The 112972-nt window shown below is 70.4% G+C and carries 104 protein-coding genes (2 of these 104 only partly in view); 49 read left to right on the top strand and 55 right to left on the bottom strand.

Annotated features, from left to right (window positions below):
* Window positions 1-46, bottom strand: partial view of an RluA family pseudouridine synthase gene (locus tag K8625_RS01910; protein WP_074950880.1) — the 5' portion only. 911 nt of this gene lie to the left of the window's left edge; 46 of the gene's 957 nt are visible here — the first part of the coding sequence; the start codon lies at window positions 44-46; its stop codon lies beyond the left edge, outside the window.
* A gap of 44 nt (window positions 47-90) precedes the next feature.
* Between K8625_RS01910 and K8625_RS01905 the strand changes: the two genes are divergently transcribed.
* A complete protein-coding gene (locus K8625_RS01905) occupies window positions 91-1557 on the top strand; it encodes a pentapeptide repeat-containing protein (RefSeq protein ID WP_223781674.1) in 1467 nt (488 codons plus the stop codon).
* Between the two features lie 85 nt (window positions 1558-1642).
* Here K8625_RS01905 and K8625_RS01900 read toward each other — a convergent pair whose 3' ends face one another.
* Both K8625_RS01900 and K8625_RS01895 read right to left on the bottom strand, forming a co-directional pair.
* Window positions 1643-2218, bottom strand: a complete 576-nt coding sequence (locus K8625_RS01900) for an imm11 family protein (protein WP_223781673.1) — start codon at window positions 2216-2218, stop codon at window positions 1643-1645.
* Window positions 2219-2237: 19 nt separating this feature from the next.
* Window positions 2238-3584 carry an AHH domain-containing protein gene (locus tag K8625_RS01895; protein ID WP_223781672.1) on the bottom strand — a complete coding sequence of 449 codons (1347 nt, stop codon included), beginning with the start codon at window positions 3582-3584 and terminating at the stop codon, window positions 2238-2240.
* Between the two features lie 131 nt (window positions 3585-3715).
* On the opposite strand from K8625_RS01895, the gene K8625_RS01890 reads away from it, so the two are divergent.
* The 3 genes from K8625_RS01890 to K8625_RS01880 all read left to right on the top strand — a co-directional run bounded on the left by K8625_RS01890 (window position 3716) and on the right by K8625_RS01880 (window position 6144).
* Entirely contained in the window at window positions 3716-4351 is a 636-nt protein-coding gene (locus K8625_RS01890) for a hypothetical protein (protein ID WP_223748499.1), read from the top strand.
* Between the two features lie 119 nt (window positions 4352-4470).
* The gene (locus K8625_RS01885) at window positions 4471-5370 is read left to right on the top strand and encodes an alpha/beta fold hydrolase (protein ID WP_223781671.1); all 900 of its coding nucleotides are present in this window, start codon (window positions 4471-4473) and stop codon (window positions 5368-5370) included.
* Between the two features lie 165 nt (window positions 5371-5535).
* On the top strand, window positions 5536-6144 hold the full coding sequence (locus tag K8625_RS01880) for a hypothetical protein (RefSeq protein WP_223781670.1): 609 nt from the start codon (window positions 5536-5538) through the stop codon (window positions 6142-6144).
* Window positions 6145-6147: 3 nt separating this feature from the next.
* Here K8625_RS01880 and K8625_RS01875 read toward each other — a convergent pair whose 3' ends face one another.
* The 4 genes from K8625_RS01875 to K8625_RS01860 form a co-directional block, all read right to left on the bottom strand.
* Entirely contained in the window at window positions 6148-6726 is a 579-nt protein-coding gene (locus tag K8625_RS01875; protein ID WP_046715801.1) for an MOSC domain-containing protein, read from the bottom strand.
* Window positions 6727-6756: 30 nt separating this feature from the next.
* Window positions 6757-7734: an MBL fold metallo-hydrolase gene (locus K8625_RS01870; RefSeq protein WP_141327351.1), complete on the bottom strand. Its 978-nt coding sequence runs from the start codon at window positions 7732-7734 to the stop codon at window positions 6757-6759.
* Between the two features lie 80 nt (window positions 7735-7814).
* Window positions 7815-8762 carry a DMT family transporter gene (locus K8625_RS01865; RefSeq protein ID WP_223781669.1) on the bottom strand — a complete coding sequence of 316 codons (948 nt, stop codon included), beginning with the start codon at window positions 8760-8762 and terminating at the stop codon, window positions 7815-7817.
* 51 nt (window positions 8763-8813) lie between these two features.
* The gene (locus K8625_RS01860; RefSeq protein WP_223748495.1) at window positions 8814-9797 is read right to left on the bottom strand and encodes a GNAT family N-acetyltransferase; all 984 of its coding nucleotides are present in this window, start codon (window positions 9795-9797) and stop codon (window positions 8814-8816) included.
* Window positions 9798-9974: 177 nt separating this feature from the next.
* Here K8625_RS01860 and K8625_RS01855 point away from each other — a divergent pair, with 177 nt between their 5' ends.
* Entirely contained in the window at window positions 9975-10541 is a 567-nt protein-coding gene (locus K8625_RS01855; RefSeq protein ID WP_223748494.1) for a cytochrome c oxidase assembly factor Coa1 family protein, read from the top strand.
* A 242-nt stretch (window positions 10542-10783) separates the two neighbouring features.
* Here K8625_RS01855 and K8625_RS01850 read toward each other — a convergent pair whose 3' ends face one another.
* The 4 genes from K8625_RS01850 to fsa form a co-directional block, all read right to left on the bottom strand.
* Window positions 10784-11749 (bottom strand): electron transfer flavoprotein subunit alpha/FixB family protein, encoded by a 966-nt coding sequence (locus K8625_RS01850; protein WP_223781668.1) that lies wholly within the window; start codon window positions 11747-11749, stop codon window positions 10784-10786.
* Window positions 11750-11777: 28 nt separating this feature from the next.
* Window positions 11778-12575: an electron transfer flavoprotein subunit beta/FixA family protein gene (locus tag K8625_RS01845; protein WP_046715805.1), complete on the bottom strand. Its 798-nt coding sequence runs from the start codon at window positions 12573-12575 to the stop codon at window positions 11778-11780.
* A gap of 149 nt (window positions 12576-12724) precedes the next feature.
* On the bottom strand, window positions 12725-13861 hold the full coding sequence (locus K8625_RS01840; protein ID WP_223781667.1) for an acyl-CoA dehydrogenase family protein: 1137 nt from the start codon (window positions 13859-13861) through the stop codon (window positions 12725-12727).
* A 162-nt stretch (window positions 13862-14023) separates the two neighbouring features.
* A complete protein-coding gene (gene fsa, locus K8625_RS01835) occupies window positions 14024-14677 on the bottom strand; it encodes a fructose-6-phosphate aldolase (protein WP_141327363.1) in 654 nt (217 codons plus the stop codon).
* A gap of 150 nt (window positions 14678-14827) precedes the next feature.
* On the opposite strand from fsa, the gene K8625_RS01830 reads away from it, so the two are divergent.
* Entirely contained in the window at window positions 14828-15886 is a 1059-nt protein-coding gene (locus K8625_RS01830) for an SIS domain-containing protein (RefSeq protein ID WP_223748491.1), read from the top strand.
* Window positions 15887-16280: 394 nt separating this feature from the next.
* Here K8625_RS01830 and K8625_RS01825 read toward each other — a convergent pair whose 3' ends face one another.
* The 10 genes from K8625_RS01825 to K8625_RS01775 form a co-directional block, all read right to left on the bottom strand.
* Window positions 16281-17636, bottom strand: coding sequence for a hypothetical protein (locus K8625_RS01825; protein WP_223781666.1), 1356 nt, complete (start codon window positions 17634-17636; stop codon window positions 16281-16283).
* On the bottom strand, window positions 17633-18157 hold the full coding sequence (gene folK, locus K8625_RS01820) for a 2-amino-4-hydroxy-6-hydroxymethyldihydropteridine diphosphokinase (RefSeq protein WP_046715810.1): 525 nt from the start codon (window positions 18155-18157) through the stop codon (window positions 17633-17635). Before folK ends, K8625_RS01825 begins: the two co-directional genes overlap by 4 nt.
* Window positions 18154-18927 (bottom strand): fumarylacetoacetate hydrolase family protein, encoded by a 774-nt coding sequence (locus tag K8625_RS01815; RefSeq protein WP_223748489.1) that lies wholly within the window; start codon window positions 18925-18927, stop codon window positions 18154-18156. The genes folK and K8625_RS01815 overlap by 4 nt, the downstream gene beginning before the upstream one ends.
* A complete protein-coding gene (dapB, locus tag K8625_RS01810; RefSeq protein ID WP_223748488.1) occupies window positions 18924-19739 on the bottom strand; it encodes a 4-hydroxy-tetrahydrodipicolinate reductase in 816 nt (271 codons plus the stop codon). Before dapB ends, K8625_RS01815 begins: the two co-directional genes overlap by 4 nt.
* A 52-nt stretch (window positions 19740-19791) precedes the next feature.
* On the bottom strand, window positions 19792-20679 hold the full coding sequence (dapA, locus tag K8625_RS01805) for a 4-hydroxy-tetrahydrodipicolinate synthase (protein WP_223781665.1): 888 nt from the start codon (window positions 20677-20679) through the stop codon (window positions 19792-19794).
* A gap of 16 nt (window positions 20680-20695) precedes the next feature.
* Window positions 20696-21937: a diaminopimelate decarboxylase gene (lysA, locus tag K8625_RS01800; protein ID WP_223781664.1), complete on the bottom strand. Its 1242-nt coding sequence runs from the start codon at window positions 21935-21937 to the stop codon at window positions 20696-20698.
* Complete coding sequence (locus tag K8625_RS01795; RefSeq protein WP_223748485.1) at window positions 21934-22179, bottom strand: hypothetical protein; 246 nt, start codon at window positions 22177-22179, stop codon at window positions 21934-21936. Before K8625_RS01795 ends, lysA begins: the two co-directional genes overlap by 4 nt.
* A 2-nt stretch (window positions 22180-22181) precedes the next feature.
* Entirely contained in the window at window positions 22182-24017 is a 1836-nt protein-coding gene (locus K8625_RS01790; protein WP_223781663.1) for a TIGR04551 family protein, read from the bottom strand.
* A 128-nt stretch (window positions 24018-24145) separates the two neighbouring features.
* Window positions 24146-24967 carry a bifunctional DNA-formamidopyrimidine glycosylase/DNA-(apurinic or apyrimidinic site) lyase gene (gene mutM / locus K8625_RS01785; protein ID WP_223781662.1) on the bottom strand — a complete coding sequence of 274 codons (822 nt, stop codon included), beginning with the start codon at window positions 24965-24967 and terminating at the stop codon, window positions 24146-24148.
* 68 nt (window positions 24968-25035) lie between these two features.
* The gene (locus tag K8625_RS01775) at window positions 25036-26013 is read right to left on the bottom strand and encodes a Ku protein (RefSeq protein ID WP_267699713.1); all 978 of its coding nucleotides are present in this window, start codon (window positions 26011-26013) and stop codon (window positions 25036-25038) included.
* 249 nt (window positions 26014-26262) lie between these two features.
* Between K8625_RS01775 and K8625_RS01770 the strand changes: the two genes are divergently transcribed.
* Window positions 26263-27087 carry a M48 family metallopeptidase gene (locus K8625_RS01770; protein WP_223748481.1) on the top strand — a complete coding sequence of 275 codons (825 nt, stop codon included), beginning with the start codon at window positions 26263-26265 and terminating at the stop codon, window positions 27085-27087.
* Window positions 27088-27099: 12 nt separating this feature from the next.
* Here the strand turns inward: K8625_RS01770 and K8625_RS01765 are convergent, their stop codons facing one another.
* Both K8625_RS01765 and K8625_RS01760 read right to left on the bottom strand, forming a co-directional pair.
* Window positions 27100-28146, bottom strand: a complete 1047-nt coding sequence (locus tag K8625_RS01765; RefSeq protein WP_223781661.1) for a YihY/virulence factor BrkB family protein — start codon at window positions 28144-28146, stop codon at window positions 27100-27102.
* A gap of 90 nt (window positions 28147-28236) precedes the next feature.
* Window positions 28237-29124 carry an MTAP family purine nucleoside phosphorylase gene (locus K8625_RS01760; RefSeq protein ID WP_223781660.1) on the bottom strand — a complete coding sequence of 296 codons (888 nt, stop codon included), beginning with the start codon at window positions 29122-29124 and terminating at the stop codon, window positions 28237-28239.
* Between the two features lie 93 nt (window positions 29125-29217).
* Between K8625_RS01760 and K8625_RS01755 the strand changes: the two genes are divergently transcribed.
* On the top strand, window positions 29218-30066 hold the full coding sequence (locus K8625_RS01755) for a hypothetical protein (RefSeq protein WP_223781659.1): 849 nt from the start codon (window positions 29218-29220) through the stop codon (window positions 30064-30066).
* 164 nt (window positions 30067-30230) lie between these two features.
* Window positions 30231-31715, top strand: coding sequence for an endo alpha-1,4 polygalactosaminidase (locus K8625_RS01750; RefSeq protein ID WP_223781658.1), 1485 nt, complete (start codon window positions 30231-30233; stop codon window positions 31713-31715).
* Window positions 31716-31773: 58 nt separating this feature from the next.
* On the opposite strand, the gene K8625_RS01745 is transcribed toward K8625_RS01750, so the two are convergent.
* The 5 genes from K8625_RS01745 to K8625_RS01725 all read right to left on the bottom strand — a co-directional run bounded on the left by K8625_RS01745 (window position 31774) and on the right by K8625_RS01725 (window position 35065).
* The gene (locus K8625_RS01745) at window positions 31774-31986 is read right to left on the bottom strand and encodes a helix-turn-helix transcriptional regulator (RefSeq protein WP_046715820.1); all 213 of its coding nucleotides are present in this window, start codon (window positions 31984-31986) and stop codon (window positions 31774-31776) included.
* On the bottom strand, window positions 31979-32419 hold the full coding sequence (locus tag K8625_RS01740; RefSeq protein ID WP_223748476.1) for a hypothetical protein: 441 nt from the start codon (window positions 32417-32419) through the stop codon (window positions 31979-31981). The genes K8625_RS01745 and K8625_RS01740 overlap by 8 nt, the downstream gene beginning before the upstream one ends.
* Window positions 32420-32540: 121 nt before the next feature.
* Entirely contained in the window at window positions 32541-33497 is a 957-nt protein-coding gene (locus tag K8625_RS01735) for a DMT family transporter (protein ID WP_223748475.1), read from the bottom strand.
* Window positions 33470-34483: a tRNA epoxyqueuosine(34) reductase QueG gene (queG, locus tag K8625_RS01730; RefSeq protein WP_223748474.1), complete on the bottom strand. Its 1014-nt coding sequence runs from the start codon at window positions 34481-34483 to the stop codon at window positions 33470-33472. Before queG ends, K8625_RS01735 begins: the two co-directional genes overlap by 28 nt.
* 18 nt (window positions 34484-34501) lie before the next feature.
* Window positions 34502-35065 (bottom strand): cob(I)yrinic acid a,c-diamide adenosyltransferase, encoded by a 564-nt coding sequence (locus tag K8625_RS01725; RefSeq protein WP_223748473.1) that lies wholly within the window; start codon window positions 35063-35065, stop codon window positions 34502-34504.
* A 140-nt stretch (window positions 35066-35205) separates the two neighbouring features.
* On the opposite strand from K8625_RS01725, the gene K8625_RS01720 reads away from it, so the two are divergent.
* From K8625_RS01720 to K8625_RS01700, 5 genes are all read left to right on the top strand, one after another.
* Window positions 35206-36000: a thymidylate synthase gene (locus K8625_RS01720; protein ID WP_223748472.1), complete on the top strand. Its 795-nt coding sequence runs from the start codon at window positions 35206-35208 to the stop codon at window positions 35998-36000.
* Window positions 35997-36476, top strand: a complete 480-nt coding sequence (locus K8625_RS01715) for a dihydrofolate reductase (protein WP_223781657.1) — start codon at window positions 35997-35999, stop codon at window positions 36474-36476. The genes K8625_RS01720 and K8625_RS01715 overlap by 4 nt, the downstream gene beginning before the upstream one ends.
* An 80-nt stretch (window positions 36477-36556) precedes the next feature.
* Complete coding sequence (locus K8625_RS01710) at window positions 36557-36964, top strand: hypothetical protein (RefSeq protein ID WP_223748470.1); 408 nt, start codon at window positions 36557-36559, stop codon at window positions 36962-36964.
* A 64-nt stretch (window positions 36965-37028) separates the two neighbouring features.
* The gene (locus K8625_RS01705) at window positions 37029-38882 is read left to right on the top strand and encodes an FTR1 family protein (protein WP_223748469.1); all 1854 of its coding nucleotides are present in this window, start codon (window positions 37029-37031) and stop codon (window positions 38880-38882) included.
* A 37-nt stretch (window positions 38883-38919) separates the two neighbouring features.
* Window positions 38920-39687 carry a GlsB/YeaQ/YmgE family stress response membrane protein gene (locus K8625_RS01700; RefSeq protein WP_223781656.1) on the top strand — a complete coding sequence of 256 codons (768 nt, stop codon included), beginning with the start codon at window positions 38920-38922 and terminating at the stop codon, window positions 39685-39687.
* Window positions 39688-40014: 327 nt separating this feature from the next.
* On the opposite strand, the gene K8625_RS01695 is transcribed toward K8625_RS01700, so the two are convergent.
* On the bottom strand, window positions 40015-41547 hold the full coding sequence (locus tag K8625_RS01695) for an MBL fold metallo-hydrolase (protein WP_223781655.1): 1533 nt from the start codon (window positions 41545-41547) through the stop codon (window positions 40015-40017).
* Window positions 41544-42839, bottom strand: coding sequence for an HD domain-containing protein (locus tag K8625_RS01690; protein ID WP_223748466.1), 1296 nt, complete (start codon window positions 42837-42839; stop codon window positions 41544-41546). The genes K8625_RS01695 and K8625_RS01690 overlap by 4 nt, the downstream gene beginning before the upstream one ends.
* Before the next feature lie 147 nt (window positions 42840-42986).
* Between K8625_RS01690 and K8625_RS01685 the strand changes: the two genes are divergently transcribed.
* The 3 genes from K8625_RS01685 to K8625_RS01675 all read left to right on the top strand — a co-directional run bounded on the left by K8625_RS01685 (window position 42987) and on the right by K8625_RS01675 (window position 46026).
* Complete coding sequence (locus K8625_RS01685; RefSeq protein WP_223748465.1) at window positions 42987-44066, top strand: D-alanine--D-alanine ligase; 1080 nt, start codon at window positions 42987-42989, stop codon at window positions 44064-44066.
* On the top strand, window positions 43978-44445 hold the full coding sequence (locus K8625_RS01680) for a GNAT family N-acetyltransferase (RefSeq protein WP_046718419.1): 468 nt from the start codon (window positions 43978-43980) through the stop codon (window positions 44443-44445). The genes K8625_RS01685 and K8625_RS01680 overlap by 89 nt, the downstream gene beginning before the upstream one ends.
* A 63-nt stretch (window positions 44446-44508) precedes the next feature.
* Window positions 44509-46026, top strand: coding sequence for a transglutaminase family protein (locus K8625_RS01675; RefSeq protein WP_223781654.1), 1518 nt, complete (start codon window positions 44509-44511; stop codon window positions 46024-46026).
* A gap of 25 nt (window positions 46027-46051) precedes the next feature.
* On the opposite strand, the gene K8625_RS01670 is transcribed toward K8625_RS01675, so the two are convergent.
* Entirely contained in the window at window positions 46052-48145 is a 2094-nt protein-coding gene (locus K8625_RS01670) for a thioredoxin domain-containing protein (protein WP_223781653.1), read from the bottom strand.
* A 124-nt stretch (window positions 48146-48269) separates the two neighbouring features.
* Here K8625_RS01670 and K8625_RS01665 point away from each other — a divergent pair, with 124 nt between their 5' ends.
* From K8625_RS01665 to K8625_RS01650, 4 genes are all read left to right on the top strand, one after another.
* Window positions 48270-49640, top strand: coding sequence for a glycosyltransferase family 39 protein (locus K8625_RS01665; protein WP_223781652.1), 1371 nt, complete (start codon window positions 48270-48272; stop codon window positions 49638-49640).
* Between the two features lie 84 nt (window positions 49641-49724).
* A complete protein-coding gene (locus K8625_RS01660) occupies window positions 49725-50423 on the top strand; it encodes a peptidoglycan-binding protein (protein WP_223781651.1) in 699 nt (232 codons plus the stop codon).
* A gap of 69 nt (window positions 50424-50492) precedes the next feature.
* Window positions 50493-51035, top strand: a complete 543-nt coding sequence (locus K8625_RS01655) for a DUF350 domain-containing protein (RefSeq protein WP_223748460.1) — start codon at window positions 50493-50495, stop codon at window positions 51033-51035.
* 23 nt (window positions 51036-51058) lie between these two features.
* A complete protein-coding gene (locus K8625_RS01650) occupies window positions 51059-51931 on the top strand; it encodes a transglutaminase-like domain-containing protein (protein ID WP_223781650.1) in 873 nt (290 codons plus the stop codon).
* Here K8625_RS01650 and K8625_RS01645 read toward each other — a convergent pair.
* Together K8625_RS01645 and K8625_RS01640 are read right to left on the bottom strand one after the other, a co-directional pair.
* The gene (locus K8625_RS01645) at window positions 51928-52698 is read right to left on the bottom strand and encodes a tRNA(His) guanylyltransferase Thg1 family protein (RefSeq protein WP_305070668.1); all 771 of its coding nucleotides are present in this window, start codon (window positions 52696-52698) and stop codon (window positions 51928-51930) included. The two genes, K8625_RS01650 and K8625_RS01645, sit on opposite strands and share 4 nt — an antisense overlap.
* Entirely contained in the window at window positions 52685-53158 is a 474-nt protein-coding gene (locus tag K8625_RS01640) for an ATP-binding protein (protein ID WP_223781649.1), read from the bottom strand. Before K8625_RS01640 ends, K8625_RS01645 begins: the two co-directional genes overlap by 14 nt.
* Before the next feature lie 325 nt (window positions 53159-53483).
* On the opposite strand from K8625_RS01640, the gene K8625_RS01635 reads away from it, so the two are divergent.
* The 6 genes from K8625_RS01635 to K8625_RS01610 all read left to right on the top strand — a co-directional run bounded on the left by K8625_RS01635 (window position 53484) and on the right by K8625_RS01610 (window position 64172).
* On the top strand, window positions 53484-55799 hold the full coding sequence (locus tag K8625_RS01635) for a S8 family serine peptidase (protein WP_223781648.1): 2316 nt from the start codon (window positions 53484-53486) through the stop codon (window positions 55797-55799).
* A 412-nt stretch (window positions 55800-56211) separates the two neighbouring features.
* Entirely contained in the window at window positions 56212-58125 is a 1914-nt protein-coding gene (locus K8625_RS01630; protein ID WP_223781647.1) for an AAA domain-containing protein, read from the top strand.
* Between the two features lie 218 nt (window positions 58126-58343).
* Window positions 58344-58523 carry a hypothetical protein gene (locus K8625_RS01625; RefSeq protein WP_223748455.1) on the top strand — a complete coding sequence of 60 codons (180 nt, stop codon included), beginning with the start codon at window positions 58344-58346 and terminating at the stop codon, window positions 58521-58523.
* Between the two features lie 37 nt (window positions 58524-58560).
* On the top strand, window positions 58561-59421 hold the full coding sequence (locus K8625_RS01620) for an alpha/beta hydrolase (RefSeq protein ID WP_223781646.1): 861 nt from the start codon (window positions 58561-58563) through the stop codon (window positions 59419-59421).
* 221 nt (window positions 59422-59642) lie between these two features.
* Window positions 59643-62651: a choice-of-anchor D domain-containing protein gene (locus K8625_RS01615; protein WP_223782048.1), complete on the top strand. Its 3009-nt coding sequence runs from the start codon at window positions 59643-59645 to the stop codon at window positions 62649-62651.
* A gap of 108 nt (window positions 62652-62759) precedes the next feature.
* A complete protein-coding gene (locus tag K8625_RS01610; RefSeq protein ID WP_223748453.1) occupies window positions 62760-64172 on the top strand; it encodes a serine/threonine-protein kinase in 1413 nt (470 codons plus the stop codon).
* 28 nt (window positions 64173-64200) lie between these two features.
* Here K8625_RS01610 and K8625_RS01605 read toward each other — a convergent pair whose 3' ends face one another.
* The 5 genes from K8625_RS01605 to ttcA all read right to left on the bottom strand — a co-directional run bounded on the left by K8625_RS01605 (window position 64201) and on the right by ttcA (window position 67619).
* Window positions 64201-64530, bottom strand: a complete 330-nt coding sequence (locus tag K8625_RS01605) for a hypothetical protein (protein ID WP_223748452.1) — start codon at window positions 64528-64530, stop codon at window positions 64201-64203.
* Between the two features lie 139 nt (window positions 64531-64669).
* Window positions 64670-65032: a GFA family protein gene (locus K8625_RS01600; protein WP_223748451.1), complete on the bottom strand. Its 363-nt coding sequence runs from the start codon at window positions 65030-65032 to the stop codon at window positions 64670-64672.
* A gap of 85 nt (window positions 65033-65117) precedes the next feature.
* Window positions 65118-65942, bottom strand: coding sequence for a phosphate/phosphite/phosphonate ABC transporter substrate-binding protein (locus K8625_RS01595; protein WP_223748450.1), 825 nt, complete (start codon window positions 65940-65942; stop codon window positions 65118-65120).
* Window positions 65943-65955: 13 nt separating this feature from the next.
* Window positions 65956-66780 carry a TerB family tellurite resistance protein gene (locus K8625_RS01590; RefSeq protein WP_223748449.1) on the bottom strand — a complete coding sequence of 275 codons (825 nt, stop codon included), beginning with the start codon at window positions 66778-66780 and terminating at the stop codon, window positions 65956-65958.
* On the bottom strand, window positions 66759-67619 hold the full coding sequence (gene ttcA, locus K8625_RS01585) for a tRNA 2-thiocytidine(32) synthetase TtcA (protein WP_223781645.1): 861 nt from the start codon (window positions 67617-67619) through the stop codon (window positions 66759-66761). The genes K8625_RS01590 and ttcA overlap by 22 nt, the downstream gene beginning before the upstream one ends.
* 65 nt (window positions 67620-67684) lie before the next feature.
* Here ttcA and K8625_RS01580 point away from each other — a divergent pair, with 65 nt between their 5' ends.
* Together K8625_RS01580 and K8625_RS01575 are read left to right on the top strand one after the other, a co-directional pair.
* A complete protein-coding gene (locus K8625_RS01580) occupies window positions 67685-68854 on the top strand; it encodes a ribonuclease D (RefSeq protein ID WP_223781644.1) in 1170 nt (389 codons plus the stop codon).
* Window positions 68855-68983: 129 nt separating this feature from the next.
* Window positions 68984-71701 carry a M1 family metallopeptidase gene (locus tag K8625_RS01575; RefSeq protein ID WP_223781643.1) on the top strand — a complete coding sequence of 906 codons (2718 nt, stop codon included), beginning with the start codon at window positions 68984-68986 and terminating at the stop codon, window positions 71699-71701.
* 2 nt (window positions 71702-71703) lie between these two features.
* On the opposite strand, the gene K8625_RS01570 is transcribed toward K8625_RS01575, so the two are convergent.
* A complete protein-coding gene (locus K8625_RS01570; protein ID WP_223781642.1) occupies window positions 71704-72345 on the bottom strand; it encodes an O-methyltransferase in 642 nt (213 codons plus the stop codon).
* A gap of 94 nt (window positions 72346-72439) precedes the next feature.
* Here K8625_RS01570 and K8625_RS01565 point away from each other — a divergent pair, with 94 nt between their 5' ends.
* Window positions 72440-72796 carry a hypothetical protein gene (locus K8625_RS01565; RefSeq protein ID WP_046715845.1) on the top strand — a complete coding sequence of 119 codons (357 nt, stop codon included), beginning with the start codon at window positions 72440-72442 and terminating at the stop codon, window positions 72794-72796.
* Window positions 72797-72839: 43 nt separating this feature from the next.
* The gene (locus K8625_RS01560) at window positions 72840-74621 is read left to right on the top strand and encodes a serine hydrolase (RefSeq protein WP_223781641.1); all 1782 of its coding nucleotides are present in this window, start codon (window positions 72840-72842) and stop codon (window positions 74619-74621) included.
* A 12-nt stretch (window positions 74622-74633) separates the two neighbouring features.
* Here K8625_RS01560 and K8625_RS01555 read toward each other — a convergent pair whose 3' ends face one another.
* Window positions 74634-76127 carry a carboxypeptidase M32 gene (locus K8625_RS01555; RefSeq protein ID WP_223781640.1) on the bottom strand — a complete coding sequence of 498 codons (1494 nt, stop codon included), beginning with the start codon at window positions 76125-76127 and terminating at the stop codon, window positions 74634-74636.
* A 68-nt stretch (window positions 76128-76195) separates the two neighbouring features.
* On the opposite strand from K8625_RS01555, the gene K8625_RS01550 reads away from it, so the two are divergent.
* Window positions 76196-76738 carry a hypothetical protein gene (locus tag K8625_RS01550; RefSeq protein ID WP_223748442.1) on the top strand — a complete coding sequence of 181 codons (543 nt, stop codon included), beginning with the start codon at window positions 76196-76198 and terminating at the stop codon, window positions 76736-76738.
* A 21-nt stretch (window positions 76739-76759) separates the two neighbouring features.
* Here the strand turns inward: K8625_RS01550 and K8625_RS01545 are convergent, their stop codons facing one another.
* Window positions 76760-78385, bottom strand: coding sequence for a peptide chain release factor 3 (locus K8625_RS01545; RefSeq protein ID WP_223781639.1), 1626 nt, complete (start codon window positions 78383-78385; stop codon window positions 76760-76762).
* A gap of 116 nt (window positions 78386-78501) precedes the next feature.
* On the opposite strand from K8625_RS01545, the gene K8625_RS01540 reads away from it, so the two are divergent.
* Both K8625_RS01540 and K8625_RS01535 read left to right on the top strand, forming a co-directional pair.
* Window positions 78502-78909: a RidA family protein gene (locus K8625_RS01540; protein WP_223781638.1), complete on the top strand. Its 408-nt coding sequence runs from the start codon at window positions 78502-78504 to the stop codon at window positions 78907-78909.
* Window positions 78910-78990: 81 nt separating this feature from the next.
* A complete protein-coding gene (locus K8625_RS01535) occupies window positions 78991-79896 on the top strand; it encodes a helix-hairpin-helix domain-containing protein (RefSeq protein ID WP_223781637.1) in 906 nt (301 codons plus the stop codon).
* A gap of 64 nt (window positions 79897-79960) precedes the next feature.
* Here K8625_RS01535 and K8625_RS01530 read toward each other — a convergent pair whose 3' ends face one another.
* The 4 genes from K8625_RS01530 to K8625_RS01515 form a co-directional block, all read right to left on the bottom strand.
* Complete coding sequence (locus tag K8625_RS01530; RefSeq protein ID WP_223781636.1) at window positions 79961-82150, bottom strand: kelch repeat-containing protein; 2190 nt, start codon at window positions 82148-82150, stop codon at window positions 79961-79963.
* Between the two features lie 197 nt (window positions 82151-82347).
* On the bottom strand, window positions 82348-83151 hold the full coding sequence (locus K8625_RS01525) for an ABC transporter permease (RefSeq protein WP_223748438.1): 804 nt from the start codon (window positions 83149-83151) through the stop codon (window positions 82348-82350).
* Between the two features lie 4 nt (window positions 83152-83155).
* The gene (locus K8625_RS01520) at window positions 83156-83962 is read right to left on the bottom strand and encodes an ABC-2 family transporter protein (RefSeq protein WP_223748437.1); all 807 of its coding nucleotides are present in this window, start codon (window positions 83960-83962) and stop codon (window positions 83156-83158) included.
* On the bottom strand, window positions 83959-84966 hold the full coding sequence (locus tag K8625_RS01515) for an ATP-binding cassette domain-containing protein (protein ID WP_223781635.1): 1008 nt from the start codon (window positions 84964-84966) through the stop codon (window positions 83959-83961). Before K8625_RS01515 ends, K8625_RS01520 begins: the two co-directional genes overlap by 4 nt.
* Before the next feature lie 124 nt (window positions 84967-85090).
* Here K8625_RS01515 and K8625_RS01510 point away from each other — a divergent pair, with 124 nt between their 5' ends.
* Window positions 85091-86305 carry a small ribosomal subunit Rsm22 family protein gene (locus tag K8625_RS01510; protein WP_223781634.1) on the top strand — a complete coding sequence of 405 codons (1215 nt, stop codon included), beginning with the start codon at window positions 85091-85093 and terminating at the stop codon, window positions 86303-86305.
* Between the two features lie 202 nt (window positions 86306-86507).
* On the opposite strand, the gene K8625_RS01505 is transcribed toward K8625_RS01510, so the two are convergent.
* Window positions 86508-86699: a hypothetical protein gene (locus K8625_RS01505; RefSeq protein WP_046715856.1), complete on the bottom strand. Its 192-nt coding sequence runs from the start codon at window positions 86697-86699 to the stop codon at window positions 86508-86510.
* Between the two features lie 249 nt (window positions 86700-86948).
* On the opposite strand from K8625_RS01505, the gene pip reads away from it, so the two are divergent.
* Both pip and K8625_RS01495 read left to right on the top strand, forming a co-directional pair.
* Window positions 86949-87917: a prolyl aminopeptidase gene (pip, locus tag K8625_RS01500; RefSeq protein WP_223748434.1), complete on the top strand. Its 969-nt coding sequence runs from the start codon at window positions 86949-86951 to the stop codon at window positions 87915-87917.
* A gap of 75 nt (window positions 87918-87992) precedes the next feature.
* Complete coding sequence (locus K8625_RS01495; protein WP_223748433.1) at window positions 87993-88436, top strand: DUF697 domain-containing protein; 444 nt, start codon at window positions 87993-87995, stop codon at window positions 88434-88436.
* Here K8625_RS01495 and K8625_RS01490 read toward each other — a convergent pair whose 3' ends face one another.
* Window positions 88437-89828: a M20/M25/M40 family metallo-hydrolase gene (locus K8625_RS01490; protein ID WP_223781633.1), complete on the bottom strand. Its 1392-nt coding sequence runs from the start codon at window positions 89826-89828 to the stop codon at window positions 88437-88439.
* An 82-nt stretch (window positions 89829-89910) separates the two neighbouring features.
* On the opposite strand from K8625_RS01490, the gene K8625_RS01485 reads away from it, so the two are divergent.
* The 3 genes from K8625_RS01485 to K8625_RS01475 all read left to right on the top strand — a co-directional run bounded on the left by K8625_RS01485 (window position 89911) and on the right by K8625_RS01475 (window position 93360).
* Window positions 89911-90285, top strand: coding sequence for a response regulator (locus tag K8625_RS01485; protein WP_046715860.1), 375 nt, complete (start codon window positions 89911-89913; stop codon window positions 90283-90285).
* Between the two features lie 16 nt (window positions 90286-90301).
* Entirely contained in the window at window positions 90302-91483 is a 1182-nt protein-coding gene (locus K8625_RS01480; protein ID WP_223781632.1) for a TIGR02266 family protein, read from the top strand.
* 236 nt (window positions 91484-91719) lie between these two features.
* A complete protein-coding gene (locus tag K8625_RS01475) occupies window positions 91720-93360 on the top strand; it encodes an ATP-binding protein (RefSeq protein WP_370641867.1) in 1641 nt (546 codons plus the stop codon).
* Here the strand turns inward: K8625_RS01475 and K8625_RS01470 are convergent.
* Window positions 93338-94228 carry an oxidoreductase gene (locus tag K8625_RS01470; RefSeq protein ID WP_223748429.1) on the bottom strand — a complete coding sequence of 297 codons (891 nt, stop codon included), beginning with the start codon at window positions 94226-94228 and terminating at the stop codon, window positions 93338-93340. The two genes, K8625_RS01475 and K8625_RS01470, sit on opposite strands and share 23 nt — an antisense overlap.
* A gap of 303 nt (window positions 94229-94531) precedes the next feature.
* Between K8625_RS01470 and K8625_RS01465 the strand changes: the two genes are divergently transcribed.
* Window positions 94532-95284 (top strand): 1-acyl-sn-glycerol-3-phosphate acyltransferase, encoded by a 753-nt coding sequence (locus K8625_RS01465; RefSeq protein ID WP_141331553.1) that lies wholly within the window; start codon window positions 94532-94534, stop codon window positions 95282-95284.
* A 195-nt stretch (window positions 95285-95479) separates the two neighbouring features.
* Entirely contained in the window at window positions 95480-96667 is a 1188-nt protein-coding gene (locus tag K8625_RS01460; protein WP_223781630.1) for a class I SAM-dependent RNA methyltransferase, read from the top strand.
* A gap of 156 nt (window positions 96668-96823) precedes the next feature.
* On the opposite strand, the gene K8625_RS01455 is transcribed toward K8625_RS01460, so the two are convergent.
* Window positions 96824-97732: a hypothetical protein gene (locus K8625_RS01455; protein ID WP_223781629.1), complete on the bottom strand. Its 909-nt coding sequence runs from the start codon at window positions 97730-97732 to the stop codon at window positions 96824-96826.
* A gap of 86 nt (window positions 97733-97818) precedes the next feature.
* Window positions 97819-99351 (bottom strand): matrixin family metalloprotease, encoded by a 1533-nt coding sequence (locus K8625_RS01450; protein ID WP_223781628.1) that lies wholly within the window; start codon window positions 99349-99351, stop codon window positions 97819-97821.
* 184 nt (window positions 99352-99535) lie between these two features.
* Between K8625_RS01450 and K8625_RS01445 the strand changes: the two genes are divergently transcribed.
* Window positions 99536-100816, top strand: coding sequence for an APC family permease (locus K8625_RS01445; RefSeq protein ID WP_223748425.1), 1281 nt, complete (start codon window positions 99536-99538; stop codon window positions 100814-100816).
* A gap of 63 nt (window positions 100817-100879) precedes the next feature.
* Window positions 100880-102706 carry an RluA family pseudouridine synthase gene (locus tag K8625_RS01440; RefSeq protein WP_223781627.1) on the top strand — a complete coding sequence of 609 codons (1827 nt, stop codon included), beginning with the start codon at window positions 100880-100882 and terminating at the stop codon, window positions 102704-102706.
* 321 nt (window positions 102707-103027) lie between these two features.
* Here the strand turns inward: K8625_RS01440 and K8625_RS01435 are convergent, their stop codons facing one another.
* On the bottom strand, window positions 103028-103828 hold the full coding sequence (locus tag K8625_RS01435; RefSeq protein ID WP_255665452.1) for an SAM-dependent methyltransferase: 801 nt from the start codon (window positions 103826-103828) through the stop codon (window positions 103028-103030).
* Window positions 103829-103941: 113 nt separating this feature from the next.
* Window positions 103942-104505: a NifU family protein gene (locus K8625_RS01430; protein WP_141331543.1), complete on the bottom strand. Its 564-nt coding sequence runs from the start codon at window positions 104503-104505 to the stop codon at window positions 103942-103944.
* Window positions 104506-104701: 196 nt separating this feature from the next.
* Here K8625_RS01430 and K8625_RS01425 point away from each other — a divergent pair, with 196 nt between their 5' ends.
* The 5 genes from K8625_RS01425 (at window position 104702) to clpA (ending at window position 109660) form a co-directional block, all read left to right on the top strand.
* The gene (locus K8625_RS01425) at window positions 104702-105274 is read left to right on the top strand and encodes a DUF2378 family protein (protein WP_223781626.1); all 573 of its coding nucleotides are present in this window, start codon (window positions 104702-104704) and stop codon (window positions 105272-105274) included.
* A gap of 29 nt (window positions 105275-105303) precedes the next feature.
* Window positions 105304-105744, top strand: a complete 441-nt coding sequence (locus tag K8625_RS01420; protein ID WP_223748422.1) for a hypothetical protein — start codon at window positions 105304-105306, stop codon at window positions 105742-105744.
* 72 nt (window positions 105745-105816) lie between these two features.
* A complete protein-coding gene (locus K8625_RS01415; protein WP_223748421.1) occupies window positions 105817-106977 on the top strand; it encodes a GNAT family N-acetyltransferase in 1161 nt (386 codons plus the stop codon).
* A gap of 43 nt (window positions 106978-107020) precedes the next feature.
* Complete coding sequence (locus K8625_RS01410) at window positions 107021-107344, top strand: ATP-dependent Clp protease adaptor ClpS (RefSeq protein WP_046715870.1); 324 nt, start codon at window positions 107021-107023, stop codon at window positions 107342-107344.
* A gap of 3 nt (window positions 107345-107347) precedes the next feature.
* Window positions 107348-109660 carry an ATP-dependent Clp protease ATP-binding subunit ClpA gene (gene clpA, locus K8625_RS01405; protein ID WP_223781625.1) on the top strand — a complete coding sequence of 771 codons (2313 nt, stop codon included), beginning with the start codon at window positions 107348-107350 and terminating at the stop codon, window positions 109658-109660.
* Between the two features lie 85 nt (window positions 109661-109745).
* On the opposite strand, the gene K8625_RS01400 is transcribed toward clpA, so the two are convergent.
* The 3 genes from K8625_RS01400 to K8625_RS01390 form a co-directional block, all read right to left on the bottom strand.
* A complete protein-coding gene (locus K8625_RS01400; protein WP_223748419.1) occupies window positions 109746-111362 on the bottom strand; it encodes a methyl-accepting chemotaxis protein in 1617 nt (538 codons plus the stop codon).
* 112 nt (window positions 111363-111474) lie between these two features.
* Window positions 111475-112545, bottom strand: coding sequence for a chemotaxis protein CheB (locus K8625_RS01395; protein ID WP_141330168.1), 1071 nt, complete (start codon window positions 112543-112545; stop codon window positions 111475-111477).
* Window positions 112542-112972 carry the 3' end of a response regulator gene (locus K8625_RS01390; protein ID WP_223781624.1) on the bottom strand. Its footprint extends 1732 nt past the window's final position, so only the last 431 of its 2163 coding nucleotides appear in the window; its start codon lies beyond the right edge, outside the window; its stop codon occupies window positions 112542-112544. Before K8625_RS01390 ends, K8625_RS01395 begins: the two co-directional genes overlap by 4 nt.

The following is a 112972-nucleotide window of genomic DNA, read 5'->3' as shown; positions in this document are numbered from 1 at the left end:
CCAGGCGCATCCCGGCGGTGTCGGTCTCGATTCGGTACTCGATCATTTGTGCTGGCGCGCGGACCAGACCATACGAATAATCCCCGGTCCATGCCGAAAGCCCCCAGTATCGAGAAGCTCCTCCAGAACGGGTCGGCCGAGTGGAACCGACTGCGCAAGGGCGGTCAGGTCCCGACCGAGCACACTGGCGCCACCTTCACGCAACTTTTCTCCGCGAACGCGGACCTGTCGGGCCTCGGGCTCGTGGGCTCCGAGTGGGAGCGGTGCGATCTGTCCAAAATCAACTTCCGGGACTCGGACCTGTCGAACGCCTATTTCCACGGCGGACGGCTGCAGGACTGTGACTTCCGGGGTGCGAACCTCGAGGGCGCGACCTTCGAGAAGCTGAAGCTCTTGCGCTGTGACTTCACGGGCGCCAAGGGTCTGGATGACCTGGAGATGGACGACGTGGACATGGACCGCGTCGTCGGTCTGGACGGTGAGGAGGCCCCGCCTCCGCCGCCTCCGCCGGCCCAGGGAATCACGGCGTTCACCCGCGAACAGCGGGAGAAGGCGCTCGGGGTGCAGGCCTCGGCGCTGCTCCAGGGTGAGCCCGCGCAGGAGGAGCTGCCGCCGTTCAAGCCGCAGGACCCGCCCGGCTCGTTGTTCTTCCGGGGCCTGAAGCGCCTGGCGATGCCGCCGTTGTGGGTGTTGGACGTGCCGGGGCTGAGGCCGCTGGTGCCGCAGCGGATGCCGCCGGGCAGCTCGCTGGAGACGCTCTACCGCGAGGCGGTGAAGACGCGGCTGGAGAACAAGAAGCCGCTGGCGGACAGCTCGGTGGTGGAGAAGGCGCAGAAGGCGCTGCACCTGGGCGCGAAGGACGCGGCGGTGGGCGCCATGTACCTGCGCGAGGTGGGCGTGGTGCCGCTGTTCCGCTTCTCCGCGGCGCAGGTGTTGAAGAAGGCGCTGCGCGAGGAGGTGGAGGTGGATGACCTGACGGGCTCCATCGACCCGCGGACGACAGGCGCGCTCCTGGAGCTGCGGCTGACGCACGAGGTGGTGGAGCACCTGCCGGTGGCGCGGCAGCGGCTGGCGGCGACGCAGCTGTACACGGCGCTCCTGGAGGCGGGCTTCAACCCGGAGAACAACTGGGACGAGGCGCTGGAGTCGAGCGAGTTCTCGATGCAGCTGGCGCGTGAGGCGACGGGCGAGGACCGTGACGCGCTGTTCGAGGGCTTCCAGGTCTTCTCGGCGCTGCCCGAGGAGGCGCGGCTGCGCCGGCTGGCGTACCTGGCCGAGTCGGTGACCAACCTGGAGCTGGTGAGCCGGCTGCCGGAGGGGATGGAGCCGTCGTGGCTGAACGGCCCGGAGACGCGCGAGTGCGACAACCGGGAGATGACGTACGTGCAGTCGCTGAAGGCGGAGGACATCCCGACCAAGGTGGCGGCGCTGGCGAAGGCGGAGCTCGGCGTGCCCGAGGGCGAGGTGCCCGAGGAGAGCGACGGGGACCTGTTCATCCACCTGCGCTGTGACGTGTGTGGCAAGGAGAAGCTCATCGTCCAATCGCCGGAGGAGTGACGGCGCGTTGCACGGTGTGAGCCCTCGGGGCCGCTGGGGTTCCCTTTTCGGGACCTGGCGGCCCCGTGGTGTTTGGGGGCTGAGCCTAGACCTCCTCGAACTGCGCGCCCGTGGCGTTCGCGCGCTCGACGGCGGTCTTGATGTCCTCCGAGACGATGAGGGCACCTTTCCATCCCCAGGTGCGGAACACCTTGGCATCGCCCACCTTCGCGGGGTCGATTCGCAGCCCCGCCACGCTCCGGTATTGACCGACCCGCTCCGGTCGCCCGTCCTCTGGCTTCCAGCGCAGTATCTCCTCCGAGGCTTCGTCATCGATGCAGCGGATGAGCTTCGTGGCCACGAGCACGACATACTGCTCCGGGCAGTCCGTGATGTCAGCGGGGAGGAGCTGCACGTCATCGGGGGCCAACTCCGCGAACAGGGTGGCCACCCTGATGTGGAGGACAGGCGTCATGGCGACGCCCGCGGCGCTGTAGTCCAACCGTCGTCCCGGCTCTCGGATGGGAAACTTCAGGTGGCCTGTGCTGCGGACAGGCCGTCCCTCAGTGAACTCCCAGATGTCCTCGAGCTCGTGGCCCGCGTCATCCAACGGGTCTCCGAGGTACCAACTCCCTCCCTTCACGTCCTCGTTGAGGCTGAAGTATCGAACCCGGTTCGCCATGGTGGAGGTCCTAGCCACGTCACCGTCGCTCAGTCAAAAGCCTGTGGACCTTCGTGCCCCGCGTCTGCGCTTCATTGGCGAGCGCGCGAAGCTCCAGCGTGAGGGCCCCCTGACAATCGACCACCTTCCGGCAGCCTCTCAATGCATCCGACAGGCGCTTGAAGACGAACGAGTGGTACGCCTCGGGATGGGGGCCCTTGTGGCCCACGACTTCGACGATGTTGTCCGGGTCTTTGAGTGTCATCCCAGCCTTCGTGAAGAGTTCCTGGAAGCGTGGCGTCCAGGGACCACCTCTCGCGAAGGATTTCTCATTCTTGTTCGTCGCGAGGTGATGACGGTGTCCCCGACTGCCAGAGCCCATCTCCTGGCTGGCCATGGCGAGGGCGTTGGGCGCGAGCGCGATGGTGAAGCCCTCGGCCGTCAAGGCGACGGACCGGACGCCACCCACTGCGGCGTACTGGAAGCCGGCTTGGGATTCCACGGCCAGCGCCGCCTGAGCCGAGCCAGGGAGTCCTCCTGACTTGGCGACGAGCCCTGCCGTGTTTCCAATGGCCGCCGTGGCCAGCATCACGAAGACGCGGGCCGCGTTCTCCCCGAGGACTTCGCCGTACAACTCCCCCGCCGCACGGAGTTGCGCGAAGGTGGTCGCTTCGTTCGCGTCTCGCACCAGGGTCAACCATCCATCCAGGAGGCGCCACACCGTGTCCACTCCCAGGTAGGCAATGGCGAGAGCTGTCAGCGTCGCGGCGGCTCCTTTCGAGAAGGGCTCGGGTAACGCCCAGAGCAGAAGGTACATCGTCGCCGCGGAGGTGACGCTGGCCATGACCGCACCGGGGTCCGTCATGTCCACCAGCGCTTCGGCGGTCTCGTCCCACACGGAGTCCATCGCGATGGCCAGAGCCAACGTGTACTTGCCATCGCTGGCCAACAGGGGACCCTCGTCCAGCAAGCGCAGGCAATCCCCAGGCTGGTCCTTCCGCTCGCACCACTGGCCATAGGCGCGCGTCAGTTCCTCGTCTGCGTAGGACGCCAGAAGGAAAGAGCCATCCCCGTCCGACTGCTGCTGGGGGATGAGCCGCGATGGACGCTGCTCGAAGCGGTACACCCCGGCGCGGGAGGGAACGCCAAAGAGGGCTCGCGCTTCCTTCATGGGGTTGTGGACGGGACGTACGTCCTGGGCGAGTTCCACCATGGCCTGCTCGAACTCGTCCTCATCGAGCTCGGCCTCCGCCGTTTCAGCACCCGGCGCCTCACGAGGCGTGACGACGGCGGAATCCTGACCGGTGTCCAGGCGCACCACTCGAGTCTTCGAGCAACCCGAGACAGCCACCAACAGCAGCAACAGCATTGCCCCGCGAAGCTTCATGGCCTGTCCTCGGAGAAGTGACCGCCCCATGGCAGTCGTGGGAACGCCGGACCACCGCTTCCGTGAAGAGTACCTGAGGGACTGAGCCGTATGGATTGACTGTGCGCGCGGTGCTCGCGCACGCTCGGGGGATGGTCGACGACGCTCGGGTGGCGGCGGTGCCCCTGGATGGTTGGTCCAGGTGGGGGCTGATGGCGCAGTTGCTGCTCGCCGTCGTCCTGTTCGCGGCGGTTCCGTATGCGATGTCGATGGTGCCCTTCGAGCGCATCTACGTCGACGGCCCCTACAACGCTCCGCACAGGGAGGACCCGATGTTCCCCGTGCGGTGGCGGCTCATCGCGCTCGGGGCCTGGGTTCCCCTCTTCTCGATGCCCTTCGCGCTCCTCGCCTGGAAGAGGAGACACATGCACCTCGGGCTCGCGTTGTTTCAAGTGAGCCTGCTGCTGTGCATCTGCGTCATCGGGTTGAGGAACTTCCCGTATTACGCGCTGGGCATCTATCGCGCCTACATGGGTGAGGCGCGCACCTGGGACTTCGACCCCGCCGGGCTGATGCATCCGTACGGCTCGGTCGGGTATGTCCCCGGCTGCGAAGCGCTGATGCTCTATCCCATCGCGCTGGTCGCGGTGCCTCGCATCGGCTATCGCCTCTTCCAGGAGCGACATCGAATCTCTCGCGCGCTCATCCTGGGCACGGCGCTGTGCCTCGCCACGACGGTGTTCGCGTTCTTCAGCACACCGCGATTCATCGACTGGTTCTTGGACTGAGCAGCCTCCCACGCCAGTCCCCAGGGGCCCCAGGCGACCAGGCGGGTGCTCTTCGCACGGTGCTCACACGAGGGCGGAGTGATGCTCAGCTTGTCCGCGACATCCGGGGAGGAGCCAGCATGCCGGCGGTCCAGCACAAGACGGTGGACGTGGATGGCCTCGAGATTTTCTACCGTGAGGCGGGCCCCGAGGACGCGCCCCTGGTGCTGCTGCCCCATGGCTATCCGTGCTCGTCCTTCCAGTTCCGCAACCTGCTGCCCGCTCTCTCGGACTCGTGGCGGCTGATTGCGCCGGACGCTCCGGGCTTCGGCTACAGCGCGACACCGTCACCCCGCAGGTTCAGCTACACGTTCGATGGATACGCGCGCTTCCTCGAGCGCTTCGTGGAGACACTGGGACTCACGCGCTACGCGCTGTACCTGCATGACTACGGCTCACAGTTCGGCTTCCGCCTCGCGCTGCGTGCACCGGAGCGCGTGGCCGCGCTCATCATCCAGAACGGCGACATCTACGAGGACCAGTTCGGCCCCAAGTACCGGATGCTGAAGGAGCAGTGGGCGAACCCCACACCGGAGGGCCGCAGGAAGCTGGTGGCCGCGGTGAGCGAGGAGGGATTCAAGGACGAGTTCATCGGCGAGATTCCCGAGCACCTCGTCGACCGCATCAGCCCGGACCTGTGGACGCTCCACTGGGCGCTGGTGCAGCGCTTCGACCGGCGCATGAACCTGGTCCACCTGCTGGAGGACCAACTTACGACGCTCGCGTGGATGCCGCGCTATCAGGCGTATCTGCGTGAGCACCGTCCACCCACGCTGATTCTATGGGGGCCCCACGACGGCTACATGCCCGAGGGCGCTGGGCGCGCGTACCTGCGCGACGTGCCGGACGCGGAGCTGCACATGCTCGACGCGGGACACTGGGCGCTGGAGACGCACCTGAACGACATCGCCTTCCACCTGCGACGCTTCCTCCAGCGCGTGCATCTGTCCCACGCGGCGAGCACGACCTGGGTCACCTGAATCGCGACCCGAGCGACCTCACGTGGGCGCCACGAGTACGAGCGTTCGTTGCTCGCACGCTCCCGTGCCGCGCGACTCCACTGACAAAGGCGTGCGCAATCTCGAGGCCGCAAGGTTCTCTCCACACGCAGCACGGCGATGAACCAGCCTCGAGAGGAAACAACCATGCGTGGAGCAGGATGGATTGTGGGCGCGATGTTGCTCGGTGCCTGCGGAGCGGAGGACGTCACCGCGAGCCCCGAGACCCCTCGGCCCGATGGGCAGCTCAGCCAGCAGACCCAGTCCCTGGACCTCCGGGACGCGGTGACCGGCAGCTTCGACACCACCGGCACGATGTACTTCACCGAGGATGGCGTGACGGAGGCGGTGGAGACCTTCGACGTCGTCAACGTCACCCCTCGCGGCGCGGCCCCTGGACTGGGGGTCTCCATCCTCTCGTTCGAGGGTTGCGAGATGCCCTCCCTCCAGACGAGCCCACGCTCCTTCCTCGTCTTCCCGAAGACGTGCACGGCCAGTCCCGCGCCGGGCTGCACCATCGTCATGGCCTTCCATGGAGGCTGGGGCTACATCAACCGCGAGGGCGACCTGGACATCTCGCTCCGCTCACTGCTCACGGGAGAATGTGGCGAGGGGCCGGTGGAGATCGACGTCGTCACGCGGCTGTCGGGCCCTCGCCTCCCTGCCTCCGCGCTCCTGGGCGCACCCGCACAGCCGCGCACGCGTGAGACCGGCATGAACGCCCTGCTCCGACACCTGTCGCGCGAGGCGCGCTGAGCCTCACGGCAACACGTACGTCACCGGCTTCGGCAGCATCACGCGGACTTCATCCCCCGCGCGGATGACGCCGGGCCGGTCCACCCAGGCCACGAGCCCCCGCTTCTCCCACGCGGCCTTCACGAAGCGGCTCGCGAGCTTCTCCTTGTCTGGATGGTGCTCGCCAATCACCTTGCCCGGCCCGATGCAGGGCTCGTTCTCCCCCTCCACCGCCAGCACCGCGTCCTCCGGGAAGAAGATGCGCGAGCCCGGTGGCAGGAACGTCAGCCGGGGGATGCCCACCAGCTCCAGGTTGGCTCCCAGCCAGGACGCCAGGACCTTCGGGATGCCGAGCGTCTGGGCCACCACCGCCAGCTCCTCCGTCGACACCAGCGACAGCTGCCGCGTGTTCCGGATGGGCGTCCCCTTCGGGTACCACGGCGTACGCACGTCCGCCGGCCGCGTGTGTCCCGCGTGCCTGTCCCCGTCGATGCCCTCGAACGTCACGCGCACTTCCGCCAGCTCGCGCGTGACGAAGGTCTTCTTCTCGGTGCACACCAGGACTCGGACCGCGCGGCCGAAGAGCTGCGGAGACGGAGGCATGCCCCTCTTCTACTCCGCTCCCCTACCGCTTCACAGCAACGCGAGCTGCTGCGGCTTGCCCCCGAGTGGCCGGGCATCCACCCCGTCGTCCCGCAGCGCCTGCGCCAGTTCCTCCGCGAAGCCGAAGCACGTAATCACCTCGCTCGCCCCCGTCGCCTTCACGTACGCCTTCAACGACGGGAAGTCCGCGTGGTCCGACACCGGGAACGCCACGTCCGCGCCGTAGCGCCGCGCCGCCCCCGGGTCCATCGCCCACCCCGTCAACACCGCCGTCCCCCGAGGCCACAGGTGCGCCAGCGCCCCACCTCGCGCCTGATGCGGCGGGAAGAACAGCACCTCGCCCGGCTCCACCGTCCCCGTGTAGCAGCGCAGGTTTTCAATCGGCACCCCCAGCTCCCCGTAGAGCCGGGCCACCTCGTAGATGGACGGGTGCGCCACCAGCGAGAACCCGCGGCCCGCGAGGAACTTCATCGACTCCTGGCTCTTGCCCAGCGGATACCCGAGCACCACCGGCACCGCGCCCCGCTCGAGCTGCCGACGCACCCACGCCTCCACCTGCCCCATCACCTCGTCACGCGGCGGGAAGCGATAGCGCGGATGCCCGAAGGTCGACTCGATGACCAGCGTGTCGCACTCGGCCACCTCCGTCGCCTCGGCCGTCAACGACGGCACCACGTTCAAGTCCCCCGTGTAGACCACGCGCCGACCATCCGAGCGGATGACGCGCAGTTGCGCGCTGCCCAGGATGTGCCCCGCTGGCAGCAGCTCCAACACCAACGGCCCCAGCTCGAACGGCCGACGGTACGGCGCGGCCAGGGGCGCGCTCACCGGCCCCAGCCGATGCTCCATGAAGCGCAGCGTCGCCGCCGTGGCGATGGTGCGCTCATGCCGGGCGATGTGGTCCGAATGCCCATGGCTCACGAAGCACAACGGCGACTTGCGCTTCGCGTCCAGGGACAGGAGGGTGCCCGTCAGGTGCATCCCGTTTCGACGCAGCTCCACGCTCATGGGAAGGCTCGCGGATATAGCGCGTCACGGGCCCGGCGCGCCGCTTCTCTTCGGCCCGCCGCATGCCCGCTCGGGGGGCGTCAGCCCGGCCCTTGGACTCCGCGTGATTTCCACCACGCCCAGGCCGGTGAGCCCAGCTCCGCCACCAGCACACCCAGGAGGATGAGCCCGCCGCCCATCGCCTCCGGCGCGCCCAGCCGCTCGTAGCCCAGCACCACCGAGTAGATGGACGCGAACACCGGCTCCAGCGCGTAGATGACCGCCGCGCGCACCGCGGACGTGCGCGCCTGCGCCCACGTCTGCACGCTGATGGCGAACGCGCTGGGCAACAGGCCACACACCAGCACCGCCATCACCAGCGAGGGCTGCCACTCCACCCTGCGCGTGACGAAGGGCAGGCACGCCGCGGACATCAGCGCCACGCCCCACAGCTGCACCGCCACCATCCCCAGCACGCCCTCCTTCGACGCGTACCGCTCCGTGAAGGTGATGTGCGCCGCGTACGCCACCGCGCAGCCGAGCGACAGCAGCTCCCCCAGGTTCAACCACCCGCCGCCCTCCCCCGGCGCGGGCCTGGTGAGCAGGTAGAGCCCCGCCGCCGACAGCGCCACGCCCACCAGCGCCGCGGGCTTCGGCGCCCGCCGGAACACCAGCAGCGTCAGCAGCGGCACGAACAGCACGCACATCCCGGTGATGAACGCCGAGCGCGACGGCGTGGTGAACGTCAGCCCCCACGTCTGGAGCGCGAAGCCCAGGAACAGGAACGTCGCCAGCAGCGCGCCGTGGCGCAGGTTCCTCGGGTTCAACACCTGCCGGCCCGCGAGCGCGCTCAGCGCCACCGCGCCCACCCCGAAGCGCAGCGACAGGAAGGTGAACGGGTCCGCGTAGCTCAGCGCGTCCTTCACCACCACGAAGGTGACACCCCAGATGAGGGTGATGAAGACGAGCGCGCCGTCCGCCTGGAGACCCCGGAGTCTCGCCAGGAAGGATGGCTCACGGCCCAGGCTGTCGGGAGTCGAGGCGCTCACGGAGGGCACGACGTTTCGCCTACCCCGGCGTGCCGCGCAACCCCCGTCGCGTCAGGGCGCGGAGGCCCGCTCCAGGACGACCAGGCGCTTGGAGCGACCCGCCGCGTCCCACGCCTCGTTCGTGCGCCGGGTCAGCGCCTCCGTGGCGAGGCGGAAGCCCAGGCCCTCGAAGGTCTTCAGCGACGCGGCGTTGTCCTCGTCCACGTCCGCCTGCACGCTCGGCTCGCCCTGTCGGTGGGACTCCTCCAGCAGGCACTCCAGCAGCTGCGTCGCCACACCCATCCGCCGGGCCTGCGGCGCCACCACCAGCGAGCGCACCCAGACGCCGTCCAGGGGCAACCCCTCCTGGCGATACGAGTCCACCCACGCGAAGCCGTGCAGCCGCCCCTTCGAGTCCAGCGCGCCCGCCGCCGCGCCCCGCCGCTGGGTCGGCTCCAGGCCCCAGCGCTCTTGGAGCTGCCGGCGCAGGAAGCTGGCGGAGACGACCAAGCGCTCGCTCGCGAAGGTGACGAGCGCGTCCAAATCCTCGGCCCGCAGCAGGCGTATCTCCAGCGGCCCCACCAGGTGGCGCCGCAGGGGCCTGGACCAGTTGGAGAAGAAGAAGTCCCGCACGCCCCGATAGACTAGCCGGGTCCGGGGCTGTGCCCACGCGGTCGCCAGCGTCCACTGCGTCACCCACAGCGCCGGACCCAAGGGCCGGGGCAGCGGGAGCAGCCACCTTCCACGCCGCAGCGCGACGGCGCGCCCCAGCAGCTCCCCGTCCGACCGCTCCTCGGCGCCCAGCAGCGGCGCCGTGCTCCACGGCTGGGTGGCCACCACCACCTGGGCCGTCAGCATCCGCCCCTGGCGCACCAGCACCACGTCACCACGCGCCGTCTCGTCCGGCCCGCAGCGCAGCACCCGCACCGAGTCACCGGCGCGTAGCAGCGGGAACAGGCCCCCGCCCACACCGCGCACCCAGAGCTTCTGCCCGGGTGGCAGCGCCCTCAGCACGTCCAGCAGCACCTCGGTGGAAGGCGTCTTCCGCGGCGGCACACGCCACCTCCGGGGAAGTCCGGCCCTGCTCGTGCCTTCCCCTCGTCCGCCGGAATGTAGCCCCTTCGCTCTCCCACACCAACCGACCCGGACCCGGCCCTATCAACCGCCCCTGGGTCCCGCTAAGAGGAGGACGCCACCCACCGGCCGGAGGGCGGCGCAAGGAGGAGTGAGGTCATGGACGCGACGCCCGAGGGCTCGCTGGTGCCGCAGCGGGGTTGGTGGAGTCGGAACTGGAAGTGGGTGGTGCCCGTGGGCTGCCTGGGCCTGCTGGCCTCGTGCGGCTGCCTGGGCTTCGCGATGGTGGGGCTCGGCATGAAGTCGCTGAGCAACATGGGCGCGTACACGGACGCGGTGGCCATCGCCCAGTCCGACGCGCAGGTGCGACGCGCGCTCGGCACTCCCATCCAGACGGGCCTGCCGAAGCAGTCGGCGGTCCAGTCCATCAACGGCCAGACACACGCGAAGTTCACCATCCCCCTGGATGGCCCGCAGGCCGACGGCACGCTCTTCATCGACGCGACGAAGCAGGGCGAGGACGAGTGGCGCTACGACACGCTCGCCGTGGAGCTGGAGGACGGCAGCCGCATCGACCTGCGTGACGACGCGCCCGATGCCCCCGACGCGTTCCCCAGCGAGGAGACGCCCGAGGACGACGAGCCGCTGCCGCCTCCCCCGGAGCCCCCCGGCGCCGACGAGAACGTCCCGGCCCGCGGTGGCCGCGACAGCGACATCGAGCTGTAGCGACACGACAAGGCGCGCGGGCGCTGCGCGGCCATGCGCCCCGCCCGCGCCCCCCCTGGAAGCCCACGGGGCGTGGGGCGAGTGCCTCGCGACCATGGGCCTCGCCCGCCCTGCGCCCCTGCAAGCCCACGGGGGCGTGCTCGCCCGCCGTCGGGTGTGCCCCCGGAAACGACGAAGGGGCGAGCGTGGGAGCCCTGAGGTCCCCACTCCCGCCCCTCGTCAGCCCGAACGGGCCCGAAGCGCTACTTCAGCTTCTGCAGCTCCGAGCGCAGCTCGGGGAGGACCTTGAACAGGTCCGCGACGATGCCGTAGTCCGCCACCTGGAAGATGGGGGCCTCGGCGTCCTTGTTGATGGCGACGATGGTCTTCGAGCTCTTCATGCCCGCCAGGTGCTGGATGGCGCCGCTGATGCCCGCGGCGATGTACAGCGCCGGCGCCACGACCTTGCCCGTCTGACCGACCTGCAGGTCGTTGGGAACCCAACCCGCGTCGCACACCGCGCGGGACGCGCCCACCGCGGCGCCCAGGTCATCGGCCAGCGCCTCGATCTCCTTGAAGTCGCCCTTGGTGCCACGGCCACCGGAGACGACGACGCGCGCCTCGGTCAGCTCCGGGCGAGCGCTCTTCACTTCCTTGAACTCGACGAACTTCGTCTTGGAGGCCTCGATCTTCGGCGCGAAGGTCTTCACCTCGGCGGCGCCCTGGCCACCGGCGGCCGCGGTGAACTCCGTGGCGCGCACGGTGAACACCTTGACCGGCGTGGTGAGCTTCACCTCGGCGAACACGTTGCCGGCCCACATCGGGCGGTGGAAGGTGATGTCCGCGCCCGAGCCACCCAGGCCCGTGATGTCCGTGGCCATGGCGGCCTTCAGACGCGCGGCGAGGCGGGGCATCAGGTCCTTGCCCTGCGCGGTGGACGCCATGCCCACGAAGTCCGCCTTGAGCTCGGTGGCGAGCGCGGCGAGCGCGGGGGCGTACGTCTCCGCCAGGTAGTGCTCCAGCTCCGCGGCGGCGCCCACGTGCACGGCCTTGGCGCCGGTGCCCTTGAGCTCCTCGGCCACCTTGGCCGGGTCCTTGCCGAGGATGGCGATGTGCAACTCCGCCCCGGCCTTGTCCGCGAGCTGCTTGCCCGCGGTGATGGCGTTCAGGGAGGCCTTGCGGAGGTTCCCGTCCGGCTGCTGCTCGGCGACGATGAGAACGATTGGCATTGGAGTGTCTCCGTATCTTCCGAGAGGGTTAGACGACCTTCGCCTCGTTGCGCAGCTTGTCCACCAGCGTGGCCACGTCCGGCACCTTGATGCCGGCCTTGCGCGCGGGCGGAGACGCCAGCTTCAGCACCTGGATCTTCGGGGCCACGTCCACGCCAAGCCCCGCCGGCGTCAGCTCCTCGATAGGCTTGCTCTTGGCCTTCATGATGCCCGGCAGGCTCGCGTAGCGCGGCTGGTTCAGGCGCAGGTCCGTGGTGACGACGGCGGGCAGCTGGCACTCCAGCGTCGCGAGCCCGTTGTCGACCTCGCGCACCACCTGGACGGCCTTCTTGTCCGCGGTGAGCTTGACGGCCGGCTCCTTGTTCTTCTCCTCGGCGCTCTCCAGCGACTCCACCTTGGAGGCGAACGTGGCCTGGCCCCAGCCCAGGAACTCGGCCAGGTACTGGCCCACCTGGTTCTGGTCGTCGTCGATGGACTGCTTGCCCAGGATGACCAGGTCCGGCTTCTCCTTCTCGGTCACCTTCTGGAGCAGGCCGGCGATGCCCAGCTGATCCAACGGGCCCGTGTGGTTCACCCACACGGCGCGGTGCGCGCCCATGGCCAGCGCGTGGCGCAGCTGCTCCTGCACCTCCTTGCCGCCGATGGACACCACCACCACTTCACCCTGGTGCTTGGCGACGAGCCGGAGGCCTTCCTCCACGCCAATCTCATCGAAGGGGTTGATCTTGTACTTGAGCCCCTCCTGGACGATGCCCGAGCCATCGGGCTTCACCTTGATTTTCGACTCGGGGTCTTCCACGCGCTTGGCGGTGACGAGGATCTTCACGGCGGCTTCTCCTTGCGGGAGGCGTTTTAGAAGGCTGGAAAACAGTCCGGCGCGCTTGGATTGACGCGACGCGCGAACGGCCTGGGTTAATAGGCATCCGGGCACCACGGCGGCAACGGGAAACGGCCGCCGGGCCCAGTTCTGCTTTTCTACTTGAACAGTTCTCGAGCGATGACGAGGCGCTGGACCTGGCTGGTCCCCTCGTACACCTGGATGAGCTTCGCGTCGCGCATCAGCTTCTCCACGGGGTACTCCTTGATGTACCCGTAGCCGCCGTAGACCTGGACCGCGTCGGTGGCGACCTTCATGGCCATGTCGGCGGCGAAGGACTTGGCGTAGCTGGACTGGAGGGTGTTGCGCTTGCCCTGGTCCAACAGCCACGCGCTCTCGTAGGTGAGCATGCGGGCCGCGTGGGTGTTCATGGCCATGTCGGCAATCATGAACTGGATGGCCTGGTGCTCGATGATGGGCTTGCCGAACGTCTTGCGCTGCGAGGCGTACTCCATGGAGTGCTCGAGCGCGGCGCGGGCGATGCCCACGGAGAACATGGCGGTCAGCGGGCGGCTGTTGTCCAGCGTGGCCATGGCGATGGCGAAGCCCTGGCCCTCCTCGCCGATGCGATTTGCCACCGGCACGCGCACGTCCTCGAACGTGAGCGACACGGTGTCGCTGGCGCGCTGGCCCATCTTGTTCTCGTGCTTGCTGACGGACAGCCCCTTGGGGCGGCCCTCGACGACGAAGCAGGTGATGCCCTTGTGCTTCTTCGCCTTGTCCACGGTGGCGAACACCGTGTACTGCTCGGCGTGACCACCGTTGGTGATGAAGCACTTCGCGCCGTTGATGACGTACTCGTCACCCTCGCGGCGCGCCGTGGTCTGCATGTTGGCCACGTCACTGCCGGCCTCGGGCTCGGTGAGGCAGAACGAGGAGAACTTCAGCTTCTCGGCGAAGTGGCCGAGCAGGCGCTTCTTCTGCTCGTCGGTGGCCGCGAGGATGATGGGCAGGTTGGCCAGGTCGTTGGCGATGATGGACGTGGCCACCCCCGCGCAGCCCCAGCTGAGCTCCTCCGCGACGATGGTCTGGTCCAGGTGCGACAGGCCCACCCCGCCGTACTCGGACGGGATGGCCATGTTCAGCAGGCCCAGCTCGAACGCGGTGGCCAGCAGGTCCCGAGGGAACGTCGCCGTCTCATCGTAGTGCGCCGCCTTGGGGCGGACGACCTCGCGGGCGTACTTCCGCGCCGTCTGCTGCAGCGCGCGCTGGTCCTCGGAGAGCTCGAATTCCATGAGATTCCTCGTGATGGGGTCGACGTGTTGACTCGGGAGTCAACGAATACATGCCGTCACGAGAAATCTCCAGCCCAACCCGCCTGGGAAGTGAGTGGTGCGCGGGGGGTCGGCCGACGCCCCGGGGGCCTGTCCTCTGGCACCCGGGGACGAGGCACGTGATTACTTCGCGGCCTTGGGGACCTTTTCCCAATCCGCGAGGAACTTCTTGATGCCCGCGTCGGTCAGCGGGTGGTTGGCCAGCTGGGTGATGACGTTGTACGGCAGCGTGGCGACGTGGGCGCCCATGCGAGCGGACTGGAGCACGTGGACGGGGTTGCGCACGCTGGCGACGAGCACCTGCGTGTCGAAGTCATAGTTCTGATAAATCTCCAGGATGTTGGAGATGAGCTCCATGCCGTCCTGGGAGATGTCGTCCAGCCGGCCGACGAAGGGCGACACGTAGGTGGCGCCGGCCTTGGCGCACAGCAGGGCCTGGTTGGCGGAGAAGATGAGGGTGACGTTGGTGCGGATGCCCTCGGCGGTGAGCGCCTTGACGGCCTTCACGCCCTCGACGCCCATGGGAATCTTCACCACGACGTTGTCGTGGATCTTCGCCAGGGTGCGGCCCTCGGCGATGAGCCCCTCGGCGTCCAGGGAGACGGCCTCGGCGCTGATGGGGCCGTCGACGATGGAGCAGATTTCGCGGATGGTCTCCTCGAGGCCGCGGCCGACCTTGGCCAGGAGCGAGGGGTTCGTCGTCACGCCGTCCACGCAGCCCATCGCGTGGGCCTTGCGAATCTCCTCCACGTCCGCGCTGTCGATGAAGAACTTCATCTGGTCACTCTCCTGGATGGGCCCGCGAATGAGGGCGAGGGATGGGGTCGGCTCCGAGGGAGCCGGGCGAGCAGGCGCGTAACCGATGCCCCCCCACGCGTCAAGGGTGGCCCCAGGCGGGAGTGGGAGGTAGAAGGCGAAGCCGTCGCCATGGCCCGCTCCCCACGCTCCGCCGCCAAGAAGCCCCGTCTGCGCGCCCTCCCCGGCCGCTCCACCCCGGCCCCCACGTCCGAGCTGGACGACGAGGCCCTGCTCGCGTGCGCGCGCGACGTGCTGGAGGCGGAGTCGCGCGCCATCCTCGGCGTGACGGCGCGGCTGGGCGCGCCCTTCGTGCGCGCGGTGCGGCTGGTGCGCGAGTGTCAGGGACAGGTCATCGTGACGGGCATGGGGAAGGCGGGCCACATCGGCCAGAAGCTCTCCGCCACGCTCGCGTCCACGGGTGTCCGCTCGGTGTTCCTGCACCCCGCGGAGGCGGTGCACGGGGACCTGGGCCGGGTGGCGCGCGGGGATGTCATCCTGGCGTTGTCGAACAGCGGCTCCACGGAGGAGCTGGTGCGGCTGCTCCCGTCGTTCAAGCGCATGGCCACGCCGGTCATCGCGTTGACGGCGGACACGCAGAGCGCGCTGGCGCGTGGCTCGGACGTGGTGCTGGAGATTGGCCACATCGAGGAGGCGTGTCCGATGGGGCTGGTCCCCACGGCGTCCACGGCGGCGCTGCATGCGTTGGGGGACGCGCTCACGATGGCGGTGCTGCGCTCGCGGCCGTTCGGGACGGATGACTACGCGCTGCTCCACCCGGGTGGGAAGCTGGGCCGCTCGGTGCAGCGCGTGTTCGAGCTGATGCGCACGGGGCCCGCCAACCCGCTGGTGCGCGACACCGCCACGCTGTCGGAGGTGGTGGGGGTGATGACGAAGACACCGGGCCGGCCGGGCGCGGCCTGCGTGGTGGACCGCACGGGGCGGCTGGTGGGCATCTTCACGGACGGCGACCTGCGCCGCCGCGTGGAGCAGGGGCTCACCGACTTCAAGATCCAGGTGCGCGACGTGATGGGCAAGCAGCCGCGCTGCGTGACGCCGGAGACGCTGGCGCTCTCGGCCACCGCGCAGATGCGCGAGCTGAAGGTGGACCAGCTGCCCGTGGTGGACGTCGAGGGCCGCGCCGTGGGCCTGCTCGACGTGCAGGACCTGCTCGCCGCGAAGTTCGTCTGACGGGCCGCGACGCGCGGGCGCTCGCCGACGTACCCACCGGAGGGGTCCGTGGGTTCGTGCCACCCACGCGCGCCTCAAGGAGCACCTCGCCGCGTGTGGACTCAAAGCACGGCGCCATCGCATCAACTCGGTGGTGCCGCGCCCGCGCAAGCACCGGCATCCCTGAACGGTACGGACGCCCCTGCGTTCGCCAGGGCCAGCGCCCCCAGGCAGCGCCCGCGTCAGCATCGATCTCGCTCGCCTGGACGGACGGACCTCCACCACCAGCGTCAACGCACCGCCGACGCAGTGCGGACCACACGGTGCACATCCTGGCATCTCGCGACGGGCGGGATTCCCCGCGATGCCACGAGCCCATTGCACCGCCTCTTGGCGGTGCGGGCCCAGCTGACACCTACCGCGACAGCTTCGCCTGGAGGCCGGCCTTGTTGTAGTCGGGCGCGTCCGAGGACAGCTTCTCCCAGAGCGCCTTGGCGCCCTTGGCGTCACCCTTCTCGAGCAGCATGTCGCCCAGCTTCTCCACCGACGCCGGGTCCGACTGCACCGCCACGCCCCACACGCGCGCGGCCATGGGCCGCCCCAGGCCCACCAGCGCCCACGCCATGCCCGCCTTCGCGCGGCCGTTCTCCGGCTGGAAGGGCACCACACGCGTGTAGTTGCCGAGCGCCTCCTGGAAGCGCCCCTTCGCCAGGTGCTCCTCACCCTCCTCCACCAGCTTCGTCAGGCCCTGCTCCAGCTCCGGCGTGCGCTCGGTGTTCTTCACCGCGTCCACCATCTCCGGCGTCAGCGGACGCGGCGCGTCCTGCGCGGGAGCGGCGGCCAGCGCCTGCGACAACCGGATGCGGCGGTCCTCGGCGCGCGCCGCGAGCAGCTTCGCGCGCCCACCCGCCTTCACCGTCTCGTCCACCAGCGCCGACATCCGCTTCGCCGTGGCCGCGCGCGCGGAGTTGGGGTTGAGGGCCTGCACCGCCTCGAAGCCCTCGTGCGCCTGCTTCAGCGCCGCCAGGTCCTCGCCCTTCGTCTCGAACAACACCGAGGCGCGCCCGTAGAGCGCCTCCTCGTGCCGGGGCTCCACCTCCAGCACCGCGCCGTACGCCGCCAGCGCCGCCGCCGAATCTCCGCCCAGGTACAGCGCGTTGGCGCGCATGACCCCCGTCTCCAGCACGGGCTCCAGCGCCGCGCGAGCACAGGCCGCCGCGCCCGCCGCGTCACCCTTCTTCGCGCGCTCGCTCGCCACCTGCCCCATCGCCTCCAGCGGCTGGCCCGGCGTGAAGCCACACTTCGCGGCCTCCGCCGTCGGCACCGGCGTCTTGCCCAGCTTCTTCTTCTGCGCCAGGAACAGGTCGCGCACCGGCTTCGCGCGCTCCTCGGCCTGCTGCAGGTACGTGTCCGCGTCCACGTTGCGGCCGTTCACGTAGTACAGCCGGCCCAGCGACGCGGCGATCTCGAACGTCTTCTCGCGCCCCTTCAGCCCCTCCGTGGAGTCGAGCTGACGCAGCAGTTCGTCCGCGGACGGAGGCGCCTTGCCCGTGCCCGACAGCGGCGGGTGCCCCGAGGGCAGCGCGTCCGGAGACGTCGGCGTCTGCCCTTCGAGCGGAGGATGCCCTTGCGGCAGCGCGCCCCCCGCGCCCATGGACGGCGCGGTGGGGGACGCCTGCGTCCCCGGGGGGACGGGCGGGTGACCAGGGGGCAGAGAAGAGGGCTCGGCGGCGAGCAGCGCCGCGGTGGCCAGGGCCAGGGAGAGGTTCATGTCTCGTTGCTCGGCAGGCTCGCTTCGGGCCACCAGGTGGCTTCACTCCTGCGGACATCCTGCGGGGCGAGTTTCCCGAGGAGCTCCTTCACCGTCGTCCCCAACACGGGGTGCAGCAGGTCCGGCGCCAGCTCCGCCAACGGCTCCAGCGCGAAGCGACGCTTGTGCAATTCAAGGTGCGGCACCTGGAGGTGCGGGTCCGCCACCACCTGGCCCTCCCAGAAGAGGATGTCCAGGTCGATGGTGCGCGGGCCCCAGTGCTGCTCGCGGCGCCGGCCCAGGTCCTTCTCAATCTGCTGGAGGATGACCAACAGGCGCTGCGGGGACAGCGCGCAGTCCAGGGCCACCACCGCGTTGAGATAGCGCGGCTGCGGCGGCCCGACGGGGGCGCTGTCGAAAAGAGAGGAACAACGAAGCACCGCCACCGCATCGATGCGGGACAGCGCGGTGAGGGCGGCGACCAGGTGGGACTCGCGGTCCCCCTCGTTCGAGCCCAACCCGACGTAGACGATGGTGCTCACGGCTCCAGCTCAACTGGATTGAGCAGCGTCCCGATTCCCTCGATTTCCACTTCAACCGAGTCACCGGCCGCAAGCTTCCCCACTCCCGAGGGCGTGCCGGTGGAAATCATGTCCCCTGGGAGCAGCGTCATGATGTGGGAGATGAACGACACCAGGCGAGCGGGGCTGAACACCATGTCGGAGGTGCGGCTGTCCTGGCGCACCTGCCCGTTCACCCGGCAGGAAATCTGGAGGTCGGCGGGCGACAGGCCCGTCACCGCCCACGGCCCCGCACACGCGAAGGTGTCGTAGCCCTTGGCGCGCGTGTGCTGCGTCTCGCGCTTCTGGATGTCCCGCGCGGTGACGTCGTTGAAGCACGTCAGGCCCCAGATGGCGCGCGCGGCGGTCATCTCGTCGGCGTTCTTGAGCTTCTCGCCGATGACGAGCGCCAGCTCCGCCTCGAAGTGCACCTCCTGGCTCGCCTTGGGGATGCGGATGGGGGAGCGGGGGCCGTTGAGCGCGGTGGAGGGCTTGGTGAAGATGAGCGGCTCGACGGGCACGGGCTTGCCCATCTCCTCCGCGTGCTTGCGGTAGTTCTGGCCGATGCAGACGACCTTCGACGCGTCCGCGGGCACCAGCAGCGTCACCGCGGACAGCGAGCGGCGGATGCCCGTGTCCTTGACGCCGGTCAGCCAGGGCGCCGAGGAGAGCACCACCACCTCGGTGCCCTCGACGCGGCCGTGGTGCGCGCGGCCCTCGTAGAGGAAGCGGCAGTAGCGGGCGGTCGTCATGAAGTCCTCTGGAAGCCGAGCACGTCGGCCATGTCATACAGCCCCGGCGGGCGGCCCACCACCCAGCGCGCCGCGCGCAGCGCCCCCAGCCCGAACTGGTCGCGGCTGGTCGCCCGGTGCGTCAGCTCGATGCGCTCGCCCTCGCCGAAGAAGTACACGGTGTGCTCGCCCACCACATCCCCCCCGCGCAGCGTCTGCACGCCAATCTCCTTCGCGGGGCGCGCGCCCGTCTGCCCGTGGCGCGCGAACGTCAGGTCGTCCTGCGTGCGGCCCAGCGCGGAGGCGAGCACCTCCGCCAGCCGCAGCGCCGTGCCGCTGGGCGCGTCCTTCTTCATCCGGTGGTGCGCCTCCAGCACCTCCACGTCGAAGCCCGGGCCCAGGACACGCGCCAGCTCCGCGGCCACGCGGATGACCAGGTTGACGCCCACCGACATGTTCGGCGCGGCGACGATGGGCACCTGCTTCGCGCTCTCGGCCAGCGCCTGCGACGCCTCCGGAGAGAAGCCGGTGGAGCCGCACACGAAGGCCACGCCGCGCTCGGCGCACGCCTTCGCGTGGGCCACGCTGACCTCCGCGCTGGTGAAGTCGATGACCACGTCCGCCTTGGCCGCATCCAGCGCGCGGCCCAGGTCGTCGGACACCTGCACCTCGAGCGCGCCGATGCGCGCCGCAAGCCCCGCGTCCAGGCCCACCGAGGCGCTGCCGGGCCGCTCCGTGGCGCCGACGACCTGGAGGTCCTCCGCGTCGCGCGACAGGCGCAAGAGCGTGCTGCCCATGCGTCCGGTGATGCCGGTGATGACGGTGCGAATCATGGTGGGCCGCGCTCCTGGCGTGTCGTGGCGTGTGGCGCTCGGCAGAGCGGCTTCAGTGCTTCAGCAGGCCCAGCTGACGCAGCTCCTCGGCGAGCTTCGTCGCGTTGGGCTCCGTCATGGGCACCAGCGGCAGCCGCACCTCCGGCCCGAAGAGGCCCAGCAGGTGCAGGCCCCACTTCACGGGGATGGGGCTGGACTCCACGAAGAGCAGCCGGTGGAGGGGGTTGAGCTTCACCTGGAGCTCGCGCGCGCGGGCGATGTCGCCGGCCCGCGCGGACGCCACCAGGTCCGCCATCATCCGGGGCGCCACGTTGGACGACACGGAGATGACGCCCTTGCCGCCGCAGGCGATGAAGGGCAGCACGGTGAAGTCGTCACCGGACAGCAGCGTCAGCCGCTCGCCGCACTTCTCCAGGATGTCCACCGCCCGGGCCATGTTGCCGGTGGCCTCCTTGATGGCCACCACCTCCGGGAAGTCGCACAGCCGCTGCACCGTCTCCGGCAGCAGGTCCACGCCGGTGCGGCCGGGGACGTTGTACGCGATGATGGGGAAGCCCGGGTGCGCCCTGGCCACCGCGCGGAAGTGCTCCACCAGGCCCGCCTGCGTGGGCTTGTTGTAGTACGGCGTGACGATGAGCGTGCCGTCCGCGCCCGCGTCCCGCACGCGCGCCACGCCCTCGATGACCTCGGCGGTGTTGTTGGAGCCCGCGCCGCCGACCACCAGGGCCCGGCCCTTCGACTCCTCCACCACCACGCGCACCGCGCGGGCGCGCTCGTCCGCGGACATGGTGACCGACTCACCCGTGGTGCCCATGGGGATGAGCACGCTGGTGCCGCCCTCGAGCTGCTGCCGCACCAGCGCCCGGTAGGCCGACTCGTCGAGCGCGCCGTTGCGGAACGGGGTGGCCAACGCCGTCATGGAGCCTTCGAAGGTCTTCATGCCGGCGCTTATATGTTCAGGCCCGCTCGCCGCGCCAGAGATCCTCGGTGCGCTCGCGCTCCCGCACCACCCGCCAGGCCCCCTCGGCCACCAGCACCTCCGCCGGACGGGGGCGGGAGTTGTAGTTGGAAGCCATGCTCATGCCGTAAGCCCCGGCGCTGAGGAAGGCATACAGCTCGCCCGGCTGGGGGAGGACCAGGGAGCGCGCCTGGGCCAGCACGTCGGTGGACTCACACACCGGCCCCACCACATCCACCTCCACTTCCTTGCCCCGCCGCTTCACCAGCGGGACGAAGCCGTGGTGGGCCTCGTAGAGGGCCGGGCGCAGCAAGTCATTCATGCCCGCATCGACGATGGCGAAGCGCTTGGCCGGGGTCTGCTTGCGGTACAGCACGCGCGTGAGCAGCACGCCCGCGTTGCCCACCAGCGAGCGCCCGGGCTCCAGCACCAGCCGCGCGCCCGTGTCCTTCGTGGCCGCGAGCACCACGCGCGCGTACTCCGCCACCGACGGCGGCGTCTCGTCCGTGTACGTGATGCCCAGCCCACCGCCCACGTCCAGGTACTCCAGCGGGTGCTTGCGCGCCTTGAGCTCGCGGTACAGGCCCGCCACCTTGGTGAGCGCCGCGCGCACCGGCGAGCTCTGCGTGAGCTGCGAGCCGATGTGACAGTCCAGGCCGAAGGCCTTGAGGCCCCGCATCTTCCTGGAGCGTTCGTACAGCGCCACCGCCTCCTCGAAGGGCACGCCGAACTTGGACGTCTTCAGCCCGGTGGCGATGTAGCGGTGCGTGCGCGCGTCCACCTCCGGGTTCACGCGCAGGGCGAACGGCGCCTTCTTCCCGAGCCGCCGGCCCACCGCGTCCAGCGCCTCCAGCTCCTCGGCGCTCTCCACGTTGAACAGGAGCAGGCCCGCGTCCAGCGCGGCCGCCATCTCCTCCGGCGTCTTGCCCACGCCCGCGAACACCGTCTTCGCGGCCTCGCCGCCCGCCTGCCGCACGCGGGCCAGCTCTCCGCCGGAGACGATGTCGAAGCCCCCGCCCAGCCCCGCGAACAGCCGCAGGATGGAGAGGTTCGAGTTGGCCTTCACCGAGTAGCAGATGAGGGGCCGGGCCTCGCCGAAGGCGTCGACGACGGCGCTGAAGTGGCCGGTGAGCGCCGCGGAGGAATAGACGTAGGCGGGCGTGCCCACCGCGTCCGCGATGGCGGGCAGCGGCACGCCTTCCGCGTGCAGCACGCCCTTTCGATAGGTGAAGAAGCTCACGGGACTCCGGCGTCCGCGTCGGTGGTGGTGGTCGGCGTCACCACGCCACCATCCGTCGTCGGAGACACGGAGGGCCCGGTGGGCGCCACCGTCGTCGGCGCGGTGTCCGACGGCGGAGGAGGCGTCTCCGTCGCGGGCGCGCTCGGCGCCAGCGGCGGCTTGGGCGCGCCCTTGATGCCACACGCCACCACCCCCAGCACGAGGAGGGCGGCGATGCTCAGCGAAGAGAGGGCGCGCTTCATGACTAGAACTTCACGCCCAGCCAGCCGCGGATGGTGTGCGGCGTCTCCAGGTCCCGACGCAGCACCTCCTGGTACTGCTGCAGGCCGCTCATCGGGAAGAGGATGCCGTAGGCCAGGCCCGCGATGAAGCCGTCCTCGGTGGTGTAGTCCACGCCCGCGTTCAGCTCGATGCCCAGCGACTTGCTGGTGAACGACGGCGTCGACTCGGCGTAGAGCGCCTGCGAGTAGATGAGGCGGCCGTAGACGTCGATGCCCGGCGCCACCGCGTACTTCACGGACGGGCGGATGTAGAACGCGTCGGTGATGCCGCCGATGAGCTGGCGCCAAAGGATGAGGTCCACGCGGTAGTCGCGGTTGAAGCGGAAGTTGCGGATGGCGTCATCCGCGCAGCCGCCCGCGTCGCAGCGGTACTGGGGGCCTTCCACGTCGCCCGGCTGGGTGTAGTTGTTGGGGCCGTTCGGGTTGCCCGAGCCGGTGCGGCCCGGGTAGTTGCCGAAGCCCGGCGCCTTGTCACCGGAGGCGAAGCCCAGCTCCAGGCCCACCGTCAGCTTGTTCTCCGCCGCCTTCACCTCACCCTGGAGCACGCCACCGAACTGGGCCACGCGCAGGCTGGGGTCCGCCATCGCCTCGTTCAGGCTGAGGCCGCGGCTGTTGATGCTGCCGAGCACCGCCGCCAGCTCCATCTCGATGCGCCAGGAGCGCTCCTCGTAGCGCAGCCAGAAGTCCGGGACGTACAGCTTGGCGTCGCGGGGGATGAAGCTCACCTGCCCCGTCGTGTCGTTGGTGATGTCCTGGTAGTTCTGCGTGCGGTAGGTGAAGTGCAGGCCGTACTGGAGCACGCCCTGGTTGTTGTCGAGCTTGGAGCGGATCTGCGCGTCCGTGTCCCGGCGGGCGATGGCGAGCACCCAGCTGTGGGCGTCATCGGCCTGGGTCAGGTCCACCGGCTCGCCCTGGGCGCCCGTGCGGTACACCGAGCCCTCGGAGTTGAAGTCCAGCATCGGCGTGACGTACCAGCCGGCGAACGGCTCGGTGACGAACTGGATGCGGTCCACGGTGTCGCCGAAGTCGCAGTCGAAGCAGTTGCCGTCGTTGCGCAGCATGCCCAGGCCCCAGTGGCTGCCCATGCGGCCGAAGCGCAGGATGCCCACCGGCGTGTTCACCTCGCCGTAGGCGCGGCGCAGCTTGATGGAGTCCGACAGCGTGTTGCCCAGCGACTCCTGGTCCTCGGAGAAGATGGTGAAGACGTTGCGCGCGTCACCCGGGTAGAGCGTGTCCGGCGTGGAGCCCAGCACCAGGTTGTCCAGGCCGTCCACCTGGAGCTTGATCTTCACCTGCTCGGAGATGTTGAACGTGGGGTCCAGGCGCAGGCGCATGGTGGCGAACGACTGGGTGTTCGCCGACGTGCGCGAGGAGCGCGGGAAGAGGTCCTGGCCCGCGATGGTGGCCGGGACGCGGCCCAGGTCGAACTTGTAGAAGAGCGTGGGGCGCAGGCGGAAGTAGCCGTCGAGCTGGAAGACCTCCAGCTTGCGCTTCTCCTCGGGGTACTCCTCGCTCCACTCCTCGCCGTTGAGGGACTGCTTGGCGGCCTCGGCGCGAATCTCTCCGCGCAGCTCCTGCTTGGTGGCCTCCAGGTCGTCCTGGGTGACCGCCTCGGCCGCGGGCACGGTGGTGGCGGCGGGCTGCGCGGCGGCGGGCTGCTCGGGGGCGGTGGCCGGAGCCTCGGGGGCGGGGGCGGGCGCGGCCTCCGCGGGCGCGGGCGGAGGCGTGCCCCCGGCGGGCACCTGGGCGGTGGCCGTGGAGGAAGCGACGAGCAGCGCCGCCAGCAGGACGTGAGACATGGGCAACGATCTCCAGGGCCGCTCGGGGCGGCCGGGTCGGAAAGGCGGGCGATTCAAGCCATGGGACAGGGGGGTGTCAACGCCAACCGGGACGTCGGTTCGCGCCGTTGACGACAGGACGCCCGGGGTCATTTCCCTGCCCTCCCCCGGGGTTGGCACTTCGGACAGGCGTAGGTGGTGCGTCCCGCCTGGGTGAAGGACTCCACCGGCGAGCCGCACCTGGAGCACGGGCCCTCACCGCGGCCGTACACCAGGAACGGGTTCTCCGAGCCACCCTCCTCCAGGTACACGGGCTCCTCGCCCTGCTGCTCCTCGAGGCCGAAGTCGATGCTCTCCCGGATGGCCTGGACCAGGCGCTTCCAGTCCTCCGGGGTGAGGGTGGAGGGCTTGCGCGCGGGGTGCAGGCCCGCTCGGAACAGGGCCTCCGCGGCGTGGATGTTGCCCAGGCCGGCGATGCGCCCCTGGTCCATCAGCGCCACCTTCAGGTCCTGCTTCGAGGACGCCACGGCCTGCTCCAGCTGGCCGGCGGTGAGGCCGTCCGCCAGCGGGTCCCTCCCCAGTGCCTTCACCACGTCGAGCGAGCGCAGGCCCGCGGCGGGGGTCGGCTCCATGCGCCCGAACATGCGCGCGTCGGCGAAGTGCAGCACCTGGCCGTCGTCGAGGTGGAAGCGGGCGCGGCTGTAGGGGACGACGTCGGTGGGGGCGCGGCGCACGAACTTGCCCGTCATGCCCAGGTGGCCCAACAGGCCCCGGCCTTCCTCGAAGGAGAAGAGCAGGTACTTGCCCCGGCGCACGAGCGACTCCAGCCGCCCCTGCAGCTGAGCGAAGCGCGCACGGTCGGCGCCGCGGAAGACGCGGGTGTCATCCGCCTCCGCGCGCACGAGTCGACGGCCCGTGAACCAGCGCACCAGATTGCGCCGGGCGATCTCCACTTCGGGTAACTCGGGCATCCGCCCGGGCACATAGCACCGGCCCCAAGCCCGGCCCACGCATTAATTGCGGAGGGCCCCGGACGCGCTCAGCCGCGAGGCTTCTTCGGATCCGGCGCCCCCAGGCCGCCACTGCCCTCCGGGGTCGTCGACCCGGGCGTCGAGGCCTCCCGTGGATCATCCGGCGCCCCCCCCACCCCTGGCTCCACCCGGAACGGCTTCGAGCCGAGCCCTCCCGAGTCCTCCCGAACCTCCCGCGCCGCCAGCCGTGGACGCAGCCGTAGCGCCCCTTCCACCGGCGTCACCTCCGGACCTCGTACCTTGGCGCCTGCTGGAGCACCCACCTCCGGCGCCGCCCGGGGCACACGCCTCGACCTCGCCTGCGCGCGAGCCCGTCGCTCCAGGAAGGCCATCACCCGCTCGCGGTGCTCATCCGGATGACGCCGGGGGTCGAACGTGGTGGAGCGGGACTCGATGAGCTTGAGCGCGGCATCCAGCTCGGCCGGTGCCACGCTCGCGCCCGTCAGCTCCAGCTCGGAGAGCTGCTCCTGTGAGACCACCTCGTCCACGGCGTGCAGGGTGGACAGCACGAGCCCCCGAGCGTGGGGCCGCACCAGACACAGGTGGCCCTTCTGATACAGCACCACCCGCCCCACGCCCACGCGTCCCGACACGCGCAGCGCCTCCGTCATCAACGCATACGCCTGCTCCACGCCGCGCGCCGGCACCAGGTGGTACGAGGTGTCCAGCAGCAAGGGGTCCACCTCCACCGGGTCCACGAACTCCTCCAGCGCGATGACCCGGCTCGACACCGGGTCCAGCGCGTCCAGCTCACCGCTCGTCACGGTGACCTGCCGGCCGTCCTCCAGCGTGTACCCCCGCACCACGTGCTCGAGCGGCACCTCCTCGCCATCGGCGGAGCACACCCGCTTGTTCTGGATGCGGGCGCCGTCCGCGTCGTGAATCAGGTGGAAGCGGGCCTGCCGGGAAGAGACGGCGCCGTGCAGCCGTACCGGGAGCGTCACCAGCCCGAAGCTCAGCGAGCCCACCCAGACCGGACGAGCCATGTCGACCTCCTCGCGGTGTCACCCACGACCGACACCCCACGCATCAAACGTCGATGGCCTCCGACACCGCCGCAAGGCTCGCACGCACCACCGGAGGGCACGCGAGCCGCGCGACGCCCGAGCGACGCGGGTCCGTTGTCGGTCGGAAGCGTCACGAGGGGCTTGCCGTGGAGGCGGACGCTGCCCAAGAGTCCGGGCAGTCAGTCGCTCTCTCAACGCATCAACCGGTCAAGAAAGGCGCATTCGGTCATGCAGCGGATTCTCTCGGCGGTATGGAGCCTCGCCCTCGTCATGGGCGTGACGACGGGCTGCACCACGCAGCGCGTCCAGGCGGAGAAGGCTCTCGCGAAGACCTTCATCTCGGATGAGCAGGAGGAGGAGATCGGTCAGCAGGTGAAGAAGGAGCTCGAGCAGAAGGAGAAGATCAAATACGTCGAGGACCCGACCATCGTCGAGTACGTGCGGGGTCTGTCCGCGCCCATCCTCAAGCAGGCCACCAAGGACCGGCCTGGGGTGAAGTGGAAGATCAACGTCATCGACGACCCGAAGACGGTCAACGCCTTCGCGACGCCCGGCGGCTACCTCTACGTCTACACGGGCCTCATCCTCGCCTCGGACACGGAGGCGGAGCTGGCGGGCGTCATGGCCCACGAGGCGGGCCACGTGGTCGGCCGCCACTCGGCGCGCGCCATGGTCAACCAGATGGGCATCCAGACCGTCACCCAGCTCGCCCTGGGGCAGAACCCCGGCGCCGCCGCGCAGGTGGCCGCGCAGCTGGTGGGCGGCGGCGCGCTGCTCGCGCACAGCCGCAGCGAGGAGCTGGAGGCGGACGAGTTCGGCGCGCGCTACTCGTCCGGCGCCGGCTTCGACCCCAAGGGCCTCATCACCTTCTTCCAGAAGCTCCAGGCGCAGGGCGGTGACACGCCGGGCGTCATGAAGTGGCTGAGCACCCACCCCACCAACCGGCAGCGCATCGGCGACCTGGAGAAGTACATCAAGGAGAAGAACCTGCGCGGCACCAACAACAGCCCGGGCCAGCTGCCCGCCATCAAGCAGAAGCTGGGCGCGCGCTAGCCCCGGGCGTCGTCAGTGCAGCGTGGAGGGCGGAGGCTGCTGCTCCGCCGCGGAGGGCTCGGGGGACTTCCCCCGGGCCACGCGCCGACGCCAGCGCCAGAAGGCCATCCTCGAGCGCTTCGCGCTGGCGGCGCTCTTGGCGGCCCCCGGCGTCTTGAGGGGCGGCTCGGCGGGCGCGGGCTCGTCGAAGTCGCGCGCGCCCTTCTCCTTCCCCTCCGCGGAGGCGTGCTCGAGGATGGCGTTGATCTCCCCGCCCAGGATGAACACCAGCCCGGAGATGTAGAGCCACAAGAGCAGCACCACCACGCCACCGATGGAGCCGTAGGTGACGTTGTACTTGCCGAAGTGCTCCACGTACTGCGTGAACCCCCACGTGCTCCCCATCCACGCCAGCGTGCCCAGGGTGGAGCCGGGGGTGATGTACTTGAAGCGCTGCTTCACGTCCGGCAGCAGGTAGTAGCAGATGGACACCACCAGCATCACCAGGCCCGCGGTGAAGGGCCAGCGCGCCCAGGACCAGACCAGGTGGAACGCCTCCTCCACCTGCAGCCGCGTCGCGAGCCACGCCCCCAGCCGCCCGCCCAGCAGGAACACGGCGAAGGACAGGGGAATCAGCAGCGTGCCCACCAGCGTGACCACCACCGCCAGGCCCTGCGTCTTCCACACGGGCCTGGACTCGGGCACGTCGTAGGCCAGGTTGAGCGCCTTGCGCAGCGCGTCCGCGCCGCGTGACGCCGACCACAGGGCGAGCACGAGACCCACCGTGAGCAGCCTGGGCCGGGGCTGGTCCACCAGGGACGTCAGGTGCTGCGTCACCAGGCTGAGCGCGTCGCCGGGCACCAGCGGCTGGATGCGCGCCAGCATCGCGTCCACCGCGCCGGGCGCGAACGGCAGGTACGCCACCAGCGTGACGAGGAAGAACAGGAAGGGGAACAGCGAGAACAGCAGGTAGTAGGAGAGCTGCGCCGCGATGTCCGTGACGGTGTCTTCCTGGAACTCCTTCACGAAGCGCCGCGCGAACTCGCGCCACGTGAGGTACTTGAGCCGTGGCAGCCGCATCCTTCCCTCCTCGCTCCCCACTCTCGGGTAACGGAAGGTGGGGTGCGTGACGCCTTTCGGCAGCAGGCGGCCGGCCGAGCCCTCGCCCTGCTAGACGACGTTCGGCGGGAGGTATCTGCCCAACAGTGGACGAAGTCGCGAGCGGACCTCGTCGGGGATGCGGGAGCGCTCGGTCCACAGCGCCATGGCCAGCGCGGAGTCACACCGGCAGGTGACGGGCGTCTCGGCGATGCGCGAGAGCGCGCGGCGGATGAGGGCGGCGCCCTTGGAGGTGACGGCCTGCACGTTGTGCGACAGCCGCGCCAGGAGGGCCTCGTGCTCCTGGCCCTCCGGTGGGGCCTGCCAGGAGTCGTAGTCGGTGGGCAGCGCCACCAGGGCGTAGTGCAGCTCCGCTTCCCGGGCGAGGCGCGCCTCGGGCATGGCCGTCATGCCCACCAGGTCCGCGCCCCAGGTGCGGTACAGCAGGCTCTCCGCGCGGGTGCTGAGCGCGGGGCCCTCGATGCAGACATACGTGGCCTGGGTGGCCACCACGGCGTTGGAGGCGAGGGCGGCGTTGGACAGCGCCTTGCGCAGCGTCGCGCAGAAGGGCTGGCCCAGCTCCACGTGCACGGCCACGTCGTCGTAGAAGGTGCAGGGGCGCCGGTAGGTCCGGTCGATGACCTGGTCCGGCACGACGAGCTGCATCGGCGGCAGGTGCTCCTGGAGGCTGCCCACGGTGCTGGTGGAGAGCACGTGCGTGACGCCCAGCTGCTTCAGCGCGAACAGGTTGGCGCGGTAGGGGGCGCGGGTGGCGTTGAAGAGGTGGCCCTGGCCGTGGCGTGGAACGTAGACGACGGAGACGCCGTCCAACTCCCCGGAGAACAGCGGCCCCGCATGGGGACCGAAGGGCGTTTCGAGGGTGTGGGTCTCCAGACGACCATTGAACCCCAGGAGGTGTTCCAGACCATGGCTCCCGATGATGCCCACCCTGACAGCCATGTTCCTCCTTGGGCGCTCCGGCCGCGCTCCCCGGACCATACCGCGCCCCCCTGGCGCCGGGAGGCACGAAGACTGGTAGTTTTCGCAATTGCCATGCGTTCCCTTCCCGTCCTGCTCCTGGTGCTCGCCGCCAGCCCCGTCAGCGCCCAGCGCGGCACCGTCCCCTCCGGCTGTCAGGAGGACTACGCCACCTGCAAGGAGGACTGCTCCATCGAGTACGGCGGCAGCGGCCGCACGCTCAAGAAGCTCACCCAGTGCCTCTCCATCTGCACGGAGAACCGCGAGGAGTGCAGCGACCGGCACTCGGCGATTCGAGGGCTGCCGTCGGGCGTGGTGGCGGACGAGCCGCGTCGCCCGTCGCGCCGTCCGGGCAAGCCGGTGAACCGAGAGGAGGACCCGTTCGGTGACGCCAACTCCAGCTCGGAGCCCCGGCGCACCACCAACCGCGAGGAGGACCCGTTCGGCGACGCGCGTCCGGAGCGTCCGCCCGGGCCGCGAGGCGCGTACCGCTCGCCCGACGAGATTCCCGCCGAGGACACGAGCCCGCCGAAGGAGCCGACGCCCGCGCCGCTCGACACGTCGCCGCCTCCGCCGCCGGTGTCGCGGCAGGGCGTCTATCGCGCGTCGGACTCCGAGCCGAAGCCCGCACCGGAGCCCTCGGCGGACATCCCCGATGACCTGGAGCCGCTGGACGCGCCGCCCGCGCCCACGCCCACCGCCGCGACCAGGCCGTCGCCGCGCTCGGAGCCCGCCCGGACCGAGGCCCCGGCCGCCCCGCGGACCGAGGAGAAGAAGGACCCGCTGCTCGACGACGAGCCCGCGCCGCCGCCCGCGCCCACCGCGAAGAAGGCGCCGCCTCCCGCGCCCGCCGCGCCTCCGCGCCCCAAGCCGCCGCCGGACCCGAAGTACGACATCTCCGAGTGGGACCCGAACGGGGACTGATTCGCGCCTCGGGGTTCGTGTCCGCGTCCAGGCCCGGACGAATGTTCCAGCGATGAAGGGGAGTCCGTGCGCAGCGACGACGTGCGCACAGACTTCACGTTGCTCGCACACGTCGCGCGGCGTTAAGGCCGGCTCGCTACTCCACACCCCTGAGGAGCCGTTGCATGCGAGTCGCGATGAAGTGGTTGTTGGCTTGGAGCTGGCTGGCCCTGCTGGCCGCGTGTGGCGACAAGGCCACGCATGATGATTTCGACACGGGCCAGGACGCCATCCTGCCCGACGCGCGGACCCTGCCCTGCGCCACGCTCCAGTTCGAGCGCGGCGCCCTCCCCTCGGGCCAGGGCGTCCAGGGGCTCAACACCCAGACGTTGTCCGGAACGCAGGACCGCTGGGCCGAGTACGTCGAGTTCGCGCCGAACAGCTCCGCCACGTGCACCTATCCGCTGCCCACGGGCGTGAGCGCGGACAGCGTCGTCGCGGCCGAGGTCGGCGTGAACTACCGGGGCCCCGCGAAGGCGCAGATGCGCTGGGTCATCGAGGCGTGGGACTACTCGACGAACAGCTGGGCCCTGGTGGGTGACAACACCTTCGCGCAGTCGTGGCGCTGGACGGCCACGTCGCTGGCCCTGCCCACGCCCGCGCGCTTCCTGTCCGGCGGCCCGGTGAAGCTGCGCTACCGCACGGACTCCACCGCGGATGCGTCGCTGCTGGACCTGCTCGTCGTGCGCGTGCAGGTGGCGGCGAGCGACGCGGGCACGCCCACCGACGCGGGGACTCCGACGGACGCGGGCACGCCCACCGACGCGGGGACTCCGACGGACGCGGGCACGCAGGTGCCCTGGGCGAACGTGAAGAGCTTCACGTACCAGCTCACCAACTACCCGCAGGGCAAGCTCGACGCGATTGCCGCGTCGAAGTTCGACCTGGCCATCGTCGAGCTCGTGCGCGACGGCTCCAGCGGCTACTTCACCGCCGCGGAGATTTCGGCGCTCAAGGCCCGGGGCAAGCAGGTGCTCGCCTACTTCGAGATTGGCGCCATCGAGGAGTACCGCCCCGAGTGGAGCCAGGTGCCCGCGGACCTGAAGCTCGGCCCCGTGTCCGGCTGGCCCGACGAGCAGTACGTGAAGTACTGGGACGAGCGCTGGTGGCCCATCGTCCAGGGCCGCATCGACCGCGCGCTCGCCGCCGGCTTCAACGGCTGCTACCTCGACATGGTCGTCACCTACGAGGAGATTCCCGCCAACTCCGCCGGCACCAACCGCGCCGACCTCGCGCGGAAGATGGTGGCCCTCATCGCGCGCATCAACACGTACGCGAAGGCGCGCAACCCGGACTTCAAGGTGGTGCCACAGAACTCGCCGGAGCTGGTCGATGACCCGGCCTACCTGCCCGCCATCGACGGGCTGGGCATGGAGGACATGTACTGGTCCGACGACGTGGCCTGCGACGAGGGCTGGTGCGAGGAGAACCGCATCAACGCCGCTCGCGTGCGCGCCGCGGGCAAGCTGGTGCTGTCCACCGACTACGCCACGCAGTCCGCCCACATCGCGGATGCGTACACCCGCTCGCGCGCCGCGGGCTTCGTGCCCTACGTCACCGTGCGCGCGCTGGACCGCGTGACGGTGAACGCGGGATGGGACCCGCAGTAGCCGGCCCCAGTGGGAACACCGCGCCTCGGGAAGTGCCCTCGAGGCGCGGTGTCGGGCTTCAGCGCTCCCAGCGGAACACCGCCTCGAGCGGCTTGCCGAAGACCTCCGCGATGCGGAACGCCGTCTCCAGGCTGGGCGAGTACTTGCCCGCTTCAATCGCGGCAATCGTCTGACGCGTGAGGCCCACCTTCTCGCCGAGCGCGGCCTGCGTCATCTCGCCCGCGAGGAAGCGCAGCGTGCGGATTTCGTTGGTCAGCCGAGGCTCAGGCACGCAAGCCCCTGCGGTAGCCCGACACCGTCAGGCCCGTGTGCACCAGCTCCGCGATGACGATGGCGAGAATCGCCGCGTTCGCCACCTTCCAGCCACTGGCGCCGAACGGCATGATGCAGCCGACGAGAATCATCCCGCCCATCAACACGTAGTACGCGACGGACGCGGAGCGATGCGCGATGGCCCGGTCGCGCTCGTCGGGCCCGGTCCTCTCGCCCGGTGCCCGACGCATCCGGCCGACAATCGCCGAGACACCGAGCACCACGCCCTGGAACACCGCCGACGCGGTCAGCATGATGATCTGCGACCAGAACGTGAGCTCACCCCGCGCGTCCAGCACCGCGACCGCGGTGAAGTACGTCCCGTAGCTGATGACGAGCAACACCAGGAACACCCACGCGAACCGCTCCCGGGACGACATCTGCGTCTCCATGAACCGCTCCCTTCACGTACCGCACAATGTTAAGCATTCAAGACTCCATGTCAATAATGCTTAACATCCCTCCAAAGGCCTCGTCGGCACCGCGAAAGCGAGGCACGAAAGAAAAAGGTCCTCAGGTCGCGGGACGGTCCGTCGTGGGAGCGAGGACCGGCGGCTTCGTCACGGCCGTCTGGGTGAGTCGCACGCCCGCGAGCACCAGCACGCCGCCCACGGCGATCTCCCAGTGCAGGGCCTCATCCAGCAGCGCCCACGCGGCCAGCGCCGTGGCGGCCGGCTGGAGGTTGGAGAAGATGGCCACCTTCGACGCCGACACCTTCGATAGCGCGTAGTACCAGAGCACGTACGCGACCACCGACGTCAGCAGGCCCAGGTACACGATGCAGCCCTTCGCGAGCGTGCTCGTGGCCACGAGCGCCTCCGGGTTCGCGACGAACGGCGCGAACGGCAGCATCATCACCGTGGCCATCGTCATGCACCACGCGGTGGCGCGCAGCGGCCCATGGATGGCGACGAAGGGCTTGCCCTCCGTCGTGTAGACCACCCACGCCATCACCGCGCAGAGGATGAGCAGGTCGCCCGTCAGCGAGCCGCGCGCCTCCGCGAGCCCTCGGCCGAGCAGCAGCACCACCACGCCCACGAAGGCCACGGCGATGCCCGCGAGCGTCCGCGTCGAGGCACGCTCCTGTCCTCGCGCGAGGCTGAGCACGTACACGCCCAGCGGCATGAGCGAATACAGGAGCGCGCCGTGCGCGGCGGTGGAGCGCGACAGCCCCGTGAAGAAGAACAGCTGGTTCACCGGGCCCGCCATCAGCCCGAGGAACAGGATGCGGCCCCAAGCGTTTCGCGGAGGCAGCTTGGGCCCGGGCACCAGCGCCAGCAGCGCGATGAACACGAGCCCGCTGAGCATGAAGCGCCAGAACACCACCGTGAGCGGCGGCAGCTCCGCCATGGCGCGCTTCGCGGCGAGGTACGTCCCCGCGCTGATGAGCACCTGGATGAGGAGGGCGGCGTAGACGCCGCGCAGCGAAGGCGTGGAGGAGTTCAGGGGACCAGCTGGCGCAGTGCCCATTGCGCCGCGCTACGTACCAATTCGCTCGAATCGTCGCTGAGCTTTTCGAGCAGGTGCCGCGCGTCCGCCTGTCTGGCCACCCCCAGCGCGTACACGGCGTTGCGGCGCAGCACGTCGTAGCGTGCACGCGCCAGCGCCGTCCCGGGGATGAGCTGCTCGTACTGCTCCGTCGTCAGCCCCGCCAGCTCCAGCGTGCCCAGCTCCGCCACCGCGCGCGGCGCGAAGCGCGGGTGCTCCGCGAACACAGGCTTGCGGTTCAACGGACACACCTGCTGACAGATGTCGCACCCGAAGATGAGGTTGTTGAACTTGAAACGAAAGGCCTCGGGCACCTCGCGCTCGCGGTTCTCGATGGTCTGGTAGGACAGACACGCTCCCGCGTTCACCTGGCTGTTGCCCACCAGCGCGCCCGTGGGACACGACACGAGACACCGACGACACGCGCCGCACCGGTCCGCCGTGGGGCCGTCCGCGTATTCGTCCACCTCCGCGTCGATGACGAGCGTGGCCAGCAGCACCCACGAGCCGAAGGGCTCGGTGATGAAGCACCCGTTCTTGCCCACGTAGCCCAGGCCCGCGCGCGCGGCCCACACCTTCTCCATCAGCGGGCCGCTGTCCACGCTCCCGTACGTGCCCAGCCCCGGGGCCATCTGGATGATGGCCTTGCGGAACGCCTTCATCCGGTCGCGCAGCGTGGAGTGGTAGTCGCGCCCCCGCGCGTACCGGGCGATGGGCGAGCCCTTCGACGGCTCCTCGTCGCGGTAGTAGTTGTTGACGAAGGAGATGACCGTCTTCGCGCCCGGCAGGAGACGGCCGACGTCCAGGCGTTCCTCCGCCCGCTCGCCCATCCAGTCCATGTCCGCCGCGTAGCCCGCCTCCAGCCAGCTCAGGAGGAAGCGCGGCTCGATGGGCTCCGCGCGGGCGAAGCCCACCAGGTCGAAGCCCACCGAGCGGGCGAGGTCACGAAGCGGAGCGGTGGGGAGCAAGAAGACGCCTTGAAGAGACTAGGACTCGGACGGCTTCTCCGGAATCCACTTCACGTCCTGCACATTCGCGCGGTGGTTCGCCACGCGCGCCATGACGAAGAGCAGGTCGGAGAGCCGGTTGAGGAAGATGACCACGTCCTTGGGAATCGTCCCCTCGCGCAGCAGCGGGACGGCGCGGCGCTCGGCGCGACGGCACACCGTGCGAGCCAGGTGCAGCGCGGCCGCCGCCTGCGTGCCTCCGGGCAGGATGAAGTGCGTCATCTTCGGCAGCTCGCTGTCGAACCGGTCCATGGCGTTCTCCATGTCCGTCACCCAGCTCTCCTTCAGCGGAGGCAGGTGCGAGGCGGCCTTCGCGTCCATGGGCGTCGCCATCACCGCGCCCACGGTGAAGAGCTGGTCCTGCAGCCGGTGGAGCATCGCGTCCAGCTCCGGCGGCGGGGAGAAGCCACGCACGAGGCCCAGCGTCGCGTTCAGCTCGTCCACCTCGCCGTAGGCATCCACGCGCACGTCATCCTTCGGGACTCGGCCGCCCCCGAATAGACCGGTATCTCCGGCGTCTCCGCGCTTCGTGTAGATTTTCATGTCCGGGCTTCTACCGGCGGGATGCGCCGCGCGTCCAATCCGAAGGACGTGTGTGGACCCAAGTGAGATTGCAGGGTTGCGGGCACTGCGTTTCTTCGTGCTTGCCACTGGGGGCAACGACGCCTAGACGGCTGGGCCCCATGCAGCCCTACCTGAACCTGCTGGACCACGTCCTGAAGCACGGGACGAAGAAGGGCGACCGCACCGGCACGGGCACGCTGAGTGTCTTCGGCCCCCAGCTGCGGTTCGATTTGACGCAGGGGTTTCCGCTCGTCACCACGAAGAAGCTGCACGTGAAGTCCATCCTTCACGAGCTGCTGTGGATTCTCGCGGGTGACACCAACGTGCGCACGCTGCAGGCGCAGGGCGTCACCATCTGGGATGAGTGGGCTGACGCCGAGGGGAAGCTCGGCCCCGTGTATGGACACCAGTGGCGCTCGTGGAGCGCGCCGGACGGGGGCCACATCGACCAGATGAAGGCGCTGGTCGACGGGCTGAAGAAGAACCCGGACTCGCGCCGACACATCGTCAGCGCGTGGAACGTGGCGGACCTGCCGGGCATGAAGCTGCCGCCGTGCCACGTGCTCTTCCAGTTCTACGTGGCCGACGGGAAGCTGTCCTGCCAGCTCTACCAGCGCAGCGCGGACCTGTTCCTCGGGCTGCCCTTCAACATCGCCTCGTACTCGGCGCTGACGATGATGGTGGCGCAGGCGACGGGCCTGGTCGCGCACGAGTTCATCCACACGATTGGCGACGCGCACCTGTACCTCAACCACGTGGAGCAGGCCCGCGAGCAGCTCTCGCGCGCGCCGCGTGCGCTGCCGCGATTGAAGCTCAACCCCGAGGTGAAGGACCTCTTCGCGTTCCGGTACGAGGACTTCACGCTCGAGGGCTACGAGCCCCACCCCGCCATCAAGGCGCCCGTGGCCGTATGAGGCTGTCGGCCATCGTCGCGCTGGCGTCGAACCGGGTCATCGGCGCGAACAACCAACTGCCGTGGCGACTGCCCGCGGACCTGGCGCGCTTCAAGCGGCTGACCATGGGCCACACGCTCGTGATGGGCCGCAAGACGTACGAGTCCATCGGGCGTCCGCTGCCGGGGCGTACGTTCATCGTCGTCACGCGGCGGAAGGACTTCGCGCCGCCGGGCGTCATGGTGGCGCACTCGGTGGAGGAGGCGCTCCAACAGGCCGAGGCCCGAGGCGACGACGAGGTCTTCATCGCGGGGGGCGCGGACCTGTACGCGCAGACGATGGACCGCATCCAGCGGCTCTACCTCACGCGAATCTCACGCGACTACCCGGGCGACACATTCTTCCCCGAGGTGGACCTGTCCGGCTGGCGGCTCATCGAAGAGGACCCGCATCCGGAGTCCGAGCCTCCGTACGCGTTCCTCACCTACGAGCGCTGACGCCGCTGCTCCCTCGTCGAGCAGCGCGGCGTTCCGCTCCGGCTTTGTCTCGCTCCCGCGCCGTGCGCACCTGGAACGGCATGCGCACCTCCCTCGGCCCTCGACTCACGCTCAGCCCCTGGCTCCCCGCGCCGCGCCTGCCCTGGCGCGCCGCTTCCCTGCTCGGCGCCACGCTCACCCTCGCCAACACCACCACGCTCGCTCGCCTCTCGCGTCAGCTCGAGGCCCAGCAACGTCAGCGCCGCTTCCGCCCACGCGCCCTGCGCGCGCTCGCCGTCGGAGCCACCGCCATCGGCGCCACCGGCCTGGGCGCGCTCGCCATCGGCGCCGTCTCCATCGGCGCGCTCACCGTGGCCTCGCTCGCCCTCGGCCACCTGCGCGGCGGCGACTGGCGCATCGCCCGGCTGCGCATCCACTCGCTGGAGGTCGAACGGTGGACAGCCCTGGGCAACCCCGCCCCCATTCCGGGCCTTCCGACTCCCGCCTGAAGTCCCCATCTTGAGATTGAGTCGCAGAATTGAAACGACCGAGCCCCGCTGGTAGACGGGACGCATGAATCATGTGGTCCGCGTCGTCCTCGTCCTGCTCTTCATGGTGCCCGGGTCGGCCTTCGCCGCCGAGAGCGGCGCGGAGGAGCGGACCTGGCATCGGCTGGTGGGAATCCTCCAGTACCTGGAGGCGGACTACCCGGCCGCCATCGAGTCCCAGTCCGCGTTCGAGCTGGAGGAGCAGAAGAGCTTCGCGGCGGAGGCGGTGTCCGCGGCGCGGGAGCTGGGTGCGCAGGCCTCGGTCTTCGTCCCCCGCGTGAAGGCCATCCAGGCGCGCGTGGACCAGTCGCAGGACCCGGAGGGCGTCAGCCGCGACTGCGGCGCGCTGGTGCAGGACCTGGTGCTCGTCGGTGGACTCGCGCGCAGCCCCCGTCACCCGCCGGACCTCCAGCGCGGCGCCGAGCTCTTCCAGACGAACTGCGCGGCCTGCCACGCCGCGGACGGCAGCGCCAACCTGCCCATCGCCGCGACGATGGAGCCCGCGCCCGCCAACTTCCAGGACGCGGAGCTGATGGGCGGCCTCACGCCCTACAAGGCGTTCAACACCACCAGCTTCGGCGTGCCGGGCACCGCCATGCCCGCCTTCCCCACGCTGACCGAGGACGAGCGCTGGTCGCTCGCGTTCTTCGCCTTCACCCTGCGCCTGCCCCCGTGCGAGGGGACGCCTCCGCGCGCGTCGCTGGAGCGGCTGGCGAACGCCACCGACGACGAGTTGGTGAAGGACTTTGGCGCCGACAAGCTCGCGTGCCTGCGTCGGAAGCTGCCCCAGGTGGACGAGGAGCGCTCGCTGATGGCGGCGCGCGACGGCGTGCAGGAGGCCATGCGCCAGGGCGCCGCGGGCAACCCGTCCGCCGCGAAGGCCGCGCTCCTGGATGCGTACCTCAACGGGCTGGAGCCGGTGGAGCCCAAGCTGACCTCGCGCGACTCCGCGCTGGTGCTCAAGCTGGAGCAGGGCTTCCTCAAGGCGCGACTGGCGGCGGAGACCAGCAGCCCCAGGTTGCAGGACGAGGGGCGCGAGCTGATTGCGCTGCTCGACCAGGCGCGCCGGGACAGCGGCAGCGCGGCGGACCTGGTGTCCACGCTGTGGCTCACCGTGTTCATCCTGCTGCGCGAGGGCTTCGAGGCGGCCATCATCGTCGCCGCGCTGCTGGCGGCCCTGAAGAAGATGAAGGCCACCGAGCACGTGCGCGTGGTGCACGCCGGCTGGATGTCCGCGCTGGTGGTGGGCGCCATCGCCTACGTGCTGGGCCGCCACCTGCTGGCCGGCGCCGAGCGCGAGTGGATGGAGGGCGTGGCCGCGCTCGTGGCCGTGGGCATGCTGCTGTACGCGGCGCTGTGGCTCAACGCGCGCTCCAACATGAGCCAGTTCATGGGGGAGCTGCGCGAGAAGATGAAGGGTGCGCTGGGGCGAGGCAGCCTGTTCGGCCTGTTCCTCATCGCCTTCACCGCCGTGCTGCGCGAGAGCTTCGAGACCGCCATCTTCCTGCAGGGCCTGGCGCTGGACTCGCCCGCGGGCGTGGCGTGGGGCGCGCTGGTGGGCTCGGTGGCGCTGGTCATCCTGGTGCTCTTCATCAACCGGCTCGGCTTCCGGTTGCCCATGAAGACGCTCTTCAACATCTCCACGGTGGTGCTCGTCGTCACCGCGGTGATGCTGCTGGGCAAGGGCCTGCACTCGCTGCAGGAGGTGGGCGCGCTGCCGCTCTATCCGGTGAGCTTCGTCACCATCGACCTGTTGGGCATCTATCCGGACCTGCTCTCGCTGGTGCCCCAGGTGCTCCTGGCCGCCGCGCCGCTGGCCCTGGTGCTGCTGCGTCGGCGGGCCCGTCCCGAGCGCGTCACCGAGGTGTCCGCCAGTTGACGCGACGAGTACCCCAGCCTTGCGGTAGCGTGTGCGGGTGAGGCTTTCGCGCGCGCATCCTGTCCTCCTGGTGGGCCTGCTCCTTCTGAGCACGGGCCCCGCGTGGGGTCAGCACGTCTCCGAGGACGAGCCCGCGAAGCGCCCCGCGCCCGAGCTGACGCCCCCTCCGCTCGTCCCCGTGTCCCCTGGCGACAGGACCGACCCGGACAAGGACGACGACGAGGGCTTGAGCGGACAGACGCAGGACACGCCCCCGGACGACTCGGGGACGCAGGTGGCGGAGGAAGCCCGCCCCAGCCGCAAGGCGGCCGTGGAGGACCCGGTCCCGCGCATCGCGGTGGAGTTCGTGGGAGGCACCGCCGGTGGCATCGCAGGCGGCGCGGTGGGGCTCGTGGTGGGCTACCTGCTGGGCGCGCCCACGGTGGGCTGTGACGAGTGCAACGTCGTCTCGCTGGTGGGCGGCCTCACCGGCGTTGTCATCGGCGTGCCCGCGGGGACGTGGGCGGGCGGGCGGCTGATGGACGGCAAGGGCACCATCCTCGCGACCGTCGGAGGCAGCCTCGTGGGCTGGGGCGGCGCACTGCTGGGCTCACTCGTGCTCGGGGCCGACGACGACAAGGCCGTCTCCGCGCTGCTGCTCTTCCTGCCCGTCATCGGCGCCACCACGGGCTACGAGCTGTCGCACCAGTCGCACTCGGCCGTGAAGCCCGTGGCGCCCACGCGCGCGGACACCGGCGTGCGACTGATGCCCGTGGCCGGGATGACCGAGCACGGGCCCCGCTTCGGTCTCATCGGGCGTTTCTAGAAACCCCTCACACGAACCACGCCCAGGGGGCTGCTCGAGCAGGATGGATGCGCGCATCCAGGCGCGACCTCCACACGAACCGCACCCGATGCGCCGCCGAGAGCAACCGCGCACCTGAGACGGGCGGCGAGCCCCGAAGCAGATGCACTGGGGATGCATCAACCTCGACCGGCGAGAATGACCGAGCACGGACCCGCTTCGGTCTCCTCGGGCGCATCTAGCAGCACCTTCGGGCACGTCCCGCCGAACTCGAAGCACGCCTCCAGAGGCCCCCTTCCAAACGAGCCTCACCACGGCCCGCGGTGAGTGCCCGACGATGCCTCGCGCCTAGCTCCCCTGTCGGAAGTAGCGAGCCGACTCCTCGCGCACGCGGCCCTCGGCCACCAGCTTCTCCAGCGTGGCCAGCGCGCTGCGCTCCGCCACCGGGTGCATCACCGGCGGCGTGTCCGCGTACGCGCGCTCCACCACCTCGGCCAGCGAGACGCCGTCCGCGGGCACCGCGTCGAAGATGAGCGCCTCGCGCTGCGCGCGGTGGTTCAGGTACTCCTGGAGCTTCGAGGGACCATCCGGCAGCGGCTGCCCATGCGCCGGGTACAGCGTCGTGACAGGCCAGTCGCGCAGCCGCGCGAGCTGCGCCAGGTAGTCGCGCATGTTGCCCTCGGGCGGGTCGATGACGATGGAGCCCACGCCGGCCACCATGTCCCCCACCACCGCCGAGCGACTGCGCTCGTCCACCAGGCACAGGTGTCCCCGCGCATGCCCCGGCGTGTGCAACACGCGCCAGCGCTGCGGCACATCCCCGGCCAGCTCCAGCACCTCGCCATCCTCCAGCAGCCGCTCGACGGGGAAGTCGAGCCACTCCGCCGTCTTCGCATGGCACCAGAGCGGAATCCCCAGTCGCTCCTTCACCGCGCGCGCCCCGCCCACGTGGTCACCGTGGTGATGCGTCAGCACCACCGCCACCGGCTTGCACCCCTCCGCCTTCAGGCTCGACACCAGCGACAACAGCTTCGCGTACTGCTTCACGTCCCCGGAGCCCGGGTCCACCAGCAACAGCTCGCCGTTGCCCAGCACGTACGCGTTCGTGTGCGTCGCCGGAGGCAGCGTGGCCGTCTCCAGCGCCACCACGCGCACACCCTTCTGGAACTCGATGCGCTGCGAGATGTACCCAGGGCAGTACGGCGGCGTCAGCAGCCGCGCCCGCGCATCCGCCTCGTCCTTGAACGAGCCCAGCACCTGGAGCGCATGCACCGCCGGAGGATGCAGCAGCGCCGTGCCGTCGTTCCACCGCGCCAGCGCCGCCTCGGGCGCAATCCACGCCCCCTCCGACAGCTCGCCCGGCCACAGCTCCGCGCGCGCCTTGGGCGGCAGCTCCACCAGGTAGAAGTGCGTGTCGAAGCGCACCGGCACCGACGGCGGCGTAATCCACCGCCCCGCGCCCCGGAAGTCGTCCGCGCGCAGCGCCAACCCCTCCGCGTGCAAAAGCTCACCCCACCCGAGCTTCCCCCCGAGCAACGCCTTGCGCAGGGCGTCCAGCTTCTCCTGCGAGAGCGCCTCGGCGCCCTCGGCCACCAACACGCCCGCCTCCTCGAACAGCTCGCGCGCCGCCGCCGAGCGCAGCGCGGCCTCCTCGCCCGTGACACCCCGCACCGGCACCTGCGCGTCCGCCGCGTCCAGCTTCCCACCGGGGAACGCATAGAAGCCGCCGGCGAAGGCCAGCGCCTTGCCGCGCTTCACCCAGTACACCTCCACGCCCGCGCCCACGCGGCGGTACAACAACGCCACGGCCGAGCCCCTGGGCTCACTGGGGACATGCTGCAGGTCCAGGCCGAGGCCCAGACCGGGGAGTCGCTCGCTCATGTTCGCACCGTCTGGCCCAACAGCTGGCCCATCAGCTCGTGCGCCGCGGCCGACTGGTCCGGCCTCACATACAGCCGGGTGAGGCGCACCGCGCCACTGTAGCGCTGATACAGCGGCGTGTAGCGCGCCACCTCCGTCAGCCGACCCGTGGAGGCGTCGACGATGAAGAGGCTCGGCCCCGTGCTCGAGGGCCCCGAGGCGTACTTGCTGAGCACGTTCACGGACTCGACGACGTAGTGCTCGAAGCCCGACGAGACGAGCGCGCTCCTCAGCACGTCCAGGTCATACCCGGCGTCGCGCTCGGTGAACTGCGCCAGCAGCTTGAAGCCCTGCCGCGTGATGATGCGCTGGGCCCACCGGTTGCGCGAGCGGCGCAGCGTGTACCAGAGCGCCGAGTCGTCACAGAGCAGGAACGCCTCCGGGTCCGAGGGAATCTCGAACTCCCCCGGCGACTCCTCGTAGTAGCGCCGCAGCATGTAGTCGAAGCTCACCGACGTGTGGTGCAGATAGACCGACACGAACATGTGGTAGCGGCTGAGCAGGAAGTCCTCGAAGGCGAACGCCGCCGCCCGGCTCAGCGCCAGATAGGCCCGGCCGTCCTTCACCGCCGGGTTGAGGTTGTTGATGATCCAATCCATGTCGTACCGGCCGTAGTTCACCCCCGTGTAGAAGGAGTCACGCAGCAGGTAGTCCATGCGGTCCGCGTCCAGCTCGCCGGAGACGATGGCGCGCAGCAGGGGCGCCCAGTCCACGCCCTGCCAGGTGAAGCCCGGGTCCTTGGGCGGACGCGCGCCGGTGATCAACGCCACCGCCGCCATGGGGGTGATGCCGAGCCGCCCGAACTCGCGCTCGATGATGGGCGTCAGCGAGCTGTCGAGGAGGATCTTCGCCGTGTAGTCCTCGTGGGTGGCCTGCTCGCCCTCGGCCGCCGAGTCCAGCCAGCCGGGCAGCCGCAGGAGCGAGCGCTTCGGGGCGATGCGCTCGGAGGCGTGCGACAGCGGCATGTGCCCCAGGTCATGACACAGCACGGCCAGACGCACCGCGGTGGAGAAGCGCTCGCGCACGTCGTCGGGCAGCGTGGAGCGCGAGGCCACCGCGGCGAACACCCGCGCGGCCACGTGCATGGCGCCCAACGAATGGATGTGCCGGGTGTGCGTGGCCCCGGGGAAGGCCAGGTCGCCGAAGCCGAGCTGCCGCACATAGCGAAGCCGCTGGTAGTGCCGGCTGTCGATGACCGCCTTCTCGGCGTCGCTCACCGGGATGGTGCCGTGGATGGGGTCGCGGATGCGCATGATGCCCTTTCCATACTCCTGGATACCCCCACCGGAGGTATTCCACCGTACTTCAAGCCCTGGCGGGAGGTAGCCCAGGAGGTAACCAACCGTCACCTGCGGACTGGGCGAGGACCGAGGGACGTGCTAACCCTCGGCCACCTCCGAATGCACATCATTCTGCTGCACAACCGCGACCACGAGCTCCTCCAGGATGACCCGGGCCGGGAAGCCCGCGAGGACGTGGTGCGGGTCGCCGCGGCGCTCGCCGAGGCCCTCACGAAGGGCGACACCCTCGCCGAGCCGCTCGCCATCGAGGGCGACCGGCTGGACTTCGTGGACACGCTGCGGCGGCTGCAGCCGGACCTGGTCATCAACCTCTGCGAGTCGCTCGCCGCCGACAGCCGCGGGGAGATGGCCGTCCCGTGCCTGCTGGACGCGCTGGGCCTGGCCTATACGGGCTCGTCCGCCCTCTCGCTGGGCCTCGCGCTGCACAAGCCCAAGGCGAAGGAGCTGCTCTGTGCGCGCGGCGTGTCCACCCCGGGCTTCCGGGTGGTGGAGCGGCTGGAGGATGCGCTGGCGGTGGACCTGTCCTGGCCCCTCATCGTGAAGCCCGCGCGCGAGGACGCCAGCATGGGCATCAGCGGGGACTCGGTGGTGCACGAGCGGGCGGCGCTGGTGCGCGCCTGCGAGCGGGTGCTGCGCGAGTTCCATCAGCCCGCGCTGGTGGAGCAGTTCATCGCCGGCCGCGAAATCTACGTGCCGCTGCTCGGCAACCAGCCGCGCCGCGCGCTGCCGTTGACGGAAATCCACTTCGGACGGACCTTCGAGGACCGGCCGAACATCGTGTCGTACAGCGCCAAGTGGGAGGCGGGCTCCGACGAGTACCGGGATACGCCCGCCGGGCCGTGCCAGGTGGATGCGGCGCTGGAAGCTCGTTGTGTGCAGGTCGCGCTGGAAGCCTTCGCAGCACTCGATTGTCAGGACTATGGCCGGGTCGATCTCCGGGTGTCTCCGGAGGGCGTGCCCTACGTCATCGATATCAACCCCAACTGCGACCTCCATCCGGGAGCCGGGTTCGCCAGGGCCGCGGCCTCCGCGGGCCTGGACTACGCCGCGCTGGCCGCCCGGCTGGTGGAGGTCGCTACCGAAAGAGCCCATGGACATCCGTCCCATCGAAGAAAAGGACCGGGAGCCCCTCGCCGCGCTGATTCGAAAGATCGAAACCTTCTCGCCGCAGGAGGTTGAGGTCGCCATCGAGCTGGTGGGCGAGGCCCTGAAGTCGGGCAACACGGACTACGCCATCATCGTCGCGGACCGGGCCGGTCAGCTGGTGGGCTATGTCTGTTACGGCCCCACGCCGATGACGGAGGACACGTACGACCTGTACTGGATTGCGTCCGCCACGGAGGTGCGTGGCCAGGGCGTGGGCGCGGCGCTGGTGTCCGGAATGGAGGGCGATTTGCGCCGTCGCAACGGCCGGCTCATCCGCGTGGAGACGAGCGCCACGGAGGCCTACGGCCCCACGCGCGGCTTCTACGCGTCCATGAAGTACGGCGAGGAGGCGCGCATCCGCGACTTCTACAAGGTGGGCGACGACCTCATCATCCTCACCAAGCGGCTGTAGTCCACCGCACGGGGTGTGGGGCGGGTGAAGACTTTGCCCGCCTCCCCCGTTAGAAGGGGCGTGATGACCCGCACGCTCCGACCGATGTCCCTGGCCCTCGTGGCCTTGTGCGCCCTCTTGACGGGCGCGCCCTCCGCGAAGGCCGCCGCGCCCGCCAAGGCCGCCGCGCCCGCGAAGGCCGTCTCCCTCCCCGCCGACGCGTCCGACGTGCTGAAGGCGCCGCGCCCCCAGGGCGGCGAGTTCTTCGGCCTGTACCTCATGGACAAGAAGGTGGGCTGGCTGTTCACGGACCTGGTGCTGGTGCCCGGGGCGGTGCCCCAGGTGAAGAGCGTCAACCAGCTGGTATTCAAGGCGCTGGTCGGCACGCGCCTGTCGGAGCGCAACCACCGCGAGGAGCGCGTCTACGAGGCGAAGGCCGGCGGACGGCTCCTGTCCTTCACGGTGACGCAGCGCGGGGATGGTGGCGACCAGACGCTGGAGGGCACGACGACGCCCGACGGGAAGCTGCGCGTGGTGCGCAAGCGCGTGGGCTACGCGGACGAGGTGCTGCCGCTGTTGCCCGCGCCGAAGGAGCACGTGGAGGACGCGGACCAGGCGCGCGTGGCGCTCTTTCGCAAGGCGAAGGTGGAGGGCTTCTCGCTCGACGGGATGGACCTGGAGACCTACGGCCTGTCGACGACGGTGGAGGCCCCGGAGCAGCGCACGCTCAACGGGGTGAAGGTGAAGCTGGGCAAGGCCAGCAGCCTGTCGCAGAAGGAGAAGGTGCCGGTGGACTCCTACGTGACGCAGCGTGGGGAGATGGTGCTGGTGGACTTCGGCAAGACGATGCAGGCGCGCAAGGAGACCGAGGCGGTCGCCAAGCGGATGGACCTGGTGGAGGTGTTCGGTCTCACGCGCGTGGTGCTGCCCAAGCCGCTGCCCGAGGCGGCGCGCGCGGTGCCCGGCAACGTGAAGCTGGTGGTGCAGGGGCTGCCGGAGAAGTTCCGCGTGGAGACGTACCGGCAGAAGTTCACGGCCCGGCCGGATGGCGGCGTGGACGTGACGCTCCTGGCCGCGGCGCCCGCGACGGCGAACCGCAAGCCCCGGCCGCTGACGGACCCGGACGGCGGGGAGAACCTCAAGTCCACGCTCATGGTGGAGAGCGACGCGCCGGCCATCCGCGAGCAGTCCAAGAAAATCATCGGGGACGAGAAGGACGCGTACCGCGCCGCACAGAAGGTGAACACGTGGGTGGCCACACACCTGGAGAAGGACTACGGCGCCAGCGCGGACCGGGCGACGGATGTGCTGCGCCAGAAGCGCGGTGACTGCACGGAGCACTCGCTGCTGAGCGTGGCGCTGCTGCGCGCGGCGGGAATCCCGGCGCGGCGCGTGGACGGCGTCATCTACATGGTGAACCAGGACGGCGTGCCCGCGCTGTACTGGCACGAGTGGGTGGAGGCGTTCGTGGGGGAGTGGACCCAGATGGACCCCACGTTCAACCAGCCCGTCGCGGACGCCACCCACTTCGCGTTCGGCTACGAGGGCAACGCCGAAATCACGCCCCTCATCGGCACGCTGAAGGTCGTCGAGGTGAAGTAACGCGGCGAACCTCCGGGGGACGTGCTCACGCCCCCCGGGGCGCCAGCGCCAGTCGCTCGACGAGTTCCTTCGCATCCGTGCGAGGCACCTCGCACGCGAAGCCCCGGCACAGGTACGCGGCGCCCTTGCCGCCCACCGGCTCGCGTCCCTCGAACAGCTCCTTCAGGAGCGCGGGCACGGGCCTCCCCTCCTCCTTCCAGCCGAACGCGAACGTCGGCGCGTAGACGCGGTTCGCCACGCTCAAGAGCGGCGCCACCGCCTCGCGCGAGCCGCTGAACGTCACCCCCGCCGCGCCCTCCAGCAGCGCGTCCGCCGCGAGCCCCAGGTAGCCGTAGCCCATCGCGTTGGCCACCAGCCCCTCGCGCATCTTCGCCACGTACTTCGTCGGCAGCTCCAGGTGGTGCTCGTGGCCCGTGAGCGCCGCGAGCGCCACCTGCGCCTCCGTCAGCGTGGAGGCCCCCGAGGGGAACGCGTTGTCGAACAGGCCATACGTCGCCACCACCAGGTCCTTCTGACCGCGCGGCGCCGTGAAGTACGCCCGCTTCTCCTCATCCCAGAACAGCTCCACCGCCCGCTTCACCAGCGCCTCGGCCGCCTCCAGGTACTTCACGTCGAACGTGGCCTGGTACAGCGCCGTCAGCCCCGAGGCGAGGTTCCCGTAGTCCTCCAGGAACCCGTCGATGCGCGCCTGCCCCTCCTGGTACGAGCGCGAAAGCCGCGTCCCATCCCACAGCTTCGCCAGCACGAAGTCCGCCGCCGCCACCGCGAGCCGCGCCCAGTCCGGCCGCTCGAAGACCCGCGACGCCAGCGCCAGCCCGCGAATCATCAACCCGTTCCACCCCGCGAGAATCTTGTCGTCCCGCCCTGGCTTCACCCGCTGCTCGCGCGCCTCGAACAACACGCGCCGCGCCTCGACGAGCTCGCGCTCCACCTCCGCCACCGGGAGCCCCCGCTCCCGCGCCAGCGTGTCGGCGGGCACCACCACCTCCAGCACCGTGGCCCCGTGCTCGAAGTTCCCCTGCGGCGTGACGTGGAAGTGCCGCATCACCAGCGCCGCGCGCTCGGGCGACAACAACCCGTGGAACTCGTCCGGACGCCACACGAAGAACTTCCCCTCCTCGCCCTCGCTGTCCGCGTCCTGCGCCGCAAAGAAGCCGCCGCCCGCGTCCGTCATCTCGCGGCGCACGTACTCCACCGTCTCCTCCACCACCTTGCGCCACAGCGGACGCGACTCCACCTGCTCGGCCTCCGCGTACAGGTGCACGAGCTGCGCGTTGTCGTAGAGCATCTTCTCGAAGTGCGGCACCAACCAGCGCGCATCCACCGAGTAGCGATGGAAGCCTCCGCCCAGCTGGTCGTAGATGCCCCCCAGCGCCATGCGCTCCAGCGTGAGCAGCACCGCGTCCTTGAGCGGCGCGCCACCGCCCCGCCGCCACGCGCGCAAGAGCAGCGAGAAGTTCATCGGGTTGGGGAACTTGGGCGCGCCACCGAAGCCGCCGTGCACCGGGTCCACCTGCTGGACCATGCGCTTGCCCATCGTCACCACGTCCTCCGCGGACAGCACGCCGGGCGCCGCGTCCAGCCCATACGCGGCCAATTCCCCCAGGCCTTCGGCGAACTGCTCGGACTGCCGCAGCACCTCCTCGCGCTTGTTCGCCCACGCGTCCCGCAGCGCCATCAACAGCCGGGGGAAGCCCGGCCGGCCATAGCGGTCCTCCGGCGGGAAGTATGTGCCGCCGAAGAAGGGCTTCAGGTCCGGCGTGAGGAACACCGTCAGCGGCCACCCGCCGCCCTGCCCCATCAGCTGCACCACGCCCTGGTAGATCTGGTCCAGGTCCGGCCGCTCCTCGCGGTCGACCTTGATGTTGATGAAGCCCTCGTTCATCAGCCGCGCGGTGTCGGGCGACTCGAAGGACTCGTGGGCCATCACGTGACACCAATGGCACGCGGAGTAGCCCACCGAGAGCAGGATGGGCTTGTCCTCGGCGCGCGCGCGAGCGAGCGCCTCATCGCCCCAGGCGAACCAGTCCACCGGGTTGTCGGCGTGCTGGCGCAGGTACGGCGAGGGCTCCTGGGCCAGACGGTTGGCGGAGCCGGACGACGGAGGGTGGGTGGCCATGGGGTCTCCGGGCGGGAACTGCCGGACCCAGGGCATATGGAGCCCCGCCATCCGGAGCAAGTCCCAATGGCGCGACCCTCCACTGTCGAACGCGAGCAGGGTACGCTGTCGACAAGACGTGAGCATGGTTTCCCTCACCCCCGCCCCGCCCAACCCCGTCGGCCTCGGACTGAAGACGTGCATCGCCCTGGTGGGCGTGGCGCTCATCGTGAGGCTCATGCTGGCGTTCGGCACCGACGTCTACTTCGACACCGCCTACTACTGGCAATGGTCGCGGCGACTCGACTGGGGCTACTACGACCACCCTCCGCTCGTCGCGTGGCTCATCGCCCTGCTCGGCATCCACGCCACCGCGCTCGTGTGCGGCGTGGGCACCATCGCCGCGGTGTGGGGCCTGGCGCGCGACGTGTACCAGAGCCGTCAGGCCGCCTGGAGCGCCGCGGCCCTGTGGAGCGTGGTGCCCGGCGGCATGGTGGCCGGCGTCTGGGCCACGCCGGACTCGCCGCTGCTCCTGTTCTGGACGCTGGCCCTGTGGGCCCTGTGGCGCGAGCGCTGGGTGTGGGCTGGCGTGGCGTCGGGGCTCGCGCTGCTCGCCAAGTTCCCGGCGGTGCTCCTGGGCGTGGCCTTCCTCATCACCGCGGTGAAGGTGCGCCGCCTGCCCAAGGGCGCGTGGGGCACGGGCGCGCTGGCGGCGCTGTGCCTCCTCCCGGTGCTGCTGTGGAACGCGCGCCATGACTGGGTGGGCATCGCGTTCCAGTTGCGTCACGGCCTCGAGGGCAAGGGCGGCTGGGGCACGCTCGGTGAGTTCATCGCGGGGCAGCTCGCCTTCGGTGGGCTGGTGATTCTGCCCCTCGCGTTCGTCTATGCGTTCAAGGGCCCGCGCGAGCAGTTCCTCCTGCGCATGGCCGCGCTCGTGCCGCTGCTGTTCTTCGGCTACGCGGCGTCGCGCGCGCGCGGCGAGGTCAACTGGACCACCATGGCCTATGTCAGCGTCTGCGTGGGCGTCGCGGGCATGCGCAGGCCCTGGCAAATCGCGGCGGCCTCCTCGGGGCTCGCGGTGGTGCTCGCGGTGACGCTGCACCTGTTCTTCCCGGTGCTGAACTTCAAACGCGATACAGCCCTGTGGCGCACCCACGGCTGGGACGTGCTCAGCCAGCTGTCCACGCCCGAGAAGCTCTTCCCGGGGATGAAGCCAGACAGCGTCGTCGCGGTGTTCGCCGGCAACTATCAGCTGGCGTCACAAATCGCACACTACGCCCGCGTCCCCGTGGGCACCGCCGGCCCCGTCCGCTTCAGCCAATATGACGTCTGGGGAGAGCCCCCCATCCCGCCTGGGAAAGATGTGCTCTGGGTGGAAGAGGATGGCCCGTTCGCTCCCGCCGCCCTCACGGACCGCTTCGAAATCATGGACGAGCACGTCGAGCTGGTTGGAACTTTCCAGGGACGTCGTCTGCATTTCTTCCGGGTGTGGTGGGTCCGCAATGCCAGACCCTGACGTGCCCGGGAGGGCATGACAACTTTCAAAGCCTCTCACCGACAACAAGGGAAACCGTTTTTGCCCACTAAACGGAGGTCCCCCATGTCGACTGTCTCCCCTGCGGGTTCGCGTCGAGTCTCCACCTCCGCCACCGCGGCCGCCGCCACGCCCCCCACCTTGAAGAAGGGCTCCCAGGGCCCGACGGTGACGACGCTGCAGAAGAAGCTGGCCGCCGCGGGCTTCAGCCCGGGCCCCGTGGACGGCATCTTCGGGCCGAAGACGCAGGCGGCGGTGCTGTCCTTCCAGAAGGCGAAGGGCCTGGTGCAGGACGCAATCGTGGGCCCGAAGACGTGGGGCGCGCTGAACAAGACGGGCGGAGCCAGGCCGCCCGCGCAGCAGCCGGGCACGAAGGGCAGCGCGGAGACCTTCGTGCAGAAGGCGCTCGCGCAGCGCGGGGACCGCTACGTCTTCGGCGCGGAGACGAAGATGAGCGACAAGAACCCGTCGAAGTGGGACTGCTCGGAGCTGGTCGAGTGGGCGGCCCACCAGGCGGGCGTCAAGGTGCCCGACGGCACGATGAACCAGCTGCCGTACTTCAAGCAGAAGGGCACCACCATCTCCGTGGACGAGGCCCTGCGCACGCGCGGAGCGCTCCTGTACCGCCCCGGCCACGTGGCCATCAGCCTGGGCGACGGGCGCACCATCGAGGCGCGCGGCTCCGCGTACGGGGTGAACATCTTCAGCGCCCACAACCGCGGCTGGACGGCCGGTGCGCTCATCCCGGGCCTCAAGTACGGGTGAGCCGCTGACGCCCCACAGGGTGTAGAGTCCGGACGTGGCGGCGCGGGTGACGCGTCGCTCGCGCTCCCCATGGACTTCACCCTCTTCGTCGTCGGGCTCATCAAGGTGGTGCTGGGCGGCCTCGTGGCCGCGCTGGGCATCTGGCTGGCGTTGCGCGGGCTCAGCCGCATCCTCGGCTCCCGGCCGGAGGAGGAGCTGCGCCAGGGCAACGTGGCGGCGGGCCTGGTGCACGCCTCCAGCCTGGTGTCGCTGGGGCTGCTGGTGCAGCACGCGGTGCAGGCCACGTCGGACGCGGTGGACCTGGCCGTGCGCGCCCCTCACTTGCAATGGTCCATGGTGCCGGGGCTCGTCGCCGTGGCCGCGCTGCACGTGGGCCTGTCGCTCATCGTCGGCGTCACCGTGCTGGCGCTGGGCATCCTCCTGTTCGACCGGATGACGCCCGGCATCGACGAGCTGGCGGAGGTGCGCAAGGGCAACGTCGCCGCGGGGCTCATCCTCTCCGCCATCCTCCTGGTGCTCGCGCTCTTGACGGCGCCCGGGCTCCAGGCGGCCCTCAACGGGCTCATCCCCTTCCCCCAGCTCCCCGAGGGGACGCTGGTGGCGCCGGCCTGACACGGGAGGCGACGGACGAGGCCATGTCCACGAGCGCCGGACTGAAGACGGCCCTGAAGCTGCTGCTCGCCGGGTTCACGCTGACCAGCGTGCTGTGCTGCCTGGGCGTGGGCATGGTGGGGCACCTGGTGGACACGAAGGCGCCGGCCGTGGAGCCGGGGCTGCCTCCGAGCGCGGACGTGGTGGACCTGGGCCTGGTGCTCATCCCGGCCGACACGTCGCCCTCGCGCGCGCGCACGTACGACTGGAACACGGAGGGGCTGCGGCCGCCGGGCAGCCGGCTGGGGTACGGCCTGGGTGAGCTCTTGGACGCGTGGCTGGAGGACCAGCACAAGGTGCTCGGGCGCAGGCTGCGCTACCGCTCGCTGGGCCAAGAGCGCTTCACCTACCAGCCCCCGAGCGGCTGCTCCGCGGACATGCGCTGCATCTACGAGGAGCTGATGCGCGGCAACGCGGGGCCCGTGGAGGCGCTGGGCGAGCGCTTCATGGTCACCATCCGCGAGCGCGGGCTGGACTCACAGCAGGCCGCGCGGCTCATCCTCGGCTTCGTGCAGCGCATCCAGTACGAGGTGCCCACCGATGAGCCCTTCGGCATCATCCCCCCGGCGCTGGTGCCGGCGAGGAACCGGGGGGACTGCGACTCCAAGGCGCTGCTCGCGGTGATGCTCCTGCGGCAGGTGGGAATCGAGGCGGTGATGCTCTACTCGGACCCGCTGGCCCACGCGGCGGTGGGCGTGGGCCTGCCGGGCACGGGCACCCGCCTGCGACACGGCGGGCGCAGCTACCAGTACGCCGAGGTCACCGCCGAGGGCTGGCCACCGGGCATGATTCCGCCCAAGTACGACAAGCCCCGGCTGTGGCGGGTGATGCCGCTGGACGCCGTCACCTCCGGCTAGCGCGGCTCCGGCGTGGACCCGGCAAGCACGCCTCGCAGGTAGCGCTCGTAGGCCTCCTTCATCGGCAGCTCCGAGTCCACGCCCAGCCGGCGGCGCGTCGTCTGGTGCCTGGAGCCATCGCGCGGGTCCACGCCCTCCTTCACGTAGCGCTCCCAGAAGATGGCGGAGCCCCGGCGCTGCCACAAGGGCAGCTCGTTGAAGTGGATGCCGCGCTGGAAGAGCAGCTCGTTCTTGAAGGCGACCGGCTTGCCGTCCAGCTCGCGCGTGGCCTGCGCCGCGCTCAAGCCCTCCTTGCGCAAGGTCCAGTAGCACCAGCCCTGCAACGCGCACCGGCTGCCGTCCGCCTGCCGCCACGTGAAGTAGTCCAGCACCGCGCGCTCGTCCGCGCCCAGCCACACGCGCCCGTCGAACACCGCCGGCACGCCCGCCGCGTGCGTGAAGGTGGCGCTGGCGAGGCCCGCCGACAGCGACACCAGCTTCTCCACCGCGCGGTCGAACAGCGATGCGTCCGGCCGCAGCAGCACGGAGATTTCGTCGCTCTGCGTGTACGCGTACACGCCCTGGAGTTCCTCCAGCAGCGTGCTCGCGGTGCGGACCATCCACCGGTGGAAGAGCGGGTCGAAGGGCTTCTCGAAGCGCTCCTGCGTGAAGCGCGAGAAGCCCCGCCCGTCCACGCGCAGCACCGCCCAGGCGCCCGGCAGGAGGCGCAGCGCGTGGAAACACTCCCCCTGTCGCATGCGTCCGGCCAGCTCGTCAGCGTCCAGCATCCGTGTCCTCCTTCCAGTCCTCGACGATGAAGCCGCCCTCGGCGGCCCAGCGCACGTGGTACAGCGAATCGAAGCCCTCTTCGCGGCGCGGCCGGCACAGCCGCTTCACCGTGGCGTACAGCGCCACCTCCGGCACCCGCGCCCGACCCTCGCGCCGGGCGTTCCGGGCGAGGCAGTCCTCCAGGCGCGACTCGAAATAGAAGCCCACCACCCGCGCGCCCAGCCCATGCCCCAGGGCGATGAGCGGGGAGCGCTGCTCACAGTCGGGGTGCGTGTTGTCCACCACCACTGAGCGACCGGCCACCAGCGCCTCGGTGACGAGCCGACGCTGACGCGCCTCCTTGCGACGCGCGTGCGGCCACAGGTCCTTGCTCACCAGCACGTGCGTGTCCGCGAAGCGCTCGCGGAAGAAGCGGCTCTTGCCGGAGGCCTGCAACCCGATGAAGAGGATGAGTTCCATGGCGGAAGCCCTCCGGACGCGGCGCCGACAGACCGGCTGACGCTCGACCCCGCGCCGCGCATGCGCACCGCTCGCGGGATACCCACGCGCCACTCACCACGTCGCGCGGGCTTGGAGCCTCGCGTCTACCCGGATTCGCTCGCGCTGTACGCCGCTGCACAGCTCGCGCACCTTTCGCGGCGAATGTGTTGATTCGACTGGCTTTGCTCGATTAACAATTAAGTCTCGAATTAATTGATTTCAAGAGTTGTCGTAATCCGCCGTCCGGACTGAAGTCCGGAAGAGGCGGCCGCAGCACGAAGCGCAACCCGAGCAGGAGACACCCATGAAGACCTCACTCTCGTCGTATGCGTTACGTTGGCGTCGGCTCTCCGTCATGGCCCTGGGCCTGGGCATGGTGGCCCCCGTTCCGGTCCTCGCGGCCTCGAAGTCCCCCTCGCGCGTGGAGCGCGCGTCGCTGCTCCCCGCGCGGGTGGTGGACGCGGCGGCGTTGGGCTCGGCGAAGCAGGCCACGGGCCTGGTGGCGACGGCGGGCGGACGTCACGCGCTCGTCACGGGCGCGGGTCGCGTGCTGCACCGCACGGACAACACCATCCAGTCGCTGAGGACGCTGTCCGTCCCCAAGACGACGCTGCAGCTGCACGTCTGGGAGGAGACGGGCGCGGACGGCAAGCGCCAGGACTTCTTCGCCTACAGCCGCGGCGGCACGGAGCTGCTCGGGCGCGCGCAGCCCACCTCGTACCAGGTGCGACTGGCGCACGTGAGCTTCGACCCGGTGCGCCAGGGCGCGCCGCTGGTGGCCGACACGCTGGCCGCGGACACGGGGAACACGCTCTCGCTGGTGCAGCTGCAGGCCACGCCGCTGCCGGAGCTGCGCGAGGCGCTGGAGCGCGAGGGTGGCAAGGTGCTGCGCTTCCTCACGGACCACACGTACCTGGTGGAGCTGGACGCGGACGCGCGCAAGCGCGTGGCGGAGCTGCCCTTCGTGCGCTGGGTGGGGCCGTACCATCCCGAGTACCGCGTGGAGGACGTGCTGCGCGAGTCGCTGACGGGGCGCGCGGCGAAGATGGAGCCGCAGCGCTACTCCATCATGGTGGGCGAGCGCGGCAGTGCGCGTCAGGACGAGGTCGCCGAGGCGGTGCGCAAGCTGGGCGGCACGGTGGAGCTGGTGGAGGCCGGCGGGCTGCGCGTGGAGGCCACGCTCACGCAGGACCAGCTGGAGCGGCTCGCGCGCTCCAACGCCGTCCAGTACATCGACCGGTGGGGCGGGCCGGGTGAAGTGGACATGAACAACGTGCGCGAGGTCGGCGGCGCCAACTACATCCAGACGGCCGAGGGCTTCACCGGCCAGGGCGTGCGCGGCGAAATCTTCGACACCGAGCTGCGCACGACGCACCAGGAGTGGGCGACGCCGCCGCTCATCCACAGCACGTCCAGCGCGGGCAGCGCGCACGGGACGAGCTGCTACAGCATCAACTTCGCCAGGGGCGTGGACGCCACCGCGAAGGGGCTCCTGCCGGACGGCCAGGGCATCTTCTTCCTCTACAGCCAGTCCAGTCAGTTCGGCGGCACCAAGTCGCGCTACGACATCAACCGCGAGCTGACGGACCCGGCCGGCCCCTACCGCGCCGTGTTCCAGACCTCCAGCGTGGGCAGCACGCTGGGCACCGCGTACACCACCATCTCCGCCGAGGTGGACGACTACCTGTTCAAGCACCCCATCCTGAGCACCCAGTCGCAGAGCAACTCCGGCACGCGCAACTCGCGGCCCCAGGCGTGGGCGAAGAACATCGTGTCGGTGGGCGGCTTCTACCACTACGACAACGCCAACCGCGACGATGACCGCTGGAACGGCGGCGCGAGCATCGGCCCCGCGGCCGACGGGCGCATCAAGCCGGACCTGTCGTTCTTCTACGACGCGGTCCGCTCGGCCAACAACTCGAGCAACACGTCGTACTACAACTTCAGCGGCACCAGCGCGGCCACGCCGCAGACGGCGGGCCACTTCGGCCTCCTGTTCCAGATGTGGCACGAGGGCGTGTGGGCGGGCTTCGGCGGCGGCGCGGACGTGTTCGACAGCCGCCCGCAGATGGCCACCGCGAAGGCGCTGATGATCAACCTGGCGCACCGCTACAACTGGAACGTCACCGGCAACAACGCGGACCTGACGCGCGTGCGCCAGGGCTGGGGGACCGCGGACCTGAAGCGGCTGCATGACCGCTCCGGCTCCACCAGCATCATCAACGAGACGGACACCCTGCTGCCCCTGGGCGTCAACGAGTACAAGGTCTCCGTGACGGGCACCGAGAAGGAGTTCAACGTCACGCTCGTCTACACGGACCCGGCCGGCACGGTGGGCGCGGCCCAGGCGCGCATCAATGACCTGTCGCTGCGCGTGACGTCGCCCTCGGGCATCGTCTACTGGGGCAACAACGGCCTGTCCGCGGGCAACGTCTCCACGGCGGGCGGCGTGTCCAACAAGGTCGACACCGTCGAGAACGTCTTCCTCGTCTCGCCCGAGGCGGGCAGCTGGAAGGTGGAGGTGCTGGGCGACGAAATCGTCCAGGACGCCGACCTCTCCACGCGCGTCATCGACGCGAAGTACGCGCTGGTGGTGAGCGGCGGCCTCATCGTCCCGTAGCGCCTTCGCGCCGGGACCGGGAAGCGGGCCTCGGCTCGCGTGCCCGAACACCTCGTCCGTGAGCGCATGGCTCACGGGACACCACCGGGGTCGGCCCGTCGGCCCCGGTGGTGCATCGCCCCCCCGAGGCGCCCTCCCGCCTCGCGCGGATGGACCGAGGTCGCCCCCACATTGACGAGCGGCGCACCCGAAGCGCCTCGAGTCCGGCGGCGTGCCTCGGACGTCCGCATCCATCGTTCACGGAGCGCCGCCAGCGGCCGTCCTTCGCGTCCTCGCCGCGCGAAAGTCCGCTGGCCTGGCCTCGGCGCTGACCATCGCGACGTGCACGGGAACACCGCTCCGCCCTCCGGGCGACACGGGCGCACCCAAGACACTGGCCGCCCGACTCGCCCGCGTGGCATGACTCGGCGCCATGGCCCGTGACGTCTCCTTCTTCGACCAGCTCGGCTCCCTCCTCGCCAAGGAGCGCGAGGCCGAGAAAGCCCGCCTGGCCACCCTCGCCCAGGGCCTGTCCCTCCACGAGCGCGAGGAGCAGGGCCTGTCCGTCCTCGACCTGGAGACGGTGGAGGAGGCGGTCGGCCTGGGAGGCCGCGTCCTGTTGACGCTCGCCCGCGCCGACCGCGCGCGCCTGCCCGCCCGGCTCCACAACGGAGACCTGGTCGCCGTGCTCCCCCGCCGCGCCGAGGTGAGCGAGCCCGCGCGCGCCCTCGTCTCCCGCGCCAGCGCCACGCGCCTGCAGCTCGCCTTCGACCGCTCCCCGCCGCCCTACGTCCACGAGGGCCTCCTGCGCCTGGACGTCGTCCCCAACGACATCACCTACGAGCGCATGCGCGCGGGCCTGCAGCGCGTGAAGGCCATGGACAAGGGCCTGGAGCGCCGCAAGCGCGAGGTCCTGCTGGGCAACGAGCCCCCGCGCTCCGACACCCCCAGGGACTTCGAGCCGAGCCGCCCCCTCAACCCCGAGCAGCTCGACGCCGTGAAGCGCGCGCTCGCCGCCGAGGACTTCTTCCTGGTCCACGGCCCCCCGGGCACCGGCAAGTCCACCGTGCTCGCGGAGGTCGCCGCCCAGGCCGTGGCCAAAGGCCAGCGCCTCTTGTGCACCGCCGCCAGCAACGCCGCCGTGGACCACCTGTTGGACCTGTGCCTCGCCAAGGGCCTGCGCGCCATCCGCGTGGGCCACCCCGCCCGCGTCGCGGCCCGACTCCAGGAGCACACCCTGGACATCGTCGTGGAGGAGCACCCCGACCGCGTCATCTCCCGAGACCTCTTCGACGAGGCGTTCTCCCTGCTCGGCTACGCCCGGCGCCAGCGCACCCAGGGCCGCAGCCGCGAGCGCTTCTCCAACGCCCGCGCCTCCACCACGGAAGCCAAGGCCATGCTCGACGAGGCCCGCGCGCTGGAGAAGAAGGCCGTGCGCTCCGTGCTCGCCAACGCGGACGTCGTCTGCGTCACGCTCGCGAGCCTGGAGTCCAGCGTGCTCGCCGGCGAGAAGTTCGACCTGGCCCTGCTCGACGAGGCCACCCAGGCCACCGAGCCGCTCGCGCTCCTGGGCTTCCTGCGCGCCCCCATCGTCATCCTCGCCGGAGACCCGCAGCAGCTGCCGCCCACCGTGCTCTCACAGGAAGCCGCGCGCGCGGGCCTGGCGGTGAGCCTCTTCGAGCGCCTGCTCGAGGACCATGGCGACGGCGTCAAGCGCATGCTGCGCGAGCAGTATCGGATGAACGCGCGCATCATGGACTTCCCCTCGCGCGAGATGTACGCGGGCCAGCTGCGCGCGCACCCCTCCGTCGCGGACCACACGCTCCAGGACGTGCTGCCCCCGGGCACCGAGGTCGACGCCCCGCCCGTCCTCTTCCTCGACACCGCCGGCAAGGGCTTCGATGAGGAAGTCGAGCCCACCACCCACAGCCTCTTCAACACCGGCGAGGCGAGCCTCATCGAGGCCCGGGTGCGCGCGCTGCTCGGCCACGGCCTGGACCCGCGCGAGCTCGCCGTGATTACGCCCTACAGCGCCCAGGCCCACCGCCTGCGCGAGCGGCTGGAGCCCTTCGCCCCCGACGTGGAGGTCGACACCGTGGACGCCTTCCAGGGCCGCGAGAAGGACGCCATCCTCGTCTCCCTCACCCGCTCCAACAGCGAGGGCCAGGTGGGCTTCCTCAACGATTTGCGCCGCATGAACGTCGCCCTCACCCGCGCGCGCCGCCACCTCTTCGTCGTGGGCGACTCCGCCACCCTCAGCGGCCACCCCTTCTACGCCCGCTTCATCGAAGGAACTCAAACGAGCGCCGGCTACCGCTCCGCCTGGGAGTGGCCCGACGCCCCCTGAGCGCAATGCCTCACATCGGCAGGTCCACGCCGACCCAGCCCTGGGGTACTACGCAAGGACTGTCGGGGTCAGCCTCCAAAAATTGTCGCAACGGCGAACCAAATTTGTCACCTCCACCCACCTGTGCGGGGGAGCGCATCCGGATATCAGGTATTTGGCTCAAGCCCCGTTGTCGGGCATGAGACATGCTTACCGCCGTGGCGGGGAGGAACCGCCACATGTCTCAACGTCCGAACGTGACGAAGGAAAACGACGTCTGGGTTCTCCGTATCGAAAAGGAGAACGGCAAGGTGCAGGAGTACCGGTGCGCCACGGAGAACCAGGCCCGGCAGCTGGCCATGGTGATGTCCAAGCCGGACACGGGTGGGCCGCCGCGTCCGCCGTCGCCGGTCCGCTAGGCAGACCATGAGATAAGGCACGGGTCAGGAGCCGCCCGTGTCCCTCTCTCTCGAATCCCGCTTCGTCGACGCCCAGGGCCTGCGCCTGCACGTGCGCGTGCGTCCAGGCGCCCCCACCCGACCCGCCGTCCTGTTCCTCCACGGCTGGCTGGACCACTCCCACAGCTTCGACGCCGTGCTCGAGCACGTGCCCGCCGACTGGCGCGTGGCGCTGCTCGACTTCCGAGGCATGGGCCAGAGCGCCCACGCCCCGCCCGAGGCGAACTACCAGGCGGGAGACCACCTGCTGGACGTGGAGGCCGCGCTGGACGGGCTGGGCTTCGAGCAGGCCCACCTGGTCGGCCACTCGCTCGGCGGCATCATCGCGCTGACGTACGCCGCGGTGCGGCCCGAGCGCGTGCTGGACGTGGCGCTCATCGAGAGCCTGGGCCCCACCGGCGGCCCGCCCGAGTACGCGGTGGAGCGGCTGCGCGCCTTCATGAACGACGCGCGCCGGCCGCCGAACTCCAAGCCCTATCCGGACGTGGAGGCCGCCGCCGCGCGCTTGAGGGAGAACAACCCCACCCTGCCCCCGGCCGCCGCCTTGCACCTGGCCCGGCACGGCACCCGGCCGCATGAGAAAGGAGGCGTGGTCTTCACGTTTGATCCACGACACCGCCGGAGGTTCGCGCACGGACACGACGAGGCGCAGTGGCTGGCGCTGCAGGAGCAGGTGCGCTGCCCGGTGCTCCTCGTCCGGGGCCAGGACGGGCTGTGGCCGGACGCGGCGAAGCTGGACCGGCGGCTTGAGGCGCTGCGTACACTTTCGGGCCCTCCGCTCGTGCTCCCGGGTGGGCATCACGTCCACATGGAGCGTGCCCAGGATGTCGCCCGCGCGCTCGCGGACTTCATCCGCTGAAGGGCTGTCACCCGGTCAGAACGCCCGGAAAACTCTTTCCCAGGCGTGGGCAAGTCGGTTCCACCCCAGGCTCCTTACCGCCACTGCGCATCCCAACCCCTTGAATTCAGGACAGCGTCCTCGTCCTTTCGGTTGGTATGCGATTTGGATTACCGCGCCTCGGCGGATCACGCACCGGACCCATCCGGGGGCGTGTGGGGAGAAGGGTGAGGGAGCGGACAATGGGGATGGGGTTGAGGGGGCGAGTCCTCGCGTTGGCGGTGCTCGTCACCACCACGATGGCGTGTCACGAGGGGAATGAAACCCGCTCGGTGCAGGCCACCGCGGTGGTGGACATGGACGTGCTCGACTTCGGCGAGGTGCCGGTGGGCGAGTGGCGGGAGCGCGAAGTGCGCATCCGCAATGTCGGCTATGTGCCCTTCTTCGCCATCGAGGCACTGGCCATCATCGGCAACCCCTCATACGAGGTGGAGCTGACGGACGGTGGCGGCCGGGTGATGCCCGGTGAGTCGCACCTGGTGAAGGTGCGCTTCCATCCGCTGGCCGAGGGCGTGACGGAGGAGACGGTGTTCGTCTCCACGGACGCCAACCAGGGCGCGCAGGCGCAGGTGCGCGTCACCGGCCTGGGCACGCCGACGCAGATTGGCCTGTTCCCGCCGGTGCTCGACTACGAGACGCTGGAGGTGGACAGCGAGCGCAAGCTGACGGTCACCATCAACAACCCGGTGGACCTGCCGCTGACGCTCGCGGTGCGCGGCGACTGGCCGGACCCCTTCACGCCCGACACGATTACCATTCCGCCCAACTCCACCGTGGAGGTGGGCACGCAGTACCTGCCGCGCGCGCTGGGCAGCATGGACGCGAGGCTGGAGGTCCGCTCGTGCGAGGCGTGCACGCCGTCGGTGGTGGAGCTCAAGGGCAACTCGGTGGCGAGCGCCTTCGTCTTCGACCCGGCGCCCGTGCCGTTCGACCTGATTCCGGTGCACGAGCGCACCCAGTCGTTCACCCGCGCGCGCAACATCACCTGGCGGCCGGTGACGATTTCGCAGCTCATCACCAGCGACCACGCCTTCGTGCCGCTCTCCAAGCCGGAGGGCTCCACGGTGGCGCCGGGCGAGGTGGTGGAGCTGCCCATGGAGTTCGCGGCGCGCTTCTCCGGCCCCAACGTGGGGGACCTCAAGGTGCAGTACGCGTCCGACAAGCCGCGCCAGTCGGAGGTCATCCTGGACGCGCGAGGCGGCCGGCCCACGCTGGCGGTGACGCCCGTGGCGCTGGACTTCGGCGAGCTGCCGGTGGGCGGCAAGGTGGAGCAGGTCATCCGCATCACCAACGCGGGCACCAACGGCTCGCTGCGCTTCATGGGCGTGGCGTCCGACGGGGACAGCAACCAGTTCAACGTGGACGTGCCCACGCGCGGCACGCAGCGGCTGCCGTGGGCGTCGGGCGCGTGGCCCACGCTGGAGTCGGGCGGGCTGGAGATTGCCCCGGGCAACGACGCGCTGGAGCTGAAGGTCTACTTCGAGCCGACGGTGGAGGGCAGCTTCCGGGCCCGGCTGCGCGTGCGCTCGGATGACCTGTTCAACGCGGAGCGCGAAATCATCCTCACCGGTCGCTCGCGCACCAGCGGCCCGTGCGTGTACGAGCTGTCGCCGCAGCCGATGATGGACTTTGGCAACGTGGTGCCGGGCCGCGGCGCGGTGCTGGGCTTCCGCTTCAAGAACCCCGGCCGGGCCGAGTGCGCGGTGAAGGACGTGCACCTGTCCAACGACGCGGGCGGCGCGTTCTTCATGCCGGGCGGCCGGCTGACGGGCGGCGTGGTGCTCTACGACACGGCCTTCAGCGCCATGGTGGCCTTCCGGCCGCAGACGGAGGGCGAGTACACGGGTGAGCTCAAGCTCACGGTGAACAACCCCGCGGCGCCCACGGTGACGCTGCCGCTCAAGGGGGTGTCGCGCCAGAGCTGCCTGGTGGCCACGCCGTCCTACGTGGACTTCGGCCCCATCCGCTACGACTGCGCCGCGGCGCCTCGCAAGACGTACATCTCCAACCGGTGCAGCGAGCCGCTCACGGTGACGGGCGCGGACATCGGCCAGGGGACGAGCACGCAGTTCTCGCTGCTGACGCCCATCCCCCAGCCGCGCACGCTGCAGGCGGGCGAGGGCTTCGAGCTGGAGGTGGACTACTCGCGCACCGTGCTGGGCCAGCACTACTCGCCCCTGTACCTGCGCACCGCGACGGACCCGACGCCCTTCCTGGTGCCGCTGCTCGGCGAGACCAACCACGAGGGCATCCAGGTGGACCGCTACACGCAGGGCACCGACAGCCAGCTGGACGTGCTCTTCGTGGTCTCCAACACGACGACCATGGACCCGTACCAGGAGCGCCTGAAGGCGGCGATTCCGGGCTGGCTCGACTACGCGCGGCAGCAGAACGTGGACGTGCGCATGGGCGTCACCAGCACGGGCCTGGTGCAGCGCGGGCCGCAGTGCGGCGGCGGGGCCAACGGCGGCGAGGCCGGGCGCCTGTTCCCGGTGGACGGCAACCGGGCGCGCGTGCTGTCCAGCTCCAGCCCCAACGCGGCGGCGGGCCTGCAGGCGAACATCGACGTGGGCCTGTGCCACAACCTGGTGCAGGGCCTGGAGACGATGCGGCAGGCCCTGTCGGCGCCCCTGTCCGAGCAGACGGATGACCCGCGCACCGCTCAGCCCAACGACGGCAACTGGGGCTTCACGCGGCCGGCGGCGCGCATGGCGGTGGTGGTGCTGGCGGACGAGGACGACAACTCGGGCTTCGCGCCGGACAGCTACATCCAGTTCCTCCAGACGCTGAAGGGCACGGGCATGTCGCACCGCAGCCAGCTGTACGCGCTGGTGCCCACCGACGGCCGCTGCACCACGGCGGGCAGTGACGCGGACCGCTTCGTGGAGGTGGCGCGCGGCACGGGTGGCCGGGCGGAGTCCATCTGCGAGGGCAACTACCGGCCGCTGCTCGACTCGGTCATCCAGCGCGCTGGCGATTTGCAGGCGGACTTCCCGCTGACGACCACGCCCACGGGCCAGGCGGAGATGTCCGTGTACGTGCAGGGCCAGCAGGTGCCGGAGAGCCAGTGGACGTACGACGGGGCGACCAACTCCATCGTCTTCGGCGGCGCGGCGGTGCCTCGTCCCGGGCAGGCGGTGGAGGTGCGCTACCGCAGCGTGTGCAAGGCGCCGCCCACCTCGAGCCCCTGAGTAAGGGGGGCCCCACGTCCTCCGGGAGGTGGGGCCTTTCGCGTGGCGGGGAAATGACGCGCCGCGGGCTTCCTCAGCTGGCCCCGGCGCGGCTATCGTGGCGTCGACGTGGAGACATTCGGCCGCTACGAGCTGCTCCGGAAGATCGCCATCGGCGGCATGGGCGCCGTCTATCTGGCCCGGCAGAAGGGGCCGGTGGGCTTCCAGAAGCTGCTGGTGGTGAAGCGGCTGCTGCCCCACCTGTCCGAGGACGATGAGTTCATCGAGATGTTCCTGGACGAGGGGCGCATCGCGGCGCACCTGAACCACCCGAACATCGCCCAGATTTATGATTTGGGTGACGTGGACGGGCAGTACTTCATCGCCATGGAGTACGTGCACGGCGAGGCGGTGGGGCCGCTGGGACTCAGGGCGCAGCAACGCAAGCTGACGATTCCCCTGGGGCTCAAGTGCCGCATCATCGCGGACGCGGCGGCGGGGCTGGATGCGGCGCACAACGCGCGCAGCCCGTCGGGGCGCAAGCTGGCGTTGATCCACCGGGACGTGTCGCCGCAGAACGTGCTCGTCGGCTACAACGGCGGGGTCAAGCTCATCGACTTCGGGGTGGCCAAGGCGTCGGGGAAGTTCTCCCAGACGGTGGTGGGCACCATCAAGGGCAAGCACGCGTACATGTCCCCGGAGCAGGCGCGGGGCGAGCCGTTGGACCACCGCTCCGACATCTTCGGACTGGGGACGGTGTTCTACGAGCTGCTGACGCACCAGCGGCTGTTCAAGCGCGACACGGAGATCGCCACGCTCAAGGCGGTGGTGGGGACGAAGATTGTCCCTCCGTCCGAGGTGATGCCGGACATCCCGAAGGCGCTGGACGCCATCGTGCTCAAGGCGCTGGCGCGCAAGCGCGAGGAGCGCTTCGCGTCGGCGGGCGAGGTGCAGCTCGCGCTGGATGAGTTCCTGGTGCAGCAGAAGCTGCACGCGACGCCCGCGCACCTCGCGGCGTTCATGCAGGACACGTATTCGGAGGAGCTGGAGGAGGAGCGGCTCGCGGCCGAGCCCACCGTCATCCACTACGACCCGAGGCTCGCGGCCCGTCAGCAGGCGGCCGCGGCCGCAGCGGCCGCGGGTGACACGGCGGGCTCCGGCCAGCGGCCCACGGCGCGTCCGACGCCCGCGGGGACGCCGGCGCGCAAGCCTGGAGGCTCCTCGGCCTCGGCGCCAGCGATGGTGAAGGACCCGGGCGGTGTGTCCGCGTCGTCCACCTCGCCCATGGCGCCCGCCCGGCGCGCGCCCACGGGGTCCTCCGCGGCTGCGGCGCCGGTGGCCGGACGAAGCGGGACGAGTGGTGGCTCGGCGGCGCCCACGCGAAGCGGTGGCTCGACCTCGTCCGCCGCGCCGATGCCCGCCAAGGGAGGCACCGGCTCCGGCAAGGCGCCCTCACCGCCTCCGGGCAGGACAGCGGGCTCGGCGCCCAAGCGCGTGCCCACGCGGACTCCCGAGCCTCCCGAGGAACCCGAGGAGCCGTAGCCCCGGCACCCTCGCGTTCGGCTCGACCTCAGTCGACATAGAACTCGGTGTGGAGGTCGTGGACGCGGCCGTCACGGAAACACACCAGACGCATGCGGTAGTGAGTATCCCCAGGTGAGTGGGAGTAGCTCCAATACACTTCATCCAGGTCGACATCCCGAGGCGTCCACGTCTTCAGCGGCCCGCCCACGAGCCGCTCGACCTCGGCCTCGGTCATCCCCCGGCGAATCCGCCAGAACTTGAAGGCCGAATAGCCGGGCGCGAAGACGGTGTCCTCCCTGAAGGCGAGCGAGGCCAGCTCCCCCAGGTATCCGTCGAGCGGACGGAACACGTAGAGACACAGCAACGCACTGGCCACGACCGCGAGGACGCGGGCCCACCTCGAGGTGCTCGCAGTCCGAGGTGCTGGTGTTTGCATCACATCCCCTGCCCCGCGTCGGAACGACCTCCCACGCCCCCCGGGACACCGCGACCTCGTGTCCCGGAGGCGCGGTGACTCACTTGCTGCGGCCGTCGTACTGGAACGTCTTCACCGTGTTCAGGTCGACGCCGTCCAGGCAGCGCACGTTGATGGCCGCCATCTCGGAGCCGTCCGGGCCCTTGCCGCGCGCGAAGGAGCGCACGCCGCACTTCGAGCAGAACAGGTGGTGGATGATGTTCTGGTTGAACTGGTAGTCCGTCAGGACGCTCTCGCCCGAGCGCAGCGTGAACTGCGACACCGGCGTGAAGCTCAGCATCGTCCCCGTCTTCTGACAGATGGAACAGTTGCACTGGATGGCCGGCTGGGACAGGTCCAGCTTCACCTCGTAGCGCACCTGCCCGCAGTGACAGCCGCCCTCATAGCTCTTGAGCTCGCTCATGCGCGGCATCCTGCATGCGCTCGCACGGACGTCCACGCGAAAACGCGCGCCGCGTCGCGGCATGCGGCCCACCCCACGCCAGGCGCTACAGGCTCGCGAGCGCCACGCGGTACAGCGCGCGGTAGCCCATGCGCGGCGCGGGCTCGAAGCGCTCCGCGTTGAAGATGTCCTTGAGCAGCGCCACGCCTTCGGGCGACGACTGCAGGCCCTGCAGCGTCGTCTCCAGCGCCGTCACCAGCTGCGGCTGCAGCCCCATGGCCACCGGCACGCCGTCGTTGGGCGCCTCGTCCGTGTACGCGATGAGCTCGAAGCGGCGCCCCGCGCCCGCCCCCAGCACATCCTCCACGCCCGTCGTGTACGTCAGCCCCGTGGAGGCCGGCGGACAGAACACGCTCGTCACGTCCGCCTTGCCGTCCAGCACCGACTCCAGCGCGCCCCGGTACGAGCCCGTGAAGTGCTGCGCGAAGAAGGCCCGCGCCGGCTCCAGGCCCTGCGCCTTCAGGTACGCGGTGGGGAGCAGGAACCCCGCCACCGAATCCCGGTCCACCCACGCCGCCGTGGCGCCCTTGAGCCGGTCCACCGACAGCCCCGCCCCCGCCCGACACACCAGCGCCGAGCGGTAGGACGACATGCCCCGGCGCACCCCGCGCACCACCACCCGCACCCCCATGGCCTCCATCCGCGCGCACACGAAGGGAGGCGCCCACGCCGCGTCCGCGCGCCCGGAGAGCAGGTCCTTGGCGAGCGTCTCGTAGCTGGACGCGACGCTCACCTCCACCAGCTTGCCCATGGCCCGCTGGAGGAAGGCCGCCAGCCGGTCCGCGCGCTCCCGCGCCGTTTCACTGCCCAATGACGGCGGCAGTCCGAAGCGGAACGAGTGTCGGGTCGCGGAAGGGACTTGAAGGGTCATGACCGCCCCCTGATTACCCCTCCCTGCCCAGTCGCGCCACTTCGTCGTCGGCCAGACCGAACGTCGCCTGGAGCAGGTCCAGGATTCGCTGCTCCGGCAGGCTGGGCTCCCCGCCCGCGTGGGCAATCTTCGTGGCCAGCCGGAAGGCCTTCAGCCGCTGGGTGTGCGTCGTCAGGCCGTGGGCCAGCACCTGGAGCCGCTGGGGCAGCCCCTCCGCGGACAGGGCCGACACCGCCTCGCTCACGAAGCTCTGCGCGCGCTCCGGGCTGACGTTCTCGAACAGGGGGTCCGCCGCGAAGCTCTCCACCAGCGCCCGGGCCTCGGCCTCCTTCAGCCGCCCGTCCGCCGCGCTCACCAGCACCATCACCTCCGCGAACAGCCGCTCCAGCGGCTCGCCCAGCGCCTCCGCCAGGCTGCCGCCGTTCTCGATGACGTCGATGATCTGCGCCACCTCGTCCTCGGAGATGCCCAGCGCGGCCTGGAACGTCTTCAAGAGCCCCAGCTCCGTGCGCGTGGCCCGCTGGTCCGCCAGCGCCACCGCCGCCGCCAGCCCGAAGGCCAGCATCCGGTTCTTGTGGTCCGGCAGCCGCCGCCGCAACGACGCCAGCACGTCCTCCAAATCGCGGGCCTCCGACAGCCGGGCCGCGCTGGACTCCACCAGCGCGTTGAGCTCCTCCGGACGCGTGCCCTCGAACTCCGGCCGCTCCAGCACGCGGCTGATCAACGTCTGCATCTCCCGCTGAGAGACACGGCCGTCCGCCATCGCCGCCAGCAACATCACCTCCACCAGCGCGGCGTTGCGTTCCTTGCGCGCGCTCACTGCCTGCTCTCGAGCCATGGGCTGGCTCCCCCTTGCGTGTCCTGCGTGTCTTGAGTGGGCGCCCCCGACTCGGCCCCGCCGGCGTTGAGCGGGTCCGGGTTGAGCGTCCGGTCCATCAGGTGCGACGGTCGCACGTTGGCCATCGCGTTGAGCACGCTCTGGCGGACGTTGGGAATCTCCTTGCCCAGCTCCTCCATCAGCTTCTGCATCCGCTTGCGCTGCAGGTTCTCCTGCGTGCCGCACAAGTCACAGGGGATGATGGGGAAGGCCTTCAGCTCCGCGAACTTCGCGATGTCCTTCTCCGGCGCGTAGCACAACGGCCGGATGACCACGTTGCGCCCGTCGTCGCTCTTGAGCAGCGGCGGCATCGCCTTGATGGAGCCGGCGAAGAACAGGTTCAGCAGGAGCGTGTGGATGAGGTCGTCGCGGTGGTGGCCCAGGGCAATCTTGTTGCACCCCAGCTCCACCGCCGCCGTGTAGAGGATGCCCCGGCGCATGCGCGAGCAGACCGCGCACTGCGTCTTCCCCGGCGGGGTCTTCTCCAGGACGATGCTGTACGTGTCCTCCTTGAGCAGCTTGTACGCGTAGCCCTCGCGCTGGAAGTACTCCTCCAGGATGTGCCCGGGGAATCCCGGGTGTCCCTGGTCCAGGTTCACCGCGAGCAGGTCGAACTTCACCGGCGCGCGGCGCTGCAGCTCCCGGAGCAGGTAGAGCATGGTGTAGGAGTCCTTGCCTCCGGACACACCCACCATGATGCGGTCCCCGTCCTCGATGAGGCGGTGGTCCGCGATGGCCCGGCCCATGTGGCCAAGCAGACTCTTCTCCAGGCGCTGGACGTCATTCATCGGCGTGGCCATCCTAGCGGCGGCCCGGGAAAAAACACGTCATTCAGGCGGTCCGGTCCGCTAGCCTGCTCAGCTCGATGCCTACCTACCCGCAGGGTGACGTGGACGTGGTGGATGCCGCAGGGGCCCAAAGCGCCCTCCAGAAGCTGGAGGCGGCGCGTGAGCTGGCCGTGGACCTGGAGGCCGACTCCATGCACGCCTTCCGCGCCCGGCTGTGCTTCCTCCAGGTGGCCACGGACCTGGACGTCTTCCTCTTCGACACGCTCCAGCCCGACGTGGAGGCCCGGCTGCTCGCCCCGCTGCTGGCCGACCCGGAGCGCACCAAGTACTTCCACGCGGCGCAGGGCGACCTGCAGTTCCTCGCGGAGGCGGGCGTGCGCGTGCGGGGCCTGTTCGACACGCACCGCGCCGCGACGCTGCTGGGCTGGCCCAAGGTGGGCCTGGCGGACGTGGCCCGCGAGAAGCTGGGCGTGGAGCTTCCCAAGGAGCACCAGCAGTCGGACTTCTCGCTGCGCCCGCTGCCCCCAGGCATGCATACCTACATCGCCAACGACGTGCGCTACCTGTGCGAATTGGGCCGGCAGGTGCGGCAGGCGTGCATCGACGCGGACATCCTGGAAGAGGTGACGCTCGACTGCGAGCGGCTGTGTGACGAGGCCGTCGCCCGACCCGACGTGGGCGCGGACTTCAAGCCCAAGCTGCCGCGCACCGGGCTGTCCCCCGCGCAGTTCACCCTGGCGAACGCGATTGCGCACGCGCTGCACAAGAAGCGGCTGGAGTGGGCGGAGCAGGAGAACGTGCCCATGGGGCGCATGCTCTCCAACATGGCGCTGGCGGACATCGCCACGCGGCTGCCCTCCACGCCCAAGGACCTGGCGCGCGCGGCCGGCGTGCGGGGCGTCTTCGTGCGGGCCCATGGCGACGAGGTGCTCGCCATCGTCCGCGAGCAGCGCGAGAAGTCGCAGAAGGGCGAGCTGGCGCCGGAGCGCGAGAACAAGGGCCCCAAGGACTCCAACCGCCGCAAGCGCGAGGACGCGCTCAAGGCGTTCCGCGTGGAGAAGGCCACCGAGCGCAAGGTGACGCCGAGCGTGGTGCTCACCAACCCGCTGATGGACGCGCTGCTCAGCCAGCCTCCCACGAACCTGGAGGAGCTCGCCCGGGTGCCCTACCTCGGCGAGAAGCGGCTGAAGCTGTACGGCCCCGCCCTCATCGAGCTGCTCGCCGCCTTCCCCGTGCAGGGCGGCTGACGCACCGCGCGTTCGCTCCGAGGGGCGCGTCACCCGCGACCCCCATCGAGGCGCTACCGTCCCTGTCGCGGCGGTGATGGAATGGACACCATCACGCGTCGCATGTGTCGGACGGGACGGAGCTCCTCGATGCGGTTGGGACACCTTGGCGCCATCCTCGGACTCTGGCTGACGCTCCTCCTCGTGGGGTGCCTGGGGCGCTCACGCGACGCGGCGCCCACGCCGATGCCTCGCCCTCGCGTCGTGCCCGCGCCCGTGGAGACGCCCCAAGCGCTCGTGCCACCCGGGCTGCGCCTGGAGGCCGGCGTGCGTCCCACGCGGCAGTCGGTGACGTTGGAGCTGGACCCGCGTCAGGAGACGTTCCGCGGCGAGGTGGACGTGGAGCTGTCCCTGTCGGAGCCCACGCGCGTGCTCTGGCTGCACGGCACCGAGCTGGCGCTGCGGCGCGCGCACGTCCAGACGGCGGATGCGCGCGTGCCGGTGGAGGCGATGCCGGTGGGCGAGGACCTGCTCGCCTTCGTCGCGCAGGCGCCGCTTCGGCCGGGCACCGTCACGCTGCACGTCGAGTACTCGGGCCGCGCGTACGACAAGGAGGACAGCGGCGTCTTCCGTGAAGAGGAGGAGGGCCGCTGGTACGCGATGACGCAGTTCCAGCCGCTGTACGCGCGGCGCGCCTTCCCCTGCTTCGACGAGCCCGGCTTCAAGATTCCCTGGTCGCTCACCCTGCGCGTGCGCGCGGAGGACGCCGCCTTCTCCAACATGCCCGTGCGTGCCGAGGAGCCAGGGGCCGAGGGCTGGAAGACGGTGCGCTTCCAGACGACGCCGCCATTGCCCACGTACCTGGTGGCCTTCGCGGTGGGGCCCTTCGACGCGGTGGACGCGGGCACGGCGGGCGAGGCGAAGGTGCCGGTGCGCATGCTGGTGCCCCGTGGGCGGGGAGCGGAGGCCGCGTACGCCGCGTCCGTGACCGCGCCGCTGCTCGCCCATCTGGAGGAGTGGTTCGGCTCGCCCTATCCGTACTCGAAGCTCGATGTGCTCGCGGTGCCGGGGCTCGTGGGCGGCGCCATGGAGCACCCGGGCCTCATCACCTTCGGCGCGCCGCTGATGCTCCGCACGCCGGAGACGGACACGCTGTGGCGACAGCGCGGCTTCGCCGAGACGCAGGCGCACGAGCTGGCGCACCAGTGGTTCGGCAACCTGGTCACGCCCGCGTGGTGGGACGACCTGTGGCTCAACGAGTCCTTCGCGGACTGGCTCGCCTTCAAGATGGTGAAGCGCTGGCAGCCCGGGTGGCGCGCGGACGTGCGCCGCGTGGAGGCGCGCGGGCAGGCGATGCAGGAGGACTGGCTCGTCACCGCGCGCAGCATCCGCCAGCCGATTGAGTCACCCGGCGACATCCACGGCGCGTTCGACGGCATCACCTACGGCAAGGGCGCCGCGGTGCTCGCGATGTTCGAGTCGTGGGTGGGACAGGACGCGTTCCAGCGCGGCGTGCGGCACTACCTGCGCGCCCACGCGCGCGGCACCGCCACCACGGAGGACTTCTTCCAAGCGCTGTCGCTCGAGGCCGGGCAGGACGTGGCGCCAGCGTTCTCCACCTTCCTGGACCAGCCCGGCGTGCCCCTGGTGGCGATGACGCTCCAGTGCCCCAAGGACGGCGCGCCCCGGCTCGCGCTGGAGCAGAAGCGCTACCTGCCCCTCGGCGCGAAGGACACCTCCGGGACGCGGGATTGGCGCGTGCCGCTGTGCGTGCGCTACGCGGTGGGCCAGAAGGAGGGCCGCGCATGCACGGTGCTCACCGGCGCCCGTGACACCCTGGCGCTGCCCGAGGCGAAGGGCTGCCCGGACTGGGTGCACCCCAACGCGGACGCGCGCGGCTACTACCACGCGCTCCTGCGGGGGGACGGGCTGGAGAAGCTCGCGCGACGCGGCGGCGCGCGCCTCACCGTCCCCGAGCGACTGGTGCTGATGGCGGACGCGCGGGCGCTCGTCGGCAGCGGCGAGCTGGACGTCGGCCAGGCGCTCACGCTGGTGGCGCGGCTGGGCGAGGGCGACGCGGAGCTGGTCAGCAGCGCGGCGGAGGTGGTGGACAGCGTGCATCGGGACCTGGTGCCGGACTCGCTGCGCTCGCACCGGGCGCGCTTCGTGCGCGGGCTCTTCGGCGGACGCGCGCGCGCGGTGGGCTTCGTGTCGCGCCCCGGGGAGAGTGAAGAGACGCGGCTGATGCGCCCTTCCCTGCTCTCGATGGCGACGACCGAGGGCGAGGACCCGAGGCTGCGCGCCGAGGCGCGCCGACTCACGCTGCGCTGGCTCCAGGACCGGAGCACGCTCGCGCCCGAGGACCGGGCCACCGTCCTCAACGCGGCCGCCGCGGCGGGTGACGCCGAGCTGCACGAGCGCCTGCGCGCGGCCGCGCGCACCGCCACCGACGAGGAGCGCCGGCTGCTGCTCGCCACGCTCGGCGGCTTCCGCGACGTGACGCTCGCGAAGAAGAGCCTGGAGCTGCTGCTGGACGCGAAGGTGGACACGCGCGAGGCGCTGGCCATCCTCTTCGGGCTCCTGTCGGAGGCGCCCACGCGCGAGGTGGCCTTCACCTTCCTGCACGAGCACTTCGACGCCCTGCGCGAGCGGCTGCCCCGCGACCTCACCACGTGGCTGCTCGGCGGCGGCGGGTTCTTCTGCGACGCCGCGCACCGCGACGAGGTGGCCCGGGTGTTCGGCCCGCGCGCCCGCGACGTCGAGGGCGGCGAGCGCGTGCTGGCCCAGTCGCTGGAGCGCGTGGACCAGTGCATCGCGCAGCGCGAGGCCCTGCGCCCCGGCCTCACGCGCTTCCTCGCGCGCTACTGACGTCAGCGCTTGCGCGCGAGCATCATCCCGTCACGCACCGTCAGCAGCACCGGCTCCACGCGCGCGTCCGCCACGACCTTCGCGTTGAAGGCCACCATCGCGTGGTCCGACTCCGACTCCGGGCTGAGCACGCGCCCGGACCACAGCACGTTGTCCGCGACCAGGAGCCCGCCCGGACGCACCAGCGGCACCGCCGCGTCCCAATAGGCGCCGTAGTTCCCCTTGTCCGCGTCGATGAAGACGAGGTCGAAAGGACCCCGCAGCGTCTTCAGGGTTTCCAGGGCAGGCCCGAGTCGAAGCTGGATTTTCCGACCCTGCGGACTCCTGGCGAAGAAGGCGCGCGCGATTTCCGCCGTCTCGGGATTGATGTCGCAGGTGATGAGCTCACCGTCGCCCGGGAGCCCCTCCGCCATCATCAGAGCGGAGTATCCCGTGAAGGTCCCGATTTCCAGGACGCGCCTCGCACTCGTGAGGGAGACGAGCATTTTCAGGAAGGCGCCCTCGACGGGGCCCACCTGCATTCCGGGAGAGGTCGTGCGCGACTGGGTGATGTCCTTGAGTTCCTCGAACAGTGGCGCGGGTGCCGCGGTGTGCGCGCGGGCGTACTCCTCGATTTCATTCGGGACGAGCGTGAGCTTCGGCATGGTGAACGTTTAACATCGGGCATCCCATGGCCCACTTCCAGTTGCTCCGCCGCTCGGCGTGCATACCCTGGTGGGCGCAACGGAGGTGCCTGCGATGACGGGAGCGAGACTGGGCGGTGCTCGCGCGGACGTGTCGCGCTGCATCGATGCGAGCCTCCAGTGTCAGGCGTCGTGCGAGGCGGGCATGGCGCGCCTGCTGGCCCAGGGCCAGACGCTGAGCAGCGCCTCCGTGCGCGCGCTGCGGCAGTGCGCGGAGCTGTGCGAGCTCAACGTGCGCGCGCTGCGCAAGGAGAGCCGGCTGGCGCGGCACACCACCAACCTGTGCTTCGAGCTGAGCAACCAGGTGGCCCGCGCGGCCTGGCTGGACGCGGATGACGCCAGCTCGTACTCGCTCGCCCGGGACGCGCTGCGGCTCGCCCGCTCGTGCCGCCCGCTGCTGTTCTCGTTCTGAGCCGCGATACATCCGCCGGAGCCCGCGCTAGGCTCGGCGTCAGATGAATTGCATCTACAACCCGACCATCAACTTCCTCCTCATCCTCGGGCTGGTGTTCTCCGCCCTCCCCGCGCGTGGCCAGACCGCCGCCGCGCCCCCGGTGTCCGCCGAGCGGCTGGTGGGCACCTGGGGCGCTGAGCGGGTCCTCGGTCCCCAGGTCCGGGGTGAATTGACGCTGACGCGCGAGGCAGACACGTGGCGCGCGCGCATCGCCGGCTTCGAGGCTCCGGCGCGCGTGGAGGGCACCCAGGTCTCCGTCGTCCTGCCGGGCGGACAGGGCGAGCTGCGCGCCACGCGCTCGAAGGACGGCAAGCGCATCCGGGGCCACTGGATTCAGCCGCGAGTCCAGATGAGCGGCATGAAGTTCGCCTCGCCGGTGGAGCTGCGTGCGCTGCGCGCGGACGTGTGGCGTGGACAGGTGGCGCCGCTGGAGGACCGGTTCTCGCTGTACCTGGTGGTGCGCAAGGAGACCGACGGCACCGTGACGGCGTTCCTGCGCAACCCCGAGCGCAACGTGGGCAACCGGGTGCTGTTCCGCGTGAGCGTCGAGGGCAACACCGTGCGACTGACGCCGACGAAGGGCGGGGCCACGTACCAGGGGACGTTCGACGCGGACTCGGAGCGGCTGTCGCTGCACTACCCGCCCTTCGAGACGACGTTCGACTTCACACGGCGGGAGCGCTCGCAGGCGGTGGGCCTGTACGCGCGCACGCCCGCGCCGGGCCCCTACGTCTACCGGCCTCCTGTCGCCGAGGATGACGGCTGGAAGACGGCGTCACTCGCGGACGTGGGCATGGACGCGCAGCCGCTGCGCGAGCTGGTGCAGCAGATTCTCGACCAGGAGCCGAGCCCCGATTCGGCGCCGGCCATCCAGGGCCTGCTGGTGGCGCGACGCGGGAAGCTGGTGGTCGAGGAGTACTTCCAGGGCTTCGACAAGGAGCGTCCGCATGACCTGCGCTCGGCGGCGAAGACGTACGCCTCCGTGCTGGTGGGCATCGCGCTGGACCAGGGCGCGCCCTTCACCGTCGACACACCCGTCCTCTCGCTGCTCCCCGAGTACCAGGGCAAGGTGGCGCACCTGGATGAGCGCAAGCGCAGGCTCGACGTGGCGCACCTGATGTCGATGTCCACGGGGCTGGCGTGTGACGACGATGACGCGGAGTCACCGGGCAACGAGGACCGGCTCGAGGACTCCGTCCCGGATTGGTACAAGTACACGTTGGATTTGCCCATGGTGTCCGAGCCGGGGACGAAGGGCGTGTACTGCTCGGCGAACATCAATTTGGTGGGCGGCGTGCTGCGCAACACCACGAAGCGGTGGATTCCGGAGTTCTTCACCGAGCACCTCGCCACGCCGCTCCAGATGCGCGACTACCACCTGGACCTGATGCCGGACGGCGAGCAGTACCTGGGCGGCGGCATCTACATGCGCCCGCGCGACGCGCTGAAGCTCGGGCAGCTGTACCTCTCGGGAGGGACGTGGAACGGCCGGCGCGTGGTGAGCAAGCGATGGGTGGAGCAGTCCATCGCGAAGCACGCGACGATGAACGAGAAGCAGACCTACGGCTACACGTGGTGGCGTCACGAGCTGAAGGTCGGAGAGCGCGTGTTCTCCGAGTACGAGGCCTGCGGCAACGGCGGCCAGCTCGTGATGGTCGTCCCCGAGCTGGACCTCGTCGTGATGTTCACCGCGGGCAACTACAACCACGTCGCGCTCTGGCGGAAGTTCCGTGAGGAGCTGCTGCCCAAGTTCATCATGGCCGCGGTGCGCTCCGGGAAGTGAGCGCGCCTCGACTCAGAGCGTGATGCCGTAGAGCGCGCCGTACTTCGAGCGCAGATGCGTGAGGAAATCCGCGTCGGTGAGCCCCTGCCCCGTCACCACGCGCATCCGCTCCTCCGCGGGCAAACGGAAGCCATGCTGGTGCACGCGGTCGCGCAGCCAGTCGCGCAGGGGCAGCATCTTCCCCTGGCGAAGCTGCGCGTCCAGGTCCGGCAGCTCCCGCCTCGCGACGCGGTAGAGCGACGCCGCGTAGAGGTTGCCCAGCGAGTACGTCGGGAAGTACCCCAGCTCGCCCCAGGCCCAGTGGATGTCCTGCAACACGCCCTGCGTGTCATCCGGCGGCGTCACGCCGAGGTAGCGCTCCATGCGCTCGTTCCACGCCGCGGGCACGTCGTCCAGCGGGAGCGCGTCACGCAGGAGCAACAGCTCCAGCTCGTAGCGCACGGCGATGTGCAGGTTGTACGTCACCTCGTCGGACTCGGTGCGGATGAGCGACGGCCGCACCTCGTTCACCGCCGCGAGGAAGTCCTCCAGGTCCACGCCCTTCAGCGCCTCCGGGAAGCTGTCACGCAGCAGCGGGAAGTAGTGCTCCCAGAACGGCCGGCCCCGGCCCACCTGGTTCTCCCACAGCCGCGACTGCGACTCGTGCAGCCCCATCGAGGGAGACGCCGCCAGCGGCGTGCGGTGCAGCTCCGGCGCGAAGCCCTGCTCGAACAGCCCGTGCCCCGCTTCATGGATGGTGCTGAAGATGGCCGACAGCGGGTTCGACTCGTCCACGTGCGTGGTGAGCCGGACGTCGAGCGCATGCGTGCCACCCGTGAACGGATGGATGCTCAAGTCCTGCCGCCCCGCCTCCAGGTCGAAGCCGATGTCCTCGAGCAGCTTCAACGTGAAGCGCCACTGCGCGTCCTTGTCGAAGCGGCGCCCGTCGAACACGGAGCGCGGACGCTTCCCCGTCCCGGTGAGCTTGCCCACCATGGGCACCAGCTGCTCGCGCAGCGCCGTGAGCACCGGCGTCAGCCGGGAGACCCGCATGCCCGGCTCGTACCCCTCCAGCAGGGCGTCATACCGCTCACCGTCATGTCCGTAGGCGTCCGCCTGCTCGCGGCGCAGCGACAACAGCCGCTGGAGCGCGGGCTGGAACCGGGCGAAGCGGCGCTCCTTGCGGGCCTCCCGCCAGGCGTGGAGGCCATGGCTCTGGGCCTCGGCCAGGGCGCGCACCAGGGCGGCGGGCACGCGCACCTCGCGCTCCCGTTCCCGCTGGAGCACGGCCACCATGGCCTGCTCGTCCTGGGTCAGCCCAGGCTCCACGGAGGCCTTGGAGAGGGCCTCTCCCAGCCTCGGGTCCACCAGGCGCTCGTGGTGGAGCCCCTGGAGGGTGGAGAGCTGCTGGGCGCGGGCCGGACCCGCCTTGGAGGGCAGGTACGTCTCCTGGTCCCACGTGGCGAGGCCGATGAGCCCCTGGAGGTCCTTCAGCTCCTGCATCCGGGAGAGCAGCCAGGTATCCATGGGGACTCTATAGCGCGCCTCACCCCGGACTTCCGCCCCGGAGGACACAAGGGTATGAGGGCCCGGCAATGGCCAATGTCCTCCAGTTCTTCATGACCCCCGACGACGAGCTCGCCTTCTTCCGCTACCTGGAGCGCTTCGTGCTGGAGGTGTACCCCCGCCGCGTCCCGGAGGACTGGGTGACGTTCCGCGCCCACCAGGACCACATGGACCGGCTGCCCCAGGAGGACCTGTACCTGGTGGCCAGCGAGATTGGCCCCGCCATCGTCGACAAGGTGAAGCGCGGCCCGGACAAGGGCAGCTGGCGCGTGGACGAGGTGCGCTCCCCCGTCATCTTCATGGAGCGCTGCCGCACCAACGAGGAGGGAGAGCTGGTCTCCGGCAAGCTCTGGGCGGAGCTGGACATCACCGCGCAGACGGGCCGCAAGAACGCGGCCCCGGACCGCTTCCGGGGCCTGTTCCTCGAAATCGAGGAGCACGTGAAGAAGACGTACCGCCGGGGCCAGCCGAAGGACTTCTTCGTCGGCCCCAAGGCGGCCCGCCTCTACAAGGAGGGCCTGGTCCTTCGCGACTCCCAGTTCCGCGGCGGCACGGTCAACGTCTACAAGTAGCCGCCCGCCGCGCGGGGAGCCTCAGCTCCCCGTGTTGAGCGCCAGCGCCTTGCGCAGCTGCGGGGCCTCGTTGAGGAACTTCAGGTCCGGGTGCTTGTCCTCGGCGTGCTGGAGCGCCCAGTCGTCGCGGAAGAGGACCAGCGGCAGCCCGTCGCGGTCCTGCACCGTCTGACGGTTGCCCTCCCAGTCGAAGGACTTGGGGTCGAAGTTGGGCCCCACCACCCAGCGCGCGTGGCTGAAGGGCAGCCGGTCCAGGGCGATCTTCGCCCCGTACTCGTGCTCCAGCCGGTACTGGAGGACCTCGAACTGGAGCGCGCCGACCACGCCGACAATCGGGTCCTTCATGCCCATGGCCAGCTGCTGGAAGATTTGGACCGTGCCCTCTTCCGACAGCTGCTCCAGGCCCTTCTCCATCTGCTTGCGGCGCAGCGGGTCCTTGGAGCGCACCACGGCGAAGTACTCGGGGCTGAAGCGCGGCACGCCCTCGAACTCCACGTCCGTGCCCTCGGCGAGCGTGTCGCCGATGCGGTACTGCCCCGGGTCGAACAGGCCGATGACGTCCCCGGGCCAGGCGTCCTCAATCGCGGTGCGCTCGGCGGCCATGAACTGGCTGGGCTTGGCCAGGCGCACCTCCTTGCCCAGGCGCGAGTGGTACGCGTTCATGCCCTTGACGTAGCGGCCGCTCACCACGCGCATGAAGGCGATGCGGTCGCGGTGCGCGGGGTCCATGTTCGCCTGAATCTTGAAGACGAAGCCCGCGAACCTGGGGTTGTTCGGCTCGCGCGGGCCGTTCGTCGTCGGGCGAGAGGTGGGCGCGGGCGCCAGGTCCAGGAACGCGTCGAGGAACGGGCGCACGCCGAAGTTCGTCATCGCGCTGCCGAAGAACATGGGCGTCAACTGCCCCGCGTCGCTCTTCTCGCGGGTGAACTCGTCCCCGCCGATGTCGAGCAGCTCGATGTCCTCGTGCAGCTTCGCCAGCTCCGCCTCGGTGAGCACCGTCTTGATTTCATCCGAGTCGATGGAGACCGAGCGCTCGGCGACCTCCGACTCGCCGTGGGAGCCCTCCGCGGAGAAGACGTGGACCACGCGGGCCTGCCGGTCGTAGACGCCGCGGAACTCCGGCCCCATGCCGATGGGCCAGTTCATCGGGTACGAGCGGATGCCGAGCACCTGCTCCAGCTCGTTCATCAGCTCGAGCGGCTCGCGGCCGTAGCGGTCCAGCTTGTTGACGAAGGTGAAGATGGGGATGCCGCGCATGCGGCAGACCTTGAAGAGCTTCTTGGTCTGCGGCTCGACGCCCTTGGCGGCGTCGATGAGCATCACCGCCGAGTCCGCCGCGGCCAGCGTGCGGTAGGTGTCCTCGGAGAAGTCCTGGTGGCCCGGGGTGTCCAGCAGGTTGACCGCGTGGTCCCGGTAGGAGAACTGGAGGACGGACGAGGTGACGGAGATGCCGCGCTCCTTCTCCAGCTCCATCCAGTCGCTGGTGGCGTGGCGCCTCGCGCGCTTGGCCTTGACGCTGCCGGCCAGGTGGATGGCGCCGCCGTAGAGCAAGAGCTTCTCGGTGAGCGTGGTCTTGCCCGCGTCGGGGTGGGAGATGATCGCGAAGGTGCGCCGCCGGGCGACCTCCCTGTCGAGCTCGTTCGTCATGACCCGAGGCCAACTACCACGGGCCGTGTTTCCTTGCAGCCAGCAAGGAGCCCCTGGCGGTCCGCCCGACGCCCGTGGGAGGGTCCGCCCACCCTTTCTCGCCCCTGGAGGCGGCCATGCAGCGGACCCACCACTCGACAGGTACTCCCTGGGAGCCCCGCGTGGGCTACTCGCGCGCGGTGCGCGTGGGCCCCTTCGTCTCCGTCTCCGGCACCACCGCCACGGACGCCCAGGGCCAGGTGGTGGGCCCCGGGGACGCCTACCTCCAGGCCACGCAGACCCTGCGCAACATCGAGGCCGCGCTGAAGGCCGTGGGCGCCAGCCTGAAGGACGTGGTGCGCACGCGCATGTACGTCACGGACATCTCCCGCTGGGAGGAGGTGGGCCGCGCCCACGGGGAGTTCTTCGCCGCCATCCGCCCCGCCACGTCGATGGTGGAGGTGAGCAAGCTCATCGACCCGGCGATGCTGGTGGAGATTGAAGCGGACGCCGTCGTGGCGGACGCGCCGGCTCCGACGCCCTGAGGAGCGGGCGCTCCTCTGTCCGCCCGGTGTCCCGGGTCGGGGTGGCCGCCTGGGACGCGACGCTCCAAGTTGGAGGGAGCCATGGGCGTCGAATGGAAGGACAACATCAGCCTCGCGGACGCGCTGGAGCGCGTGGCGGACCTGCTCGAGCAGCAGGACGCCATGCCCTTCCGGGTATCGGCCTACCGCAAGGCGGCGGCGACGGTGGGGAAGTGGCCGGACTCCGTGGCGGAGCTGCTCGCGTCCAAGGGCGAGGCGGGGCTCAGGGAGCTGCCCGGGGTGGGCAAGAGCATCGCGGCCTCCATCGCGGAGCTGGTGCGCACCGGGCACCTGGGGCTGTTGCAGCGCCTGGAGGACGAGTCCTCTCCCGAGCAGCTGCTCGCCAGCGTGCCGGGCATCGGGCCGGAGCTCGCGCGGCGCATCCATGAGGAGCTGGGGGTGCGCTCGCTCGAGGAGCTGGAGCAGGCGGCGCACGACGGACACCTGGAGGCGGTGGAGGGCTTCGGTCCTCGTCGCGGGCAGCAGGTGCGCGACCTGCTGGCGGCGCGGCTGGGCCGCAACCGGCGCGGGCTGGCGCGCAAGCAGGAGCAACGGGAGGAAGGCGGTCCCCAGCCGGACGTCGGGCTGCTGCTCCAGGTGGACGAGGAGTACCGCCGGCGCGCGGAGGCCGGCGAGCTGCGCACCATCGCGCCCCGGCGCTTCAACCCCACGGGCGAGGCGTGGCTGCCGGTGCTGCGGCGCAAAGTGGACGGGTGGAGCGTGCGCGCGCTGTTCTCCAACACGGCGCTCGCGCACCAGCAGGACGCGACGCGCGAGTGGGTGGTGCTCTACTTCGACAAGGACGGCGACGAGGGCCAGTGCACCGTCGTCACCGCGCACGGCGGGCCGCTGGATGGACGGCGCGTCGTGCGGGGCCGCGAGGTGGAGTGTCTGGCCTACTACGGCGTGGAGTCCGAGGAGACGGAGGCGCCGCCTCCCGGCGCGTGAGCGCGGCCCTCCACGCCACGTCCCGCCCGCGGCATCCCGCACGCGCGGGACATGACACCGCGTCTCAGGGCGCCGGGAAGTAGAGCTCCACGGTGGAGACCGCGCCGCTCGAGCCCAGCCCGCCGGTGACGAGCAACCGGTCCGAGCCCGCCAGGCGCGACACCGCCGCGCTCGACAGCGGATTGGACAGCGCACCCGCGGACGTCCACAGGCCCGTGGCCGGGTCATACACCTCGGAGGTGGGCAACAGCCCCGTGGCGGCACCCGCGTCCCCGCCCATGACCAGCACCCGGCCCGACGGCAGCACCGACGCCATCGCCCCGTAGCGGCTGCTCGACATGGGCGCCACCGGCATCCACAGGCCCAGCGCGGGCTCGTAGATTTCGGCCGAGGCCAACGCGCCTCCCTGCCCCCAGCCGCCCGCCACCAGCACCCGGCCTCCCGGCAGCGACACCGCGACGTGGCCATAGCGCGTGCCCGACATGGAGCCCGCGGGAGACCACACCCCGGTGTTCATGTCGTAGAGCTCCGCGGTGGCCGTGTCCCCCGTGGGCGTGGTGCCACCGGCCACCAGCACGTGTCCCGACAACAACATCGTGGCGGTGTGGTTGATGCGCTTCACGCTCATCGAGCCCGTGGCGCGCCAGGTGCCCGATGGCGGGTCATACAGCTCCGCCGTGGCCTGGATGCTGCCGAAGCTCGACGAAGACCGGCCTCCCGTCACCAGCACCTGCCCGGACAAGAGCAGCGTCGCGGTGTGCCGCGAGCGCGTCCCCGCGAGCGCGCCGGTGGTGCTCCAGAGGCCGGTGTCCGGGTTGTACACCTCGGCGGAGGACAGGTAGGACGACCCGGAGGCCTGACCTCCCGCCACCAGCACCCTGCCCGAGGGCAGCACCGTCCCGGTGTGCAGGAAGCGCGGGGTGACGAGGCTGCCCGTCGCCGTCCACGTGGCTTGGGCCTCGTCATACAGCTCCGCGCCGCCCAGGCCCGCGCCGCCCATCGTGCCGCCCGCCACCAGCACCTTGCCGGACCCCAGGAGCGACGCCGTGTGCTGATAGCGCGTCGTCGCCATGCTCGTGGTGAGGCGCCACGGCGGCGTGGGCACCGAGTACCGCTCGGCCGTGGCGGAGCGCTGCACGCTGTCGGGGCTTCCGCCCGTGACGAGCACGTCGCCCTGGACCAGCAACGTCGCCGTGTGGCCCAGCCTGCTCGTGCTCATGGACGCCACCTGCGTCCAGCGCCCCTGCGCCGGGTCATACAGCAGCGCCGTCTCCAGGTAGGGCTCGTTGCCGTCCGAGCCTCCGGTGACGAGCACCTCGCCCGAGTGCAGGAGCGTGGCCGTGTGCTGCGCGCGCTCCGCCGGCAAGGCCTGCGTGACGGGGCTCCAGCTCCCCATGCCCGGGTCGAACACCTCCACGCCGCGCGTCGCGGTGAACTCGTCCACGAAGCCGCCCACCACCAGCACCTTGCCGGACAACAGCAGCGTCGCCGTGTGGCCCGCGCGCGCCACGAGCAGACTCGCCGCGACGCTCCACGTCCCGGTGGACGGCTCGTACAGCTCCGCGTCGCGCAGGAACGCGCCCCGAGGCCCCTGCCGTCCGCCGACCACCAGCACCCGCCCGTTGGGCAGCAGCGTCGCCGTGTGGCCCACGCGCGGCCTGCGCAGCGCCCCCGTCTGGGACCACGTGCCCGTGGCCGAGTCATAGAGCTGCGCGCTCGCGAGCCCCGCGCCCGCGCCGTTCTCCCCGCCCACCACCAGCACCTTGCCGTTGCCGAGCAACGTCGCCGTGTGGCCCGAGCGCAGCGAGTCCAGGCTGCCCGTCGGCGCCCACGAGCCCAGCGACGGCTCATACAGCTCCGCGGTGCCCGTGGCCGACGCCGCCGAGTCGCCCCCCACCACCAGCACCTTGCCGTTGCCGAGCAACGTCGCCGTGTGTCGCCGCCGCGCCGCGTTCAGCGTGCCGCCCGTGAGCCAGCGCGCGCCCGCCACGTCATACAGCTCCGCGCTCGTGGAGGACTGGCCCCCCACCACCAGCACGTTGCCGGAGCGCAGCACCGTCGCCGTGTGGTCCACCCGCTGCAACGTCATGCTCGCCGTCAACGACCAGCCCAGCTCCGGCACGGGCGCGGCGGTCAGCCCCGCACCCGCCCCCCTGGCTTCCGACGGCTCTGCAAATTCTTCGTGTGAGCATCCCGTGAGGACAAGCGCCGTCACCAGCGCGGCCAGGTGGCCGAGCCTGATACATCGTTTCATGGAGGGAGGTCCTTTCCCGAGGGGGATGTGGGGCCCGATGGCCCGCACAGGGCGGCGCTTAACCCAATCCCTGGGAGCGAGGCCAATCCCGCCTCTGAAAAAACACGCCCACCCCTGCGACAGGTGGGGTTGATACACCCCACCGCCGAGTCGACAAGCGCTCGTCGGCCCGGCGGAACCGGGCGACATGAAAGGGATTAGCTGCTGGCCGAGGTGTAATGGCCGATGGAGCGAATCCAGACGCGCCGCGCCACCCACGCGAAGAGCGCCGAGCCCACCACCGCGCCGACGAGGGACACCGTCGGCAGCCGGCCCAACATGGCTTCGGCCGGGAAGGTGGTCATCAGGGCGAGGGGAATCACGTAGGTGAAGACGAGCGTCAACGCGCCGCGCGCCACGCCCTTGAACACCGACGAGGGCCACCGCGCGAAGTCGAAGATGGACGAGAAGAGGAAGGTGAGGTTGTCCACCCGGACGACAAAGAAGGCGGCGCTCACCGTCAATATCCACAGCGAGTACAACAGCAGCGTGCTGGTGCCGAGCAGCAGCACGGACGCGAGCAATCCCAGGGGTGACGGCCCTCGGCCCAGCAGCATGAAGGCGTAGACGAACAGGCCCAGGCCGGTGAGTACGTTGAAGGCGCGCCACGGCAGGAAGCGCTGCGTCGACACGAGGAACTGCGCGTCCGCGGGCTTGAGCAGCACGAAGTCCAGCGTGCCCTTGCGGATGTGCTCCACCACGCCCGTGAGGCTGGGGTTGATGGCACCCTCCAGGACGCCTTGCAGCAGGGTGAACCAGCCCACCACGAGCAGCGACTCGCCGAAGGTCCACCCCTCCACCGCCGGCCGTCGCCCGTAGACGACGAACAGCGGAGCCAGCGCGGTGAAGACCCAGCACAGGGACGTGAAGCCCTCGGTGAGGAAGTCCGCCCGGTACTGGAGCGCCTGGAGCCCGGAGGCCTTGAGCTGTACGCCGAGCAGTCGCAGATAACGCCGCACCATTCCCCTACCCTCCGAACGCCGCGAAGCGCTTCACGCCCTGCTTCCAGAGCGTCACCGCCAGGACTCCCATCCCCAGCACCCACGCCCACTGCCGCGCGAGCAGCCCCAGCGCCGTGGGCACATCATGCGCGCTCGTCATCAGCTCCACCGGCAGGCCCATCTGGTAGCGGAACGGCAGCCAGTCGATGAGCGTGCGCAGCCCCTCGGGCAGCAGCTCCACCGGGTACATGTAGCCGGAGCAGACGAAGAAGAGGACCATCCAGACCTCCATCATCTTCTGGCTGCTGTCCATGAAGAGGCTCAGCGCGCCGATGGCCACGTTGGCCAGGAACGTGATCGCCCAGCCGCCCAGCACCGCGATGATGAACAGGGCCCAGCCCCACGCGTGCTGGGGGACCGCCTTGTCGGCGCCCACCAGCGCCACGCTCACCAGCACCACCGGCACCGCGACCACGACGCGCATGGGGAAGCCCGCGACGTTCTCCGACGCGTAGGCCCACAGGGGCGACACGGGACGCAACAGGCGCATGGCCAGCGTGCCCTGCTTCACCTCCCAGTTGATGAGCCACGCGGCCCAGGCGCTGGTGAGCTGGCGCACCGCGAAGGTGGCCAGGAAGTAGCTGACGAAGTCGACCTGGCCGTAGTTGCCCACGGGCGCGTCCTTGGACACCGCCATCCACAGCACCATGTTGACCAGCGGCATGGTGGTGGACAGCACCCAGACGAACATCTCCGCGCGGTAGGCAATCGACTCGGCGAAGCCCACGCGCAGCATGGTGGGCAGGGCGCGCAGCACGCCTCGGGCGCTCACGCCGGCACCACCTGGGCCGTCGACTCGCGGCGCGCCTTGTTCTCCGCGAACAGCTCGCTCATGACCTCCTCGAGCGGCGCGTTCTCCACCGTGAGGTCCGTCACCGGCAGGCCCGACAGGGCGCGGGAGATGGTGGCGTTGACCGCGTCCTGGCGCACCTGGAGCACCGCCATCCCCGCCTCGTGCGTCACCAGCTTGCCCAAAGGCTCCAGCCGGCTTGCCTCCACCTGTTCGGACAGGCGCAGCACCACGCGCTTCTCCGGGCGCACGCGCTGCACCAGCGCGTCCAGGCTGCCGTCGTAGGAGAGCAGCCCCTTGTCGATGACGATGACGCGCGGGCACAGGGCGGCCACGTCGTCCATGTAGTGGCTGGTGAGGATGAGCGTGGCGCCGTACTTCTCGTTGTAGTCCTTGATGAAGGTCCGCATGGTGGCCTGCATGGACACGTCCAGGCCGATGGTGGGCTCGTCCAGGAACAGCACGCGGGGGCGGTGGATGAGGGCCGCGGCCAGCTCGCACTTCATGCGCTCGCCCAGGGACAGCTGCCGGGTGGGCTTGCCGATGAGGTCGCCAATCTCCAGGAGGCCCACCAGCTCGTCCAACGTCTGCTTGTATTGGGCCGCGGGCACGTCGTAGATGGCGCGGTTGAGCTCGAAGGTCTCCGCCGGTGGTAGGTCCCACAGGAGCTGCTGCTTCTGCCCCATGACGAGCATGATTTTCTTGAGGAACGCCTCCTCGCGCAGGCGCGGCACGTGGCCGTCCACCCGGACCTCGCCCTCGGACGGGTGCAAGAGGCCGGAGAGGACCTTGAGCGTCGTGGTCTTCCCGGCGCCGTTGGGGCCCAGGAAGCCCACGCGCTCGCCGGGGCGGATGTCGAAGGAGATGCCATCCACGGCCTTCACGGAGGTGTAGGTGCGGTGGAAGAGCGAGCGGAGGGCCGCCTTGAGGCCAGGCGGGCGCTTGTGGACTTTGTAGTGCTTGCGCAGCCCTTGGACGGAGATCATGTGCGACAAGGGTTTAACGCGGACGCCCCCGGGTGGCGACCGTGGAGTTGAGCAAGTGGCGCGGTGACAACGGGTTGACACGGGCCGCTGCCGGGAGCGGCCCCTCGGTCGAAGGCTTGGCGGGATGAGCAACGCATACAGCAAGGACCTGGAGCGGTGGATGCCGCGGCTCATCGCCGTGTGGCGTCAGTCGCGCGGCCGGGGGGACGGGCCGGAGACGAAGCTGACGCCGCAGGAGGTCAAGGAGGTGGGCGCCGGCGTGCGGCAGCTGTCCATGGGCCTGACGCGGGAGCGGCAGCTCGCGGGCGCGCGCTACATGGACGACCCGAAGCTCCTGGGCGCCTATCTCCTCTTCTACTGGCCGGTGTCCTACGCGCAGGCCCGGCAGGTGTTGGGAGAGCTGCCGAACCGGCCCCGGCAGGTGCTGGATTTGGGCAGTGGCCCGGGGCCGGTGGCCTTCGCGGCGATGGACTCGGGAGCCAAGGAGGTGACGGCGGCGGACCGCAGCAAGCCGGCGCTGAACCTGGCGCGCGCGCTGGCGACGGAGGCCGGCGAGGCGCTGGCCACGCGCGAGTGGGACCCGACGAAGAAGGCCGCGGCGCTGCCGGAGGGACAGTTCGACCTCATCACGATGGGGCACGTCATCAACGAGCTGTACGGCACGGGCGACGCGGCGACGAACCCGCGCGCGGCGCTACTGGAGGCGGTGCTGGCGAAGGTGAAGAAGGGCGGCAGCCTGTTGGTGATGGAGCCGGCGCTGCGCGAGACGAGCCGGGGCCTGTTGCACGTGCGCGACGCGCTGGTGGCGCGGGGCTACGCGGTGCGCGCGCCGTGCATGTACCGGGGGCCGTGTCCGGCGCTGGTGAAGGAGACCGACTGGTGCCACGCGGAGCGGCCGTGGCCCATGCCTCGCGTCGTGGAGGAGCTGGCGCGCGCGGCGAGCCTGCACAAGGAAGCGCTGAAGATGAGCTACCTGATGCTGGCGCCCAAGGGCGAGGAGTGGCCCCAGACGCCGCCGGGAAGGCTGTTCCGCATCGTCTCCGAGCCGCTGGAGGGCAAGGGGCGCCACCGCTACATCGGCTGCGGGCCCGAGGGCCGCGTGGGCCTGGCGATGCAGGAGCGCCACCGCAACGAGAAGAACGAGCGCTTCCTCCAGTTGCACCGGGGTGACGTCATCGCGGTGACGGAGACGGAGCCCAAGGGCGACGGCCTGGCGCTCGGGGAGACGTCGGAGGTGCGGATGGTGGCGCCCGCGGGCAAGGGCGTGCCTCCCCCGCCCCCGAAGGAGGACGCGCCCGTAAGCCCGGGAACCAGCCCGAGCCCCGGCGCGCCCTCCTGAGACGTCCACGTGCCCCTCGGGGACCGACACGCCCCGCGAGCACGTCGACGTCGGTTTCACGCTGACGCGCCCCGGAGTCGCCTCTGGGGCACGTCGAAGGGGTTCAGCCTCCGGTGGGAGGCACTGACCTCCCCTCTCGAGCACTCACGCGGCTCGCGCGTCGTCATGCCCGCGAGGGATGGCCGCCTGCGCGGTCGCGGTGCTACGGACGGGCCTGCGCGTAGGCGCCGGTGAGCACGTCGAGCATGTGGCGGAAGGACTTCACCTGGTCCTTGGCGACGGTGAGCGCGCCCTGGGCGAGGACGGTGGCCTGGACGCGGACCAGGGTGGTGAGGTGGGTCGACGTGTCCTGCGCATTCTTCCGAGGGGGGTTCATCAGGGAAGCGATGTTCATGGAACGCTCCGGGGTGTGGAGTTGCGCGCAGCATCCACCACCCCCGCAAACACCACGTCGCACGCGGGCAACTTCGCCGTCACATCGCGCCTGGCGCGCCCCGGAGCCTGGGGGCTGTGCCCTGCCTGACAGTCTCCACGCCGAGCGAGAGGACACGCGAACACCCGCGCATGCGGGCCTGGGGCGTGGCGTCGCGGGAGCCGCGCGCATCCGCTAGCGTTCGGGCTCTCTCGCAGTCCCGGAAGGCGCATGTCCGTCCCGTCCCGGTCGTCGCGGACGCTGTACCCACCCGTGGAGCCCTACCGCATGGGCCGCCTGCGGGTGTCCCCGCTCCACGAGCTGTACTTCGAGGAGAGCGGCAATCCCCAGGGCAAGCCCGTGGTGTTCGTCCATGGGGGCCCGGGTGGCGGCACGGATGCGCGGCAGCGGCGCTTCTTCGACCCGGCCGCGTACCGCATCATCCTGTTCGACCAGCGGGGCTGTGGCCGCAGCACGCCGCACGCGAGCCTCGAGGAGAACACCACGTGGGACCTGGTGGCGGACCTGGAGCGGCTGCGCGAGCACCTGGGCGTCGAGCGGTGGATGCTCTTCGGGGGCTCGTGGGGCAGCACGTTGTCGCTCGCCTACGCGCAGGCGCATCCGGAGCGCGTCACGGAGCTGGTGCTGCGAGGCATCTTCCTGTTGCGCAAGCAGGAGCTGGACTGGTTCTACCAGCGGGGCGCGAGCGCGCTGTTCCCGGAGGCCTGGGAGGAGTACCTCGCGCCCATTCCCATCGAGGAGCGGCAGGACTTGCTGGGCGCGTACCACCGCCGCCTGACGAGCGCGGACATGGCGGTCCGGCTGGAGGCCGCGCGGGCGTGGAGCGTGTGGGAGGCGCACACCAGCTACCTGCATCCCAACCCGGAGCTGGTGGCGCGCAACAGCACGGGGGACTTCGCGTTGGCGTTCGCGCGCATCGAGTGCCACTACTTCTTCCATCGCGGGTTCCTGCGCTCGGACACGCAGCTGCTGGAGGACGTGCCGCGCATCCGTCACATCCCGGCGGTCATCGTGCAGGGGCGATACGACGTGGTGTGTCCGCCGGAGAGCGCGTGGGCGTTGCATCGTGCGTGGCCGGAGGCGAGGTTCGTGATGGTGCCGGACGCGGGGCACTCGGCGAACGAGCCGGGGACGACGGCGGCGCTGTTGGAGGCCACGGACCGCTTCCGTCCAGGGTGAGGGGGCGCCGCGTGCTTTCGCGCGGCCCGGGGAGTCCCTAAGGTGGGGAGGAGCCAGTCCTCGGGAGACGAGCACATGTCAGCAGAGAAGGCCGCGCGAAGCTGGGTGGAGGAGAGTGCGTTGAGGGCCGCGGGGGCCGCCGCGCTGCCCATCCCGGTGCCGGGCGCGCACACGGCGCTCACGTCCGCCATCGAGGCGTACATGATTTTTCACGTGGCGGGCATCTACGGAGAGAAGCTCAGCCTGGGTGAGTCGCTCGGGCTGATTCCGACGCTGGGCGCGGGCATCGTGGCGCGCAAGGCGGCCAGCTCCATCGTGGGCGAGACGGTGGGCTGGATTCCGGTCGCGGGCTGGTTGCTCAAGGGCGCGGCCAGCGGCGGCACCGCGTTCGCGATGGGCGTGGCGGCGGTGACGTACTTCGAGAAGAAGTACCCCGGCCGCGAGGCCGTGCCCTTCGAGACCGTGTCCATCAAGGAATGGGTGAAGGCGGCGCTCGCGCACCTGGGGTTCAGGAAGTAGTCACCGCGCGGTGAGCGCCCGCGCCAGCTCCTCGTAGATGTGGATGGCGCTGCGGATGGACTTCTCCCAGTCGCCCACGTGGAGGCTCTCGTTCTCCGAGTGGGCGTACGTGTACGGGTCCTCCACGCCGATGAGCAGCGCGGGCACACCGCCCAGCTCCCGCGCGAACGGCTCCACGAACGGAATGGACGCGCCACAGCCGATGGCCACCGCCTTCGTCCCGTACCCCTTCTCCAGCGCGCGGAACGCCGCCTGGAACGCCGGATGCGACGGGTCCGTGTACCACCACCCCGACGCGCCCTCGGTCTGGAACTCCACCTCCAGCCCCCACGGGCACACCTTGCGCAGGTGCTCCTTCAACCGCCGCTCCACGTCCGCCGGGTCCAGGTCCGGAACGATGCGGATGCCCACGCGCGCCCACGCCGCGTCGCAGATGATGTTGCGCGCGTCCTTCCGACTGCTGGCCTGGATGGCGTTGATGGCGATGCTCGGCTGACGCCAGTTCGTCTCGTACGGGTGCCGCCCGCCCAGCACCTCCACCCCCGGCAACAACCCCACCTGCTCGCGGAACGTCGCCTCGTCCCCCGGCAACGACTGGATGCTCGCGCGCTCCCCCGCCGTCAGCGGCTTCACCTTCTCACCCAACCCTTCAATCGCGATGGAGCCGTCCGCGTGCGTCAGCGTCGCCAGCATCCGGCACAGCGCCATCACCGGGTCCGGCACCGGCCCACCCCACATCCCCGAGTGCACCGCCTGCTTGAGCCCCCGCACCTCCACGTCCACCGTGACCAGCCCCCGCAGCGCCGTGGTGATGGACGGCAGCCCCGTGTCGAAGTTCGACGTGTCCGTCAGCACAATCGCGTCCGCCTGCAACAGCGCCGCGTGCCGACGCAGGAACTCCGACAGGTGCCCGCTGCCAATCTCCTCCTCCCCCTCGATGAGCACCTTCACGTTGAGCGGCAGCTTCCCCGCCCCCTTCAGCCACGCGTCCACCGCCGACGTGTGCACCACGATGCCCGCCTTGTCGTCCGCGGTGCCCCGCCCGTACAGCCGCCCGTCGCGCAACGTGGGCTCGAACGGAGGGCTCTTCCAGAGCGACTCATCCCCCGCCGGCTGCACGTCGTGATGGGCATACAACAGCAACGTCGGTGCACCTGGCGCCCGCAGGACCTCCCCATACACATAGGGATGGGCATCCCCGATTTCGAGTAGCTGGATGTTTTCAAACCCACGGTCCCTCAAGAGTCGAGAAGTCGCCTCGGCGCTCTGCCGGACACGGGCGGCGTCGAAGCCGGGGAACGAGACGCTGGGTATGCGCACGAGGGCCATGAGGTCCTCGAGGTAGGCGTTCTTCTGGGACTCGAAGTGAGAGAGGGCCTGGTCAATGGACATGCTCACCCCTTAACCCAAAAAGGCAGGCAGGCGACGCAGACCCTCGCGCGGATGTTGCGCGGTCCAAGTATCATGCGGCGCCATGTCCGACACCCCGACACTGCTGCTCGTCGACGACGACAGCTTCGTGCGCCGCATCCTCAAGGACGTCATCGCCGACACGGGCATCGAGCTGCGACTGCTCGAGGCCGCCGACGGAGAAGAGGGCCTCGCGGTGGCCGCACGCGAGAAGCCCGCGGTGATGTTCCTGGACCTGTTCATGCCGAAGAAGAGCGGCCTGGAGGTGCTCGGCGCCATCAAGCAGGTGTCGCCCGGCACGCGAGTGCTCGTCATCAGCAGCATGGACGCGGAGCCCGTGGTGGAGCAGGCCATGGCCGCTGGCGCGGTGGGCTTCGTGGGTAAGCCCTTCCATCCGCTGGAAATCGCCTCGGCCGTGCGCCAGGCATTGGCCCACTGACTTCAGAGGTGTCTGCGTGTCGTCTCCTGCTGTCGGTTACTGGGTAGCGGACAATCTCGGCCGCGTACTGGGGCCCATCGCCCTCCAGGCCCTGCGCGAGCTGATTGCCTCCGGTCGGATGAAGGCCGCCGTGCGCGCGTCGCGCGATGGCACCCAATGGGTGGCCCTCCAGGAGCTGCCGGAGCTGGCGGACCTGTTCACCGCCGCGCGCCCGTCACAGTCGGTGGAGCAGCAGCAGGCCGAGCGCCTGCGCACCCAGCTCAAGGGGCTGCAGAACCTGCCTCCACACGAGGTCTTCGGCGCCAAGCCCTCGTCCTCGCTCGACGAGGTGCGCCTGGCCTTCTTCCGCATGGCCAAGCGCTTCGCACCCGAGCACCTGGCCCCGGAGACGCATCCGGAGCTGCGCAAGGTGTCCGCGGAGATCTTCGACTTCCTGTCGCGCTGCATGCGCGAGGTGGAGGTCCTCTACTCGCAAGGCGCCTACCAGCAGGCCCGCCCGGTGCCGCCCCGGCTGGATATGAACGGGCCCCTGCCGCCCGCGCCTCCGCCCTCGATTGCCCCCGCGTACGCGCCGCCGCCGGTGGCCGCGCCCGTCCATGCGCCGCCGCCCGTGGCCGCCCCCGCGTACGCGTCGCCGCCGGTGGCGGTCGCCGCCAGGCCCCTGCCGCCGCCGCAGCCCGCGCCGCCGCCGCGTCCGCCGCCGCCGGTGATGCAGCCCTCGGCGCCGGTGGCGGCCCGGGTGCCCGCCGCGCCGCCGGTGCAGCGCACGCACACCCTGCCGCCGCCGCAGCCCGCGCCGCCGCCCCCGGCCGTGCCCCTGAGGCGGGCCGCCGCCGCGCCCACCTATTCCAGCGCGGAGTTCGTGGGGTTGGAGCGCCGCCAGGATGATCGCATCCACGCGGACGTGAAGGTGTCGATGCAGAACACCGGCATCTTCACGGACCACCGCATCATCAACCTGTCCTCCGGCGGCCTGTTCATCGCGACGGACAAGCCGCTGCGGCTGGGCACGCTGGTGGAGCTGACGTTGCGCTTCGATGACCCGTCGCGCGTGATGACGCTGCGCAGCTCGGTCATCTGGGAGAACTCGCTGGACGACGGGAAGAACCCTCGCGGCTACGGCTTGCGGCTCAGCAGCCTCCGCAAGGAGGAGCGCGAGTTCATCCAGCAGTTCGTCAGCCGCAAGCCCCCGAAGTAGGCCCGAGCGGTAGGGGCCGCTCGGACAGGACGCCTAGAGCAGCTGTCCGAGCAGCACCGCGCCCGTCATCACGAAGGTCGCCATCACCGCCATCACCGCCTTGAGCTCCAGGTCATCGCGGCCCATCACATTCATGAAGTTGTTCATGGTGTCCTCCGTCCCTCGTGTTGCCCCCTCCCCCTTTCCTACGGGACACCGCGCCGACGATTGCATCCCCCCTCCCGACGCCCTCCAGGATGACCTCCGTGCCTCCCGACGCCCCCGCCACGCCTCCTGACTACTGGCTGCTCGACGGGCTGCCCACCGCCGCGTCCGTCATCCGGGGAGAGCAGGTCCTGGTGGCCAACCAGGCCATGGCCTCGCTGCTGGGAATCTCCCTCGAGGAGCTGAAGGCCACGCCCGTCTCCGCCCACATCGCGCGCTTCATTCCCGCCGAGCGCGGCTGGGTGGAGTCCTTCCACGAGGCGCTCGTGCGCGACGGCAACCGTCCCGAGCATCCCCTGTGGCTGCGCATGCGCCGCGCGGATGGACAGGAGCGCACGCTGACGGCCACGTACGCGCCCGGCGCGTCGCCGGACGAGACGGTGGTGCTGCTGCACGACGCGGGAGGCGAGGACACCGCGCGCCGGCTCACCGAGGCCCTGGGCGCCGCCGCCACGGAGCTGCTCCACGCCCGGGACGAGCACGAGGTGCTGGAGACGGCGGTGGAGGCCGTGCACCGCCAGGGCTTCTACGCGGCCATCCTCCTGGTGGAGGGCGACACCTTCCGGCACGGGCCCATGCGGCAGGAGCCCGAAATCGTCGCGCTGGCCGAGCGCAAGTACGGCATGCCCGTCACCCAGGTGCGGCTGCCGCTCACCACCCTCCCCCATCTGGCGGAGGTGCTCTCGCGGCGCAAGGCGGCCTTCCATCAGGACGCGCTCGGCGCGGCCCACCGCATCCACAGCAGCGAGGTCTTCGAGGACATCCAGCGGGCCTACCCTCCCGGCATCCGCGCGCTGGACGCGCCCATCTTCGTGGAGGGCCAGCCCTTCGGCATCCTCTCCGCGCAGGGCTTGAACCTCACGCCCGCCGCCGCGAGCACGCTGGAGCTGTTCGCGCAGATGGTGGGCGGCGTGCTGGAGAACGTGCGCCACCACCGCGTCGCCTCACAGCGGTTGGAGGAGGTGTCACGGCTGCAGGACGAGTTGGTGGCGCAGGAGCGGCTGATGGTGCTGGGCGAGGCCGCGGGCGTGGTCGCGCACGAGGTGCGCAACCCCCTGGGCGCCATCCTCAACGCGGTGGCGGTGCTGCGGCGCGAGGCGCACCTGGGCCCCACGGGGCAGGCCGCGGTGGGCATGCTGGAGGAGGAGGCCATCCGGCTGGAGGACATCGTCCGCGACCTGCTGGACGTGGTGCGTCCGCTGGAGCCCAGGCCCCGGAGGGTCCACCTGGGCGAGCTGGTGCGGCGCGCGCTGGGGCAGATGCACGGCCCTCCGGACGCGCCCACGCTGCGCTTCACCGTGGACGAGGCTCCCGACACGCCGGAGCTGATGGGCGACGAGACGCTGCTCCAGCTCGCGGTGACGCACCTGGTGCGCAACGCGGTGCAGGCCTCGCCTCCGGGCGGGCGCGTGAAGCTGAGCGTGGAGCCCGGGGACGAGGGCGTGCGGCTGACGGTGGAGGACGAGGGCCCGGGCATCCCCGACGTGGACCCGCGCCGCGTCTTCGAGCCCTTCTTCCTCACGCGCGCCAACGGACGCGGGCTGGGGCTGGCCATCGTCAAGCGCGTGGTGCTGGCGCATGGCGGGCAGGTGCGCGCCAGTGGTCGGCCGAAGCGGGGCGCGCGCTTCGAGGTGGTGCTCCCGCTGGAGCCTACCCGTAGGTCTCCCGCCTGATGCGCTTGTCGTCGATGCCGAGCGCGTGGAGGTGGCCGAGCACCGTCTCCATGAAGCGCGGCGTCGCGGGCGTGCGCGTCTCCAGCGCCTTGCGTCGGTCCCACGGAGTAATCGCGGGGCCGCACGCGTAGACCAGGCACGTGTCGCGGTCCGGGATGAGCTCCTCGAGGAGCGCCTGGTGGACGCGGCCCTTGCGCACGTCGCCGCCGAAGCGCGACTCGTCCAGCTCGCGCGTGAGGGTGTGCACCAGCCGGACGCGGTCCGCGTGCCGCCGGGCCAGGGCCTCCAGCTCGTCGCGGTAGAGGATGTCGCTCCACGTCTTGTTGGACATGAGGACGGTGTGGCGCGTCTTCAGGCCGCGGTGCAGCGCGTCCTTGAGGATGGCGAAGTTGGGCACCGCGCCCGAGCCGGCCACCAGGTGGACGACGTGGCCCGTGCGCGTCTCCACGTCGTCGGGCAGCACGTAGGGGCCCATGAAGCCGAGCACCTTGAGGCGCGCGCCGGTGAGCCGGCCGTGGACGAGGAAGGGCGAGAGCAGCGGCGGGTAGCGGGTGAGGCCGGGGATGAACTCCTCGTCCTTCACGGTGATGGCCACGTGGCGCTCGTGGGGGGCGGAGGCCAGGGAGTAGGAGCGCTGGGGCTCCTTGCGCCCCTTCTGCTCCTGCAGGTAGGCGGACAAGCGCCCGAGCGCGGGGAACTGGTGCGGGTCGATGTTGATGAACTGGCCGGCCTTGTAGTCGGGCCGGACGTCCCCGAAGTCGAGGAAGAGGGTGGCCGTGTCGTGCGTGTCCATCCGCACATGGTCGACGGTGACCTCGTACTCCACGGGCTTCCTGCTGCGCGAGGGGCTCGCTTCGGCGGCGCTCATGGCCCCTCCCTTAGCCCAAACCCGGGGTGCTCGCCGATGGGGTTGACGCGGGCTGCGTGGGATACCGGTCCGTGACAGGGGCCCCGGGTGGCCCGTCCCGGAGTCGGTCCGGAGCGTTGGCTGCACGACGGGACGGCATGCGGGCAGGGGGCTGCCTCGACGCGGGCGCTGACCGGGGAGGGGGCTGGGACTACATCTTCTGGTGGCCAGTGGTGGGGCTGAAGGATGGGTGAAAGAGGTCGGACGCCTGGGCGCCGACTTGTCCATGCTCTCAAGCCGTCCCGAGGTGGAGGCGACCGACGCGTGCTCCGCATTCTCTTTTCGCTGATGGCACGGCTGCCGGAGGGAGTCCGGCGCCACGTGGTGCGTACCCTGATGGACGGGGTGTGGGATGCCCTGGCCGACGAGGTGGTGGAGGGCCGCGGCAACCTCCCGGACGTGCCCTGTCTCTACATCTGCAACCACCTGTCGAACGCGGACGGCTTCACGCTGGACCGCGCCTTCCGTCCCCGGAAGCTGGTGTTCCTGGCGGGCGTGAAGCTGCAGGGCACGGTGATGACGCGGCTGGCCTCGGAGGTGATGGAGACGATTGCCATCAAGCCCAACTCGCCGGACATCGAGGCGATGCGGCGCGCGGTGGAGACGCTCAAGGGCGGCAGCTCGGTGCTCATCTTCCCCGAGGGCGCGCGGAGCCGGACCCACGAGCTGCTCCAGGCGAAGAAGGGCGTGGCGCTCATCGCGAAGCGCGCGGGGGTGCCCGTGGTGCCGGTGGCGCTGATGGGGACCGAGAAGCTGATGCCCATCAACGACTCGGACATGGGGGGTGAGCGGCTGTACCACGCGCAGGTCCGGGTGCGGGTGGGGCCGGCGTTCCGCATGGAGGACCTGGAGCCCGAGACCGTCGGCGCGGAGGACGCGAGGCAGGCGCTGGCGGACGCGATGATGCGCCGGGTGGCGCGGCTGCTGCCTCCCGAGTACCAGGGCGTCTACGCGAATCCCCCGACTCCGCTGTCGGTGACACGGCTGCACGAGCCGCCCTCCGCGCCAGCCCCGTGAGGGCTTGCGTGCCGGGGCCCGTGGAGCCCTGCACGGGAGCTCCACGGGCAGGACCGCGGGCCCGCATCCCGCGCCTTGGCGTGGAGGACGCGAGGCGCGAGTGATGCCCCCGCCACGGAGGGTGTCCTCGGGCGAACCCGCGCTCAGTCACTTCGGTTCGCCACGAAGCGCTCGGCCTCGGGGAGCGAGGCCGCAATGAGTCGTTGCGGTCCGCACGGGAGCACGGACAATGGGCCTCCCGTGACCAACGCCCGCGCCTCCGAGCATGTCTATGTCTCCACCCTTCCTGGACTGGAGCCCGCGCTGGAGTCGGAGTGCGCCGCGCTCGGATGGAAGCCTCGCCGCGCCGAGGGCGGTGTGGAGCTGGAGGGGCCCACCGGGCTGCATCAGGAGGCGAACCTGCGCCTGCGCACCGCCAGCCGTGTGCTGCTGCGACTGGGCGTCTTCCGGGCGAACGACGAGGATGTGCTGGTCCGGGGCCTGCGCGGACTGGAGCTGTCGCGCATCTGGGACCGTCGCTCGCCACCTCGGATGTCGGTGACGCTGAAGCGCTCGGGAGTCCCGGGCGCGGACGTGGTGATGGACGCGGCGGCGGAGGCGTGGGGCGTGGAGTCGGTGGCCCGCGCGGGGCCGCTCGACGAGGAGGGCGGTCCCGGGCTCACGTTGCTCGTGCGCGTGGAGGGCGATGTCTTCACGGTGAGCGCCGACACCAGCGGCGAGCCGCTGCATCGCCGCGGCTATCGACAGGAGATCAGCCGCGCGCCCCTGCGGGAGACGCTCGCGGCGGGCATCCTGACGCTGGCGGGCTACGACGGCGCGGAGCCGCTCGTGGACCCGATGTGCGGCTCGGGGACCTTCCTGGTGGAAGGCGCGTGGATGTCGATGAAGCGAGCGCCAGGCTTGATGCATGGCTTCGCGTTCGAATCGTTTCCGGGCTTCGATGCGAATGGCTGGGCGGAGCGCAAGGCGCGGGCGGAGTCGGAAGCGCTGGCCGCGCCACGGGGGGCCCTGCACGGCTTCGACATCAACGCGGGCTCGCTGGGAACCGCCCGAAGGAACGCGCGCCGCGCGGGCGTGACGCTCTCCCTGGAGCGCAAGGACGTGAAGACGCTGACGACTCCCCCCGGAGGCCCCGGGCTGTTGGTGGCGAACCCGCCCTACGGCAAGCGCGTGGGCGAGGGCGAGGACCTGCCCGGGCTCTATCGGGCGATGGGCGAGACGCTCCGCAAGGGCTTCACCGGCTGGCGCGCGGCGCTGCTGGTCCCCGAGGACACGGGGCTCGTGAAGGCGCTGAACCTGCCGGAGGCGCGGAGCCTGCCCGTGCGCAACGGCGGCCTGCGCTGCAAGCTGCTCCTCACGGAGGCGCTCTCGCCGCGCCGCTGAACAACCACGCACGTGTCCCGGGAAGTGTGGCCCTCGCGGAGAGCGCCGCCAGCGCTCCGTCCATCGAGGCCACGCCCCTGCCGACTGGAGCAACGGTCTCGACCCGTGACGCGGTCTTCACCTCCGCGAGCCACCACGGAGGTTCGGCACCTCGGCTCAATCGCGGCGACGAAAGGTCACCCGGGCGACGATGGCCACCGCGACGACGATGGCGAAGAGTGAGCCCGCCCAGCCAACATGAATCGCCGAGGTGTCCGAATCCTCGACGGCCTTCGTCGCGGCCTCCGCGGGAGAAGGGGGCACCTGACGCGCTGACTCGGCATCCACTTCTCGCTCCGATGGTGCCCTGTCCTGGGCGGGCGTGGGCGCGCCCCGCGGAGCAACGACATCCGGCGTCCCGCGAGCATCTTCAGGCGCCGCTCGGGTCCCGGGCCCCGCCTCCTCGACGGGAGGCTCCTCTGGCACCTTGGGCCCTGTCGCTTCGTCCGTCACCTGCAGCGCCGGGTCCGGAGGCGGGGGCTGCTGCCGCTCGAGGTCACGAGCCAGCGCGTCCTCGGGCGACTCCGGAACGGGCTTGCGGGCCTCACGCACGAAGCCCCTGAACGACGCGAGCTTCGCGGGCGAGTCCGCCTCGAACGAGCGGACGTGCACGATGAGGAAGGTCTCGCCCTGCCCCTCCACGGGCAGCAACGCCAACCCCACCGCGACTCCAGGCGGCGGCGCGTTGAAGCTCTCCGGCGTGTGAATCCCCTCCACCGTGCCGCCCACGGTCAGGATGCGCAGCCGCGCCGGCGGTGGCGCGCCATCGACGACCTCGAGGACCTCGAAGTCGCGCAGCGTGTACACCTCGCGCACCGTGATGGGGCGTCCCCGGTCGTCGAACTGTCCGCCCAGCTCGCGCCAGTGGACCGACGCCCCCTCCAGGAAGCGGCCCACCACCACCGACGTGCCCTGCCGCACGATGTCCTCGGGCGGAATCGGCCCCATGGAGGACGAAGCCCTCGCCGACACCGAAACCGCGAACAGCACCATCAGCCCAAGCCGCGTGAGCGTGGTCCCATGCATGTCAATCACTCCTCGCTTCGCACGACGAAGGAACGAGGCCCCCACCCCGCCCCAGGCGGAGACGGGATGGGGCGCCCCGGAGGAACTCACTGCAGGTAGTGCGCGAAGACGAAGCTGTAGTCCCTGTGCGCGGACAACGAGGGCGTGACGAGCGAGCCCGGCGCAATCTCCGGCCCCGCCGTGCCCCACGCGGAGCCATCGTTCGGCGACGTCCGCGAGTACAGCACCCCCGCGAAGTTGGTGCCCCGGACGGCCTGATGCATGCCACTGAGGCTCTTCGCCAGCGACGGCTGGGTGCGCGTCTCATCCGTGCCGTACAGCATCCCGTCGTAGACCAGGCCCGCCCCGTCCCAGTGCAGCTTCAGCGTCCGCACCAGGTACTTCGAGTGCAGGATGTCATCGGACCAGCTGAACCCGATCCGGATGAAGCTGTTGCCGGAGCTGGTGATGGAGACCCCCGCGAGCGCCCGGTAGTAGGCAGGCACCGGCACCACGACCTCCGGCCCCCAGTTCCAGCCGCCGTTGGTGGAGACGCGCGTCACCACCTGACCGTCATTGTTGGGATTGGCGCGGTCGAGCTTCGCGTACGCGAGAATCCACACGGTGTCGGTCAGCTTGTGCACCGCCGGCGTGCCGATGGTGGTGGCGCCGGCGACGTTGCCCACGCCGAACCAGCTGACGCCTCCGTCGGTGGACTTGACCATGCGGATCTGCATGGCGTCGTTGAGCGGGTCCACCCACGCCATGATGTAGTCATTGTTCCAGCCATGGCCGGTGGTGCCGTAGATGCTGCGCTCGCCACCGAAGACGAACCACTTGCTGGTGTCATAGGCGGAGCCGTCCGAGTTGCCGCGAATCCACTGCGGGTTCTTCCCCGCGCCCGTGTAGAAGAACACCGTCTGGCTGGTGTCCCGCAGCGCCGTCGGGTCGATGGACGTCGTCACGCCGATGCCGGAGAGGTTCGTGGGGAACGCGCTCCAGGAGACGCCGTTGTCCGTGGAGCGCTTCATGTAGACGCGGTCGTAATCCCGCGCACCGTAGAGCGCGCGCACGTCCGTGTAGTCCTTCGTCGTCGGGCCATGGCGCATGCCCGCATGCACCGAGGGGAACATCACCGCCGTGGTGATGCCGTCCTCGTGGTCCAGGCCGAACGCATGCCCGAACTCGTGGATGGCCACGCCCTGCATGTCGATGGCGCCCGTGGTGTTGCGGTGCGGCGTGAAGGTCCAGGGCGTCCCGTTGGAGCTCTTGCGGTGGAAGATGATGGTGATGGCGCTGCCCGTCCCGAAGGTGGAGGCCACCCGGGAGCCATCGCCGTGCTTCTCGTTCATCTGCACGATGATTTCGCCCGACGACGCCACCGTGCGCGTCGTGTAGCCATAGACGGCGGGCTTGAGTCGGAAGGCGCCGATGGTGCGCCACTTCACGATGGCGTTGTAGAGACAGGACATGAAGGGGTCACGCCAACTGGCCGGAATCCCTTGCGCCTCGAAGCTGTCCCAGTTCACCCAGATGGGAACTTCGGCATCCTGATTGTAGATACGGACATCCGCGCGGGCTGACGTGGAGGACAACACCACGACACCCGCAAGCACTGCGCCCCACCAATTCGAGGACATTCTTTCCCCCTCGTGTTCGAGTCGTGCAGCAACGCGTGAACGGGCAGTCCGCGAGACCTTCGCCAAGGACTCGACGAAACAGGCGGCGACGCACGTATGCTTCCTGCTCCCACCCTGTCAGCACCCCCGGGCGCCCCACCCCACCATGACGACTGGAAGCGATTCGAGTCCCCAAGACGTTGGCATGCGGCGCGCCGTCTCCCGCTGGGAGCTGGTGGGCTTCTCCATCAATGACGTCATCGGCAGCGGGGTGTACCTGCTGCCCGCGGCGGCCGCGGCGAACCTGGGCTCCGCGAGCACCGGCGCCGTGGTGCTCGCCGGGCTGGCCGTGCTGCTGCTCGTGCTCTGCTTCGCGGAGGCCGCCAGCTACTTCGACAAGCCCGGCAGCGCGTACCTCTACACGCGCGAGGCCTTCGGCGAGCTGGTGGGCTTCCAGGTCGGGTGGATGACGTGGCTGGCCCGCGTCGCCTCGGTGGCCTCGCTGTCGGTCGGCTTCTCCCGGGCGCTCGGCTACCTGTGGCCCGGCGCCAATGCGGGCTTCGGTCAGAGCCTGGCCATCGCGATTCCGCTGCTCGCGCTCACGGCCATCAACGTCGTCGGGGTGAAGAGCGGCGCTCGCACCGCGGTCTTCCTGGCCATCACCAAGACGGTGCCGCTGCTGGTCTTCATCGGCGTGGGCATCTTCTTCGTGTCGGCGCCGCTGGCGACCTCCGTGGAGCCCAAGAGCACCGGCAGCCTGGGCGCCGCGGTGCTGCTGCTCCTGTTCGCGTATGCGGGCTTCGAGAACACGGCCGCGCCCGCGGGGGAGTTCAAGAACCCGCGCCGCGACGTGCCCTTCGCGCTCATCGTGCAGATTGGCGTCGTCACGCTCATCTACACCGCGGTGCAGTGGGTGGCGCTGGGGACGTTGCCCGGGGTGGTGGACGCGAAGACGCCGCTGGCCGATGCCGCCGCGAGGTTCCTCGGGGGCTGGGGCGGCCTGATGATGACGGTGGGCGGCGCGCTGTCGATCCTGGGCACCAACAGCAACACGGTGCTCGCGGGGCCCCGGTATCTGTATGCGCTCGCGCGGGATGGCTTCGGGCCCGCGGTGCTCGCCACGCTGCATCCGCGCTTCCGCACGCCCACGGCGGCCATCCTGGTACAGACGGGCATCGCGTTGCCGTTGGCGTTCTCGGGCTCGTTCGAGGTGCTCGCCACGTTGTCCGTGGTGGCCCGGCTGGCCACGTACTTCGGCACGGCGGTGGCCGTCCCGGTGCTGCGCCGCAAGCTCCAGCAGCCGGCCAACGCGTTCCGCATCCCCGGCGGGCCGGTGATTCCCATCGCGGCGGCGTCGCTGTGTGTCGTGTTCGCGCTGAGCGCGGAGAAGAAGAACCTCATCGCGGGGGCCATCGCGCTCGGGGTCGGCTTCGTGCTGTATCGCTTCCAGCGGCGGCCCGCGGAGGAGAAGGTCGCGCTCGAGTAGGTCCGTCGCCGGGTGCCCAGGCCCGTTCCCCGTGGGCCTGGGTTTCGTGTTAGCGGTGGCGACGTGGACGACGCGCGCATCACCTTGCTCGACTCCGGACTGGAGGCTCCTCACGAAGGGGGCAGCCTGCCGAGCCCGTTCGATGAGCTGGGCCCCTCGCCGCTGGCGAGGCAGGCGGCGGAGGTGTTGCAGCGCGAGCTTCGCGAGGGGTGGGTGGCTCCGGGCGTCCCCACGGCGCCGCTGGAGGGCCACGAGGGCGGGAAGATGTTCGGAGTGCTCGTGGTGCGACTGCCCCAGGGGCGCCTGGGATTCCTCCGGGCCTTCTCGGGGATGCTCGCCGGGCGGTGGGACGTGGAGGGGTATGTGCCTCCGCTGTTCGAGCGTGAGGCACGAGCGAGCCTTGAGCCCCGGGGCGAGGCCACCGTGAAGGCGCTCCTCGCCCGCGCGGAGGCCATGCGGGCCTCTCCCGAGCTGCTGCCCCTGCGGGCAGCACATGCGGAGCAATCCGCGAGACACGCGGCGGAGCTCGCGGCGCTGCGTGAGCGGCACGAGGTCCGACGAAAGCAGCGGCATGCACGCAGGGCGGAGCTGACCGGGGCGTCCTCGAAGCGTCCACAACAGGTGCCCAGCGCATCAAGCCGTGACGATGGAGCCGCGCCGGCATGGGTGGATCGTCCGGGTGGAACGGTGGAGTCACCCGCCTCGCGCCCGGCCGAGAGTCATGGCGAGGGTGCCACTCCGGAGGCTGCCACCCAGGCAGCGGCGCTGCGCACCAGTCTTCACGCGCTCGACCAGGAGAGCCGTGGCGACAAGGCCGAGCGACGGCGACTGGAGGCCGCCCACGAATCAGAGCGAAGCAGCCTCGAGCCGAAGCTGCTGCGTCTGGAGCGTCGGCTTCGCGCACTAGACCGTCTGCGCCACATGGTGAGCCGTGCCGTCATGCGGCGCATCCATGACACCTACGTCATCACCAATGCGCGTGGAGAGCGCCGCCTCCTGCGCGGCCTCTACGAGCGAGCCCAGCCGCCCTCGGGCGCCGCCGACTGCGCCGCGCCCAAGCTGCTCGCATATGCACGGGCTCACGGGCTGCGTCCCGTCGCGCTCGCGGAGTTCTGGTGGGGCGCGCCGCCTCCCTCCGGAGGACGAGTCACCGGCGCGTACTACGCGGCCTGTCGCGACAAGTGCGGCCCCCTGTTGCCCTTCATGCTGGAGGGACTCCACGTCGCGCCACCACGGACCTTCACGCCTCCGTCCACCACTCCAGGCGCACTGAGCATCCTGTTCGAGGACCGCTGGCTCGTGGTCATCGCCAAGCCCCATGGGCTGCTCTCCGTTCCCGGGCGCGAGGCCTCGCTGAGCGACTCGGTCCTCACGCGACTGCGGGCACACCATCCCGACGCCACCGGCCCCCTGCTCGTGCACCGGCTGGACCTGGACACCTCCGGGCTGCTCGTCGCCGCGCTCGATGCGCGCACGCACTCGGCGCTGCAACGCCAGTTCGTCCACCGCGAGGTGCACAAGCGCTACGTGGCCTGGGTCGACGGCATCGTCACGGGGGAAGAGGGTCGCATCGACTTCCCGATGCGCGTCGACCTCGACGACAGGCCCCGACAGATTCACGACCCCATCCACGGCAAGCCCGCCGTGACGGAGTGGCGTGTGCTGGAGCGTCGCGGCGGTCGGACGCGCGTGGCCTTCTTCCCACTCACGGGCAGGACGCACCAACTCCGCGTCCACGCCGCGCATCCGCTCGGTCTCGACGCACCCATCGTCGGCGACCGGCTCTACGGCCGCGACGGCGAGCGGCTCATGCTCCACGCGGAGTCACTCACCCTCCTGCATCCAGGGACCGGTGAGCGCGTGACTTTCAACTGCCCCGCGCCCTTCTGACCAAGGCGGCGCATCACCGACACCGAGCGCTCCTCGCTCCTCGCTCGCCGAGATGACTACGCCCCAGCGCGCCGAGCAGCACTCGCGGCCTCGGTGTCTCCGCCGCAGGAGCGGTGCCCGATGGCCTCGCTTTTCGGACTCCTTGGCTCAACGCATCGCGGGCCAACACCGCGAGCGGCGCCCGACGGCCTCTCTTGTCGGACTCCTTGGCTCAACGCATCGCGGGCCAACACCGCGAGCGGCGCCCGACGGCCTCGCCTTTCGGACGCCTCAGCTCATCGCGAGGCCCACGCCGCGAGCAGCACTCGCGGCCTCGGCGCCTCACCCTTCGGACGGCACCGGAGCCTCCTCGACGGGAGCCTCCGCCACGGGCTCCGCGGGCAGCTCCGTCGCACCCGACGCCGCGGGCTTCACGCCCAGCTCACGCGTCAGCTTCGGGTTCACACCCGTCTCCGCCAGCAGCCGCTCCAACTGCACCCGCGCCCGGCGATTGTCCCGGTGCACGCGCCGTCCGAGGATGAGCTCGTTCTTCAACGAGTGCTCCCACCCCGTCAGCTCCGTCACCGTCACCTGGTACCCGAACGCCTCCAACGTCAGCGCGCGGACCACGTTCGTCAGATGCGAGCCGAACTCGCGCCGGTGCCACGGGTGCGCATACAAGAGCCCCATGCTCCCCTTCCCCGCCGCCCGCTGCTCCTTGAGCTGCGCCGCCACCTCGGCCTGACAGCACGGCACCACCGCCACGTGGTCCGCCCCGTGACGAATCGCCGCGATGAGCGCGTCGTCCGTGGCCGTGTCACACGCGTGCAGCGCCATCAGCAGGTGGATGCGCTCCGGATACGCCGCCTGGTCGATGTGCGCCGTCTGGAACGTCATCCGCGAGAAGCCCAGCCGCTCCGCGCGCCCCTTCGCGCGCTCCGTCAGCTCCGCGCGCCCCTCCACCGACAACAGCGTGCCCCCGGCCGCGTCCTTCAGGAACAGCTCGTAGAGCACGAACCCCAGGTAGGCATTGCCGCTGCCCGCGTCCACGAACACCGCGGACTCCGGATGGCGCGCCTTCACGTCCTCCACCGCCGGACGCATCAGCCCCATCAGGTGGTTGACCTGCTTGAGCTTGCGCAGCGCGTCCGCGTTGAGGTGCCCCTCTCGCGTGAGCAGGTGCAGCTCGCGCAACAGCGCCTTCGACTGGTCCGGCAGGAGCTCCCGCCGGACCTGCGACGCCTTGACGTTGCGCCTCAGACGGACACCACTTCGAGCACCTCGGGGATGATCTCCCGCAGACGCCCCTCGATGCCCATCTTCAACGTCGCCGTCGACGACGGACACCCCGCGCACGAGCCCTTCATGTGCAGGTACACGATGCCGTCCTCGAAGCGGTCCAGCGTGATGTCACCGCCGTCCATCGCCACCGCGGGACGAATCTCCGCGTCCAGCACCTCGCGGATGCGCGACTCCACCGAGCCCCCTCCCTCCGAGGACACCTGACGCGCCGCCGCCACCGCCGCCTCGTCCACCACCGGCTCGTTCGCCGTCAGGTGCGTGTCCAGGGTCTCCATCACCTGGTCGTTCAGCTCGTCCCACTCACCGTCCTCGCCCTTCGTCACCGTCACGAAGTTCGAGCCGATCATCACCGCCGTCACCCCGCGCACGTCCATCAGCTTGTGCGCCAGCGGCGACTTCGCCTGGGCGTCCTCACGATTCGTGATACTCACCGCGCCACCCGCCAACAGGCGCCGATCCACCACGTACTTCAGCGTGCTGGGGTTGGGGGTCCACTCAAGCTGGATGTTCACCGACATGCAGTTCTCCTCGGCCACTCCTCTAAGGCGCTCGGGGCCCCATAGCAACCCGACCCTCGGGGAATCAAACGTCCGCTCGGGCCCCTCCCACCAGGTCCCTCGCCTTCTCAACCGGAAATAAAAGAACAGCCGGAATTCGCGGCGGAACCTGAAACAATCTATGGTGGGAGGACCTCTGCACCCCGGTGAGCCGTACATGGCCTCGAGTCCGCTGCGTCGCTCCGTCGAGTCAACCGCGCCCGCGGCCCCGCGCATCCCCACGAGCGTGCTGGAGGGGTTGTTCGTCCGGGGGCTGAAGGTCTCCGGGCGGCTGGTGGAGGCGCTGGAGGCGCTGGGCTACGACATCAAGCGGCCGGAGGTGGACTATCCGGTGGAGGTCTTCCAGCGCGCGGTGCTGCTGGCGAGGCGGGAGGTCTTCGGCGAGCTGACGGACGAGGAGGCCTACCGTCGGGTGGGCCGCACGCTGGTGGACGGCTTCGCCTCCACGCTGGTCGGCCGGGTGGCGGCGGTGGCCCTGCCCATGATTGGCCCCGCGCGCGCGGCGGAGCGCATCCCGCGCTACCTGGCGCTGATGGGGCGCACGGACATCGACGTCACCCAGACGCCCGTGGGTGAGCGGGGCCGGCGCATCGTGTTCACGGACCGCTACAACCGCCCGGACCTGATGGCCGGCGGCCTGGAGCGGATGATGGAGCTGGCCAACGCCCAGCCGCGAATCACCGTGGAGGAGCGCAACGTCGAGGGCTACCGTCTGCTCGTCCGCTGGTAACCCGGGCCCGCACGGGCCCAGGAGAGTTCATGTCCTACCCTCCCCGACTCGCCCACCTCGCCACCCGCGCCGTCGTGGTCGCGAAGCTGGTGCCCACCTACGCCCAGGCGCACCGACTCGACGAGGAGGAGGCCGCGCAGCGGCTGACGTCCGCGATGTCCGGGCGGATGCTCGCGGCGCTGCTGGACGCGGCGTGGACCGCGATGCGCGGCAAGACGAAGCGGCTCACGGATGACGGGCTGTTGGAGAAGGTCGCCGGTACGTTGTCGGAGCGCCCGCTGCGCCCGGGCCGCGTGGCGGAGGTGACGCCCGCCTGGAGCGCCTTCCTGGTGCTGACGGACCTGGAGGCGGGCACCGCCAGCGACGCGGCCCGCCGGGTGATGGAGACCGAGGAGGGACGTCGACGGGGCGACGAGGGCATGGCCGAGGCGGGCCGCTTCCTTGCCGCCGAATTGACACGCGGCAAGTAGGGGCCGGCCGTCCGTGGCATGAGGGGCCCCGCGTCGTTATAGGCTGGCCCCACGCTCCACCGTGCGCCGCCGATGTCCACCCCGCTGCCCACCACCCTGCGCATCCTGCCCTCCATCCACGAGGTCCCCGCCTCCCTCTGGGACGGGCTCGTGGACGAGGCGGCCCTGCCCTTCCTGGAGTGGACGTTCCTCGCGGCGCTCGAGGACAGCGGCAGCGCGGTGCCCGAGCGCGGCTGGCACCCCCGCCACCTGACGTTGTGGCGCGGCTCCCGATTGGTGGCCGCCGCGCCCGCCTATCTCAAGGACGACAGCCAGGGCGAGTTCATCTTCGACGCGCCGTGGGCCACCGCCTCCGAGCGCGCGGGACTGCGCTACTACCCGAAGCTGGTGCTCACCGTGCCCTTCACGCCCGCCACCGGCCGGCGCGTCCTGGTGGCCCCCGGCGAGGACCGCGCCGCACGCGAGGCGGAGCTGTACCAGGGCGCGCTGGAGTTCGCGCGCGCCGAGCAGCTCTCCGGCGTCCACGTCCTGTTCCCCACCCAGGAGGAGCTGCCAACGCTGGAGGCCCAGGGCTACGCGCTGCGGCTGGGCGTGCAGTACCAGTGGGACAACGCCGGCTACAGGACGATGGAGGACTTCCTCGCCCGCTTCCACTCCAAGCGCCGCAACCAGGTGCGCCGGGAGCTGCGCGCGCCCGCCGAGCAGGGCCTCGAGCTGAAGACGCTGCGCGGCGACGCGCTGTGCGAGGTGGACGTGGACACGCTCCACCGGCTGTACGCCTCCACGGTGGACAAGTATCCGTGGGGCGCGCGCCTGCTCACCCGCGACTTCTTCGCGCGGATGCTCTCCGGCTTCCGTCACCGCTGCGAGCTGGTGGAGGCCCGGCGGGAAGGCCGGCTGGTGGCGGGCGCGTTCAACTTCAGGGCGCCCCAGGTCCTGTACGGGCGTTATTGGGGGTGTTTCGAGGAGCACCCCTTCCTGCACTTCAACGTGTGCCTCTACCACCCGGTGGCCGAGGCCATCGCCCAGGGGCTGACACGCTTCGAGCCGGGCGCGGGCGGCGAGCACAAGCTCACGCGGGGCTTCGAGCCGCGCCTCACGTACAGTGCCCACCTCTTGCTCCACCCGGGGCTGGACCGGGCGGTGCGCGGCTTCCTGGAGCACGAGCGGGCAGCCGTCCAGGGCGGACTGCCGCAGTGGCGGGCGGAGACAGGTTTCAAGGGAGTGGCCTGAAACGGCGCGCTTCCCAGGTCATCAGAGGGAGTCGGACAGGAATATGGCGCAGAAGCATGACAACGACGGCTCCGTCGCCACGGAGACCGCCCCCAAGCAGAAGCTCAAGAAGCCGACCCTCTACAAGGTGCTTCTGCACAACGACAACTACACGACGCGTGAGTTCGTGGTGGCCGTCCTCAAGGAGGTCTTCCACAAGTCGGAGTCGGATGCCGTGCAGATCATGCTGCACGTCCATTACAACGGAGTCGGAGTGGCCGGCGTCTATACGTTCGAGGTCGCCGAGACGAAGCTCAAGACGGTGGAGGCCGCGGCCCAGGACAATGGGTTCCCGCTGCGGTTGTCCATGGAACCCGAGGAAGGTTGAACCGTGGCAGGACCGCTGATTGCCAAAGAATTGCAGGCCAGCTTCCGCACCGCCCTGGAGGAGGCGCGGAAGATGGGCCACGAGTACCTGACGCTGGAGCATCTGCTCCTGGCGCTCACCAAGGACTCGCGCACCCGCGAGGTCCTCAAGGCGTGTGGGGCCAACGTCAAGCGCCTCCAAGAGAGGCTCGTCTCCTTCCTGGAGGAGACGGTCGAACGGCTGCCCGAGGACGCGGAGGCCGACCCCCAGCAGACCATCGGCGTGGAGCGGGTGCTCCACCGCGCCGCCATGCACGCCCTGTCCGCCGAGCAGAAGCTCATCGACGGCGGGGACGTGCTGGTGGCCCTCTTCCGCGAGGAGGAGAGCCACGCGCTCTACCTGCTCCAGCAGGAGGGCGTCACCCGGTTGGATTTGCTCAACTACATCTCCCACGGCATCTCCAAGGATGAGGCGGGCGAGGGCGAGGAGGGCGGCGCCGGCAACGGGCACGCGCCCGCGGGGGACGACGACGAGGAGGGCGAGTCGCCGCGCAAGAGCCCGCTGGAGACGTACACCACGCAGCTCAACATCGAGGCCAAGGAGGGGCGCATCGACCCGCTCATCGGCCGCGACAAGGAGCTGGAGCGCACCATCCAGGTGCTCTGCCGCCGCCGCAAGAACAACCCGCTCTACGTGGGTGAGGCCGGCGTGGGCAAGACGGCCATCGCCGAGGGCCTGGCGCTCTACATCCACGAGGGCCGCGTCCCCGAGCCCTTGAAGAACGCCATCGTCTACTCGCTGGACATGGGCTCCCTGCTCGCGGGCACCAAGTTCCGCGGTCAGTTCGAGGAGCGGCTCAAGGGCGTGCTCAAGGCGCTCCAGGAGCAGCCGGAGGCCATCCTCTTCATCGACGAGATCCACACGATTGTCGGCGCGGGCGCCACCAGCGGCGGCTCCATGGATGCGTCCAACATCCTCAAGCCGGCGCTCGCCAGCGGGAAGCTGCGCTGCATCGGCTCGACGACGTATCAGGAGTTCAAGTCCTCCTTCGAGAAGGACCGCGCGCTGTCGCGGCGCTTCCAGAAGATTGAAGTCGCCGAGCCCTCCGTCGAGGACACCGTCCTCATCCTGGAGGGGCTCAAGAGCCGCTACGAGGAGCACCACGGCGTGAAGTACACGCCCGAGGCGATTCGCGCGGCGGCGGAGCTGGCGGCCAAGCACATCAACGACCGGTTCCTGCCGGACAAGGCCATCGACGTCATCGACGAGACGGGCGCGGCGGAGAAGCTCAAGCCGGAGGGTGCGCGCACCAACACCGTCACCGGCGCGGACGTGGAGGCCGTCGTCGCCAAGATGGCGAAGATTCCCGCCAAGAGCGTGTCCGCGAGCGAGGGCGTCCAGCTCCAGAACCTGGAGAAGGAGCTGCAGGCGGTCATCTTCGGGCAGGACGGGGCCATCAAGGACCTGGTCAGCGCCATCAAGCTGGCGCGCTCGGGGCTGCGCGCGCCGGAGAAGCCCATCGGCTCGTTCCTCTTCTCGGGCCCCACGGGCGTGGGCAAGACGGAGCTGGCCAAGCAGCTGGCGCAGACGTTGGGCGTGGAGTTCCTGCGCTACGACATGAGCGAGTACTCGGAGAAGCACACGGTGAGCCGGCTCATCGGCGCGCCGCCGGGCTACGTCGGCTTCGACCAGGGCGGCCTGCTCACGGACGCGGTGCGCAAGCACCCGTACGCCGTGGTGGTGCTGGATGAAATCGAGAAGGCCCACCCGGACCTCTTCAACATCCTGCTCCAGGTGATGGACCACGCGACGCTGACGGACAACAACGGCCGCAAGGCCGACTTCCGCAACATCGTCCTCATCCTCACCACCAACGCGGGTGCCCAGGAGATGAGCACCAAGTCCATCGGCTTCGGCGACCTCGCGAAGCCCGCGGACGCGACGCGCGCGAAGAAGGCGATTGAGCGCACCTTCACGCCGGAGTTCCGCAACCGGCTGGACGGGTGGATCCTGTTCTCCGGCCTGCCGCCGGAAATCATCCTCAAGGTCGTGGACAAGGAAGTCCGCCTCCTCCAGAAGATGCTCGAGGAGCGCAAGGTGAAGCTGGAGCTGACGCCCGCCGCGCGCGCGTGGCTGGCCGAGCGTGGGTATGACCCGGCCTTCGGTGCCCGGCCCATGGCCCGCCTCGTGGACAACTCGCTCAAGAAGCCGCTCGCCGAGGCGCTGCTCTTCGGTGAGCTGAAGAACGGCGGCACCGCCCGCTACGACGTGGACAAGGGCGGCGACAAGCTGGACCTCCAGACGACCGCCGCCCCCGCCGAGCCCGTGCCGGCGTAGCGCCGCGCGAGCAAGGCCCTCGAAACGAACGAGGCCCCGATTCCCACCGTGGGAGTCGGGGCCTCTGACGTTTCCAGCAGCCGCGCTACTCGACGCGGTAGATCTTCACCGCGCTGGAGAGCTGCTCGGAGATGATTTGCAGCGTGGTGGCGGCCTCGCCGGTGGAGCCGATGCGGGCCACCGTCTCGTCCATCATCTTGGAGAGGTCGTTCACCGCCAGGGTGATTTGGTTGATGCCCACGTTCTGCTGGGACACCGCGGCGGCAATCTGACGGACGGCGGCGGCGTTGTCCTGGACGATGGAGGACAGCTCGCGCAGGTTCTGCCCGCTGGTGCGCACCTGGGCCAGGCCCGCCTCCATGCGCTCGGCGCCGCGCTCGGTGATTCGCACCGCGGCCGTCACCGAGTTGGCGATGTCGTCGAGCAGCTCCCGCACCCGCGTCGTCGCCTGGATGGACTGGTCCGCCAGCGCGCGAATCTCGCGCGCCACCACGCCGAAGCCCTTGCCGTGCTCGCCCGAGCGCACCGATTCAATCGCCGCGTTGAGCGCGAGCATGTTGGACTGGTCGGCCAGGTCCTTCACCGTCTGGGTGATGCCGCCAATCTGCTGCGTGCGCTCGCCCAGCTCGAGAATCTTCTGGGCAATCTCACCCACCTGGACGCGGATGTCGTTGAGGCCCGCCATCGTCTGCTCGATGGAGGCCTCGCCCGCGCGGGCCAGCGCGTCCGCGCGCTCGGCCACCGACAGCACGCTCTCCGCCTTCTGCGCGGCGAGCATGGAGGTCTGCTTGATTTCCTGCGCGGTGACCTGCGTCTCCTGGAGCGCGGCGGCCTGCCGGGAGATGGTCTGCGCCTGGTCCGTGGAGGACGTGTTGAGGTGCTCGGTGGACTGCGTCAGCGCCTGCGCGGCCTGCTGGAGGTTGAGCGTCACCTCGCGCAGCCGGGCCACCATCTGCGCGAAGGAGTTGGCCAGCCGGCCCACCTCGTCGCCGCTCTTGGCGTGGATGGGGCGCGTCAGGTCACCGGACTCGACGATGTGGCCGGCGACCTCCGTCAGCTCGCGCATGGGGCGCACGATGCTGCGCCCGAAGGCCGCCGCCACCGCCACGCCCAGCGCCACCAGCAACAGCGCGAAGCCCATCATCCGCCAGCGCAGCGCGGACACCAGGTCGTCGATGTGGTCGCGGGAGATGCCCACGTGCACCGTGCCCAGCCGGCCACCGGCCACGGGCGCCGCCACGTTCGAGGCGTGCAGCGTGCGGCCCTCGGTCTCGAACTCGAGCACCTCGCCCCAGCCGTTCTCCTCACTCACCTCGCCCTGCGCCACCGCGGACGCCTTCAGCGCTTCGGGGAAGGCGCCCGTCAGGCTGTGCGCCACCACGTTGCCGCCCGCGTCCGAGACGAAGACGTAGGCGACGTCCTCGCTGGTGCGCGAGACGTCCAGCAGGGGCTGGAGCGTGGTGAGGCCCATCTTCGCGCCCTGCTCCGCGGCCACCGCGAGGCTGCGGGCGAGCAGCTGGCCCTCGCCCATGTGGCTGGAGACGAGGTCCGCCTCCAGCCGCCGCGTGGCGATACCGGTGAGGATGGCGGCCACCGTCGCGCTGACGAGCGTGGTGACGAGGACGAGCTTCGGCGCCAGTCCGAGCGACTGACGGAACTGCTGGCCGAGCTGCGTGGTGAACGAGGTCTGTTCGGTGCTCACGGCATCACCACCCGGAAGACGTCGGGACGACACCCGCGAGGGCGCGGGGTGAATACAAACGACTCGGGACTACCAGCAAGCGGCCTGCGACGAACAGGGGGCACTGACGGGCTCATCGTCCCACCCCACCCTCTCCGCGCCCACCGGCCCGGAAGTTGGGGGGGATGCAGCTCTGGAGGATGAGCTCCGGCACCGAGGCCAGGGGCACGCCCTGGTCCGTGGCGTGGATCTCCAGCGCCGCGCGGGGCATGCCGTAGACCACGGAGGTGGCCTCGTCCTGGGAGAAGGTGACACCGCCGGCCTTGCGGATGGCGAGCAGCCCGCGCGCGCCGTCCTCGCCCATGCCGGTGAGCACCACCCCGCCGCTGCGCCGGCCGAACGACGCCGCGAGCGACGACAGCAGCACGTCCCCGTTGGGGCACGGACCGCCCTTGCTGCGCTGCAGCCGCGCCAGCCCCGCCGGGTCCACCAGCAGGTCGTGCCCGTCCAGCGGGAAGTACACGCGGCCGGGCTCCAGCCGCTCGCCGTCCCGCGCCACGTCCACCGTCAGCGGCGTCACCTGCGACAGCCAGCGCACCATGCCCTGCGTGAAGCCCACGGTGATGTGCTGCGCGATGAGCAGCGGGACGGGCAAATCCTTGGGCAGCTTGGAGAGCAGCTCCGCCAGCGCGGGCGGGCCACCGGTGGAGGCCACCACGCCGAAGACGTCCACGCGCGCGCCGATGGGCGGCGGCGTCACCACGTTGGCGCGCTGGCGCCGGGAGATGACCGGCACCTCCGCCATCAGACACACCGAGTGGGCCAGGTCCCGGCCCCACCGGCGCAGCTCCTCCACGTTGGTGACGTTGGGCTTGCCGATGAGCTCCAGCGCGCCGGCGCTCATCGCCTGGAAGCCCAGGTCCACGCCGCGCTGCTCGGCCACCGCGCTCACCACCAGCACCCGCGCGGGGGCCTGGGACATGATGGCGGTGATTGCGCTGGGGCCGTCCAGCCCCGGCAGCAGCAGGTCCATGGTGATGACGTCCGGGCGCAGCAGGCGCGCCAGCTGCACGGCGCGGTTGCCGTCCCCGGCGCGGCCGACGACCTCGATGCGAGGGTCCTCGGTGAGCAGGGCCGTCAGTGTGTTCGCCATGGTGGGCGAGTCGTCCACCACGAGCACCCGGATGGGGCGTCGATTGTTCACGCGCGCGCCCCCCTGCGGCTCATGACGTCGAGCACCTCGGCGAGCAGGCGGCCCGCGGCGCACTCGCGCTTGCTCAGGTAGCCATCCGCTCCCGCCGCCAGGCCCCGCTCCCGCGCCGCCGCGCTGTCATGCGCGGAGACGAGGATGACCGGCAGCGACGCCGTCTCCCGTTTCTCCCGCAGGCGGGCGATGAGCTGGGTGCCGTCCATCTCCTCCATGTCCAGATCGCAGATGACGACGTCGTAGGTGTCCGTCGCCAGCCGGTCCAGCGCGCGGGCGCCGCTGGCCGCCAGGTGCACGCTGAAGCCGCCCGCCTCCAGCATGGCCCGGTGCAGCGCGCGCGCGGTGAGCGAGTCGTCCACCACCAGCGCCCGGCGCTGCGCCGTCACCTGCGTCTGGCCCGACTCCGTCACCAGCCAGTCCGGCC

This window comes from Myxococcus sp. AS-1-15 (genome assembly GCF_020037055.1).
GTDB classification, from domain to species: domain Bacteria; phylum Myxococcota; class Myxococcia; order Myxococcales; family Myxococcaceae; genus Myxococcus; species Myxococcus fulvus.
Note: the sequence above shows the minus strand (reverse complement) of the source record. Positions and strands in the feature narration are given on the sequence as shown.

Coding starts and splice junctions, on each gene's coding strand:
- K8625_RS01430 (WP_141331543.1), bottom strand. CDS start 104,505: ATGTCGGTGAACATCCAGCTTGAGTGGACCCCCAACCCCAGCACGCTG.
- K8625_RS01765 (WP_223781661.1), bottom strand. CDS start 28,146: ATGCGGCTGCCACGGCTCAAGTACCTCACGTGGCGCGAGTTCGCGCGG.
- K8625_RS01565 (WP_046715845.1), top strand. CDS start 72,440: ATGACGGGAGCGAGACTGGGCGGTGCTCGCGCGGACGTGTCGCGCTGC.
- K8625_RS01535 (WP_223781637.1), top strand. CDS start 78,991: ATGGGCGTCGAATGGAAGGACAACATCAGCCTCGCGGACGCGCTGGAG.
- K8625_RS01795 (WP_223748485.1), bottom strand. CDS start 22,179: ATGAAGCGCGCCCTCTCTTCGCTGAGCATCGCCGCCCTCCTCGTGCTG.
- K8625_RS01630 (WP_223781647.1), top strand. CDS start 56,212: ATGGCCCGTGACGTCTCCTTCTTCGACCAGCTCGGCTCCCTCCTCGCC.
- K8625_RS01530 (WP_223781636.1), bottom strand. CDS start 82,150: ATGAAACGATGTATCAGGCTCGGCCACCTGGCCGCGCTGGTGACGGCG.
- K8625_RS01675 (WP_223781654.1), top strand. CDS start 44,509: ATGACCCGCACGCTCCGACCGATGTCCCTGGCCCTCGTGGCCTTGTGC.
- fsa (WP_141327363.1), bottom strand. CDS start 14,677: ATGAAGTTCTTCATCGACAGCGCGGACGTGGAGGAGATTCGCAAGGCC.
- K8625_RS01545 (WP_223781639.1), bottom strand. CDS start 78,385: ATGACGAACGAGCTCGACAGGGAGGTCGCCCGGCGGCGCACCTTCGCG.
- K8625_RS01410 (WP_046715870.1), top strand. CDS start 107,021: ATGGCGCAGAAGCATGACAACGACGGCTCCGTCGCCACGGAGACCGCC.
- K8625_RS01725 (WP_223748473.1), bottom strand. CDS start 35,065: ATGAAAATCTACACGAAGCGCGGAGACGCCGGAGATACCGGTCTATTC.
- K8625_RS01670 (WP_223781653.1), bottom strand. CDS start 48,145: ATGGCCACCCACCCTCCGTCGTCCGGCTCCGCCAACCGTCTGGCCCAG.
- dapA (WP_223781665.1), bottom strand. CDS start 20,679: ATGAAGACCTTCGAAGGCTCCATGACGGCGTTGGCCACCCCGTTCCGC.
- K8625_RS01560 (WP_223781641.1), top strand. CDS start 72,840: ATGAATTGCATCTACAACCCGACCATCAACTTCCTCCTCATCCTCGGG.
- K8625_RS01705 (WP_223748469.1), top strand. CDS start 37,029: ATGAATCATGTGGTCCGCGTCGTCCTCGTCCTGCTCTTCATGGTGCCC.
- K8625_RS01635 (WP_223781648.1), top strand. CDS start 53,484: ATGAAGACCTCACTCTCGTCGTATGCGTTACGTTGGCGTCGGCTCTCC.
- K8625_RS01455 (WP_223781629.1), bottom strand. CDS start 97,732: ATGCATGGGACCACGCTCACGCGGCTTGGGCTGATGGTGCTGTTCGCG.
- K8625_RS01870 (WP_141327351.1), bottom strand. CDS start 7,734: ATGAGCGTGGAGCTGCGTCGAAACGGGATGCACCTGACGGGCACCCTC.
- K8625_RS01505 (WP_046715856.1), bottom strand. CDS start 86,699: ATGAACATCGCTTCCCTGATGAACCCCCCTCGGAAGAATGCGCAGGAC.
- K8625_RS01850 (WP_223781668.1), bottom strand. CDS start 11,749: ATGCCAATCGTTCTCATCGTCGCCGAGCAGCAGCCGGACGGGAACCTC.
- K8625_RS01515 (WP_223781635.1), bottom strand. CDS start 84,966: ATGATCTCCGTCCAAGGGCTGCGCAAGCACTACAAAGTCCACAAGCGC.
- K8625_RS01570 (WP_223781642.1), bottom strand. CDS start 72,345: ATGCCGAAGCTCACGCTCGTCCCGAATGAAATCGAGGAGTACGCCCGC.
- K8625_RS01650 (WP_223781650.1), top strand. CDS start 51,059: ATGTCCACGAGCGCCGGACTGAAGACGGCCCTGAAGCTGCTGCTCGCC.
- K8625_RS01740 (WP_223748476.1), bottom strand. CDS start 32,419: ATGGAGACGCAGATGTCGTCCCGGGAGCGGTTCGCGTGGGTGTTCCTG.
- K8625_RS01655 (WP_223748460.1), top strand. CDS start 50,493: ATGGACTTCACCCTCTTCGTCGTCGGGCTCATCAAGGTGGTGCTGGGC.
- K8625_RS01625 (WP_223748455.1), top strand. CDS start 58,344: ATGTCTCAACGTCCGAACGTGACGAAGGAAAACGACGTCTGGGTTCTC.
- K8625_RS01640 (WP_223781649.1), bottom strand. CDS start 53,158: ATGGAACTCATCCTCTTCATCGGGTTGCAGGCCTCCGGCAAGAGCCGC.
- K8625_RS01555 (WP_223781640.1), bottom strand. CDS start 76,127: ATGGATACCTGGCTGCTCTCCCGGATGCAGGAGCTGAAGGACCTCCAG.
- K8625_RS01525 (WP_223748438.1), bottom strand. CDS start 83,151: ATGGTGCGGCGTTATCTGCGACTGCTCGGCGTACAGCTCAAGGCCTCC.
- mutM (WP_223781662.1), bottom strand. CDS start 24,967: ATGCCCGAGTTACCCGAAGTGGAGATCGCCCGGCGCAATCTGGTGCGC.
- K8625_RS01580 (WP_223781644.1), top strand. CDS start 67,685: ATGCCTACCTACCCGCAGGGTGACGTGGACGTGGTGGATGCCGCAGGG.
- pip (WP_223748434.1), top strand. CDS start 86,949: ATGTCCGTCCCGTCCCGGTCGTCGCGGACGCTGTACCCACCCGTGGAG.
- K8625_RS01690 (WP_223748466.1), bottom strand. CDS start 42,839: ATGCGCATCCGCGACCCCATCCACGGCACCATCCCGGTGAGCGACGCC.
- K8625_RS01895 (WP_223781672.1), bottom strand. CDS start 3,584: ATGAAGCTTCGCGGGGCAATGCTGTTGCTGCTGTTGGTGGCTGTCTCG.
- K8625_RS01830 (WP_223748491.1), top strand. CDS start 14,828: ATGGCCCGCTCCCCACGCTCCGCCGCCAAGAAGCCCCGTCTGCGCGCC.
- K8625_RS01540 (WP_223781638.1), top strand. CDS start 78,502: ATGCAGCGGACCCACCACTCGACAGGTACTCCCTGGGAGCCCCGCGTG.
- K8625_RS01595 (WP_223748450.1), bottom strand. CDS start 65,942: ATGACCCTTCAAGTCCCTTCCGCGACCCGACACTCGTTCCGCTTCGGA.
- K8625_RS01470 (WP_223748429.1), bottom strand. CDS start 94,228: ATGAGCGCCGCCGAAGCGAGCCCCTCGCGCAGCAGGAAGCCCGTGGAG.
- K8625_RS01575 (WP_223781643.1), top strand. CDS start 68,984: ATGCGGTTGGGACACCTTGGCGCCATCCTCGGACTCTGGCTGACGCTC.
- K8625_RS01770 (WP_223748481.1), top strand. CDS start 26,263: ATGCAGCGGATTCTCTCGGCGGTATGGAGCCTCGCCCTCGTCATGGGC.
- K8625_RS01695 (WP_223781655.1), bottom strand. CDS start 41,547: ATGAGCGAGCGACTCCCCGGTCTGGGCCTCGGCCTGGACCTGCAGCAT.
- K8625_RS01590 (WP_223748449.1), bottom strand. CDS start 66,780: ATGGCTCGAGAGCAGGCAGTGAGCGCGCGCAAGGAACGCAACGCCGCG.
- K8625_RS01750 (WP_223781658.1), top strand. CDS start 30,231: ATGCGAGTCGCGATGAAGTGGTTGTTGGCTTGGAGCTGGCTGGCCCTG.
- K8625_RS01900 (WP_223781673.1), bottom strand. CDS start 2,218: ATGGCGAACCGGGTTCGATACTTCAGCCTCAACGAGGACGTGAAGGGA.
- K8625_RS01425 (WP_223781626.1), top strand. CDS start 104,702: ATGGCCTCGAGTCCGCTGCGTCGCTCCGTCGAGTCAACCGCGCCCGCG.
- K8625_RS01680 (WP_046718419.1), top strand. CDS start 43,978: ATGGACATCCGTCCCATCGAAGAAAAGGACCGGGAGCCCCTCGCCGCG.
- K8625_RS01735 (WP_223748475.1), bottom strand. CDS start 33,497: ATGGGCACTGCGCCAGCTGGTCCCCTGAACTCCTCCACGCCTTCGCTG.
- dapB (WP_223748488.1), bottom strand. CDS start 19,739: ATGATTCGCACCGTCATCACCGGCATCACCGGACGCATGGGCAGCACG.
- K8625_RS01460 (WP_223781630.1), top strand. CDS start 95,480: ATGAGTCGTTGCGGTCCGCACGGGAGCACGGACAATGGGCCTCCCGTG.
- K8625_RS01890 (WP_223748499.1), top strand. CDS start 3,716: ATGGTCGACGACGCTCGGGTGGCGGCGGTGCCCCTGGATGGTTGGTCC.
- K8625_RS01415 (WP_223748421.1), top strand. CDS start 105,817: ATGTCCACCCCGCTGCCCACCACCCTGCGCATCCTGCCCTCCATCCAC.
- K8625_RS01450 (WP_223781628.1), bottom strand. CDS start 99,351: ATGTCCTCGAATTGGTGGGGCGCAGTGCTTGCGGGTGTCGTGGTGTTG.
- K8625_RS01815 (WP_223748489.1), bottom strand. CDS start 18,927: ATGACGACCGCCCGCTACTGCCGCTTCCTCTACGAGGGCCGCGCGCAC.
- K8625_RS01880 (WP_223781670.1), top strand. CDS start 5,536: ATGCGTGGAGCAGGATGGATTGTGGGCGCGATGTTGCTCGGTGCCTGC.
- K8625_RS01825 (WP_223781666.1), bottom strand. CDS start 17,636: ATGAACCTCTCCCTGGCCCTGGCCACCGCGGCGCTGCTCGCCGCCGAG.
- K8625_RS01755 (WP_223781659.1), top strand. CDS start 29,218: ATGCGTTCCCTTCCCGTCCTGCTCCTGGTGCTCGCCGCCAGCCCCGTC.
- K8625_RS01420 (WP_223748422.1), top strand. CDS start 105,304: ATGTCCTACCCTCCCCGACTCGCCCACCTCGCCACCCGCGCCGTCGTG.
- K8625_RS01875 (WP_046715801.1), bottom strand. CDS start 6,726: ATGCCTCCGTCTCCGCAGCTCTTCGGCCGCGCGGTCCGAGTCCTGGTG.
- K8625_RS01885 (WP_223781671.1), top strand. CDS start 4,471: ATGCCGGCGGTCCAGCACAAGACGGTGGACGTGGATGGCCTCGAGATT.
- K8625_RS01840 (WP_223781667.1), bottom strand. CDS start 13,861: ATGGAATTCGAGCTCTCCGAGGACCAGCGCGCGCTGCAGCAGACGGCG.
- K8625_RS01685 (WP_223748465.1), top strand. CDS start 42,987: ATGCACATCATTCTGCTGCACAACCGCGACCACGAGCTCCTCCAGGAT.
- K8625_RS01905 (WP_223781674.1), top strand. CDS start 91: ATGCCGAAAGCCCCCAGTATCGAGAAGCTCCTCCAGAACGGGTCGGCC.
- K8625_RS01550 (WP_223748442.1), top strand. CDS start 76,196: ATGGCCAATGTCCTCCAGTTCTTCATGACCCCCGACGACGAGCTCGCC.
- K8625_RS01660 (WP_223781651.1), top strand. CDS start 49,725: ATGTCGACTGTCTCCCCTGCGGGTTCGCGTCGAGTCTCCACCTCCGCC.
- K8625_RS01720 (WP_223748472.1), top strand. CDS start 35,206: ATGCAGCCCTACCTGAACCTGCTGGACCACGTCCTGAAGCACGGGACG.
- K8625_RS01855 (WP_223748494.1), top strand. CDS start 9,975: ATGGACGCGACGCCCGAGGGCTCGCTGGTGCCGCAGCGGGGTTGGTGG.
- K8625_RS01490 (WP_223781633.1), bottom strand. CDS start 89,828: ATGTCCATTGACCAGGCCCTCTCTCACTTCGAGTCCCAGAAGAACGCC.
- K8625_RS01710 (WP_223748470.1), top strand. CDS start 36,557: ATGCGCACCTCCCTCGGCCCTCGACTCACGCTCAGCCCCTGGCTCCCC.
- K8625_RS01775 (WP_267699713.1), bottom strand. CDS start 26,013: ATGGCTCGTCCGGTCTGGGTGGGCTCGCTGAGCTTCGGGCTGGTGACG.
- K8625_RS01495 (WP_223748433.1), top strand. CDS start 87,993: ATGTCAGCAGAGAAGGCCGCGCGAAGCTGGGTGGAGGAGAGTGCGTTG.
- K8625_RS01645 (WP_305070668.1), bottom strand. CDS start 52,698: ATGCTGGACGCTGACGAGCTGGCCGGACGCATGCGACAGGGGGAGTGT.
- K8625_RS01510 (WP_223781634.1), top strand. CDS start 85,091: ATGAGCAACGCATACAGCAAGGACCTGGAGCGGTGGATGCCGCGGCTC.
- K8625_RS01760 (WP_223781660.1), bottom strand. CDS start 29,124: ATGGCTGTCAGGGTGGGCATCATCGGGAGCCATGGTCTGGAACACCTC.
- K8625_RS01615 (WP_223782048.1), top strand. CDS start 59,643: ATGGGGATGGGGTTGAGGGGGCGAGTCCTCGCGTTGGCGGTGCTCGTC.
- K8625_RS01790 (WP_223781663.1), bottom strand. CDS start 24,017: ATGTCTCACGTCCTGCTGGCGGCGCTGCTCGTCGCTTCCTCCACGGCC.
- ttcA (WP_223781645.1), bottom strand. CDS start 67,619: ATGGCCACGCCGATGAATGACGTCCAGCGCCTGGAGAAGAGTCTGCTT.
- K8625_RS01715 (WP_223781657.1), top strand. CDS start 35,997: ATGAGGCTGTCGGCCATCGTCGCGCTGGCGTCGAACCGGGTCATCGGC.
- K8625_RS01445 (WP_223748425.1), top strand. CDS start 99,536: ATGCGGCGCGCCGTCTCCCGCTGGGAGCTGGTGGGCTTCTCCATCAAT.
- K8625_RS01475 (WP_370641867.1), top strand. CDS start 91,720: ATGACCTCCGTGCCTCCCGACGCCCCCGCCACGCCTCCTGACTACTGG.
- K8625_RS01600 (WP_223748451.1), bottom strand. CDS start 65,032: ATGAGCGAGCTCAAGAGCTATGAGGGCGGCTGTCACTGCGGGCAGGTG.
- K8625_RS01665 (WP_223781652.1), top strand. CDS start 48,270: ATGGTTTCCCTCACCCCCGCCCCGCCCAACCCCGTCGGCCTCGGACTG.
- K8625_RS01485 (WP_046715860.1), top strand. CDS start 89,911: ATGTCCGACACCCCGACACTGCTGCTCGTCGACGACGACAGCTTCGTG.